Origin of the sequence: Rhodococcoides kyotonense (assembly GCF_900188125.1) — a bacterium.
GTDB lineage: Bacteria > Actinomycetota > Actinomycetes > Mycobacteriales > Mycobacteriaceae > Rhodococcoides > Rhodococcoides kyotonense.
Window position 1 is genome coordinate 1 of record NZ_FZOW01000014.1, and the last position, 115,343, is coordinate 115,343.

The 115,343-nt window shown below is 64.5% G+C and carries 110 protein-coding genes, 2 tRNA genes and 1 other RNA gene (1 of these 113 running past the window's edge); 41 read left to right on the forward strand and 72 right to left on the reverse strand.

Going from position 1 to position 115,343, the window contains the following annotated elements; all coding sequences use genetic code 11:
- Nucleotides 1-498 precede the first annotated feature (498 nt).
- The 4 genes from CHB96_RS21090 to CHB96_RS21105 all read left to right on the forward strand — a co-directional run bounded on the left by CHB96_RS21090 (nt 499) and on the right by CHB96_RS21105 (nt 3,505).
- Nucleotides 499-1,542: an ABC transporter substrate-binding protein gene (locus CHB96_RS21090; protein ID WP_245865994.1), complete on the forward strand. Its 1,044-nt coding sequence runs from the start codon at nt 499-501 to the stop codon at nt 1,540-1,542.
- 1 nt (nt 1,543) lies between these two features.
- On the forward strand, nt 1,544-2,017 hold the full coding sequence (locus tag CHB96_RS21095) for an NUDIX hydrolase (RefSeq protein ID WP_089249952.1): 474 nt from the start codon (nt 1,544-1,546) through the stop codon (nt 2,015-2,017).
- A gap of 354 nt (nt 2,018-2,371) precedes the next feature.
- Nucleotides 2,372-3,304, forward strand: coding sequence for an SPFH domain-containing protein (locus CHB96_RS21100; protein WP_176444411.1), 933 nt, complete (start codon nt 2,372-2,374; stop codon nt 3,302-3,304).
- Between the two features lie 3 nt (nt 3,305-3,307).
- The gene (locus tag CHB96_RS21105) at nt 3,308-3,505 is read left to right on the forward strand and encodes a type II toxin-antitoxin system antitoxin (protein WP_089249954.1); all 198 of its coding nucleotides are present in this window, start codon (nt 3,308-3,310) and stop codon (nt 3,503-3,505) included.
- 27 nt (nt 3,506-3,532) lie between these two features.
- Here the strand turns inward: CHB96_RS21105 and nrdF are convergent, their stop codons facing one another.
- The 6 genes from nrdF to CHB96_RS21135 all read right to left on the reverse strand — a co-directional run bounded on the left by nrdF (nt 3,533) and on the right by CHB96_RS21135 (nt 8,760).
- A complete protein-coding gene (gene nrdF / locus CHB96_RS21110) occupies nt 3,533-4,534 on the reverse strand; it encodes a class 1b ribonucleoside-diphosphate reductase subunit beta (protein WP_089249955.1) in 1,002 nt (333 codons plus the stop codon).
- A 40-nt stretch (nt 4,535-4,574) separates the two neighbouring features.
- Nucleotides 4,575-6,737, reverse strand: coding sequence for a class 1b ribonucleoside-diphosphate reductase subunit alpha (gene nrdE / locus CHB96_RS21115; protein ID WP_089249957.1), 2,163 nt, complete (start codon nt 6,735-6,737; stop codon nt 4,575-4,577).
- A gap of 38 nt (nt 6,738-6,775) precedes the next feature.
- Entirely contained in the window at nt 6,776-7,240 is a 465-nt protein-coding gene (nrdI, locus tag CHB96_RS21120) for a class Ib ribonucleoside-diphosphate reductase assembly flavoprotein NrdI (RefSeq protein WP_141136523.1), read from the reverse strand.
- Between the two features lie 20 nt (nt 7,241-7,260).
- Nucleotides 7,261-7,494: a glutaredoxin-like protein NrdH gene (gene nrdH / locus CHB96_RS21125; RefSeq protein WP_089249959.1), complete on the reverse strand. Its 234-nt coding sequence runs from the start codon at nt 7,492-7,494 to the stop codon at nt 7,261-7,263.
- A 547-nt stretch (nt 7,495-8,041) separates the two neighbouring features.
- Nucleotides 8,042-8,164: a type B 50S ribosomal protein L36 gene (gene ykgO / locus CHB96_RS21130; RefSeq protein WP_068421304.1), complete on the reverse strand. Its 123-nt coding sequence runs from the start codon at nt 8,162-8,164 to the stop codon at nt 8,042-8,044.
- Between the two features lie 29 nt (nt 8,165-8,193).
- On the reverse strand, nt 8,194-8,760 hold the full coding sequence (locus CHB96_RS21135; protein WP_089249961.1) for an NAD(P)H-dependent oxidoreductase: 567 nt from the start codon (nt 8,758-8,760) through the stop codon (nt 8,194-8,196).
- A gap of 105 nt (nt 8,761-8,865) precedes the next feature.
- Here CHB96_RS21135 and CHB96_RS21140 point away from each other — a divergent pair, with 105 nt between their 5' ends.
- Complete coding sequence (locus CHB96_RS21140; protein WP_089249963.1) at nt 8,866-9,462, forward strand: TetR/AcrR family transcriptional regulator; 597 nt, start codon at nt 8,866-8,868, stop codon at nt 9,460-9,462.
- 34 nt (nt 9,463-9,496) lie between these two features.
- On the opposite strand, the gene CHB96_RS21145 is transcribed toward CHB96_RS21140, so the two are convergent.
- Nucleotides 9,497-10,261 carry a fructosamine kinase family protein gene (locus CHB96_RS21145; protein ID WP_089250199.1) on the reverse strand — a complete coding sequence of 255 codons (765 nt, stop codon included), beginning with the start codon at nt 10,259-10,261 and terminating at the stop codon, nt 9,497-9,499.
- Nucleotides 10,262-10,297: 36 nt separating this feature from the next.
- On the opposite strand from CHB96_RS21145, the gene nadE reads away from it, so the two are divergent.
- Entirely contained in the window at nt 10,298-11,143 is an 846-nt protein-coding gene (gene nadE / locus CHB96_RS21150) for an NAD(+) synthase (protein WP_089249965.1), read from the forward strand.
- Between the two features lie 18 nt (nt 11,144-11,161).
- Here the strand turns inward: nadE and CHB96_RS21155 are convergent, their stop codons facing one another.
- Nucleotides 11,162-11,404 (reverse strand): MoaD/ThiS family protein, encoded by a 243-nt coding sequence (locus CHB96_RS21155; protein WP_089249967.1) that lies wholly within the window; start codon nt 11,402-11,404, stop codon nt 11,162-11,164.
- Entirely contained in the window at nt 11,397-12,464 is a 1,068-nt protein-coding gene (gene moaA, locus CHB96_RS21160) for a GTP 3',8-cyclase MoaA (protein WP_089250201.1), read from the reverse strand. Before moaA ends, CHB96_RS21155 begins: the two co-directional genes overlap by 8 nt.
- Before the next feature lie 150 nt (nt 12,465-12,614).
- On the opposite strand from moaA, the gene CHB96_RS21165 reads away from it, so the two are divergent.
- The 3 genes from CHB96_RS21165 to CHB96_RS21175 are packed head-to-tail and all read left to right on the forward strand — an operon-like array spanning nt 12,615 to nt 15,204.
- Nucleotides 12,615-13,799, forward strand: coding sequence for a molybdopterin molybdotransferase MoeA (locus CHB96_RS21165; RefSeq protein ID WP_089249969.1), 1,185 nt, complete (start codon nt 12,615-12,617; stop codon nt 13,797-13,799).
- On the forward strand, nt 13,796-14,794 hold the full coding sequence (moaCB, locus tag CHB96_RS21170) for a bifunctional molybdenum cofactor biosynthesis protein MoaC/MoaB (protein WP_089249971.1): 999 nt from the start codon (nt 13,796-13,798) through the stop codon (nt 14,792-14,794). Before CHB96_RS21165 ends, moaCB begins: the two co-directional genes overlap by 4 nt.
- Entirely contained in the window at nt 14,791-15,204 is a 414-nt protein-coding gene (locus tag CHB96_RS21175) for a molybdenum cofactor biosynthesis protein MoaE (RefSeq protein ID WP_089249973.1), read from the forward strand. The genes moaCB and CHB96_RS21175 overlap by 4 nt, the downstream gene beginning before the upstream one ends.
- Before the next feature lie 7 nt (nt 15,205-15,211).
- Here CHB96_RS21175 and CHB96_RS21180 read toward each other — a convergent pair whose 3' ends face one another.
- Together CHB96_RS21180 and CHB96_RS21185 are read right to left on the reverse strand one after the other, a co-directional pair.
- Nucleotides 15,212-16,252 carry a CobW family GTP-binding protein gene (locus CHB96_RS21180; RefSeq protein WP_089249975.1) on the reverse strand — a complete coding sequence of 347 codons (1,041 nt, stop codon included), beginning with the start codon at nt 16,250-16,252 and terminating at the stop codon, nt 15,212-15,214.
- 11 nt (nt 16,253-16,263) lie between these two features.
- Nucleotides 16,264-17,286 carry an N-acetylmuramoyl-L-alanine amidase gene (locus CHB96_RS21185; protein ID WP_089250203.1) on the reverse strand — a complete coding sequence of 341 codons (1,023 nt, stop codon included), beginning with the start codon at nt 17,284-17,286 and terminating at the stop codon, nt 16,264-16,266.
- 240 nt (nt 17,287-17,526) lie between these two features.
- Here CHB96_RS21185 and CHB96_RS21190 point away from each other — a divergent pair, with 240 nt between their 5' ends.
- Nucleotides 17,527-19,227: an FAD-dependent oxidoreductase gene (locus tag CHB96_RS21190; protein WP_089249977.1), complete on the forward strand. Its 1,701-nt coding sequence runs from the start codon at nt 17,527-17,529 to the stop codon at nt 19,225-19,227.
- A gap of 158 nt (nt 19,228-19,385) precedes the next feature.
- Nucleotides 19,386-19,733, forward strand: a complete 348-nt coding sequence (locus CHB96_RS21195; RefSeq protein WP_089249979.1) for a histone-like nucleoid-structuring protein Lsr2 — start codon at nt 19,386-19,388, stop codon at nt 19,731-19,733.
- Nucleotides 19,734-19,874: 141 nt separating this feature from the next.
- On the opposite strand, the gene CHB96_RS21200 is transcribed toward CHB96_RS21195, so the two are convergent.
- From CHB96_RS21200 to prfB, 19 genes are all read right to left on the reverse strand, one after another.
- A tRNA-Ala gene (locus CHB96_RS21200) sits at nt 19,875-19,947 on the reverse strand.
- A gap of 95 nt (nt 19,948-20,042) precedes the next feature.
- Nucleotides 20,043-20,792 (reverse strand): DsbA family protein, encoded by a 750-nt coding sequence (locus tag CHB96_RS21205; protein ID WP_176444412.1) that lies wholly within the window; start codon nt 20,790-20,792, stop codon nt 20,043-20,045.
- Between the two features lie 49 nt (nt 20,793-20,841).
- Nucleotides 20,842-22,059, reverse strand: a complete 1,218-nt coding sequence (locus tag CHB96_RS21210; RefSeq protein WP_089249981.1) for an MFS transporter — start codon at nt 22,057-22,059, stop codon at nt 20,842-20,844.
- The gene (gene pgm / locus CHB96_RS21215) at nt 22,056-23,696 is read right to left on the reverse strand and encodes a phosphoglucomutase (alpha-D-glucose-1,6-bisphosphate-dependent) (protein ID WP_089249983.1); all 1,641 of its coding nucleotides are present in this window, start codon (nt 23,694-23,696) and stop codon (nt 22,056-22,058) included. Before pgm ends, CHB96_RS21210 begins: the two co-directional genes overlap by 4 nt.
- A gap of 126 nt (nt 23,697-23,822) precedes the next feature.
- The gene (locus tag CHB96_RS21220; RefSeq protein WP_371829039.1) at nt 23,823-24,629 is read right to left on the reverse strand and encodes a DUF1295 domain-containing protein; all 807 of its coding nucleotides are present in this window, start codon (nt 24,627-24,629) and stop codon (nt 23,823-23,825) included.
- Nucleotides 24,608-25,915, reverse strand: a complete 1,308-nt coding sequence (locus tag CHB96_RS21225) for an SAM-dependent methyltransferase (RefSeq protein ID WP_089249985.1) — start codon at nt 25,913-25,915, stop codon at nt 24,608-24,610. Before CHB96_RS21225 ends, CHB96_RS21220 begins: the two co-directional genes overlap by 22 nt.
- Nucleotides 25,912-27,186 (reverse strand): SAM-dependent methyltransferase, encoded by a 1,275-nt coding sequence (locus CHB96_RS21230; protein WP_089249987.1) that lies wholly within the window; start codon nt 27,184-27,186, stop codon nt 25,912-25,914. Before CHB96_RS21230 ends, CHB96_RS21225 begins: the two co-directional genes overlap by 4 nt.
- Nucleotides 27,183-27,914, reverse strand: coding sequence for a DUF1365 domain-containing protein (locus CHB96_RS21235; RefSeq protein ID WP_089249989.1), 732 nt, complete (start codon nt 27,912-27,914; stop codon nt 27,183-27,185). The genes CHB96_RS21230 and CHB96_RS21235 overlap by 4 nt, the downstream gene beginning before the upstream one ends.
- Nucleotides 27,905-29,170: an NAD(P)/FAD-dependent oxidoreductase gene (locus CHB96_RS21240; RefSeq protein ID WP_089249991.1), complete on the reverse strand. Its 1,266-nt coding sequence runs from the start codon at nt 29,168-29,170 to the stop codon at nt 27,905-27,907. The genes CHB96_RS21235 and CHB96_RS21240 overlap by 10 nt, the downstream gene beginning before the upstream one ends.
- Entirely contained in the window at nt 29,167-29,835 is a 669-nt protein-coding gene (locus tag CHB96_RS21245) for an alpha/beta hydrolase family protein (protein WP_089249993.1), read from the reverse strand. The genes CHB96_RS21240 and CHB96_RS21245 overlap by 4 nt, the downstream gene beginning before the upstream one ends.
- Before the next feature lie 124 nt (nt 29,836-29,959).
- Nucleotides 29,960-30,330, reverse strand: a transfer-messenger RNA (tmRNA) gene (gene ssrA, locus CHB96_RS21250).
- Between the two features lie 81 nt (nt 30,331-30,411).
- The gene (locus CHB96_RS21255) at nt 30,412-31,776 is read right to left on the reverse strand and encodes an SDR family NAD(P)-dependent oxidoreductase (RefSeq protein WP_089249995.1); all 1,365 of its coding nucleotides are present in this window, start codon (nt 31,774-31,776) and stop codon (nt 30,412-30,414) included.
- 47 nt (nt 31,777-31,823) lie between these two features.
- Nucleotides 31,824-32,687, reverse strand: a complete 864-nt coding sequence (locus CHB96_RS21260; RefSeq protein ID WP_089249997.1) for an EamA family transporter — start codon at nt 32,685-32,687, stop codon at nt 31,824-31,826.
- Nucleotides 32,688-32,697: 10 nt separating this feature from the next.
- Nucleotides 32,698-33,171, reverse strand: a complete 474-nt coding sequence (gene smpB / locus CHB96_RS21265) for an SsrA-binding protein SmpB (protein WP_072807334.1) — start codon at nt 33,169-33,171, stop codon at nt 32,698-32,700.
- A gap of 101 nt (nt 33,172-33,272) precedes the next feature.
- Nucleotides 33,273-34,178: a permease-like cell division protein FtsX gene (ftsX, locus tag CHB96_RS21270; protein ID WP_089249999.1), complete on the reverse strand. Its 906-nt coding sequence runs from the start codon at nt 34,176-34,178 to the stop codon at nt 33,273-33,275.
- Nucleotides 34,179-34,273: 95 nt separating this feature from the next.
- Nucleotides 34,274-34,963, reverse strand: a complete 690-nt coding sequence (ftsE, locus tag CHB96_RS21275) for a cell division ATP-binding protein FtsE (RefSeq protein WP_089250001.1) — start codon at nt 34,961-34,963, stop codon at nt 34,274-34,276.
- Nucleotides 34,964-35,010: 47 nt separating this feature from the next.
- Nucleotides 35,011-35,478 carry an Rv3103c transmembrane domain-containing protein gene (locus CHB96_RS21280; RefSeq protein WP_089250003.1) on the reverse strand — a complete coding sequence of 156 codons (468 nt, stop codon included), beginning with the start codon at nt 35,476-35,478 and terminating at the stop codon, nt 35,011-35,013.
- Nucleotides 35,475-36,380, reverse strand: a complete 906-nt coding sequence (locus CHB96_RS21285; protein ID WP_089250005.1) for a mechanosensitive ion channel family protein — start codon at nt 36,378-36,380, stop codon at nt 35,475-35,477. Before CHB96_RS21285 ends, CHB96_RS21280 begins: the two co-directional genes overlap by 4 nt.
- Nucleotides 36,381-36,386: 6 nt before the next feature.
- Complete coding sequence (gene prfB / locus CHB96_RS21290; protein ID WP_089250007.1) at nt 36,387-37,499, reverse strand: peptide chain release factor 2; 1,113 nt, start codon at nt 37,497-37,499, stop codon at nt 36,387-36,389.
- A gap of 359 nt (nt 37,500-37,858) precedes the next feature.
- Between prfB and CHB96_RS21300 the strand changes: the two genes are divergently transcribed.
- Both CHB96_RS21300 and hisN read left to right on the forward strand, forming a co-directional pair.
- Nucleotides 37,859-38,350, forward strand: coding sequence for a beta-class carbonic anhydrase (locus CHB96_RS21300; RefSeq protein ID WP_089250011.1), 492 nt, complete (start codon nt 37,859-37,861; stop codon nt 38,348-38,350).
- 57 nt (nt 38,351-38,407) lie between these two features.
- Nucleotides 38,408-39,211 (forward strand): histidinol-phosphatase, encoded by an 804-nt coding sequence (hisN, locus tag CHB96_RS21305; RefSeq protein WP_089250013.1) that lies wholly within the window; start codon nt 38,408-38,410, stop codon nt 39,209-39,211.
- A gap of 35 nt (nt 39,212-39,246) precedes the next feature.
- Here hisN and CHB96_RS21310 read toward each other — a convergent pair whose 3' ends face one another.
- Nucleotides 39,247-39,615, reverse strand: coding sequence for a DUF1304 domain-containing protein (locus CHB96_RS21310; RefSeq protein ID WP_089250209.1), 369 nt, complete (start codon nt 39,613-39,615; stop codon nt 39,247-39,249).
- A gap of 124 nt (nt 39,616-39,739) precedes the next feature.
- On the opposite strand from CHB96_RS21310, the gene CHB96_RS21315 reads away from it, so the two are divergent.
- The 6 genes from CHB96_RS21315 to CHB96_RS29775 all read left to right on the forward strand — a co-directional run bounded on the left by CHB96_RS21315 (nt 39,740) and on the right by CHB96_RS29775 (nt 46,141).
- Nucleotides 39,740-41,146 (forward strand): acyl-CoA dehydrogenase family protein, encoded by a 1,407-nt coding sequence (locus CHB96_RS21315; RefSeq protein ID WP_089250211.1) that lies wholly within the window; start codon nt 39,740-39,742, stop codon nt 41,144-41,146.
- Nucleotides 41,147-41,185: 39 nt separating this feature from the next.
- Nucleotides 41,186-42,409: an acyl-CoA dehydrogenase family protein gene (locus CHB96_RS21320; RefSeq protein WP_089250015.1), complete on the forward strand. Its 1,224-nt coding sequence runs from the start codon at nt 41,186-41,188 to the stop codon at nt 42,407-42,409.
- Nucleotides 42,410-42,556: 147 nt separating this feature from the next.
- Nucleotides 42,557-42,892, forward strand: a complete 336-nt coding sequence (locus tag CHB96_RS21325) for a YciI family protein (RefSeq protein WP_089250017.1) — start codon at nt 42,557-42,559, stop codon at nt 42,890-42,892.
- Nucleotides 42,893-42,904: 12 nt separating this feature from the next.
- Nucleotides 42,905-44,155 carry an RNA polymerase sigma factor gene (locus CHB96_RS21330; protein WP_089250019.1) on the forward strand — a complete coding sequence of 417 codons (1,251 nt, stop codon included), beginning with the start codon at nt 42,905-42,907 and terminating at the stop codon, nt 44,153-44,155.
- A 103-nt stretch (nt 44,156-44,258) separates the two neighbouring features.
- The gene (locus CHB96_RS21335) at nt 44,259-45,899 is read left to right on the forward strand and encodes an AMP-binding protein (protein ID WP_089250021.1); all 1,641 of its coding nucleotides are present in this window, start codon (nt 44,259-44,261) and stop codon (nt 45,897-45,899) included.
- Between the two features lie 89 nt (nt 45,900-45,988).
- Nucleotides 45,989-46,141 (forward strand): hypothetical protein, encoded by a 153-nt coding sequence (locus CHB96_RS29775; protein ID WP_176444413.1) that lies wholly within the window; start codon nt 45,989-45,991, stop codon nt 46,139-46,141.
- On the opposite strand, the gene CHB96_RS21340 is transcribed toward CHB96_RS29775, so the two are convergent.
- The 4 genes from CHB96_RS21340 to CHB96_RS21355 all read right to left on the reverse strand — a co-directional run bounded on the left by CHB96_RS21340 (nt 46,138) and on the right by CHB96_RS21355 (nt 48,452).
- Nucleotides 46,138-46,629: a heme-degrading domain-containing protein gene (locus CHB96_RS21340; RefSeq protein WP_089250023.1), complete on the reverse strand. Its 492-nt coding sequence runs from the start codon at nt 46,627-46,629 to the stop codon at nt 46,138-46,140. The genes CHB96_RS29775 and CHB96_RS21340 overlap by 4 nt on opposite strands.
- Nucleotides 46,630-46,697: 68 nt before the next feature.
- Complete coding sequence (locus CHB96_RS21345) at nt 46,698-47,057, reverse strand: ArsR/SmtB family transcription factor (RefSeq protein WP_089250025.1); 360 nt, start codon at nt 47,055-47,057, stop codon at nt 46,698-46,700.
- Nucleotides 46,975-48,282, reverse strand: coding sequence for an MFS transporter (locus CHB96_RS21350; protein ID WP_089250213.1), 1,308 nt, complete (start codon nt 48,280-48,282; stop codon nt 46,975-46,977). Before CHB96_RS21350 ends, CHB96_RS21345 begins: the two co-directional genes overlap by 83 nt.
- Before the next feature lie 93 nt (nt 48,283-48,375).
- A tRNA-Met gene (locus CHB96_RS21355) sits at nt 48,376-48,452 on the reverse strand.
- Nucleotides 48,453-48,947: 495 nt separating this feature from the next.
- Here CHB96_RS21355 and CHB96_RS21360 point away from each other — a divergent pair.
- A complete protein-coding gene (locus tag CHB96_RS21360) occupies nt 48,948-49,565 on the forward strand; it encodes a transglycosylase family protein (protein WP_089250215.1) in 618 nt (205 codons plus the stop codon).
- A gap of 141 nt (nt 49,566-49,706) precedes the next feature.
- Here CHB96_RS21360 and CHB96_RS21365 read toward each other — a convergent pair whose 3' ends face one another.
- Complete coding sequence (locus tag CHB96_RS21365; protein ID WP_176444414.1) at nt 49,707-52,685, reverse strand: UPF0182 family protein; 2,979 nt, start codon at nt 52,683-52,685, stop codon at nt 49,707-49,709.
- 220 nt (nt 52,686-52,905) lie between these two features.
- On the opposite strand from CHB96_RS21365, the gene CHB96_RS21370 reads away from it, so the two are divergent.
- Complete coding sequence (locus CHB96_RS21370) at nt 52,906-53,505, forward strand: PPA1309 family protein (RefSeq protein WP_176444426.1); 600 nt, start codon at nt 52,906-52,908, stop codon at nt 53,503-53,505.
- 53 nt (nt 53,506-53,558) lie between these two features.
- Here CHB96_RS21370 and CHB96_RS21375 read toward each other — a convergent pair whose 3' ends face one another.
- Nucleotides 53,559-54,581: a YlbL family protein gene (locus CHB96_RS21375; RefSeq protein WP_089250029.1), complete on the reverse strand. Its 1,023-nt coding sequence runs from the start codon at nt 54,579-54,581 to the stop codon at nt 53,559-53,561.
- A 181-nt stretch (nt 54,582-54,762) separates the two neighbouring features.
- On the opposite strand from CHB96_RS21375, the gene CHB96_RS21380 reads away from it, so the two are divergent.
- From CHB96_RS21380 to CHB96_RS21390, 3 genes are all read left to right on the forward strand, one after another.
- Entirely contained in the window at nt 54,763-56,154 is a 1,392-nt protein-coding gene (locus CHB96_RS21380) for a zinc-dependent metalloprotease (RefSeq protein WP_089250031.1), read from the forward strand.
- Nucleotides 56,155-56,293: 139 nt separating this feature from the next.
- Entirely contained in the window at nt 56,294-57,163 is an 870-nt protein-coding gene (locus CHB96_RS21385) for a hypothetical protein (protein ID WP_245865998.1), read from the forward strand.
- 63 nt (nt 57,164-57,226) lie between these two features.
- Nucleotides 57,227-58,546 (forward strand): ABC1 kinase family protein, encoded by a 1,320-nt coding sequence (locus CHB96_RS21390; protein ID WP_089250035.1) that lies wholly within the window; start codon nt 57,227-57,229, stop codon nt 58,544-58,546.
- Between the two features lie 37 nt (nt 58,547-58,583).
- Here CHB96_RS21390 and CHB96_RS21395 read toward each other — a convergent pair whose 3' ends face one another.
- Together CHB96_RS21395 and CHB96_RS21400 are read right to left on the reverse strand one after the other, a co-directional pair.
- Nucleotides 58,584-58,871: a WhiB family transcriptional regulator gene (locus tag CHB96_RS21395; RefSeq protein ID WP_176444427.1), complete on the reverse strand. Its 288-nt coding sequence runs from the start codon at nt 58,869-58,871 to the stop codon at nt 58,584-58,586.
- 650 nt (nt 58,872-59,521) lie between these two features.
- Nucleotides 59,522-61,648 (reverse strand): ATP-dependent DNA helicase UvrD2, encoded by a 2,127-nt coding sequence (locus CHB96_RS21400; RefSeq protein ID WP_089250037.1) that lies wholly within the window; start codon nt 61,646-61,648, stop codon nt 59,522-59,524.
- 82 nt (nt 61,649-61,730) lie between these two features.
- On the opposite strand from CHB96_RS21400, the gene CHB96_RS21405 reads away from it, so the two are divergent.
- The gene (locus tag CHB96_RS21405; RefSeq protein ID WP_089250221.1) at nt 61,731-62,009 is read left to right on the forward strand and encodes a mycoredoxin; all 279 of its coding nucleotides are present in this window, start codon (nt 61,731-61,733) and stop codon (nt 62,007-62,009) included.
- Here CHB96_RS21405 and nudC read toward each other — a convergent pair whose 3' ends face one another.
- Both nudC and CHB96_RS21415 read right to left on the reverse strand, forming a co-directional pair.
- On the reverse strand, nt 62,010-62,912 hold the full coding sequence (gene nudC, locus CHB96_RS21410) for an NAD(+) diphosphatase (RefSeq protein WP_089250223.1): 903 nt from the start codon (nt 62,910-62,912) through the stop codon (nt 62,010-62,012).
- Nucleotides 62,913-62,959: 47 nt separating this feature from the next.
- Nucleotides 62,960-64,027 carry a potassium channel family protein gene (locus CHB96_RS21415; protein WP_089250039.1) on the reverse strand — a complete coding sequence of 356 codons (1,068 nt, stop codon included), beginning with the start codon at nt 64,025-64,027 and terminating at the stop codon, nt 62,960-62,962.
- A 128-nt stretch (nt 64,028-64,155) separates the two neighbouring features.
- On the opposite strand from CHB96_RS21415, the gene CHB96_RS21420 reads away from it, so the two are divergent.
- Entirely contained in the window at nt 64,156-64,542 is a 387-nt protein-coding gene (locus CHB96_RS21420) for a DoxX family protein (protein ID WP_089250041.1), read from the forward strand.
- A gap of 11 nt (nt 64,543-64,553) precedes the next feature.
- On the opposite strand, the gene CHB96_RS21425 is transcribed toward CHB96_RS21420, so the two are convergent.
- The gene (locus CHB96_RS21425) at nt 64,554-67,958 is read right to left on the reverse strand and encodes an ATP-dependent helicase (RefSeq protein WP_281254441.1); all 3,405 of its coding nucleotides are present in this window, start codon (nt 67,956-67,958) and stop codon (nt 64,554-64,556) included.
- Nucleotides 67,955-71,293, reverse strand: a complete 3,339-nt coding sequence (locus CHB96_RS21430; RefSeq protein ID WP_176444416.1) for an ATP-dependent helicase — start codon at nt 71,291-71,293, stop codon at nt 67,955-67,957. The genes CHB96_RS21425 and CHB96_RS21430 overlap by 4 nt, the downstream gene beginning before the upstream one ends.
- A gap of 75 nt (nt 71,294-71,368) precedes the next feature.
- On the opposite strand from CHB96_RS21430, the gene CHB96_RS21435 reads away from it, so the two are divergent.
- From CHB96_RS21435 to CHB96_RS21450, 4 genes are read left to right on the forward strand one after another with little or no spacing between them, the layout of a single operon-like run.
- Nucleotides 71,369-72,151: an alpha/beta fold hydrolase gene (locus CHB96_RS21435; RefSeq protein ID WP_089250045.1), complete on the forward strand. Its 783-nt coding sequence runs from the start codon at nt 71,369-71,371 to the stop codon at nt 72,149-72,151.
- 10 nt (nt 72,152-72,161) lie between these two features.
- Nucleotides 72,162-72,464 carry an MGMT family protein gene (locus CHB96_RS21440; RefSeq protein ID WP_089250047.1) on the forward strand — a complete coding sequence of 101 codons (303 nt, stop codon included), beginning with the start codon at nt 72,162-72,164 and terminating at the stop codon, nt 72,462-72,464.
- 11 nt (nt 72,465-72,475) lie between these two features.
- Nucleotides 72,476-72,910: a PaaI family thioesterase gene (locus CHB96_RS21445; protein ID WP_089250049.1), complete on the forward strand. Its 435-nt coding sequence runs from the start codon at nt 72,476-72,478 to the stop codon at nt 72,908-72,910.
- A complete protein-coding gene (locus CHB96_RS21450) occupies nt 72,907-74,646 on the forward strand; it encodes an NTP transferase domain-containing protein (RefSeq protein WP_281254442.1) in 1,740 nt (579 codons plus the stop codon). Before CHB96_RS21445 ends, CHB96_RS21450 begins: the two co-directional genes overlap by 4 nt.
- Here the strand turns inward: CHB96_RS21450 and CHB96_RS21455 are convergent.
- The 12 genes from CHB96_RS21455 to CHB96_RS21515 all read right to left on the reverse strand — a co-directional run bounded on the left by CHB96_RS21455 (nt 74,603) and on the right by CHB96_RS21515 (nt 88,730).
- Entirely contained in the window at nt 74,603-75,334 is a 732-nt protein-coding gene (locus CHB96_RS21455; protein WP_089250053.1) for a sirohydrochlorin chelatase, read from the reverse strand. The two genes, CHB96_RS21450 and CHB96_RS21455, sit on opposite strands and share 44 nt — an antisense overlap.
- Complete coding sequence (locus tag CHB96_RS21460) at nt 75,335-76,549, reverse strand: uroporphyrinogen-III synthase (protein WP_089250055.1); 1,215 nt, start codon at nt 76,547-76,549, stop codon at nt 75,335-75,337.
- Nucleotides 76,546-76,953, reverse strand: coding sequence for a nitrite reductase small subunit NirD (nirD, locus tag CHB96_RS21465; RefSeq protein ID WP_089250057.1), 408 nt, complete (start codon nt 76,951-76,953; stop codon nt 76,546-76,548). The genes CHB96_RS21460 and nirD overlap by 4 nt, the downstream gene beginning before the upstream one ends.
- A 107-nt stretch (nt 76,954-77,060) precedes the next feature.
- The gene (nirB, locus tag CHB96_RS21470) at nt 77,061-79,556 is read right to left on the reverse strand and encodes a nitrite reductase large subunit NirB (RefSeq protein WP_089250059.1); all 2,496 of its coding nucleotides are present in this window, start codon (nt 79,554-79,556) and stop codon (nt 77,061-77,063) included.
- A gap of 67 nt (nt 79,557-79,623) precedes the next feature.
- Nucleotides 79,624-81,030 (reverse strand): nitrate/nitrite transporter, encoded by a 1,407-nt coding sequence (locus CHB96_RS21475; RefSeq protein ID WP_089250227.1) that lies wholly within the window; start codon nt 81,028-81,030, stop codon nt 79,624-79,626.
- A gap of 308 nt (nt 81,031-81,338) precedes the next feature.
- On the reverse strand, nt 81,339-82,022 hold the full coding sequence (locus CHB96_RS29780) for a YcnI family copper-binding membrane protein (RefSeq protein ID WP_176444418.1): 684 nt from the start codon (nt 82,020-82,022) through the stop codon (nt 81,339-81,341).
- A 23-nt stretch (nt 82,023-82,045) separates the two neighbouring features.
- On the reverse strand, nt 82,046-83,782 hold the full coding sequence (locus CHB96_RS29445; RefSeq protein ID WP_176444419.1) for a copper resistance CopC/CopD family protein: 1,737 nt from the start codon (nt 83,780-83,782) through the stop codon (nt 82,046-82,048).
- Nucleotides 83,779-84,450, reverse strand: a complete 672-nt coding sequence (locus CHB96_RS21495) for a DUF305 domain-containing protein (protein ID WP_089250063.1) — start codon at nt 84,448-84,450, stop codon at nt 83,779-83,781. The genes CHB96_RS29445 and CHB96_RS21495 overlap by 4 nt, the downstream gene beginning before the upstream one ends.
- Nucleotides 84,451-84,487: 37 nt before the next feature.
- Entirely contained in the window at nt 84,488-84,994 is a 507-nt protein-coding gene (locus CHB96_RS21500; protein ID WP_089250065.1) for a DUF2231 domain-containing protein, read from the reverse strand.
- Between the two features lie 47 nt (nt 84,995-85,041).
- Nucleotides 85,042-85,512 (reverse strand): Rieske (2Fe-2S) protein, encoded by a 471-nt coding sequence (locus CHB96_RS21505; RefSeq protein WP_089250067.1) that lies wholly within the window; start codon nt 85,510-85,512, stop codon nt 85,042-85,044.
- A gap of 57 nt (nt 85,513-85,569) precedes the next feature.
- Nucleotides 85,570-86,796, reverse strand: a complete 1,227-nt coding sequence (locus tag CHB96_RS21510; RefSeq protein WP_141136525.1) for a YVTN family beta-propeller repeat protein — start codon at nt 86,794-86,796, stop codon at nt 85,570-85,572.
- Between the two features lie 686 nt (nt 86,797-87,482).
- Nucleotides 87,483-88,730, reverse strand: coding sequence for an MFS transporter (locus CHB96_RS21515; protein ID WP_089250231.1), 1,248 nt, complete (start codon nt 88,728-88,730; stop codon nt 87,483-87,485).
- An 82-nt stretch (nt 88,731-88,812) separates the two neighbouring features.
- Between CHB96_RS21515 and CHB96_RS21520 the strand changes: the two genes are divergently transcribed.
- Nucleotides 88,813-89,475 (forward strand): FadR/GntR family transcriptional regulator, encoded by a 663-nt coding sequence (locus CHB96_RS21520; RefSeq protein ID WP_089250233.1) that lies wholly within the window; start codon nt 88,813-88,815, stop codon nt 89,473-89,475.
- 15 nt (nt 89,476-89,490) lie between these two features.
- Here CHB96_RS21520 and CHB96_RS21525 read toward each other — a convergent pair whose 3' ends face one another.
- The 3 genes from CHB96_RS21525 to CHB96_RS21535 are packed head-to-tail and all read right to left on the reverse strand — an operon-like array spanning nt 89,491 to nt 92,558.
- Complete coding sequence (locus CHB96_RS21525) at nt 89,491-90,345, reverse strand: TIGR02569 family protein (protein WP_089250235.1); 855 nt, start codon at nt 90,343-90,345, stop codon at nt 89,491-89,493.
- Between the two features lie 45 nt (nt 90,346-90,390).
- Nucleotides 90,391-91,566, reverse strand: coding sequence for an adenylyltransferase/sulfurtransferase MoeZ (moeZ, locus tag CHB96_RS21530; RefSeq protein WP_089250071.1), 1,176 nt, complete (start codon nt 91,564-91,566; stop codon nt 90,391-90,393).
- Nucleotides 91,567-91,586: 20 nt separating this feature from the next.
- On the reverse strand, nt 91,587-92,558 hold the full coding sequence (locus CHB96_RS21535; protein WP_245866004.1) for a DUF3152 domain-containing protein: 972 nt from the start codon (nt 92,556-92,558) through the stop codon (nt 91,587-91,589).
- A 458-nt stretch (nt 92,559-93,016) separates the two neighbouring features.
- On the opposite strand from CHB96_RS21535, the gene fasR reads away from it, so the two are divergent.
- On the forward strand, nt 93,017-93,670 hold the full coding sequence (gene fasR, locus CHB96_RS21545; RefSeq protein WP_089250075.1) for an HTH-type transcriptional activator FasR: 654 nt from the start codon (nt 93,017-93,019) through the stop codon (nt 93,668-93,670).
- A gap of 65 nt (nt 93,671-93,735) precedes the next feature.
- On the opposite strand, the gene CHB96_RS21550 is transcribed toward fasR, so the two are convergent.
- Both CHB96_RS21550 and CHB96_RS21555 read right to left on the reverse strand, forming a co-directional pair.
- On the reverse strand, nt 93,736-93,960 hold the full coding sequence (locus CHB96_RS21550; RefSeq protein WP_176444421.1) for a DUF3107 domain-containing protein: 225 nt from the start codon (nt 93,958-93,960) through the stop codon (nt 93,736-93,738).
- A 119-nt stretch (nt 93,961-94,079) separates the two neighbouring features.
- On the reverse strand, nt 94,080-94,793 hold the full coding sequence (locus tag CHB96_RS21555; protein ID WP_089250079.1) for a ferritin-like fold-containing protein: 714 nt from the start codon (nt 94,791-94,793) through the stop codon (nt 94,080-94,082).
- A gap of 347 nt (nt 94,794-95,140) precedes the next feature.
- Between CHB96_RS21555 and CHB96_RS21565 the strand changes: the two genes are divergently transcribed.
- Together CHB96_RS21565 and CHB96_RS21570 are read left to right on the forward strand one after the other, a co-directional pair.
- The gene (locus CHB96_RS21565) at nt 95,141-96,772 is read left to right on the forward strand and encodes a DEAD/DEAH box helicase (protein WP_176444422.1); all 1,632 of its coding nucleotides are present in this window, start codon (nt 95,141-95,143) and stop codon (nt 96,770-96,772) included.
- An 11-nt stretch (nt 96,773-96,783) separates the two neighbouring features.
- Nucleotides 96,784-98,031 carry an Rv3212 family protein gene (locus tag CHB96_RS21570; RefSeq protein WP_089250083.1) on the forward strand — a complete coding sequence of 416 codons (1,248 nt, stop codon included), beginning with the start codon at nt 96,784-96,786 and terminating at the stop codon, nt 98,029-98,031.
- Here the strand turns inward: CHB96_RS21570 and CHB96_RS21575 are convergent.
- Both CHB96_RS21575 and CHB96_RS21580 read right to left on the reverse strand, forming a co-directional pair.
- Nucleotides 98,028-98,828 carry a ParA family protein gene (locus CHB96_RS21575; protein WP_089250085.1) on the reverse strand — a complete coding sequence of 267 codons (801 nt, stop codon included), beginning with the start codon at nt 98,826-98,828 and terminating at the stop codon, nt 98,028-98,030. The genes CHB96_RS21570 and CHB96_RS21575 overlap by 4 nt on opposite strands.
- 120 nt (nt 98,829-98,948) lie before the next feature.
- The gene (locus CHB96_RS21580; RefSeq protein ID WP_089250087.1) at nt 98,949-100,424 is read right to left on the reverse strand and encodes a DHA2 family efflux MFS transporter permease subunit; all 1,476 of its coding nucleotides are present in this window, start codon (nt 100,422-100,424) and stop codon (nt 98,949-98,951) included.
- A gap of 292 nt (nt 100,425-100,716) precedes the next feature.
- Between CHB96_RS21580 and CHB96_RS21585 the strand changes: the two genes are divergently transcribed.
- Nucleotides 100,717-101,343 (forward strand): acid phosphatase, encoded by a 627-nt coding sequence (locus CHB96_RS21585; protein ID WP_176444423.1) that lies wholly within the window; start codon nt 100,717-100,719, stop codon nt 101,341-101,343.
- Here the strand turns inward: CHB96_RS21585 and CHB96_RS21590 are convergent.
- On the reverse strand, nt 101,340-101,762 hold the full coding sequence (locus CHB96_RS21590; RefSeq protein WP_089250089.1) for a hypothetical protein: 423 nt from the start codon (nt 101,760-101,762) through the stop codon (nt 101,340-101,342). The genes CHB96_RS21585 and CHB96_RS21590 overlap by 4 nt on opposite strands.
- Nucleotides 101,763-101,802: 40 nt before the next feature.
- Between CHB96_RS21590 and CHB96_RS21595 the strand changes: the two genes are divergently transcribed.
- Nucleotides 101,803-102,792 (forward strand): diacylglycerol/lipid kinase family protein, encoded by a 990-nt coding sequence (locus tag CHB96_RS21595; protein WP_089250091.1) that lies wholly within the window; start codon nt 101,803-101,805, stop codon nt 102,790-102,792.
- Between the two features lie 254 nt (nt 102,793-103,046).
- Nucleotides 103,047-103,301, forward strand: a complete 255-nt coding sequence (locus CHB96_RS21600; protein ID WP_026347946.1) for a WhiB family transcriptional regulator — start codon at nt 103,047-103,049, stop codon at nt 103,299-103,301.
- A gap of 107 nt (nt 103,302-103,408) precedes the next feature.
- Here the strand turns inward: CHB96_RS21600 and CHB96_RS21605 are convergent, their stop codons facing one another.
- Nucleotides 103,409-104,884: a sensor histidine kinase gene (locus tag CHB96_RS21605; RefSeq protein ID WP_089250093.1), complete on the reverse strand. Its 1,476-nt coding sequence runs from the start codon at nt 104,882-104,884 to the stop codon at nt 103,409-103,411.
- A 19-nt stretch (nt 104,885-104,903) separates the two neighbouring features.
- Nucleotides 104,904-105,119: a biotin/lipoyl-binding carrier protein gene (locus CHB96_RS21610; RefSeq protein WP_089250095.1), complete on the reverse strand. Its 216-nt coding sequence runs from the start codon at nt 105,117-105,119 to the stop codon at nt 104,904-104,906.
- Between the two features lie 93 nt (nt 105,120-105,212).
- Here CHB96_RS21610 and CHB96_RS30405 point away from each other — a divergent pair, with 93 nt between their 5' ends.
- On the forward strand, nt 105,213-105,287 hold the full coding sequence (locus tag CHB96_RS30405; RefSeq protein WP_099052202.1) for a 50S ribosomal protein bL37: 75 nt from the start codon (nt 105,213-105,215) through the stop codon (nt 105,285-105,287).
- A 70-nt stretch (nt 105,288-105,357) separates the two neighbouring features.
- Here CHB96_RS30405 and rsrA read toward each other — a convergent pair whose 3' ends face one another.
- Nucleotides 105,358-105,645, reverse strand: coding sequence for a mycothiol system anti-sigma-R factor (gene rsrA, locus CHB96_RS21615; protein WP_089250097.1), 288 nt, complete (start codon nt 105,643-105,645; stop codon nt 105,358-105,360).
- On the reverse strand, nt 105,642-106,301 hold the full coding sequence (locus tag CHB96_RS21620) for a sigma-70 family RNA polymerase sigma factor (protein WP_089250243.1): 660 nt from the start codon (nt 106,299-106,301) through the stop codon (nt 105,642-105,644). The genes rsrA and CHB96_RS21620 overlap by 4 nt, the downstream gene beginning before the upstream one ends.
- Before the next feature lie 181 nt (nt 106,302-106,482).
- Here CHB96_RS21620 and ybaK point away from each other — a divergent pair, with 181 nt between their 5' ends.
- The 3 genes from ybaK (at nt 106,483) to rsgA (ending at nt 109,289) form a co-directional block, all read left to right on the forward strand.
- Complete coding sequence (ybaK, locus tag CHB96_RS21625) at nt 106,483-106,977, forward strand: Cys-tRNA(Pro) deacylase (RefSeq protein WP_089250099.1); 495 nt, start codon at nt 106,483-106,485, stop codon at nt 106,975-106,977.
- Nucleotides 106,978-106,983: 6 nt separating this feature from the next.
- Nucleotides 106,984-108,303, forward strand: a complete 1,320-nt coding sequence (gene aroA / locus CHB96_RS21630; protein ID WP_089250101.1) for a 3-phosphoshikimate 1-carboxyvinyltransferase — start codon at nt 106,984-106,986, stop codon at nt 108,301-108,303.
- 101 nt (nt 108,304-108,404) lie between these two features.
- Nucleotides 108,405-109,289, forward strand: a complete 885-nt coding sequence (gene rsgA, locus CHB96_RS21635; RefSeq protein ID WP_089250245.1) for a ribosome small subunit-dependent GTPase A — start codon at nt 108,405-108,407, stop codon at nt 109,287-109,289.
- Nucleotides 109,290-109,340: 51 nt separating this feature from the next.
- Here rsgA and CHB96_RS21640 read toward each other — a convergent pair whose 3' ends face one another.
- The 5 genes from CHB96_RS21640 to CHB96_RS21660 all read right to left on the reverse strand — a co-directional run.
- Nucleotides 109,341-110,594 (reverse strand): fatty acid desaturase family protein, encoded by a 1,254-nt coding sequence (locus CHB96_RS21640; RefSeq protein WP_089250103.1) that lies wholly within the window; start codon nt 110,592-110,594, stop codon nt 109,341-109,343.
- A gap of 113 nt (nt 110,595-110,707) precedes the next feature.
- Entirely contained in the window at nt 110,708-112,003 is a 1,296-nt protein-coding gene (locus tag CHB96_RS21645) for a fatty acid desaturase family protein (RefSeq protein ID WP_089250105.1), read from the reverse strand.
- Between the two features lie 120 nt (nt 112,004-112,123).
- A complete protein-coding gene (locus CHB96_RS21650; RefSeq protein WP_089250107.1) occupies nt 112,124-113,239 on the reverse strand; it encodes a ferredoxin reductase in 1,116 nt (371 codons plus the stop codon).
- A gap of 106 nt (nt 113,240-113,345) precedes the next feature.
- Nucleotides 113,346-113,870, reverse strand: coding sequence for a DUF6912 family protein (locus CHB96_RS21655; protein WP_089250246.1), 525 nt, complete (start codon nt 113,868-113,870; stop codon nt 113,346-113,348).
- Between the two features lie 11 nt (nt 113,871-113,881).
- Nucleotides 113,882-115,343 carry the 3' portion of a WS/DGAT/MGAT family O-acyltransferase gene (locus CHB96_RS21660; protein ID WP_089250109.1) on the reverse strand. The gene runs 11 nt beyond the window's last position, so 1,462 of the gene's 1,473 nt are visible here — the last part of the coding sequence; its start codon lies beyond the right edge, outside the window; the stop codon is at nt 113,882-113,884.

Genomic DNA, 115,343 nt, shown 5'->3' on the forward strand with positions numbered 1-115,343 from the left:
ATCCCCAACACCTTGGGATCCGTCGTCGTCACCGCCTTGTGAACAAAAGAACCCTTCGGTCCCATCCGCGGCGGAAACGGGCGAGCCGCCTCCACAACGGGAGCCGGCCTAGGCGCTAGGGCAGTCACTGATCCTCCTGAAGATGCGTCCCACCGACGAGCATGCGAGGGACGTCCGGGTGTCTTGCGCTATGTGGAATCGTAGACCGTGACCCGGTGCCACGCCGAACCGGTCCTACCGTGTGTCGTACTGACCCCTCGAACGTATTCGACTACCTCCTCCGACCTTGCATTCCTGGTCGTGACTGAGGTTCGGCTAACTTCTCGGTCTCACCGCGGAGGCGCCGAATCATGCGCCCCGCGAGGCGGACCCGGCACGATGCGCCCGACTCGATAAGGTGTGACGGCACCCGACTCCCGTTAGGAACCCCACGAGTTGTCCAATCAGTCTTCCTGGTCATTCCTGCAGGCTCCACTCCCGGCCTCGCGCATCTCCCCCGTGATCTCCGGACTCGTGCTCGCCGTCGGTGTGTCCCTCACCGCCTCGGCTTGCACGGACACCCCTGCGGCCGAGGACAACGCGTCGACCATCGTGCGCAGTACCACCAACGTCGCGGGTGCGGGGGTCGTCGGCAACAACCGCCCGACGGTCGGACTGTGCCCCGCGGCCGCTCCCCTGGATCCGACGGGCATCGAGGGTTCCGTTCGGCCCGTCGGACACAGTGAGGGCATCAGCGAAATTCCCGCCGATCCGACGCGGATCGTCGTCCTCGACGCCGCGGCGCTCGATGCCAGCTGCGCCCTCGGGCTGTGGGAACGCGTCGTCGGAGCGTCGACTCTGGATCCCGACTTCCGGGGCGATGGTGATCAGGAGTTGTACCTCGGCACAGGAATAGCCGAGATCCCGAGCGTCGGTACCGTCGGCTCCCCGGATCTGAACGCGATCGCAGGACTCGACCCCGATCTCATCATCGGTGCCGATTCTCTGGGTACCGAGACGTACGACGCCTTGAGCGGAATCGCTCCGACTGTGTTCACCAGTTCCGACGCGGGTTGGAAGGGCACATTCTTGCAGTCGGCCGCAGCTCTCGGCCGCGGCCAGACCGGGTTCGACGAGCTCGCGCGATTCAGCGCCGACGCCGAACAGGTAGGTCGCGACGTCAACGCCACCCAGACACAGGCGTCGATCGTGCGTTTTCTACCCGACGAGATCGTCACGGACGGTCCGTCGTCGTTCGCAGGTGAGGTCCTCGGGGAAATCGGAGTGGCTCGGCCACCCTCCCAGCAGGAAACGTCGAACACCGTCCCCGCCGACGACCTCTCCGGAGTCGAAGGCGACATCGTGTACGTCCGATTCGACGGCGAGGACGGCGAAACCTTCGGGACGGACGTCATGAACGGCGACGCGTGGAAAGACCTCAGTTCGGCGAAGGACGGACGGGTGTTCGCCGTCGACGACACGATCTGGTCCGGTAGCGGCATCGTCGCCGCGCGCGCACTCCTTGCGGATGTCACCAACTCGCTGAACGCGTACGTTTCCTGACATGCCGATACCGGAGTTCGTCCTCGCGCTGCGCAGTCAGGTCGGCACGTCGCCGCTGTGGCTGTCGGGCGTCAGCGCAGTCGTCCTCGACGCCGACGAGCGCATCCTGCTGACCCGCCGCCGCGACAACGGACTCTGGGCCATCGTGTCCGGAATCCTGGAACCTGGCGAAGAGCCCGGTCCCGCCGCGCTCCGCGAGATCGCCGAGGAAACGGGTCTCGACGCCGAACTCGTCCGCCTGACGAGCGTCGACGTCACCGAGAAGATCACGTACCCCAACGGCGACGTCGCGCAATACCTCGACATCACCTTCCTCGCCCGGCATACCGGCGGGGTCGCGCGGGTGGCCGACGACGAGAACCTCGCAGTCGAATGGTTCGACCTGACCGACTTGCCCGACGACCTCACCACCACCTCCCACCTCCGAATCACCAAGGCGCTCAGCGGGTCCGCCGAGGCCTGGTTCCGGCGCTGATCGCTCCGGCACTCGCCTCCGGCGTCACCCACCCCGGAGCCACCCACCCCGGAGCGAATGCCTCCCTCGCTCACTCTGAGTGACCGAATGTCACCTTCGCTCCCCCAAGTGACCGAATGCCACCCTCGCTCACTCTGAGTGACCGAATGCCACCCTCGCTCCCCCAAGTGACCGAATGCCACCCTCGCTCACTCTGAGTGACCGAATGTCACCTTCGCTCGATGTCGGCTCGCCCGCCGACCGGAGCGAATGCCTCCCTCACTCACTCTGAGTGACCGAATGTCACCTTCGCTCCGACTCGCGTGCCCAGAATGTGATATCACTTTAGTATCACCACGACGCAGGGAGGTTCACATGTCTTCATCCACCACTGCCGCACCCACGACCGTCGCCGAGAAGCCGACGGGCACCCCGACCACCACGATCGCCGAACGCCCCGGCTGGGATCTGCCCGGCTGGTCGATGCTCGGCGTCGGACTCGTTCTGTTCTTCGGCGGGATCGCGGCGTTCGTCTTCGGACTGCCGCTCTCGCTGCCGGCGCTCAGCGTCGTAGGCGTCGTACTGTTTCTTCTGTCGCTGCCGGCCCTGATCGGACTGACTCTCGTACAGCCGAATCAAGCTCGCGTACTGCAACTTCTGGGTAGCTCGTACAGCGGGACTCTTCGCACACCCGGTCTACGCTGGACCAACCCGCTGACCATCAGGAGGGCGATCTCCACTCGGATTCGCAATCACGAAACGGGTCAGTCCAAGGTCAACGACGCCGACGGCAATCCGATCGAGATCTCCGCGATCGTCGTCTGGCAGGTCGCCGATACTGCGCTGGCGTCGTTCCAGGTCGACGACTACGAGGAGTTCGTCGCGGTACAGACCGAATCGGCCGTCCGGCACATCGCGGGCAGCTACCCGTACGACGCCGAAGGCCGAATGTCGTTGCGCGAGAACGCCGACGAGATCACCGCGGCGATGTCGCTCGAAGTACACGCACGCGTCAGGTCGGCAGGCGTCGAGGTCATCGAGACTCGGATCAACCGCCTCGCCTATGCACCGGAGATCGCACAGGCCATGCTCCGACGTCAGCAAGCCGGCGCCGTCATCGCGGCGCGTCAGCAGATCGTCGAGGGCGCAGTCGGCATGGTGGACATGGCACTGTCGAGGTTGGAGGAGAAGCACGTCGTCGAGCTCGACGAGGAGCGGAAGGCCACCATGGTCTCGAACCTGCTCGTCGTGCTGTGCAGTGACCGCGACACACAGCCGGTCGTGAACACCGGATCGCTGTACCAGTGACGCATGGCCGTCGAACGTAAGAAGCTGTTGCTGCGGTTGGACCCAGCGGTGCACGACGCACTGGCCCGCTGGGCCGCCGACGACCTTCGCAGCACCAACGCACAAATCGAATTCCTACTCAGGCGCGCGCTGACCGACCAGGGTCGAATGCCGAAGGACGCCGAGAAGATCCGGAAACAAGGAAGGCCCCCCGGCTCGTAGCCGAGGGGCCTTCCCCTTACCTGTGACTCAGAAGTCCCAGTCCTCGTCTTCGGTGTTGACTGCTTTACCGATGACATACGACGACCCGGACCCCGAGAAGAAGTCGTGGTTCTCGTCCGCGTTGGGCGAGAGCGCCGACAGGATCGCAGGGTTGACGTCGGTCTCGTCCTTCGGGAACAGGCCCTCGTAGCCGAGGTTGTTCAGCGCTTTGTTGGCGTTGTAGCGCAGGAACTTCTTGACGTCCTCGGTGAGACCGATCTCGTCGTAGAGATCCTGGGTGTACTCGACCTCGTTGTCGTACAACTCGAACAGCAACTCGAACGTGTAGTTCTTGAGCTCTTCGCGCCGCTCCTCGCTGACCTTCTCGAGACCCTTCTGGTACTTGTAGCCGATGTAGTACCCGTGCACTGCCTCGTCGCGGATGATCAGACGAATCAGGTCGGCCGTGTTGGTGAGCTTGGCGCGCGACGACCAGTACATCGGTAGGTAGAAGCCCGAGTAGAACAGGAACGACTCGAGCAACGTCGACGCGACCTTGCGCTTGAGCGGGTCGTCGCCCTTGTAGTAGTCGAGGACGATCTCTGCTTTGCGCTGCAGGTTCGGGTTCTCCTCCGACCAGCGGAAGGCGTCGTCGATGTCGCGGGTAGCGCTGAGCGTGGAGAAGATGGACGAGTACGACTTCGCGTGCACCGACTCCATGAACGCGATGTTCGTGTACACCGCTTCTTCGTGCGGGGTGATCGCGTCGGGAATGAGGCTCACTGCGCCGACGGTGCCCTGGATGGTGTCGAGCAACGTCAGACCGGTGAACACGCGCATCGTCAGCTGCTTCTCGACGGCATGGAGCGTTCCCCACGACGGGATGTCGTTGGAGACCGGCACCTTCTCGGGCAGCCAGAAGTTACTGGTCAGCCGCTCCCATACCTCGGAGTCCTTGTCGTCCTGGACGCGGTTCCAGTTGATGGCGGAGACGCGATCGATGAGCTTGATCTTCGCCCCGTCCGCGGGCGAGTGCGGTGCAGCAGTCATGAGATGTCCTCGAGTTGGTTCACGGAATAGTTAGCACTGCTCACAGCATGCAGCTGACGCAACCTTCCACCTCGGTCCCCTCCAGCGCCATCTGGCGCAGACGGATGTAGTACAGCGTCTTGATGCCCTTGCGCCATGCGTAGATCTGCGCCTTGTTGATGTCGCGCGTCGTGGCGGTGTCCTTGAAGAACAGCGTCAGCGACAGACCCTGGTCGACGTGCTGGGTCGCCGCGGCGTACGTGTCGATGATCTTCTCGTAGCCGATCTCGTACGCGTCCTGGTAGTAGTCCAGGTTGTCGTTGTCCAGGTACGGCGCCGGGTAGTAGACGCGACCGATCTTGCCTTCTTTGCGGATCTCGATCTTCGACGCGACCGGGTGGATCGACGACGTCGAGTTGTTGATGTACGAGATCGAGCCCGTCGGAGGAACGGCCTGCAGGTTCTGGTTGTAGATGCCGTACTCCTGCACCGACTTCTTCAACGCCGTCCAGTCGTCCTGCGTCGGGATGTGCACCTCGGCGTCGGCGAACAATGTAGCGACGCGAGCCGTGCTCGGCTCCCAGACCTGGTCGGTGTACTTGTCGAAGAATTCACCCGACGCGTACTTGGACTGCGGGAAGCCCTTGAAGTACGTTCCGCGATCCTTCGCAAGCTGGTTCGACGCCTGAATCGCGTGGAACAGCACCGTGTAGAAGTAGATGTTCGTGAAGTCGATGCCTTCGGTCGAGCCGTAGTAGATACGCTCGCGGGCCAGGTAACCGTGCAGGTTCATCTGCCCGAGGCCGATGGCGTGAGAGTCGTTGTTGCCCTGCTCGATCGACGGCACCGAGAAGATGTGCGTCTGATCGGACACCGCCGTCAGACCACGGATCGCGACGGCGATGGTCTTACCGAAATCGGGCGAGTCCATCGTCTTCGCGATGTTCAGCGACCCGAGATTGCACGAAATGTCCTTGCCGACATGGCTGTAGGAGAGATCGTCGTTGAACAGCGACGGCGTCGAGACCTGCAGGATCTCCGAGCACAGGTTGGAGTGCGTGATCTTGCCGTCGATCGGGTTGGCCCGATTCACGGTGTCCTCGAACATGATGTACGGGTAGCCGGACTCGAACTGCAGCTCGGCGAGCGTCTGAAAGAATTCGCGAGCCTTGATCTTGGTCTTGCGAATTCGCCTGTCGTCGACCATCTCGTAGTACTTCTCGGTGACGTTGATGTCTGCGAACGGAACGCCGTAGATGCGCTCGACGTCGTACGGCGAGAACAGGTACATCTCTTCGTTCTTCTTCGCCAGCTCGAACGTGATGTCGGGAATGACGATTCCGAGCGACAGAGTTTTGATGCGGATCTTCTCGTCGGCGTTCTCGCGCTTGGTGTCGAGGAACTTGTAGACGTCGGGGTGATGCGCGTGCAGGTACACCGCACCCGCGCCCTGACGCGCACCGAGCTGGTTGGCGTACGAGAACGAGTCCTCGAGCAGCTTCATGATCGGGATGACGCCGGAGCTCTGGTTCTCGATGCGCTTGATCGGCGCACCGGCCTCACGAATGTTGCTGAGCAGCAACGCAACTCCGCCACCGCGCTTGGACAGCTGCAGGGCCGAGTTGATGGAGCGACCGATGGACTCCATGTTGTCCTCGATACGCAGCAGGAAGCACGACACCGGCTCACCGCGCTGCTTCTTGCCCGAGTTGAGGAACGTCGGCGTCGCCGGCTGGAACCGACCGGCGATGATCTCGTCGACCAGATCGGTCGCGAGAGCTTCGTCTCCGGCCGCCAGCGTCAGAGCCACCATGCACACGCGATCCTCGAAACGCTCGAGGTAACGCTTGCCGTCGAACGTCTTGAGCGTGTACGACGTGTAGTACTTGAACGCACCGAGGAACGTCGGGAAGCGGAACTTCTTCGAATACGCGTGATTGATGAGGAACTTCACGAACTCCCGCGAGTACTGGTCCAGAACCTCGGGCTCGTAGTAGTTCTCCTCGACGAGGTAATCGAGCTTCTCGTCCAGGTCGTGGAAGAACACCGTGTTCTGGTTGACGTGCTGCAGAAAGTACTGATTGGCAGCTTCGCGGTCCTTCTCGAACTGAATCTCGCCGTTGGGGCCGTACAGATTCAGCATCGCGTTCAACGCGTGGTAATCCAGATCGCTTTCCGATCGAACGGCGTTGACGGGTGCTGCCTCGGTGATGGTCGGTGCCACGGCGATCGCTCCAGTTCCTCGTGTGTTCCGGTGTTTGACTAATGAATGTGCGCAGCGCGGCGGGATTCGCGCTCCCAGAAATCCTCCAGCCCTTCACGGACTCGATGGACGTCTTCTGGGGTGCCCATCAGTTCGAATCGATAGAGATACGGAACTGCGCACTTCTGCGAAATGACGTCGCCTGCAAAGCAGAACGAATCACCGAAGTTTGTGTTACCGGCTGCGATGACGGCTCTGATCAGGGACCGATTGTGCTTCTGATTGAGAAACTTGATGACCTGCTTCGGAACGTAACTGGTGTCACGACCCTCGTACGTCATTCCCCCGCCGTACGTGGGAACGATCAGCACATACGGCTGATCGACCGAGAAGTTCTCAGGGTGTCGGAGTGGAATCCGACTCGCCGGAAGCGCGAGCTTGGTGACGAATCGGTGCGTATTCTCGGACGCACTCGAGAAGTAGACGATCGGGTGCGTCGACTGTGGAGTGAGAGCGGAAGTCACACCTGCTCATCCCCGTCCCTTCAAGCGACGTGTGCGGTGAGCGCCTTGATGCGATCGGGGCGGAAGCCCGCCCAGTGATCATCCCCGGCGACGACGACGGGAGCCTGCAGGTACCCGAGTGCCATCACGTAGTCACGGGCCTCGGAGTCCTGCGTGATGTCGACGACGGAGTATTCGATGCCCTCTTTGTCGAGAGCGCGGTAGGTGGCATTGCACTGAACGCAGGCGGGCTTGGTGTACACGGTGATACTCATGAGGGTTCCCTTCTCCCTGTCCGAGACCGACGGCCTTCGCCTTGATCTCGTTGTGCGCTGCGTGACTCTTCATGTGGAACACCGACCGATCTTCGGACGTTCCCGGACTCTCGCGAATTGGGGTTACGTGATAATCGGACCGGCGATCGAACCTTCGACGGAAACCCGAACGGAAGTCGATCAGTCGAGGATTTCAGCCACTAGTCGCTCGGTTTTTCACCCGATCGCGTTGTGCTCTCTCGACTGCTCAGACACTACACCTTGTGTCCGACATATGCCTACAACACGAGATGTTGCGAACCACAACCGTGGTATTCGCTGGTCACAGCCCTACCGTCCCGACGAACCCGAGGTCGCCTCGGCGTGTCGCGCATCACACCGCGAATATGTGTTCCGTCACAGACGTCGGCCGCCTCAGCGACGAGCTCGAAAGCCAAATCGACACGCCGCACCGAGGGGGTGAAATTCAGCGGACAGCGGGGTCGAGAAACGCACGAACCCCCGAACTTCACGAGTTCGGGGGTTCTGCCTCGATCGAGCTGCGCAGTCAGCGCTGTCGCGCCTTGAAACGCGGCTCCTTCTTGTTGATGACGAACACCTTGCCGTGCCGACGCACGACCTGCGCGCCAGGCTTGTCCTTCAGAGACTTCAGTGAGTTGCGTACCTTCATGCCGCAACTCTACATGAAAACGATTTTCGTTACGCGTTGACCAGTTCGTTCGATGCCTTGACCAGCTCGACGACCACTGCGGAGATCTGGCCTGCAACCTCGGCGTTCTCACGCGGGTGTGCCGAACCGAACTTGTCGATCGTGCCGCCGATGGAGAGCTCGACGTCGTCGAGGACCTTGCCGCCTGCGATGCCGACTGCCTTGCGTGCGTCGTCGTGAGCCCACTTGGCACCGTTGCCACTCGGGGAAGCGCTGATGACTGCGACGGGCTTGCCGAACACGGCGCCGGCGCCGTAGGGACGCGACAGCCAGTCGATGGCGTTCTTCAGAACGGCCGGAATGGTGCCGTTGTATTCGGGTGTGACCAGCAGGAACGCGGTGGCCTTCTCGGCAGCTGCGCGCAGCTCGAGGGCAGCGGCGGGGACAGTGCCCTCGACGTCGATGTCCTCGTTGTAGAACGGAACGTCGGCGAGTCCGGAGTACACGACCACGTCGGCACCTTCGGGCGCGAGCGAGGCCGCGGTCTCGGCGATCTGCTTGTTGACGGAGTCGGCGCGGAGGCTTCCGACGAGTGCCAGAACGTGAGCGTTGCCCATGACTGTTCTTCCTTAAATGTCGAGTGATAGCTGGTGTTCGATCAATTCCTACCACTCAACCGGACCGTGGTCCACTTTCATTCCCGAACAGGTAGAGTGTCCGATGTGACCGACTTCATGCTTCCGATCGCAGGCGAGGAGACCGAGCGCTGCGACGCAGCCCGCAATCGCCGCCTTCTGCTGGACGCAGCAGCGGAACTCGTTGCCACGATAGGCGCAGACGCGGTGACGATGGACGGTCTCGCCGCCAAGGCCGGTGTGGGGAAGGGCACAGTCTTCCGCAGGTTCGGCAGCCGTTCGGGCCTCATGCAGGCGCTGCTGGACCACACCGAGAAAGACCTACAGGCAGCGTTCTTGTTCGGGCCTCCCCCACTCGGACCCGGCGCCGACCCCATCGACCGTCTCGTCGCATTCGGACGCGCACGCCTCGACCTCGTTCAGGTGCAGGGCGAGGTGATGCGCGCTGCCGAGAACTCACCCGAGCTGCGCTATTCCGCTCCCGCCCACATGGTCAACTACACCCACGTCCTGAACCTGCTCCGGTCTGCTGACGTGGACGGAGACCTCGAACTTCTGTCCTACGGCCTGCTGACCCCACTCGAAGCGACGCTCGTCCTCCATCAGTTCCGCGACCTCGGAATGTCCATGGAACGCCTCGCCGACGGCTGGGAAGACTTGGTACGCAAAGCAACCCGGCCCTGAGGCCCCGACCGACAACCTCAGGACAAGCGGGGCCTCAGGACAAGCGGGCCACCGCACCCGCAGCTCGACGCAACGCCACCCCGTACGCAGGACCGTGCCCTGCTGCGTGGACGGCCAGCGGATGCAGCTGATGCAGTGGAATGCGGTCCTCCCAGCCGTCTCGCAACGGATGCGTCGACCGGTAGCCGTCGACGATCTCCGACAGCATGGGGACACCGAACAGGGCGAGCATCGCCAGGTCGGTCTCTCGGTGCCCACCGTGGGCGGCGGGGTCGATCATGACGACGCCCGAATCCGTCCAGACGACGTTGCCCGTCCACAGATCTCCGTGGATCCGGGCGGGCGCGTCACCGTCGTCGAACGCACCAGCGGCGATGGGATCACATGCACGCTCGACGTCGGCAGCGTCCGAGGTGGAGATGTTGCCCGCGTCGACGGCGATCCGCAGGAACGGAAGGACACGTTCCGCGATGTAGAACGAGCCCCACGATGCATGTTCGACGCTCGACATGGGCCGGGCACCGATGAACATCTGACCGTCGAATCCGTCGGGGCTGCAACCGAATCCGCGAGCACCGGCGTCGTGAACCTGCGAGAGCCGTGCACCGAACTCGGTTGCGGCATCGGCCGAGGGCGACGACGACACCAATCGCGCCAGGTCGATGTGGGTTCTGTCGACAGCGAGGACGTCGACGACTGCGCCTCCCCCGTCGCGGAGCCACCGAAGGCCTGCAGCTTCGGCCGCGAAGAAATCGGGGTGAGCACTGCGATCGGTCTTCGAGTACGTATCGGCAGACATCGCGCCCAGACTACCGGCCACACCTAGGATGATCGAATGGCACTTCTACGTTCGGAACTGCGCACTCGCATCCAGCGCGAGCTGGCGGTCCAGACCACCATCGATCCCGCTACGGAGATCACACGACGCGTCGACTTCCTGAAGGCGTATCTACGCGCGACGCCTGCGACGGGGTTCGTCCTCGGGATCAGTGGCGGACAGGACAGCACCCTGACAGGAAAGCTGTGTCAGCGCGCCGCCGAAGAACTGCGCAGCGAGGGCGCCGAGGCCCAGTTCCTCGCAGTGCGTCTGCCGTACGGCGTTCAGGCCGACGAGGCGGACGCCGAGGTCTCGCTGAAGTTCATCGACCCCGACCGCACCGTCACCGTCAACATCAAGGATGCAGCCGACGCCGCGGCAACTGCCGCCGCCCGCGCGCTCGGTACCGAGGCGACACGAGATTTCGTGCGCGGCAACATCAAAGCCCGTGAGCGCATGGTTGCCCAGTACGCACTCGCCGGGGAGCTGGGGTATGTCGTCGTCGGCACCGATCATGCGGCCGAGGCAGTCACCGGCTTCTTCACCAAGTTCGGCGACGGAGGTGTCGACATCACGCCGCTGACGGGTCTCACCAAGCGACAGGGCGCAGCGCTGCTCCGCGAGCTCGGCGCGCCCGAGAGCACGTGGAAGAAGGTGCCCACCGCGGACCTCGAGGACGACCGGCCCGCTCTCCCCGACGAGGAAGCCCTCGGCGTGACGTACACGCAGATCGACGATTACCTCGAAGGCAAGGACGTCGACGACGCCGTGGCCGACAAGCTCGAGCGGATGTTCTTGAACACCAGGCACAAACGCGCCGTTCCGGTCACACCGTTCGACGACTGGTGGACCACCGACAACTGATCGGCAGGGTTCGGCAGATCAACCCCCGGCGAACGGCGGCAGGACATCCACCCTGTCGCCGAACGTCGTGCTCTCGTCTCGTGTGAGGTCCTCGCCGACCAGGAAGGCCGACACACGCAGCACGTCCGACATGACGGTGCCATGGCGGTCGATCACGGCCGCCTTCAACGCGCCCAGGTCACTGCCCGGACGCAGATCGAACGTCTCCGTGGAGCACCCGGCCTTGTCGGCCGCTCCAGCGAAGTAACGAACCTCAACCACCGATTGCTCCCATGCTTCGTGCGGGAGGTACGAAGTCTGCAGCGTCGATTCCGTGTCCGGCCCACTTGTTCCACATCGCGCCGCGCCAGATGTCGGCGATGTCCTCGTCGGACGCGCCCCCGCGCAGCGCCGCACGCAGATCCGTCTCGGAGTCGCTGAACAAGCACGAGCGAACCGTGCCCTCCGCGGTGATACGCGTGCGGTCGCAGTCCGAGCAGAACGACCTGGTGACCGATGCGATGATTCCGACCGTGTCGGTGGTTCCGTCGACGGCCCACTCCTCGGCGGGCGCGGACGGGTCCTCTCGGCCGACCTCGCGCAGGTCGAAGCGGGCAGACAGAACATCGAGGAGTTGCTCCGCGTCGAGCATGCGGGAGCGGGCCCACTCGTGGTCCGCGTCGAGCGGCATCTGTTCGATGAAGCGCAGCCGTACGCCCTCGTTCAAGCACCATTCGAGCAGATCTGCTGCGCCGTGCAGTGTTTCGGGCATCAGCACGGCATTGACCTTCACCGGGGTCAGACCTGCGCGTCGCGCTGCACGAATGCCCGCGAGGACCGACGGAAGGCGATCCCGACGCGTCAGTTCCGCGAAATGCGCCCGATCGATCGAATCGAGCGAGACGTTGACTCGGTGCAGACCCGCAGCGGCGAGGCTGTCCGCGCGATGTTCGAGCCCGACGGCGTTGGTCGTCATCGCCAGCGGCACACTGGGCGCGCGCTCGGAGGTCCGCGCGAGGATGTCGGCGAGATCGGCACGCATCAGCGGCTCACCGCCGGTGAACCGAACTTCCTCGACACCGAGTCGAGAGACCGCGACATCGACGAGCCGAGCGATCTCGGTCGGCGTCAGCAGGTCCGGCGCCGGGATCGGCGGTAGGCCCTCCTCCGGCATGCAGTACGTGCAACGCAGCGAGCACTTCTCGGTGATCGAGATACGAAGATCGCGCGCCACGCGGCCGAAACGGTCGATCAGCGTGGGCACGTCAGGCCGGTCGTCGACAGTCGGAGCTGCACTCTTCACAGAAGGGATGCCGAGTCCGACGACACTGGTGACGGTCATGCACACCTTCTTTCCACGCAGCCGGGATGGTCGAAACTTCTTCCAGTATGCCGTTCCGGTGAGACTCCACACGATCGGCGTCTCGAATGCCCGCCTAGGATCGGTTGTCATGACGACTCGTCTTGCCTCGATCGCCCCGGCGTGGCCCGCGTGAGCGCGGTCTCCGTCGAGGACCACATCAGCCGCGTCCGCGGACTTCTGCAGCCGATGGTGGACCGACCGGCCGAATCGGTGTCGGTTGCCGACGCACTCGGTCGCGTCGCGCTCGTGGACGTCGCGTCGCCGGTGGATCTGCCTCTGTTCCGGAACTCCCAGATGGACGGTTATGCCGTGCGCTCGGCCGAGGTTGCCGCAGTACCCGTCACGTTGCGCGTGGTCGGCACGGTGGCTGCAGGCGACGCACACACCGATCTCGTCGAGCCGGGCACCGTGCTGAAGATCATGACGGGCGCCCCGGTGCCCGAGGGTGCCGACGCGATCGTCCCGGTCGAGAACACGATCGCCGACGGAGACCACGTCACCATCGACACTTCACGCGAGCCCGGCGAGTACATCCGCGAGCAGGGCAGCGACGTACGCGCAGGCATGCTGTTGGTCCGCGCGGGCCAGGTCCTCGAACCGCGACACATTGCGGTGCTGGCCGCAGTCGGCTTGTCGCACATCGACGTTCGCAGCCGGCCACGGGTCGCGGTGATCACCACCGGGGCAGAATTGGTCGACGCGGGGACCGAGCTACGACCCGGACAGATCTACGACTCCAACGGCATCACCCTCGCCGCGCACCTGGCTGCGAACGGCGCCGACGTCGTCGCGGTGCTCCGCAGCTCGGACGAACCCGAGACGTTTCGACGCGTCCTGTCGGAGGCGGTGGCAGCAGCCGAGCTCGTCATCACATCCGGCGGCGTCTCGAAGGGTGACTTCGAAGTGGTGAAGGACGTACTGGCGCCGATGGGAGGGGTGTTCGGATCGGTGCGCATGCAGCCCGGCGGTCCGCAGGGAACGGCAGTCGTCGACGGTGTGCCGGTCCTGAACTTCCCGGGCAACCCCGTCAGTACCGTCGTCTCGTTCGTTGTGTTCGCTCGCGACATCGTTCGGGAAGCAGCGGGTCTGGAACCACTTCCGACGCGTCCGGTCCCACTGAAGACTGCCATCGACTCCATTCCGGGAAAACGCCAGTTCCTCCGTGGCGCAGTGCAGGACGGGCACGTGTCTCTCATCGCCGGACCCGGATCGCACCTGGTCGCGGCGATGGCGTGGGCCGACGTTCTCGTCGACGTGGGCGCCGACATCACCTCCCTCGACGCGGGCACCGACGTACCGGTGGTGACGTTGTGAGCGGATTCTCCCATCTCGATTCCGAGGGTCGGGCGCGCATGGTCGACGTCTCGAGCAAAGCCGATACCACCCGAATCGCCGTCGCTGCAGGCGAATTGGCGACGACGGCAGAGGTCGTCGCCCTCGTTCGTGCCGACGGTATGCCGAAAGCCGACGTGCTCGCGACGGCCCGCATCGCCGGAATCTCGGGCGCGAAGAAGACGTCCGAGCTGATTCCGCTGTGCCATCAACTGGCACTGTCGTCGGTCGACGTCCGATTCGGATTCACCGACACCACCATCACCGTCGAAGCAACGGCGAAGACGACCGGACCGACGGGCGTCGAGATGGAGGCCCTGACAGCCGTCGCCGTCGCCGGACTCACGCTGCACGACATGGTCAAAGCCGTGGATCCGGCTGCGACGATGAACGGAGTCCGGTTGCTGACCAAGGAAGGCGGCAAGCGTGGCAGGTGGTCACGTGACACCGCTGCTGCCCCTGCGCCCGAACCGGCAGATCCACGATCGGCCACAGTGCTCGTCGCATCCACCGGTGGCGCACGGGGAACACGCGAGGACACGACGGGGCCCGCGATAGCCCGGTGGCTCACCGAGCGGGGCTTCACCGTGCGCGGCCCCCTCGTCTACGCCGACGCCGACATCTCCGAGGGTCTGACCGACGCGCTCTCCACCAGACCATCGCTGGTCATCAGCACCGGAGGTACGGGTGTGTCCCCGACCGACGCCACCCCGGAAGCGACTGCGGCCGTACTCGACCGCGAACTCCCCGGTGTCGCCGACGCCATTCGTTCGAAGGGCACCGCGGTCACCCCACACGCGAGTTTGAGCCGAGGACTCGCCGGGCTGGCCGGGCCGACGGTCGTCGTCAACCTTCCCGGGTCGCCCGGAGGCGTGAAAGACGGCCTCGCAGTACTGGATCCGATCGTCGACCACTTGCTGGCGCAGGTGTCCGGCGGCGGTCTGCACGACGACGCATCAGAAAGTGAACGATCATGACCACAACACTCGCGCGCATTTCGGCGGAACCGATCGACACCGCGACCGTCGAGGACGCCGTGTCCGGACCCGAGCACGGCGCTGTCGTGCTCTTCACTGGCGTCGTCCGCAATCACGATGGCGGACAATCGGTTTCCGCGCTCGAATATCAACCGCATCCGGACGCCGAACGTTTCCTCGCGAAGTGCTGCGCCGACGTGGCGTCGGAATCCGGGCTTCCGGTGGCCGCAGTGCACCGCGTCGGTGACCTCGTCGTCGGCGACGTCGCACTCGTCGCCGCCGTCGCGTCCGCGCATCGGGCGGAGGCCTTCGCAACCTGCGCGACGCTCGTCGAGCGCATCAAGTCCGAAGTGCCGATCTGGAAGCGTCAACACTTCGCTGCGGGCACGTCGGAGTGGGTCGGCCTCTGACCGCTCGTCAGGACGGCGTGTAACGGTGCACCGGAAGCATCGCGGATGCGTCGGTGGCATCACCTGGCCGTCGCACACAGTCCAGGAGTCGCACCTCGGCGAGTTCGGTGTCGATCTCGGTGCCTATCAACACCATTCGAGTGACCCTTGGTTCGTCTGCAGTCCACCGCTCCGAGTACATTCGAATGTGCCGCCCCACGGTGTTCACCACGTACTTGCCGCGGTAGCCCTCGACGTCGAAGTACACGAATCCCTTGCTTCGGTACACGTCACCGGACGGACTCTCCAGTAACTCGACGAACCGCCGCGGATCCATCGGATCGCCACTGACGAACACCGCGGACGAGTATCCGGCATGCAGATGCGTCGAGTGGTCGTCTTCCTCGTTCAGCAGTTCGTCGAACGACAACTGGCGTGCGACGGACCGGTCGGCAGTACGTTCGGGAACGTCGAACAACAGGTGCGCGTCGACCCTGCCGTGAGTCGTCTCCAGTATCGGGACGTCGCCGACGATGTCGCGGACGGACTCGACCAGGCCGGTGCGATCGTGCTCGGACAGACGGTCGACCTTGTTGACGACCAGCAGATCCGCGAGCCGTAGATGGTGGTCGATCTCGGGATGCGCGGTCCGTGTCGCGGCGAACTCGACACCGTCGACGACGCCGACCAAGCCGCCGTACACGATGCGGGGGTTGTCACTGGCCAGCACCAGACGAATCAGATTTCTCGGCTCGGCCAGACCGCTGGCTTCGACGACGATGACGTCGATGTTGGACGAACTGCTCGCGAGAGCGTCGAACATGGCGTCCATGTCTGCGACATCGACTGCGCAGCACAGACATCCGTTGCCGAGCGACACCATCGAATCGACCTGTCCGGCCACCATCATGGAATCGATGTTGATGGAACCGAAGTCGTTGACGACGACACCGATCCTGATGCCCCGGTTGTTGCGCAACAAGTGGTTCAGCAGGGTCGTCTTGCCCGCACCCAGAAAACCGGAGACGAGTACGACGGGGATTCTTCGGTTCTCTCGCGTGCGCGCCACGCCCCGAGAGGCTACTCGGGTACCAGAATCTGCTGCAGCAGGCCCTGCGCGAAGTCGGACACGGCATCGACGTTGTCCTCGGTGACCAGGTCGGACAGCCCGTCGACACCGACCGAATCGATGTACGGCGCAACTCCAGCGAGCACCTGTGACAGAGCGGTGGTATCGGTGGACGCGGTGGTGCGGGGCGACGGCGATTCGGACGCCACCGGGCTCTTCGCGACGGTATCTGCCGCCGACGCTTCTGCCGCGGTGTCCGGACCGAGCAGGTAGTCGATGACGCCCGTCGACAGCGCGATCGCGTGCTTCAGCTGGCCCTCGGTACTTTCCAGTTCGGCAGCGTCGTCCGGGTTCGATCCGTTGCCCATTTCGACGAACACGAGCGGAACGCTCGTCAGCGCAGGTCCGGCGACGTCCGCACGCTCCTGGATGCCGTCGACCACTCCTGCGTAGTTGGCCGGTGAGAATCCAGCCCGCGTGTACGCGTCGCGCATGGCCGTCGATGCGGTACGACCGCCTCCAGACTGAGCCGCGTCGGCCGCGGCGTCGGGAATCGGCAGCGTCGGCACGATGAGATGGAACCCGTGCTTGTCGGCGTCGGCACCGGTGGAAGTCGAGTCGGCGTGAATGCTGACGGCGACGTCGGCACCCGACGCACTTGCGGCCCTTGCCCGGTCGTCGACGCATCCGCCCCAGCCCGAATCGTCGTCACGCGACAGCACGACGGTGGCGCCGAGGCTTTCGAGGCTCGATTGGACGAGCTTCGCTACGTTCCAGTTGATGGTGTGCTCGGGCACTCCGTCGACCGTCGTCATGCCGGTGGTCTGGCAGTCCTTGGTGCCGCCGCGCCCGTCGTCGACCTGTTTCCCGAGGTTCTCGCTGTGCCCTGTGCCTTGGTGGCCGGGATCGAGGAAGACCGTCTTACCGGCGAGCTCGGTACCGGTTGCCGGTTCGGCTGCGGCAATCCCGGGAGCCACGACGGCGGCTGCCAGTACTCCTGCGGACACGACACCGAGCAGAGCAGATCGTTTCATCCCGATGTGGACACAGCCGGGCTCACCGCTGCGCCGCTCCCCTTCCACCATCGACTATCGACAGCCACTGCGCGCACACGGGCAACAGCAGACACTTCCGCACCAAGTGAAACAGACGGGTACTTCCGACACCAGCCCGCCGGGAGTTGGAAGACAATCGTGAGCGTGCCGTGACCGAAACGTAGCCGCGGTTCCCCCGAACCGGTCACGGGGGCCGATCGTGAGCGGTAGAACCACTACATGACGTTCGTGATTCTCCAGCAGTGCTGCAACGACGCGTCGTGCACCGATGTCTGCCCAGTCGACTGCATCCACCCGACACCCGACGAGCCGGAATTCATGAATTCCGACATGCTGCACATCGACCCGGACACCTGCATCGACTGCGGTGCGTGCGTCGACGAATGCCCGGTCGATGCCATTCGCGCAGACCATGAACTGGACATCACACAGGACAGATACCTGGGCATGAACGCAGACTGGTTCACGCTGCACTCCCCCGGATCGACGACGTACGTCGAACCCCGTTCATGGGTAGGGGTCGATTTCACGGGCAGGCGAGTCGCCATCGTCGGAACAGGTCCGGCTGCGTTCTACGCGGCCACCGAACTGGCAGGAATTCGGGGACTCGAGATCGAGATGTTCGATCGACTCCTGACGCCGTACGGTCTCGTGCGGGCCGGGGTCGCGCCGGACCATCCGGGTACGAAAGCGGTGACGGATCTGTTCCGTGCCGTCGCAGGAAAGAAGTCCGTACGCGTTCACCTCGGAGTCGACATCGGTTCCGATCTGTCGCACGACGACCTACTCGCCCATCACGACGCGGTTCTCTACGCGACGGGAGCTGCAGGCGACCGCACTCTCGGAATCGCAGGGGAGAACCTTCACGGCAGCTGTTCGGCTCGGGAATTCGTCGCTTGGTACAACGGTCATCCCGACTTTGCGCATCGCACTTTCGATTTGAGTTCGACGCGTGCCGTCGTCATCGGCAACGGCAATGTCGCGCTCGACGTCGCACGGGTTCTGCTTGCCCCGATCTCCGAACTGGAGAAGACCGACATCGCCGACCACGCGCTGGAGGCCCTGCGCGCCAGCGCAATTCGAGAGGTGGTCGTCGTCGGACGCCGCGGGCCCTCACATGCGGCGTACACGGGTCCCGAGCTACTGGAGGTGATCGGGTCACCGTGGATCGACGTCGTCGTTCTCGAAGACGAGGCAGTCCCCGACGCGGCGACGAAAGCCGCCATGGATTCCGGGACGGCCGAATCCACGACGATGTTGAAAGTCGTGCTTGCGCAGGAAATTGCCGCTGCGCACTCCAGCGAGGAACCAGGAGGCGACAAAAAGAAACTCGTGCTCCGTTTCGGTCTGTCTCCAACCGAGATCGTCGGTGAGAATTCCGTGTCGGCGATCCGATTCGCCCGATCGACGACGACCGTGCACGACGACGGCACGGTCACTGTCGACGCCACAGACGACGAGGAAGTATTCGACACGACCTTGGTACTGAGATCGGTCGGATATCGCGGTAGCGCGGTCGAATCGGTGCCGTTCGACGACGCGGCCGGAATCATTCCCAACCGCGACGGGCGAGTGGTCGACGACCGCGGCTCGACGGTTCCCGGCGTATATGTCACCGGGTGGATCAAAAGAGGCCCAACCGGCGTCATCGGAACCAACAGAAAATGTGCGGCCGATACCGTCGCTGCCATTCTCGAAGACATTGCCGGAGGCGTTCTTCCACAGCCACCTCAGGGTCGCGCCGAACTCGATGCGATGCTGGCCCGGAAATGCCCCGACGCCCTCGATTTCTCGGACTGGTCCCGAATCGACGAGGCAGAAAGAAGCGCAGGAGCGCAGCAAGGGCGTCCACGCATCAAGTACGTCGACATCGACGCCATGCGATCAGCAGTGTCACACGAGCGAACCGATCGTTACTGATTCGCAATTGTTCCGTTTTGCGATCTTGCTTTCGGTTCCCGACGATTCGAATAGCAACCGGCTACACGGAATCCGATATGGATAATTCTTCACCACAGTCGTATAGTCGTTCCGTTACACACGGACGCACCCCGCAAAACAATTGGAGATCTTCGACAATGGCCAAGAAAGTCTATGTCCAACTGGTGGACGATATCGACGACAAGCCCATCGAGTCGGGCGGCGAGCACATTACATTCTCGGTCAACGGTGTCAGCTACGAAATCGACCTCAGTGACAAGAACGCCAAAGAATTTCACCGCAAGCTGAACTACTACATCGAACACTCCGCACGTATCGGATCGAAGCGAACCAAGAAGTCGGTCGGTACCGCCACCGCAGCCATCAAGCGCGACGCGAATCAGACCAAGGCAATTCGCGAATGGGCAAAGGCGAACGGCTACAGCATCTCGGCACGGGGCCGAATTCCTGCCGACGTCGAGCACGCTTTCGACGCAGCACACTGACAGTTCGTTTTCTGTTCGCGGCTGCGTCGACGATGGGGTGCGGGATCGTCGACGCAGGTCCGCGGCCGAACGCTCGCAACTGAAAATCCCGAAACGAAAAAGGGAGCCACCTCGCGGTGACTCCCTTTTTCGTCTTGAACGTGGAGCTAAGGGGACTCGAACCCCTGACCCCCACACTGCCAGTGTGGTGCGCTACCAGCTGCGCCATAGCCCCGTACTGCACGCCCGCACCGCAGTGCGTTTGCTTGAACGAAGTTACACCATGGCGACTTGGAGCTACAAATCCCCTGGTCGAGGTCGATGCAGAAGTCAGCTGATCGACTCGACCCAACCCGAGTCACGGAGCGCGTCGACGACCGTGCCGTCGACGACGACACCGGGGGTTCCCGACGCCCCGGTTGCTGCAAGAGCCTCTCGTCCCGTCGCTGCGTCGGTGGCCGCTTGTTCCGTCAGTGCGCCCGAGGTGATGCAGTCGACCGTCGTGTCCGAGGCGCCGCTACTGCGTGCGAGATCCGCCAGTTCCGAATCGGATCGGTCGGTGTCCGCGTTCTCCTCCGGTTGGAAATCAGCAGAGAAAAGACCGGCGTGGAATGCGGAATAGACAACGGCGTTCTCCGACTCGGCGACGCAATGCGATGCGGCGACGGCACGGCTGGAATAGTTCTTGCTCGCAGAAACCGCGTCGAGCCCCGGTAGTACGACCATGTGATAGCGGACGGTGAGAACTCCGTCGTCGATCTTCTGAGCAAGCTCCTGACCGTGTTTCACCTCGAGTTGTCCGCAGAACGGGCACATCGGATCCTCGAACAGATCCACGGTGGTGGCTGCACCGGGGCGCCCGAGTTGGACCACCCCGTCGTCCAGCACCGTCAACTCGACGGCGGGATTGTTCACCGAGCCGTAGCCGTCGTTACGGGGCGCGTCGTCGCCGCGCTGCCACAGGATTGCGACGACGACCACCACGACCACGACAACGAGCGCGACGCCCGCCAGAATGTAGGTGGACGTGCTCGACGTGGGCTGCGGTGTGTGCTTCACACCGGATTTCTTTTGACTCACAGTCCGAATAGTACGGATCGCGACCTGTCGGGCATCGTCACGGCGACGGTTACGTCGACCTCGATCGGTCGAGAGTGTCCGGAACGCAGAGCCACCACACCGCAGCGGTGAACAGAATGACGCCGGACATCGCGAATGCGGCGCCGTACGACGAGTATTGGACAACGACGCCGGCGACGATCGGTCCGAGAATCGCTCCGATGTCCGCGACCATCTGGAACGTCGACAGAACGGGGCCGCCGCGCGCTTTCGATCCGATGATGTCGGCCACGGACGCCTGCTGCGGGGGCGTCATCAATCCGGATCCGACTCCCGCGACGAACGAGGCGACCATGAACGGAATCAGGTGATCGGACAGGCCGATCACAGTGGTGCCGACGGCGGACACCACGAGCCCGACGACGACGAAGGGCTTGCGTCCCTTCACGTCCGACAACCGCCCCGAGCCGATGAGGACGAGAGCATTGCCGACCGCGAAGACGGCGAGAGCTACTGCCGCGACCGCGGCGGACCGGTCGAGAATCTCGATGACGAACAACGGAATCAGAGCGACGCGGACACCGAACACCGCCCACCCAGTCGCGAAATTCGACGACAGTGCCGCTCGATATGCGGGCACTTTCAATGCCGCCCGCAGCGTCATGACCGGGATCGACGAGTCGTGTTCGTCCTTCCGGCCTGCATCATTCCCGAGGCTGAAGAACACTACCGCCGCGGCGATCACGAGGGCGACCGCATAGACCATGAACGGCACGCGCAACCCGAAATCGACGAGAGCTCCACCGACCAGCGGGCCCCCGATCGACCCCATCAGAAAGCTCGTCGCGTACATGCCGGACACTCGGCCACGACTGTGCGTCGGGCTCATCCGAATCAGCAGGCCGAGCGCCGACACCGAGAACATCGTCGACCCGATTCCACCGAGGCCACGGAAAACCAAGAGCTGCCAGTACGTTTGGGCGAACGCACACGCGCCCGTCGATGCTGCCACGATGAGCAGCCCCGTCAGGTAGACGGGCCGCTCCCCCAGTTTCTGTACGAGGGATCCACTTGCCGGAGCGAACAACAGCCGCATTGCTGCGAACGTACTGATCACGGCCGACGCCGCGACGACACCCACACCGAACTCGGTCGCGAACTGCGGCAGAGCAGGCGAGACGATGCCGAAACCCAGTGCGATGACGAAGCTCGCCGACACGAGCACCCAGATCTCGGAGGGCAGTTTTTCCGTGTGTTCGGACTCGCTCGACGTGTTCGATCTCGTCACGATTTGTTCAGGGCCTGCGACACAAGCTCTTTCGCAGCGTCCTGCACATCCTTCAGATGCTCGTCACCCTTGAACGACTCGGCGTAAATCTTGTAGACGTCCTCGGTGCCGGAGGGACGCGCAGCGAACCATGCGTTCTCGGTCGTCACCTTCAGACCGCCGATCGAGGCACCGTTGCCGGGAGCCTCGGTCAGAGTGGCGGTGATCTGCTCACCGGCGAGAGTCGTTGCCGTCACCTGGTCCGGCGACAGCGCGCCGAGCACCGCCTTCTGTTCGCGGGTGGCAGGCGCGTCGACCCGCGCGTACGACGGGTTGCCGTATCGCTCCGTGAAGTCGCCGTAGCGCTGCGACGGCGTCTTACCGGTGACGGCGGTGATCTCGGACGCGAGCAGCGCCAGGATGATGCCGTCCTTGTCCGTGGTCCACACACTGCCGTCCGTACGCAGGAACGACGCTCCGGCACTCTCCTCACCGCCGAAGCCCAACTCGCCGGTGACCAGGCCGGAGACGAACCACTTGAATCCGACGGGCACCTCGAGCAGTGTTCGCCCCAAGCCCTCGACGACGCGGTCGATCATCGACGACGACACCAGAGTCTTGCCGACCTTGGTGATCGGCGACCAACCCGGTCGGTGCGTGAAGAGGTAATCGATGGCAACGGACAGATAGTGGTTCGGATTCATCAATCCACCGTCGGGCGTGACGATCCCGTGGCGATCGGAGTCGGCGTCGTTTCCGGTGGCGATGTCGTACTTGCTCCGAGCCTCGATCAGCGACGCCATGGCGTTCGGCGACGAACAGTCCATTCGGATCTTGCCGTCGGTGTCGAGCGTCATGAAGCGGAAGGTGGCGTCGACGAGCGGGTTGACGACCGTCAGATCGAGGTTGTGCCGTTCGGCGATCGCGTGCCAGTAGTCGACGCTCGCCCCGCCCAGTGGATCGGCGCCGATGCGAACTCCCGCCGCCCTGATCGCGTCGAGATCGACGACGTTCGGTAGATCGTCGACGTACGTTCCGAGGTAGTCGTACTCCTGCACCGTCGTGCGCAACGCAGTGGCCAGCGGCACACGCTTGACGCCGGCGAGGCCGTTCTTCAGCAGCTCGTTGGCGCGCGCGGCGATGACCTTGGTGGCGTCGCTGTCGGCGGGTCCGCCGTGGGGAGGGTTGTACTTGAACCCGCCGTCACGCGGCGGATTGTGCGACGGGGTGACCACGATGCCGTCGGCCTGCGCCGACGGCCCCGAGGCGTTGTATCGCAGGATGGCGTGACTGACCGCGGGAGTGGGCGTGTATCGATGGCCCGAATCGACGAGGACCGAAACATCGTTGGCTGTAAGCACTTCCAGCGCCGTCGTCCACGCAGGCTCGGACAGCGCGTGCGTGTCGCGACCGATGAACAGCGGACCTGTGATGCCCTGCGAGGCGCGGTACTCGACGATCGCCTGCGTCGTCGCGAGGATGTGCGCCTCGTTGAACGCTCCGTCCAGACTGGAACCACGGTGACCGGACGTGCCGAAGACGACCTGCTGGCCAGGATCGGATACATCGGGAGTCTGCGAGTAGTACGCCGTCACCAGCTGCGGAAGGTCGACGAGATCCTCCGGTAGTGCCACGGTCCCAGCTCTGTCGTGCGCCACGATGCGCCTCCCTCTTCAGTCCTCGACTCACGCGGATCGAGACGATCGACGCTCGATCCGCCTGCGGTCAAGACTAGTTGCCCGCACCGACTTTCTCGTCGTTGCGGTTCTTTTCGAGGACGCGAGTCATGTCGGAGGACGCGGGAGGAAGTAGCTCGTCCGCCGCTGGTAGTCCGCGTACCCGGGCCGTTTCGACATACTCTTCTCCAACAGCCTGGCGCCGGTGGCGAACACGAGAAAATAGGTCATCGCGATCGGCGACAGCACGGTCAGCACTCCCGGCCACGCCGAGGCGCTCAACGCGAAGAGTCCCCACCAGACACAGGCGTCGCCGAAATAGTTGGGGTGACGCGTCCACGACCACAGACCTCGGTCCATGATCTTGCCCTTGTTCGACGGGTCCGCCTTGAACGCGTTCAGCTGTGCGTCTCCCGTCGCCTCGAACGTCAGTCCGACGACCCACAGCACGACACCGACGACGGCAACCGCCGCGACGGAGCCGTGCGCGACCGCCGAGATCTGGACGGGCAGCGACACGAACCACAGCGCGAGCGCTTGGGTGAGGTAGATCTTCCGCAGCGCGTACAGCGTCCGGCTTCCCGGCGCCTTGGCCAGCATCTCCTCGTAGCGAGGGTCCTCGCCCTTTCCGCGCGAGCGCCGGAACATGTGCCACGCGAGCCTCAGTCCCCAGACCCCGACGAGGCCGGCGAGCAGGAGCCGACGCCACAGCTCGCCGTCACCGACAACCGCGGCCACCACGGCGATCAGAACGAAACCGCCGCCCCACGTGACGTCCACGACGTTGTGCCTGCCCAGGCGCGCACCGATCAGCGCCGTCACGATCATCAGCACCGCGGTGGCCGCCAGGGTGCTCAGCGTGACGACGAGGAATCCGGACCAGTCGTACGACGTCACGATGTCGCGCTCACCCATTGCGGACGCACCGGGTCGATGTCGACGTGGCCGTTCGCGTCGGGACGCACCGCCAGAATCTGGTCGACGCCCATGCGGCCGTCGCGGAACGCCATCCCGCCTCCGACGAGGTAGAGACGCCATACGCGCGCGACTTCCTCACCGACGAGTGCGACGACGTCCTCCCAGCGCGACTCGAAGCGTTCGGTCCACACGTCGACCGTCCGTACGTAGTGCTCGCGCATCGCATGGACGTCGCGCACCTCGAGACCGGATTCCTCGATCATGGCGACGGTCCGTCCCACCGGCCGCATGTACATGTCCGGTGCGATGAACGACTCGATGAACGCGCCGCCGCCCGGGTTGTCCCCTTCCTTGCGGGACATCTGCTGAACCAGTACACGACCGCCCGGCCGGACATTGGCGAACAACGCACCCGCGTAGGTCGGATAGTTCTTCTCGCCGACGTGCTCGCCCATCTCGATGGATGCGACGGCGTCGAACGGGCCGTCGGGGATCTCGCGGTAGTCCTGGATCCTGATCTCGACGCGGTCCTGCAGGCCACGATCCGCAATGCGCTTGTCCACGAACGCTTTCTGCTCGCGCGAAATCGTCACACCGACGACCCGCGCGTCGTAGTGCTCCGCCGCGTGCAGACTCAGCGAACCCCATCCGCAGCCGACGTCGAGGAATCGCTGACCGGGTGCTGTGTCGAGCCCGATCTTGCGGCAGACCAGATCGAGCTTGTCGCGCTGCGCGTCGTCCAAGGTGTAGTTCGGCGCATCGGATGTCCAGTAACCGGACGAGTACGCCATGTGCGAATCCAGCACCAGCTCGTAGAAGTCGTTCGACAAATCGTAGTGGTGGCTGATTGCGGCGCGGTCGCGCAACAGCGAATGCAGTCGCCCCTTGATGACGGCCTGAGACCGTGGCGGAGTCGGCGGCTTTCCCAGCGCACCGATGTCCTTCGCGAGCCTGCCCAGTTTCAGCAGCGCCGCCGGAGTGGGCCGCACCGCCTTCAGATCGCGGTTCCGCACCTCGGACCAGACGTGATCCAGTGCGTCGCCGACGTTGCCGTCGACGTCGAGTTCGCCGGTCACGTACGCCTGAGCTGCACCGAGTTCCCCTGGGCTCCACAGCAATCGACGCAGAACCTGTGGGCTGTTCACTCGGACTCGCGGTGCTCCCTGCGGGCCTGCGACGCTCCCGTCCCATGCTTCGAGACGGACCGGTAGTTCGCCACCGACGAACGGAGCGAGGAGATCGGCGATGCGTGGTGCCACCGAGCCGTGCCGAGAAGTGCTCATTCTTTTCCCCTTCGATCGAGCACGATCTGTTGAACGTCGAGGTAGCCCGACCGAAAACCTGCCTCCGAGTAGCAGAGGTAGAAGTGCCACATGCGCGCGAACACGTCGTCGAAGCCCAATTGCGCGACCTGCTGGGACTGCGCGCCGAACGTCCGATCCCAGTGACGCAGCGTGCGCGCGTAGTGATCGCCCATCGACAACCGTTCGCGCACGCGCAGTGTCGTGTGCTTCTCGGTCACCTCCTCGATCGCGCGGATCGAGGGCAGGAACCCACCGGGGAAGATGTACTTGTGCACCCAGGTGTAGGTGTTGCGCGTGGCGAGCATGCGATCGTGCGGCATCGTGATCGCCTGAATCGCGACGCGTCCGCCCGGTGCGAGAATGCCGTCGATCGTGCGAAAGTACGTGCCCCAGTATTCGTGCCCGACGGCTTCGATCATCTCGACCGAGACGATCGCGTCGTATTCGCCGTCGACGAGTCGGTAGTCCAACAAGTCCACTTGGACTCGCTCCGCACACCCCGCTGCCGCGATGCGTTTGTCCGCCAGCTCTTTCTGCTCGGTGGACAGCGTCACCGATCGCACCTTCGCGCCGCGCTGCGCTGCCCGGATCGCGAGTTCGCCCCAGCCCGTGCCGATCTCCAGTACTCGGCTTCCCTCGCGGACACCCGCCTTGTCGAGCAGTCGGTCGATCTTGCGACGCTGGGCATCGGCGAGCGATTCTCCGTCGTCGGAGGTTCCCGACGCCCCGAACAGCGCACTCGAATACGTCATCGTCTCGTCGAGAAAGAGTTCGAAGAGATCGTTCGACAAGTCGTAGTGCCGCGAGATGTTCGATCGAGTGTTCTTCGTCGTATTACGTTCGGCACGAGGCGGTTTCGGAACGTAGAGGCCACGGAGCCGCTGGAGAGACTTGGGAATCAAGGTGGCCATCCGCGTCGCGAACACCTCGAGCACTGCCGTCAGATCCTCGGCGTCCCAGTCTCCGGCCATGTACGCCTCACCGAAGCCGATGAGACCGCTGTCGCCGACGCGGGCTGCGAAATCGGCAGGACGTCTGATCTCCATCAACGGAGATTCCGCAGTCCCGCCACCGATGATCGAACCGTCCTCCATGAGTACTCGGACGGGAAGTCCGCTGACTGCGCGTCTGAAGAGGAAGTTCGCGACCGGCGCGGCTACCGTGGACTTCGGCCCTGCCGGCACGTGAGCGATGCCTGGCCAGGTGTCTCGGTCGACCTCCGAGTCGTATCGCGTCACCGTTGTCGTCATCTGCTTGCCTTTCCCGTCACTGGAGCGTGTGGTCGTGGCCGGATGGGAAGGCCCCTCGCCCACAAGCGAATTCCTTGAAGTCGTATCTGCACTACTACTCGCAACGGTGCGAGCGGGACCGTGAGGGCCGACCGGATCAACGCGCGCGTACTCGCACGTCGACGCGTGCCCGACACCGTCGCCACGAACGGCGGCGCGTCGTCGCGTTCGAGGACGATCGACAGACGGAGCGAGTCGTCGGGTTCCGGGAGTCTCATTCGATAGTCGCCGTCGACGTCGTTGAACGGTGACACGTAGAACTCCTTGCGTGCACGAGCCGAACCCCGCTCGTCCGTGTGCAGGAGATACGCGTAGCGCTCGCCGTACGTGTTGTGCACTTCGGCGACGACGCACACCAACCGTCCCTGGCGGTCGTGACACCAGAACACCGACAGCGGGTTGAACGTGTGTCCGAACACGCGGGCGTTGGCCAACATCGTGATTCGGCCGCCGTCGAGATCGATGTCATGGTCGGCAAGGAAGTGGTCGATGTTCGCACGGATCGAGCGGGCGGGATCACCGACGTGGTCGCGCGCATCGAAGACCGCGAGTGGACGGGCCCACGACGGAAACTGTGGCATGTCGTCGAGGTCGACGAACCAACTGTAGCTTCGGTATCGAAACCGGTTGCGCAGCGGCGCAGTTCGCACGTGCTCGATGGTGGTCGAGTAGATCGCGTTCACGTCCATCGGCCACCGATACGTTCGGCGGCGGACAGTCCCGACCGTGCGCCGTCCTCGTGGAATCCCCACCCGTGGTACGCACCGGCGAATGCCAGCCTGTCCGTGTCGAGCTCGGGCAGCCGGCGCTGCGCACTGAGCGACTGCGGTGTGTACTGCGGATGCTCGTAGGTCATCTCGTCCACCACCTTTCGCGGGTCGACGAGGTGTGCCCCGCCGAGAGTCACCACGTATCGATTCGGACCGTCCAGCCGCTGCAGACGTGTCATGTCGTAGCTGACGAGGACCGTGTCCGGCGCGGCACCGCAACCGGGGATGCGATAGTTCCACGACGCACGCGCTCGAACGGTGGACGGCAGAACCGATTCGTCGGTGTGCAACTGAGTGCGGTTGACCGAGTACGGCATCGCGCCCAGCACCTCGTGCTCTTCGGCGGTCGGCTCGGCGAGAATCTTCAACGCCTGCTGAGGATGCACCGCGACGACGGCTGCGTCGAAACGACGAAGGTTGTCGCCTGCGTCTCTGATGTCGACGCCGTCGTCGTGTCGATAGACGGCATGGACCGGTGTGCCGGTGTGGACTTCGTCGACATGCTCGGCCACTCGGCGCACGTACTCGACGGATCCTCCTCTGACCGTCCGCCACACGGGAGATCCTGAGACGCTGAGCATTCCGTGATGATCGAGGAAGGTGAACAGATACCGGGCGGGGTAGCTCAGCGCTGTCACCGGATCGCACGACCACACGGCGGACACCAGCGGTGCCATGAAATGCGAAGCGAAATAATCGGAGAACCGATTTCGCGCCAGAAAACGGTCCAAGGTCTCGTCCGCGTCCGACGAATCGGAGTCCAACACTGCCGTTGCCTCACGGTGAAAGCGCTTGACCTCCATCAACATCGCCAGGTATCGCGGACGCGTCGCAGTGCGGATCGACGGGAGAATTCCCCGAAGCCCCTGCCCACCGGAGTATTCGAGGCCGCAACCATCGCACCGGATGGACATGCTCATGTCCGATTCCTGTGTCGGCACGTCCAATTCGGCGAACAGTCGTAGGAGAGTCGGATAAGTCCGGTCGTTGTGCACGATGAAACCGGTGTCGACCGCGACGGGCCCTGCGGGACCCTGCACCACGTGCGTGTCCGCGTGACCGCCGAGCCGGTCGTCGGCTTCGAACAGAGTGACATGCGCCGACTTCGACAACACGTACGCAGCAGTCAAACCCGCCACGCCACTGCCGATCACGGCAACCGATCGACTACTCATCCTGCCACCTCGTCGTTGTACGCCGACCTACGTCGGGCAATATCCATCACGAATTCTCGGGTCGTCCGTACCCATTGCCGCGAACGTCGAAGCATGAAATGTCCACCGGGCATCGAGACGAATTCGGCGTCCACTCCTCGACCGGCTGCGGCGACGACTTCTCGACGCGCCCGTACCGGATCGGTCCAGGTGTCGGCGTCGCCGTGTACGACGCGAACGACCTGATCGGTATGCGTCCCATCGAGTTCGCCTCCGTCGGGCCACCACGGGGCCAGTGCGACGATCCCGCTCACCGAAGGATCGTCCGCGACTGCTGCGGCTGTCCGGCCGCCCATCGAATGCCCGACGACGACGACATGAACGTCCGGGTGGTCACGCCGAATCTCTCGCAGCGCCCACCGTGCATCCTGCACCGGACTACGCTCGACACCGTTCCACCCGCGAAACCTGTACTGCAGCTGCGCGACGACGATTCCCTCGGCGCGGCCGGCGCGTCGAAGATCCCGCGTGAACTGCCACATTCGAAGCCCCGACAAGTGCCAGGGCCGACTCCGTTCGATGCTCGTGACCTTGCCACCGTGCAGAACCAGAACGACACAGGTCACGGGGGTGCCGGCAGGCGGTGTCGGCCCCGACCGGAGTCTCGGCTCCGCGCTGTTGCTCATACCCGCTATTCGGCACCGCGAGCGTCATGGGTTGGGTCTGCGACCAATGTGACCTGCACTACCTCTGTGTGAAGACACAAAAAACGCCGGGCCGACGAGCGTATCGCTCTCCGGCCCGGCGTCGAGGTGGAGCTGCCGGGAATCGAACCCGGGTCCTCCGCTGTATCACCAGGGCTTCTCCGTGTGCAGTCTGCTATGCCTCTACTTGGATCTCCTGATCTCGCAAACAAGCCAGGATGACGATCCCAGCCACTGTTTGATGTTCCTCATCACTCCGTGGCCGAGTGAATCGGTAAGCCCTCTAGCTGATGCCAGTACCCGGACCGAGGGCGAACCCGGACTGACAGACACGCAGTCGCTACTTAGGCAGCGAGTGCGTAGTCGCGCTGATTGGAATCGGCGCTTATATGTTTGCGATGACGCTTACGGTGGTCTCTCGCCTGCACCGACACGCTTCCCCTGACTCAACATACAGAGTCGAAACCGTTCAGCCCCGTATGTCCCGAACACCATGCTCGGGCTGTTCAGTGTAACAAGGCGCTCGGACAGAATCATCCCGATATCGTTCGCGTCCCCTCAGGCACGGTCGATGTCGCCGACGACGCGGGACAGGAGGCGTCCGAAGAGCACCTTGCGCAGCGGAAACGAGCTGTACCACGCTGCGCGCCCGGCAAGCCCACGCGGAAAGAAGTCGAGTTGCTGTTCCACTCGCGTGCCGCCGCCGGCCGAACTCGCGCGATACCGAAGCCATGCATTGCCTGCAGTCGGCGCGGTGGCCTGCAGACGCACGTCGTCCGAGCCGTCGTCGTCGACGCGCCAGCCTTTCACGCCGCCTGTGCGAACGACGTCGCGAAGTCTGCGCCGAATCACATCGGGTTCGGTTCCGAGATACACGCTGCGCATATCCGAGTACACGACTTCACCGGCCCAGTGCGGATCCGACGGCAAAGGGTCCGACGGGGCCGTCACACTGTCGGACCACGACGATTCGGACTCCCCATGCTCGATGTTCCGCAGTGCCAGGCGAACCGATTCTCGGTAGGGCGTCGACCCCCCTTCGGGACGATCGATGACGGCGTCGATGTCCGTCTCGTGGGCCACCGCGTCGTACTGCAGCGATTCGATGAGGGGCATCGCAAGGCCGCGCGGCATCGGCGTCACCAACCCGATCCAATGACCGGCAAGGCGCGGGGTCAGCACCGGAAGGACCAGAATGCGTCGTCGTCGTAGGCCCGCGACGTCCGCGTACACGTTCATCATCTCGCCGTACTCCATGACGTCGGGTCCCCCGACGTCGAAGGTACGACTCTTCTCGAGGTCGCAGACGGCCGCCTCGATCAGATAATGCAGGATGTCCCGGACCGCGATCGGTTGGATCTGGTTGTGCACCCACCGCGGGGTCGTCATGACCGGCAGGCGGTTGGTCAGATGCCGGATCATCTCGAACGATGCGGAACCAGAACCGATGACGACACCGGCCTGGAGCACGAGCGTCGGCGTCGGCGATTCCATCAGGATCCTGCCCACCTCGGCACGCGAGGCGAGGTGCGGCGACAGGTCACCCGTCTCCGGATGCAGACCACCGAGGTAGACGATCCGCGACACACCGGCTTCGGCCGCCACGGCCGCGACGTTCTCCGCGCTGGCGCGTTCGGTTTCCGCGAAGTCGTCGTGTCCCGAGGACCCCATCGAGTGAACGAGGTAGTAGACGACGTCGACATCCTCGAATGCGGCCTTCAACGAGTCCCGGTCGCCGAGGTCCCCGCGCGCCACCTCGACGGCCTCTGCCCACGGGACGTCCTTCAGTTTGTCGGGGTTGCGGGCCAGCACTCGCACGGTGAATCCTGCGTCGACCAGCCGCGGCGCCAGCCGCCCACCCAGATAGCCCGTTGCGCCGGTGACGAGGACGCGTGACTGTCGTGCACTGTGTTCGGCGGTCATGCACGGACCGATACCCTCGCCGAGAACACTTCAATCGGGCATGCGCTTCAGGCGATGGCGATGAGTCCTACAGCGCCCAGCGCCAGAAGCATTCCGGCTTGCTGAAGCCGCCCGACCCGTTCGCCCAGCATCACCATCGCGAGCATCACCGTCGCGGCCGGATACAGCGACGCGATGACGCTGACGAGCGACAGCAACCCACCCTGATACGCGTACAGCAGAGCAGCGTTGGCAACGACGTCGAGTACACCGACGAAGGCGGCCAACTTCAGAACACTGCCGTGCGGCAACGCGAAATGGCCCGACGCCAGTGCCACACACCAGATCACCGCAGTCGCCGAGGCCCGCGACGCTGCCAACGGCCACAGACCGGATCCCTCGCCGATCTGATGTAGACAGATGAACGCAATGGCGAACGTGATTCCGGAACCGACCGTCAGCCAGGCAACCTGTCGCGTGAACTTCATCGTCCGACCGCCTGCCACCTCGCCGACCGTCTCGTCGGGAGACTCCTTGCTGACGAGTACGACGGCGACCAACGCCAGCGCAATGCCCGCGAACGCCAGCGCACCTGGACGTTCCCCGATGACGAACCCCGCGACGACGGGTATGCCCGCGACGAGCACGGCCGTCAGCGGAGACACGACGGCCATGGGTCCGGACGCGAGTGCAAGATAGAACCACCACACCGCGAGGGCACCCGCCACACCCGAGGCCAGACCCCACAGGATCGGCGCCCACGACACCGAGCCCCCGACGAACGGGGCGATCAGAAGGACGACCACCAGAGAGAACGGGTAGGAAACGAGGACGACCCGGAGAGCTGCGACTCGTCTGGACGCGACTCCACCCACGAAGTCGCTGACGCCGTACCCCACGGCGGCCACCAGAGCGAGGAGAACGGCGGTCAGCGCATGCCCCTCATCGCATACCTTTGATTCGACGGCCGAGCTCGCGGGTCACTTCACGTTCGGCGGTGCGACGCGCAAGATCCTGCCTCTTGTCGTAGTCCTGCTTGCCCTTCGCGAGCGCCAACTCCACCTTCACCTTGCCGTCGGAGAAGTACATCGACAACGGCACGAGCGTGAGGCTGCCTTCCTTCACCTTGCCGACGAGTCGTTCGATCTCCCGCTTGTGCAGCAACAACTTTCGCGTTCGACGCGGTGCATGGTTGGTCCAGCTGCCCTGCGTGTACTCGGGAATGTGCAATCCGCGGAGCCAGATTTCGCCGTCGTCAACCGTCGCGAAGGCGTCGGCGAGCGACGCCTTTCCCTCTCGTAGGCTCTTGACTTCGGTTCCGACCAGTGCGATCCCAGCCTCGTACACGTCGAGGATCGAGTAGTGGTGACGCGCCTTACGGTTCGTCGCGATGGCCTTGCGGCCCTTTTCTTTCACTGCAGGGCCCTTTCTCGAGCGCCGTCATGGTGTGGGCGGTGTCATGGCGTGCACGGTGTCACGCACAACCGCTCCAGCATAGAACCGACGATCAAGTGGTTTTACTCCCGCACGTACAACCGGAGGGTGATGTAGCCCGTGACCGCAGCCATTCCGACGCCGACCAGTACGAGGAACGGTGACACCAGCAGCACGTCACTGTTGGAGATGCGCGCGAGGATGTTCGCGTCGTAGACCTCGGACAGCACGTCGTCGATGAACATGTTCTTCGCGGTGAACAAACCTGCGATCGCAAGTACGGACCCGATCAACGCCGCGACCACCGCCTCGAGGAGGAACGGAAGCTGCGTGTACCACCGCGTCGCACCGACGAGCCGCATGATGCCGACCTCGGTACGCCTGGTGAACGCGGCGATCTGAACCATGTTGGCGATCAACAGAATTGCCGCGATGGCCTGCACGACGGCAATGGCAAAGGCAGCGTTGCGCACGCCGTTGAGCACGCTGAACAAACGCTCGACCAGGTCGCGCTGATTGAGAACGCTCTGCACGCCCGGCCGGCCGGCAAAGGTGTCGTTGATGACGCCGAACCGCTCGGGGTCGTTGAGCTTGACCTTGAACGAGGCCGGGAAACTGTCCGGACTCACCAGTTCTGCGAGCTCGGGCTGATCCTTGAACACCCGCTCGGTTGCGTCGCGCACGGCGTCGTCGCGGTTGAGATACTGCACGGACTCGACCGAGGGCGTCTGTTCCAGATCGGAGCGCAACGTGCTGCATGTGTCCGCGGCGCAATCCGGGTCGTTGGCCGAGATGTCGTCGGTCAGGAAGATCTGCACCTCGACGCGGTCCAGGAAGATCTGCTGAGTCTTACCGGCCATCTGCACCACGAGCAGTCCCCCACCGAACAGCCCCAGAGAAATCGCGGTGGTCAGGATCATGGCAATGGTCATGGTGATGTTGCGGCGAAGTCCGGTCAGAACCTCGCTGGTGATGAAACTGGCGCGCATCGCGGTATCGGGCCCTTCGGTAGTGCAGTACGACGGAAAGTTGGCGGGGCGGGAGTGGAGCCTGCAGGAACGACCCACTCACCGGCGTCGGTCGCCTATCGACCGACGCCGTAGACGCCGCGGGCCTCGTCGCGCACCACTCGTCCGTTGTCCAATTCCACGACGCGTCGACGCATCGAGTCGACGATGTGATTGTCGTGAGTCGCCATCAGGACCGTCGTGCCGGTGCGGTTGATGCGTTCGAGCAGCATCATGATGTCCTGGCTCGTGTCCGGGTCGAGGTTGCCGGTGGGCTCGTCGGCGAGCAGGACCAATGGCCGGTTGACGAATGCCCGCGCGATCGCGACACGCTGCTGCTCACCACCGGACAACTCGGTCGGCAGCCGATCCGACTTGCCACCGAGACCGACGAGGTCCAGTACCTCCGGAACCGTCCGCTTGATCACCGACCGCGGCTTTCCGATGACTTCGAGCGCGAAGGCGACGTTCTCGACGACCGTCTTCTTCTGCAGCAGACGGAAGTCCTGGAACACGCATCCCATGCTCTGTCGCAGTCGGGGGACGCGTCGGGACGACAGCCTGTTCACGTGGAAGTCCGCGACGTGGATGTCACCGGACGTCGGCGTGTCTTCCTTCAGAAGCAGCCGCATGAACGTCGACTTGCCCGAACCGGACGGACCGATGAGAAAGACGAATTCGCCCTTGTCCACGGACACGGTCACGTTGTCCAGCGCGGGCCTGGTCGACGTCTTGTAGGACTTGGACAGATTCGTCGTGCTGATCACGGGTCGCCAGTGTAGTCCTTACTCACCGGTAACCGTCCTAGGCTCCCTCAGGGCGTGCCCGTTGCGCTCGGCGGCGCAGGCAGCAGCGATCGGAGCTCCGGCGGGACCGTCAAACCGGGAAGATAGGTCGGTTCTGGCGTGGTAGAACTGTCGGTGCCACCCGTCGTCGAACCCGGCTCCCCGGGCGCGACGCTCGGTGTACCGGAGGCGTCGGACGGTGACGCCGGCTGCGTCGTCGTCGGCACAGGGGTGGTCGTCGTGGATTCCTCGGTGTATCGCGGCTCGGAGCTCGGGCCGGGCACGATCAGCGACGGGTCGACGGCAGTAGGACCGGCCGTCGGTGCGTCGTTTCCCTCTTGCAGTTGGTTGTAGAGCAGTCCCGTCAGGACGAAGCAGATTCCCAGAAGTACCGTCGACGTTCGAATTCGCCCGAACATCTTCGAGGGCAACTTCCACGTCCGTCTCGGCCGATCGGGATCCGATTCGGAGTGGTTCGGTGCAGATGCGCCGGTCACAGATCCTCCCCTTCGTCGCGGCGGCGACCTTCCGGCGCAACACCTGCGGTCGAGACATCCGGAGTGACGCGGATTCCCTCCGGTTGCAACGCCGCGGCAACGCGGACGCGGAGCTCACGTCCGACCTGGAACTGCTTGCCGGGCAACGTACGTGCGACCAGCCGGACATTCACCTGATCGACCTCGATGCTCTCCACTCCCATCACCGTCGGCTCGTCGAGCAACAGTGGCCGCAGGCGCGCATCCTCGAACGCCGCGTGGCCGACGCGTCGCAAGATCTCGTTGACGCGGTTGAGGTCGGCGACCGACGGGATCGGCACGTCGACGACGGCACGGGCCCAGTCCTTGGACAGATTGATCGCCTTGACGATCTGGCCGTTGGGCACGGTGATGACCTCACCGTCGACACTTCGGACTCGGGTCACGCGCAGCGTGACGTCCTCGACGGTCCCGATCGCGTCTTCTGCGGAACCGTTGACCGCGATCTGCACGACATCGCCGAACCCGTACTGACGCTCGGTGATGATGAAGAAGCCGGCAAGGATGTCCTGCACGACGCGCTGGGCACCGAAGCCAAGGGCAGCGCCGAGCACAGTCGCGGGCGCGACGAGACCGCTGACCGCGAAGCCGAGCCGTCGCAGAACCTCGATGGTGACCAGAATGTAGACGACCGTCACCGCAACCCAGGTGATGACCTGAGCCAGGGCGTGCCGATGCTTTGCCGCTTCGGTTCGGACCAGTGCGTCACTGTGCTGATAGTTCGCGTCGATTCGGGCCGTGATCCGCGAGCCCACCCAGGAGATGAGCCGGGCCAGCAGCATCCCGCCGAGGATGTACAGCACGATTTCGAGCCCACGAAGTCGCACGGGCAGAGACAGCCCGAAATCCAACGCCAGAGTCATGGTGACCTACTCTTCGCCGCGCATCCGCCAGCGAATACCCGATTCCAGGAAGCCGTCGATGTCGCCGTCGAGCACGCTGGATGGGTTGTTGACCTCGTACTCGGTCCGCAGGTCCTTGACCATCTGGTACGGGTGCAGCACGTAGGACCGCATCTGGTTGCCCCAGGAGCTTCCGCCGTCGCCCTTGAGCGCATCCATCTCGGCGCGCTCTTCCTTGCGCTTGACCTCGAGCAGTTTGGCCTGCAGCACGCGCATCGCCGACACCTTGTTCTGCAGCTGCGACTTCTCGTTCTGACACGTCACGACGATGCCCGTCGGGATGTGAGTCAGGCGCACCGCGGAGTCGGTGGTGTTGACGGACTGTCCGCCTGGTCCGCTCGATCGATAGACATCCACGCGGATGTCACCTTCGGGGATCTCGATGTGGTCGGTCGTCTCGACGACGGGAAGCACCTCGACCTCGGCGAACGACGTCTGGCGACGGCCCTGATTGTCGAACGGGCTGATCCGGACGAGGCGGTGTGTGCCCTGCTCGACCGACAGCGTCCCGTACGTGTACGGCGCCTTGACAGCGAACGTCGCGCTCTTGATGCCGGCCTCTTCCGCGTAGGAGGTGTCGTAGACCTCGACGCTGTAGCCGTGCTTTTCCGCCCAACGGATGTACATGCGCATGAGCATCTCGGCCCAGTCGGCAGCGTCGATCCCGCCCGCCCCGGACCTGATGTTCACGAGTGCATCGCGCTGGTCGTACTCGCCGGACAGCAACGTACGCACCTCAGCCGCGGCGATGTCCTCGCGGAGCGACGCACGCTCGGTGTCGGCTTCCGCGATAGCAGCTGCCTGGGCGTCGCCCTCTTCGCCCTCGGCCAGCTCGTACAGAACCGGCATGTCTTCGAGCCGCTGCCGGAGTTCCTCGACGCGACGCAGTTCTGCCTGCGCGTGCGACAACTGACTGGTCACTTGCTGCGCATGTTCCTGGTCGTTCCAGAGGTCGGGCGAGGCGGCCTGGTGTTCGAGTTCGTCGATCCGTCGACGCAGCTCCTCGACATCGAGAACCGACTCGATCGTGGTCAGGGTGATGTCGAGTTCGTTCAGGTCTGCGGAAACGTCAGGATGCACGAGATACAAGGTTACCGGCCTCGTAGTCGGCCTTCGTACCCGAGCGTCGACAGCCGACGCGACGAACGTCACATCGGAGGCCGTGAGCGTCGACCCATCCAAGGCGTGAGCAGGTTCGATGCACCGTGATGCCCTGGTCCGATGCCGGTTTGCCTGCTACTTTCACCTTCATCGACACATACGCATGCGGCCATGCCTCTCGGTCGTCGGTCATCCGCGACCCTCTCCTCGTCGCGCGTCGGCACGTCGATTTCTGCAGGACCGACACCAGCCTGTGTCGCTGACGTCGGTTCACCCCAACCATCGGGGTACTGACCAGCGCCCCGGTTTCCTGCAGAAACTTCATTCGAGGAGCACACATGTCCGTCACCGACGAATACCTGAAGAACAACGAGGCGTACGCGGCACAGTTCGACGGCCCGCTGCCCCTGCCCCCGTCGAAGCACGTCGCCGTCGTCGCCTGCATGGACGCTCGCCTCGACGTCTACCGCATTCTCGGCCTGAACGAGGGTGAGGCCCACGTCATCCGCAATGCCGGTGGCGTCGTCACCGACGACGAGATCCGTTCGCTCGCGATCAGCCAGCGCCTTCTCGGCACAAAAGAGATCATCCTCATCCACCACACGGATTGCGGAATGCTGACCTTCACCGACGACGACTTCAAGAACGGGATCCAGGACGAGATCGGCATCAAACCCAACTGGGCAGCCGAAGCGTTTCCCGACCTCGACGCCGATGTCCGACAGTCCATCGCCCGCATCGAGCAGAGTCCCTTCGTCACCAAGCACGAATCACTCCGCGGATTCGTGTTCGACGTCGCCACCGGGAAATTGAACGAAGTCACCGCCTGATCGTTCGAGTGCCCAGGGTGACAGAGTCTGCGCCACCCTGGGCACTACTGTTGGTCCGTGACTTTCTACGCCGCTGACCTGCAGCTTGCCCTGTCCCTGGCCGACCAGGCCGACGAGATCACGCGCGATCGTTTCCTCGCACTCGATCTGAAGGTCGACGACAAGCCCGATCTCAGTCCGGTCAGCGATGCAGACCTCGCCGTCGAGCGCCACGTACGCGCCGTGCTGGCCGAGCAGCGCCACGGCGACGCCGTACTCGGTGAGGAGTTCGGCGGTGACGCGGTGTTCTCCGGCCGTCAGTGGGTGGTCGATCCCATCGACGGCACGAAGAACTTCGTGCGCGGCGTTCCGATCTGGGCAACCCTGATCGCACTGCTTCAGGACGGCGTCCCTGTCGTGGGCGTCGTCAGCGCTCCCGCATTGAACCGTCGGTGGTGGGCTTCCGAGTCGGCGGGCGCCTGGACGTCGTACGACGGCGGAGACGCTCGCGCGATCTCGGTGTCCTCTGTTCGCGAACTGTCTTCGGCGAGTTTGAGTTTCGCGAGCCTCAGCGGCTGGAAGGAGCGAGGCATCCGCGACGAGTTCGTCTCGCTGACCGATTCCGTGTGGCGCGTGCGCGGCTACGGAGACTTCTTCTCCTACTGCCTTCTCGCAGAAGGAACGCTCGATATCGCGACCGAACCCGAGGTGTCGCTGTGGGATCTTGCACCGCTCGACATTCTGGTCCGCGAAGCGGGTGGCCGCTTCACAGCGCTGGACGGCACGGCCGGGCCGCACGGCGGTAACGCGATCGCGACGAACGGTCTCTTGCACGACGAAACGGTCAGGCGCCTGCGGCGCCATGTGCACGAAAATACATAGCGGGCTATGTATTTTCGTGCACATGCGCGAAGCGCCTAGGAGACCGTGGCAACCACGAGCGCGATCAGGGGCGTCACGCCTTGCGTGATCGCAGCCCGAAAGTATTTGGCGCCTCCCGTCGCGAGTACGACAGCCGCACCGACGATGCTGAGGCACGCGAAGACGACGACGGCGTGGCCTGCGGATCCTCCGATGATCAGTCCGGCGATGATCCCCACTGCCAGGAAGAGGTTGTAGAAGCCCTGGTTGAATGCCATCGGCCGCACAGTGTCGGCATCGGCCTGAGTGGCGACTCCGAAACGCTTCCACACTGCGGGCCTGGTCCACACGACGCTCTCCATCACGAAGATGACGACGTGAAGCGCGGCCGCGATGGCGGCGAAGATCTGAGCGAGTATCGGCACGTGATGGATGCTGCCACACGGCAAGTGACGTGGGCGGATTCCGTCTTTCTTACTCGAGAGTAGACAGCTATCTTACTCGGGAGTAAGGTTGGCGGAGTCCGAGCCCGACACCGAGAAACAGCTGGTGATCATGAGCAAGCAAGACAGTGTGATCGAGACGAAGCGCAAGGCGCCTCGCGACACATCCGCAATCGGCCTCAATCCGATCAAGCGGGATGCCATCGGCACCGCCATGCGCGTGCTCACGGCCATCACCGGATCGGAGTTGGCCGAGAAGTACAAGATCCGGCAGAGCATCGACCGGGTCACCTACGAAGGCACCAAATCGGGATTCAAGACCCTCGGTGCCGCAACGCGCACGTTCGCGAAGGTGACCGGCGGCGAGAAGCCCAAGCGCCTCGACGACGCAGCGGTCAAGAATCTCGACTACTTCGACCTGACGCCCGACGACGAGCAGCGCATGATCGTCGAGACCGTCGAGGAATTCGCCGACGAGATTCTGCGGCCTGCAGCGCACGACGCCGACGCATCCGCGTCGTCCCCGGAAGATCTCGTCCGCCGCAGCGCGGAACTGGGCATCACGCTCATCAACGTCCCGGAAGAGCTCGACGGCGCCGCCACCGAGCGTGGCGCGGTCACCAACGCGCTCGTCGCCGAAGCTCTCGCCCACGGAGACATGGGACTCGCGTTGCCGATCCTCGCACCGAGTGGTGTCGCAATCGCACTGACGCAGTGGGGAACCGACGCGCAGCAGCAGACCTACCTACCTGCGTTCGTGGGCGAGAAGGTACCGAATGCGGCGGTCGTCGTGAACGAGCCCCGCGCGTTGTTCGATCCGTTCGCGTTGCAGACCAAGGCAGTTCGCTCCCCCAGCGGGTACAAGCTGAACGGCGTCAAGAGCGTCGTACCCGCCGCGGGCAGTTCCGAACTGTTCGTCGTCGCGGCGGAGCTGGACGGGCGCCCGTCGTTCTTCATCGTCGAATCGGACACCAAAGGCCTTGTCGTCGAAGCGGATCCGAGTATGGGCCTCCGCGCTGCCGGCCTCGGCAGACTGCACTTGACGGACGTCGCCGTCCCCGAATCCGCGCTTCTCGGTGACGGTGACGCCGACCAGCGAGCCCTCGACTACGCCGATGCGATCAGCCTGGCTCGATTGGGATGGTCGGCACTCGCCGTCGGCACCGGCAAAGCCGTCCTCGACTACGTGATCCCCTACGTCAACGAGCGCGTGGCGTTCGGCGAGCCGGTCAGCAACCGTCAAGCCGTCGCGTTCATGGTCGCGAACATCGCGATCGAGGTCGACGGCCTCCGATTGGTGACGCTGCGTGGAGCCTCCCGCGCCGAGCAGGGTAAGTCGTTCGCACGCGAAGCCGCACTCGCACGACGCCTCGCATCCGAGAAGGGCATGCAGATCGGCTCCGACGGGGTGCAACTACTCGGCGGGCACGGGTTCACCAAGGAACATCCGGTGGAACGCTGGTACCGCGATCTGCGCGCCGTCGGCGTCGCCGAAGGCATCGTTCTCATCTGATTCGCCCATCACCTCGAGACAGAGAACCAAGGACACACGATGATCAATCTCGAACTCCCCAAGAAGCTTCGGGCACAGGCGAATCAGGCGCATCAGGTCGCAGCCGAGATCTTCCGGCCCATCTCCCGCAAGTACGACCTCGCCGAGCATGCGTACCCGGTCGAACTCGACACCATGGCCTCGATGGTCGAGGGAATGTCCGACGCGGGCAACGACATCGGCGGTGCAGCGGGCGGCCGCGAGAAGGACAGCGAGTCCGCACCGAAGCCGAGCAAGACAGCGAACGCCAACGGCGGCAACATGTCCGCGCTCGTCAACGTCATCGAGACGTGCTGGGGCGACGTCGGACTGACCTTGTCGATCCCGTATCAGGGCCTCGGTAATTCCGCGATCGCAGCAGTCTCGACCGACGAGCAGCTCGAGCGATTCGGCAAGGTGTGGGCCTCGATGGCGATCACCGAATCCAGCTTCGGTTCGGACTCCGCCGCCGTCACGGCCACCGCTGTTCTCGACGGCGACGAATGGGTGCTCAACGGCGAGAAGATCTTCGTCACGGCCGGCGAGCGGTCCACCCACATCGTCGTGTGGGCGAGCGTGGACCGCTCGAAGGGTCGCGCGGCGATCAAGTCGTTCGTCGTTCCTCGCGATGCTCCTGGACTGTCCGTCGCACGTCTGGAGCACAAGCTCGGGATCAAGGCGTCGGACACGGCAGTGCTGCTGCTGGAGGACTGCCGCATCCCCAAGGACAACCTGCTCGGTTCCGCCGAGGTCAACACCGAGAAGGGGTTCGCGGGCGTCATGCAGACGTTCGACAACACCCGTCCACTCGTCGCGGGCATGGCGATCGGTGTCGCACGTGCTGCCCTCGAAGAACTGCGGTCGATTCTCGACGAAGCAGGTGTCGAGATCTCGTACACGAAGCCTGCGTACAACCAGCACGCTGCCGCTGCGGAGTTCCTCCGCCTCGAAGCCGATTGGGAGGCGTCGCATCTGCTTGCCCTGCGGGCCGCATGGATGGCCGACAACAAGGAGCCCAACTCGTTGCAGGCGTCGATGGCCAAGGCGAAGGCCGGGCGTTCGGCCACCGATATCACCCTGAAGGCCGTCGAACTCGCCGGAAGCTACGGCTACTCCGAACGACTGCTCCTCGAGAAGTGGAGTCGTGACTCCAAGATTCTCGACATCTTCGAGGGCACTCAGCAGATCCAGCAGCTCATCGTCGCACGTCGTATACTCGGAAAGACGTCCGCCGAACTGAAGTGATCGCACCGATCGAGAAAAAGCCCGCAGCACGAGCGCTGCGGGCTTTTTCTCGTTCCTCCGAAAGTTTTTTCGGTGGCCGTGTCGAAAGCGCGTCACTCCGTTCGTCTTACATCATGTAAGCGGAGAGACACTCGACAGGAGACCACCATGAAGTACATGTTGCTGATCAACGCACCCAGTGCCGACTTCGACAACGGCTGCACGCCCGAGGACTGGATCCAATTCGGCAAGGAGATGCAGGACGCCGGTGTCTTCGTGACGGGCTACTCCCTCGCCGATCTGACCAGCGCCACGTCCGTGCAGGTGAACGACGGCGGGCAACGCAGCATCACCGACGGCCCGTTCGCCGAGACTCGTGAGGTACTCGGTGGCTTCGAGGTCATCGACGTCCCCGACCTCGACGCGGCACTCGAGTGGGCGGCGCGCTGCCCGGGTTCTCGGGGCGGCGGTTCGGTGGTCGTCCGGCCGATCGCAGAATTCTGAGGTAGTCAGGCAATGAGCGTCGGTATGTCGCTGGAGTCGGTGTTCCGCGAGGAGCACGGGCGGCTGCTGGCCACGCTCGTTCGTCGCTACGGTGATCTGCAGCTCGCCGAGGACGTCGCCTCGGAGGCGATCGAGTCGGCGCTGACGCATTGGCCGGTCGACGGAGTTCCATCGAAGCCCGGCGCGTGGCTGCTGACCGCAGCCAGGCGTCGGGCCGTCGACAGGCTTCGGCGCGACTCGGCATATGCATCCAAGATCGCTCTGCTGCAAGTGGATCGCGACCGGGCCGACCACGCGCCTGCCGCCGACGCGTCGGACCAGGAGTTTCCCGACGAGCGGTTGCAGTTGTTCTTCACGTGCGCACATCCAGCGCTCGGTCCCGACGATCGGGTGGCGCTCACGCTGCGATGTCTCGCTCACTTCACGACGCAGGAAGTGGCACGGGCGTTCTTGATCCCTTCCTCCACTGCCGGTCAACGAATATCGCGGGCGAAGAAGAAGATTCGCGACGCCCGCATCCCGTTTCGGGTTCCGAGTGACGGCGAGCTCGCGCATCGCCTGCCGGGCGTGCTTCAGGTCGTGTACTCGATCTTCACCGAAGGCTACGCAGCATCGTCGGGCGAGGATTTGATCCGCACGGATCTCGCCGACGAAGCACTTCGCCTCGGCCGGATCCTCCACACCCTCATGCCTGCTCAGCGTGAGGCGACCGGTTTGCTTGCCTTGATGCTGCTGACCCATGCACGACGCGCCGCACGAACCGGCCCCGACGGAGAGATCCAGCTGCTCGAGGAACAGGATCGCAGACTCTGGGACCGGGAGATGATCGCCGAGGGCAGTGCCCTCGTCGTCGAGGCCCTGACCGGAGGCGCTCCTGGGCCGTACTCGGTGCAGGCAGCGATCGCATCGTTGCACGACGAGTCGTCGGACGCCTCGACTGTGGATTGGCCACAGATCGCCCAGCTGTACGACGTGCTCCTGGCTCTCGACCCGTCACCCGTCGTCGCGCTCAACCGTGCGGTGGCCATCGGGATGAGGGACGGCCCCGACGTCGGGCTGACACTGCTCGACGGGTTGGCCGACGACCCACGCATGACGTCGTACTACCCTTTCGCCGCAGCTCGCGGTGACCTACTTCTGAGGTCGCAGCGGTACGGCGAGGCAGCGCAGCAGTTCTCCGAGGCATACGCACTCGCGGGCTCCGATCCGGAGCGACAGCTGATGCGACGACGGCGGGCCGACGCCGAGAATTGTGACCGGTGAATCCGGATCGGGCTTTTCGCTCCCGAGCGTTGTGCTTGTTCACTACCATCGTTTCTCGCACGACGCTGTTGGATCACCGAACCGTTCTCGGGGGGAGACGAACATGTCGGTAGGACACAGAGTGAGACGCCACAGGACTTTGTCGCACATCATCGACAGCGTGGGTGCTGTTCGGGTCATGCGACGGTCGGGCCTCATCCCGTTCCCGCGGATCGACCACGGCATCGCATCGATTCGTGCCGTCGGCAAGTACGGCCCGTTCGCCGGACCCGTTCATGCACATGCTCATAGTGACGCCGCCGACACCATCGCCCTGATCGACGAGGCAGGTAGCTTCTCCTACGCTGACCTCGAGCGCAAGTCCAACGCCCTCGTTCGAGGATGGCGAGCCGACGGAACAGGCCCCGGATCGGTGATGGGCGTGATGGCACGCAACCACCATCTGCTGGTGGTGACGATGCTGGCGGCCGCGAAAGGCGGTATTCGGCTCGTCATGATGAACACGGGCTTCGCTCCCCCGCAACTGGCCGACGTCGCGGCCCGAGAACAGGTACGCGCGTTCGTGTTCGACGACGAATTCGCACCCGTCGCAGCCGCGTTGTCGCCGGCTGTGAAGCGATACGTCGCGTGGACCGAGACGCCCGACTCGGGTGACACGACGCTGGCGTCGATCCTCGAACTCGAGTCGACGTCGGATGTGCCGACGCCGTCGGTGCAGGGCGGTTTCGTGCTGCTCACCAGCGGGACCACGGGCACTCCGAAAGGCGCGCCGCGGGACCACACGTCTCCTCTGGCGTCTGCTCAATTTCTCGATCGTGTTCCGTTGCGACGCGGACGCACGATGGTGATGGCAGCGCCGATCTTTCATGGAACAGGGTTGTCGCAGTTCGCACTTGCACTCGCACTGGCCGACACCGTCGTGATGAATCGGACATTCGATGCCGAGAACACCGTCGAACTTCTCGCTCGGCATCGAGCGGACTCGCTCGTGCTCGTACCCACCATGCTGCAGCGCATCGTCGACCTCGGCCCCGACGTTCTCGCGCAGTACGACACGTCGGCACTACGCATCGTCTTCGCCGCGGGATCGTCGATCTCGCCTGATCTGTCGCGTCGCACGGCCCGCGCGTTCGGGCCGGTACTGCACAACCTGTACGGCTCCACCGAAGTCGCCGTCGCCACGGTGGCGACACCCGAGGAACTGGAACGAGCGCCCGGTACGGCGGGACGGCCACCCGTGACGTGCCGGGTCCAACTGTTCGACTACGACGGCACACCCGTCACCGCGGCTGGAGCGGTCGGACGAATCTTCGTCTCGAGCGGTCTCAGCTTCTCGGGCTACACCGACGGCAGAGACAAGGAGCGCATCGACGGAATGCTTGCCACCGGCGACGTCGGGCACTTCGACGAGAACGGATTGCTGTTCGTCGATGGCCGTGACGACGACATGATCGTCTCGGGCGGCGAGAACGTCTACCCACTCGAGGTCGAGAACATCCTGGCGGACCGAGAGGATGTCGTCGAAGCCGCCGTCGTCGGTGTCGTCGATGCGGACTTCGGACACCGATTGAAGGCATTCGTCGTGCCCACCGTGTCGTCGACGAGGGACGTGACCGAGATCAAGAAGTACGTGGGGACCACCCTCGCTCGGTACAAGGTTCCGCGCGACATCGTCTTCGTCGATCGACTCCCCCGCAACGCCACCGGTAAGGTCCTCCGACGCGCTCTCACCGACATGGGTTAGGCCACCGCCGTTTCGCGATCCGAGAGTGACTGGTAGAGAAGTGGGTACACGTGCATCGAGTGCACGACGGTAGCGGAGGAGAAGCGAACATGTCCGAGTGGACAAAGAAGATCAAGGACGAAGCCAAGGGTCTGATCGCCGAGGCCGAGCAAGAGCTCACCGTTCTCGAGGGCGGCGACACCGTCGACCTCACGGCCGACGAGACCGACGGCGACGCCGCTACCCCCGAAGAGAAGCGCTAGCTCTTCGAACGAGTCGCGTGCGCTGCCAGAGCGTCGACGACCATGCGATGGTCGTCGGCCTCGGCGAGGCCGGACACGCCGACCGCACCGACGAGCGACCCTGCTACCCGAATGGGCACCGCGCCACCGGCAGCCGCGAACGTACCGCGGTCGTATCGGGAATCGGTATCGAAGTTACGACCGTCGGCACGGTATTGGCAGCCGACGCCGTATGACGAAAGATTGTGGCGCCGAACGACGTTGAACTTCCAGCCAACCCAGTCGTCGTTCACCGCACTGCTTCCGGCGAGCGCCGAATGGAACACTCGCTGGTCCCCGAACACGATGGACACCACGATCGGCAGCGACTTCTCACGTCCCGTGGCAGCCAGAGCCGATCCCACAGTCCACGCGTCGTCGTAATCGAAACGCTGGAAGTCGAGCAGCTTCTCCTGCTCCAGAACCTGCTCGTATTCGCGAGCCCACCCGCTGAGGTCGTTCACATCCATCGCTTGTCGTCCTTCTGTTCGCCGAAACCGGAGACCAAAAGTCTATATGTCCTGACAAACAAGGCGGCTCAGCGGTGCGAGGGTTCTCCGGTCACACGATGATCGGCGTAGTTGAAGCCCTCGCGAACCAATCTGGCGAGGTGGCCGTCGACGATCTGATACACCACACGTCGACCGTCACGCGTGGTATCGACCATTCCCGTGAAACGCAGCTTGGCCAGATGCTGGCTGACCGCGGTGCGCGAGGCACCACTGAGCTCGGTCAGCGCTGTGACGTCGGACGGCCCCTGCGCGAGAATCCACAACAGATGCAGCCGGGTGGGATCGGACAACATTCGGAAGATCTCACTGGCGGACTCCAATCGGTCTCGATCCGGATTCGCTTCGTGATCGAGACTCGGAGACACCGAGTTCACCGACTCCGTCATGGCCACCTCCCTTACCTGGCCCGCGCTGCTTTTCGGATCTCCACAGCTTCGACGCAGCAATCGTGCCCAGTGTAGCGAGCACGGCAAGCACGGTCGTCGACGTCTGCTGACCGAGACCGGCACCCACCCACCCCGCGATCGGATAGGTCAGCAGGAAACAGGCGTGAGACAGCGAGAACTGGGCGGTGAACAGAGGAGGCAATCCGTCCGTCCCCGCGCTGCGACGAATCACTCTCGCCGTCGGAGTACCGATCGCCGACGCGCACGCACCCGCCGCGACCCAGAGAACGCCGATCCAGATCCATGCGGCGGGCCCTGGAGTCGCGACAACGGAGAACACGGCAGTACTCGCCGTCACGATCGACGCGCCGCAGCAGCCGGCAAGCATGACCGATCGGTCCGAGATTCGCGTCAACAACCGAGGCAGAGACAGAGCGACGACGATCGAACCCCCACCGAAACACCCCAGCAGCAAGGCCACGGAACCGGCCGATCCGCCGAGACGCTCGCGGGCATGGACGACGGTATCGACCACTACAACGCTTGTCACAGCCGCAACCACGAGGTTCATCGCCGCTATGCCGCGCAGCGAAGGTCGTGTCGCGAACTCACGGACTCCCGCGGTGACTCGAGTTCGGAAACTCCCGTCGTCGGACGGCGTCGTCGCTGGAAGGTCTGTTGTCACGACGAGAATCATCGAGGCGACGAACCCGAGTGCGGTTCCGACGAACAGCGCATGGAACGAGACGACGGACAACAGCACCGCCGCCATGAGCGGACTGACGATCGACTCCAGGTCGTATGCGAGCCGAGACAGGGAAAGGGCACGGGTATAGGACGGCTCGTCTCGCAGCACCGTCGGGATGATCGATTGAAATGCAGGTGTGAACGTCGCCGACGCCGCCTGAAGAACGAAGACGAGGGCAAATATCTGCCACGGCCTGTCGACGAACGGCAACACCAGCGCTACCGCCGCACGTACGACGTCTGCCGCAACGAGAACGGTCTTGCGACTCAGACGGGCTCCCAGCGCCGACGCCACGGGTGACACCGCGACGTAAGCGATCATCTTGATCGCCAGCGCTGTTCCCAGCACGGCGCCTGCGCGATCGCCTGCGATGTCGAATGCAGCAAGCCCGAGTGCGACGGTCAGCAAGCCGGTACCGATCAACGCCACTACTTGCGCGACGAACAGACGACGGAACCGAGGATCGGCCAGAGGCATGAACACAGAATAGTCCATCGAGTGCGCACACGCGCACATGACGAACCGAGAAAACAGAAAGGACCGACACTCCACGAGTGCCGGTCCTTCGATTGGTAGCGGGGACAGGATTTGAACCTGCGACCTCTGGGTTATGAGCCCAGCGAGCTACCGAGCTGCTCCACCCCGCGTTGCGAACGCAAAGTTACCGGACGATGACGAACGAATGCAAATCCGTTGCATCTCGCACCGAAGTACCCGCGAATCCTCCGGCACGGCACCCGAACTACGCGGTCCGATACACAAAAACCAGTGCCCCGCATCACTTCTTTATGGTGATCTAAGTCACATCACAACGGTGTAACGAAGCGGAAACGAATGCATCGCAACGCCCTTCCACCAGCGTGAATATCGTTCTCGGTCCCAATATGTGGACAGGACCGCCATCAAATCTCTGTGTGACGTCACGAAAATATGGGACTACCTTCACGACCGGCCCTACAAAACAGGACCGAAACCGCTTCCGCCGCTGCGACGCTCTGCCCCGCGGGAGCCGGTTCCCCGATTTGCACGGGGGCAGAGGCGCGAGCAGTGCGAACTCGTGATCGTTCGTACACATCAACGAGACACATCGACCGATGTACGTCTCCGACATGCGCAGGCAAGCGCGGAGAGGATTCACCCGCATGACCACACACACATCATTCGGAAAGCGCGCTCTGGGATGGGCTGCCGTCACCGGCGCCGTCGTTGCGATTCCCCTCGGCCTTTCCATGGGCACCGCCAACGCAGCCCCGCACAACTGGGACGGCGTCGCACAGTGCGAGAGCGGTGGTAACTGGGCCATCAACACCGGCAACGGCTACTACGGCGGTCTGCAGTTCACGCAGAGCACCTGGGAAGCCAACGGTGGCAGCGGATCGCCCGCCAACGCTTCGAAGGCCGAGCAGATCCGCGTCGCCGAGAACGTCCTGCAGACCCAAGGCGTCGGCGCATGGCCCGTGTGCGGTGCCCACCTGGCCAGTGGCGAGTCCACGGCTGCTGCCGAGGTCGCACCTGCCGTGCAGGCAGCACCTGTCGTCGAGGCACCGGCTGCTCCTGTCGTGGAGGCACCCGCCGCACCGCAGCTGCCGGTCGCACCGGAGTACCAGGCAACCGCTCAGCAGTACATCGACCACGCAACCGCGGTCGCGCAGAACGGATTCGACCAGGCATCGGCATTGGCGAACCAGTACGGTGTCGGCGCGCAGTTCGACCAGGCCGTTGCAGCTGCATCGCCCGTCCTGGCATCCCTCGGTCGGTAGATCCTTCGACCGACTCCGACTTCGGATCGTTCTCTGATCCGAGATACGAAGCGGCGCCGTCACTTAAGGAAGAGAGTGACGGCGCCGCTTCGGTTTTCAGTTGTGCAGGATCTCCGTTGTCACAGGCGCTTCAGCCTGCGATCAACTACCACCGTTCTGGTACGAGTCGATCGCCTGCTGCAGGGCCTCGAACGCTGTACCGAGTCGACCCAGATCGCCGCTCTGCTGAGCGGAGCGTACCTCGGCCAGCGCGGAGTCGAGACGTTGCACCGCAGCGGAATTCGGCGGCTGACTCTCGGTTGGGGCACCGCTCGGCGGTGTCGTCGCCTGAGTCTCGCCTTGCGGTTCGGTGGGCTCCGTCGTCTGCTGCGGTTCGGCTGCATTTCCGCCGGGTGCCGTAGCAGCAGAACCTGTTCCCGCTCCGAAGACTTGATCGAGCGCTTCCGAGAGTCTCGCGGCGTAGCCGACGCGCACACCACCATCGACACCTGGTTCGCGATAGCTCACCAGGACCTTGGTCAGCTGCGGGAACGATGTCGCTGCATTCTTTCGAGACGTGTAGAGCGGCTCGACGTACAGAATGCCGCCGTCTGCGATGGGCAGTGTCAGCAGGTTGCCGTACTGGAACTCGTTCGATTGCTCCAACAGAGTTCTGTCCGACGCCACTCGCGCATCGGACACCATCGATGTCTGCGCCTGCTGGGGACCCTGTGTCTGAGTCGACGTCGGTAGCTGGAGAACGGTGAACTTGCCGTAGTTCTCCGGATCCGACCGGACCGAGATGTACGCGGACAGCAGCTGGCGGTTGAAGCCGACCATCGCGCTCGTGAGCCGGAACGACGGCTCACCGGTCTCCGGATCACCGATCAGAACGTAGTACGGCGGCTGGTTGAGCTCACTGCCCGTGCCGCCCTCGCCTGTCGGGTCGCTGGGGACCGACCAGAACGCGTTGTTGGTGAAGAACTCGTTCGGGTTGTCGACGTGGTACTTCGCCAACATCTCACGCTGAACCTTGAACAGATCCTCGGGATACCGGAAGTGCGCACGTAGCTCGTCCGGGACGTCCGACGACGGCTTGACCGAGTCGGGGAAGACGCCCATCCACGCGTTGAGCACCGGGTCCTTGTCGTCGACCTGGTACAGCGTCACAGATCCGTCGTACGCGTCGACGGTGGCCTTCACCGAGTTGCGGATGTAGGACACTTCTTCCTTCGGAAGCGGCCTGCCGGTCGCCGACTCGACACTGTCCACCGTCAGTCCATCCAGCGACGCGCGCTGAGCGTACGGGTAGTCCTTCAGCGTGGTGTAGCCGTCGACGATCCAGACGATCCGGCCGTCCACGACTGCCGGGTACGAATCCGTGTCCGTGGTCAACCACGGTGCGACCTTCTGGACGCGATCGCGAGGATCACGATTGAACAGGATCTTGGAGTCGTCACCGATCGCGCCGGAGAACAAGATGTTTCGTTCGGCGTACTTCGCAGCGAACGCCAGTCGGTTGAACCAGTTACCCACCGGCACACCACCCGCACCGGTGTACGTGTAATTGGAATCGTCCGTGTCGTACTCACGATCACCGGTTCCCGTGCCACCGACGATTGCGTAGTCGGGATCGGCCTGCGCGATGACCTCGCCGTAGTAGATACGCGGCTGATCCACGGGAATGACCTGTTCCGTGCCCAGCGACGCGACGTCACTGACGGTGTAGATGGGGTAACCGCTGTTGCTGCTGGCGCCCTCGGACGTCGGGTCCTGGACGGCAGCGTTGACACGGTTCGCCGGCGCTGCGACGAATCCGTTGCCGTGGGTGTACACCGTGTGGCGGTTGATCCAGTCGGTCTGGTTACCGGTCAGCGACTGCGGGGACAGTTCGCGCGCCGCGACGATGTAGTCCTGCAGCTGACCGTCGATCTCGTACCGGTCGATGTCCAGCGTGTCCGGGAAGCCGAAGAAGTTCTTGAGCTGCTGCTGCTGAGTGAACGTGCGCGACAGGATGTTCGGGTCGAGCAGACGGGTGTTCGCGATCGTGGTGATGTCCGCCTGGCTCTCGCGCGGATTCTGCGAGCTCTCACCCGAGTAGTCCTGATACTCGACCTGGTCGTCACCGATGCCGTAGGCGTCACGCGTTGCCGCGATGTTCCTCTCGATGTATGCGCTCTCCTTCTCGGCTGCGTTGGGGCGCACCGAGAACTGCTCCATCAGCAGCGGGAAGACCGCGCCGACGAGGATCGACGACAGCACGAGCAACGCCGTCGCCAATGCAGGCACCCGAAGATCGCGGAGAAAGATCGCCGCGAAAAATGCTGCAGCACAGATCAATGCGATGGCGAGCAGGATCAGCTTCGCCGGCAGAACAGCGTTGATGTCGGTGAAGCCTGCGCCGGTGAACGTCGGTTCCTTACGGCTGCTCGACAGCAGCGAGTACCGATCGAGCCAGTACGCCACTGCCTTGAAGAGAACGAACAATCCGGCCAGCACCGCGAGCTGAATTCGGGCTGCACGCGTCAGAGCGCCCTCACGTCCCGCGAGTCGAATTCCGCCGAAGACGTACTGCGTCAACAGATTGGCGAAGAACGCGATGAGCGTGGCGACGAACAACCAATTCAGGACGAAACGGTAGAACGGCAGATCGAACGAGTAGAAGCTGACGTCGAGACCGAACTGCGGATCCACCCGGCCGAAGTCACCGCCGTTCAGGAACAGCTGAACGGCAACCCAATTGGTCTGCGCGATCAACCCGGAGATGACGCCGAACGCCACGGGGATGCCGATTCCGAACAGACGAAGCCTGCTCATGACGGTCGTTCGGTACCGAGCGATCGGATCGTTCGGTCCCGCAACGGGAACGAAGACCGGCCGATTGCGGTACGCCAGCAGCAGAGCCAGGAACACGACGCCGCCGACGAGCAGACCGACGATCAGGAACAGCACCACCCGCGTGACCAGCATCGTCGTGAAGACTTGGCGGAAGCCGACTTCGCCGAACCACAGCCAGTTCGTGTAGGTATCGATAAGGCGCGGACCGACAAGCAGCAACGCTGCGAGGACCAATGCCAATACGAGCAGAATCCGACTCCGTCGCGACAACGACGGTAGACCGGTGGGGGCCCTCATGCCCACGTGCCACACTCCAACTTCGGGCGATACCACTGGTATCGCAGATGGCTTCGGCGACGCACAACGTGCGTCGCCTGTCCGATTTGTGAACCACTGTACGGAACGGTCCGACGACCCGGCCACACCCGTCCGGTCGTCGGTGGCCGAAGAAGGTTCGTTTGCACGTCGATGGGATGATGAGCAGGTGAGCGATTTCGACGACGACCGATTCGACGACCATGAGATGGACATCAGCAGCGAGGGACTCGAGGCGGCTCTCGCACGATGCGTACGTGAGGTCGTCGACTTCGTCGACGCCGAGGGATGGGGTCAGGCGCCGCAGGTCTTCGCGCTGGTTCCGACGTCCGTCCTCGCCGCGGCGGAGCCGGGCCTCCTCGACGACATCGCCGACGGTTCGGCATTGACCCCGATCCAGCAGCACGCGCTGCCCGACGACATCGAGGGTGGATCACCGGCTCTCGAGGAGTTCCTCGCGACGACGAGTTGGCCGGACGGAGTAGTCGGTTGTGCGCTGGTCCAGGAGATCGTCGTGCTTCCCCCGGCCGCGGAGTCGGACCTCGACGACGCCTTGACGCCGCTGCTGGCCGATCGTGACGCCGCCGACGAGGCCGCTCGGATCACTGCCCGGTCGCATCCCGAACGCAAGGATGCCCGCCTGATCGCGGCCGTCGTGAAGGACGGACCGTCGTTGTCACTGCTGCAGATGCAGCCCGACGACGACACGGACCCGTTCGGCCCCACCGAACTGCTGACCTACGACGACCTGGCGCCGAACATCGTCCAGGCGTTGTACGCGACGTTCGACAACGTCGACGAGGACTGACAACGTCGATGGGGCGTGACATCGGCACTCGGCAGGACTTCACGCCGGAAGCCTCAGCACGACGGCGCGTCGCCTCCGGTTCCGATGGACTCGAGGGAATCGATCGCGCCGTCGAGCGAATCGACCTTCACCAGTCGTAGTCCGTCGGGGGTGTTGGCGGTGGCCTCGTCGCAGTTCTGCGCCGGAACGAGGAACGTCGTGGCACCGGCCTCGCGTGCGGCGATGAGCTTGTACGGAATGCCGCCGATGGGTCCGACGACCCCGTCGTTGTCGATGGTGCCGGTTCCGGCGACGAACTCGCCGTTGCTCAGCTCGCCGGGGCTGAGCTTGTCGACGACGGCGAGAGAGAACATCAACCCGGCCGACGGTCCACCGACGTCGGCGAGGTTGAACGTGACGGTGAACGGGACGTCCGGCTCTTCCGTCGGCGTCACGCCGAGGTAGCCCTTCTCCGCGTCGTCCGGTCGCGCGCCCAAAGTCACGGACTCGTCGCGCTCGACGCCGTCGGAGGACACGCGCATCACGATCACGTCACCGGGTGCGTGTGCGCTGACGACGTCACGCACGCCGGAGACCGTGTCGATCGCTGCGCCGTCGATCGAGATCAGTCGATCGCCTTCGTTCAACCGTCCCGCCGCAGGTCCGTCCGCCGCGACCGTGCCGACCGTCAACGCGAGCGGATAGCCGAGGTGACGAAGCGCAGCGAGCTCCGCACTGTCCTCGGATTGTTCGAAATCGGCCTGATTGCCTTCTTGCACTTCTTCTTTGGTCTTGTCCGGTGGATACACCTCCTCGCGGGGCACGAGTCCTTGCCGACCGCTGGCCCAGAATCCGAACGCCTCGAAGATGTTCAGCTGATCGCGCACTGCCACCGTCGTCATGTTCAGATGGCCGGTGGTGGGGTCCACGTCGGCGCCGTCGATCTGTACGACGGGTTGGCCGTCGGCGTCGCCGAGCGTGTTGTAGGTGGGACCCGGACCGAGTGCAGCGAACGGGACGGTGACGACGGTGCCTGCGACGCCGAGCACGACAACCGGCACGAGAGCTGCTACGAGAGTGGCGATCCTACGATTCACCCGACAAAGACTAGAACCGCCGCCTGTGGAGCAGATGTGAGACCCCTCTGTGACCCCGGCGTCGGAACACTGTGACACTGGTTCGTCGCCGCGCGGGCGTGGTCACGCGTCGACGGTCGTGTTCGCCGTCAGCGTGACGACCTGCGGTGCCACGAGCCATCTCGCCTTGTACCGTTGAAGTATGAGCAATTTCGGTTTTCAGGGCCCCGACGAGGATCCGGACAAGAAGAAGGATCAGGGCGGAGACGGCAGTCCGGGCGGCGTGCCCGGCGGTTTCGGATTCGGCGGTGAAGGGTTCGACCCCGCCGCACTGGGCCAGATGCTCACCCAGTTCGGTCAGATGCTGAGCGGAATGGGTACCGCAGGTGCCGGAAATGCAGGCCCGGTCAACTACGACCTGGCCACGCAGCTGGCCCGCCAACAGATCGGTACCGTCACGCCCGTCTCGTCAGGCAAGACCGACGCCATCGCCGATGCCGCGCATCTCGCCGAACTGTGGCTGGACGGCTCGACGACGCTGCCGGCCGGCGCGTCGCGCACGGTTGCGTGGACTCCGAGCGACTGGCTCGACAACACCATCGACACATGGAAGCGCTTGTGCGATCCGGTAGCCGCTCAGATCTCCAGCATGTGGACCTCGGGCATGCCACCCGAGGCACAGCAGATGGCAGGCCCGATGATGGGAATGCTGACTCAGATGGGCGGAATGGCGTTCGGGTCGCAGCTCGGCCAGGCGCTCGGCCAGCTGTCGAAGGAAGTACTGACGTCCACGGACATCGGACTCCCCCTCGGACCCAGCGGCGTCGCCGCGCTTCTCCCCGACGCGATCGCGAGCTTCACCGAGGGTCTCGAACAGCCCGAGCGCGAGGTGCTCGTCTTTCTCGCCGCACGCGAGGCCGCACACCAGCGCCTCTACAGCCACGTCCCCTGGTTGCGCCAACGAGTGCTCGCCACGGTCGAGGACTATGCGCGCGGGATCAAGATGGATTTCTCGGCGATCGAGGAAGCCGCGTCGGGACTCGATCCGGCGTCGCTGACCGACCCGTCGAAGATCGAGGAAATACTGCAGCAGGGTGCGTTCGAACCGCAGACCACCCCGGAGCAGAAGCTGGCACTCGAACGTCTCGAGACGATGCTCGCCCTCGTCGAGGGCTGGGTCGAGGTCGTCGTCGGCGAAGCCCTGGGCGAGCGACTGCCGGGAGCAGGAGCCCTCGGCGAGACCATCCGACGTCGGCGTGCGTCGGGCGGCCCGGCGGAGCAGACATTCGCGACCCTCATCGGTCTCGAGTTGCGCCCTCGCCGCGTTCGCGAGGCCAGCGAGTTGTGGCGTCGTTTGACGGCTGCAGCCGGAATCGACGGACGCGACGGCGTGTGGGCACACCCCGACCTGCTGCCGACGTCGTCGGACCTCGACGATCCCGCGTCGTTCGTCGACGGTGTCATCGGCGGTGGCACGAGCGAGTTCGACGACCCGATCGCACAGCTGAAGGCAACCGAGGAGCAGGAGCGCTCGGAACGAGAGAACAAGGGCGACGAGCGACCCGACGGAGACCAGGACACAAGCAAGGAATGACCTCGTGGACGGGGCGGATCGATCATTGTCGATCCGCCCCGTTTTTCGTGGGTACCTGCTGGTCGACGCGTCGGGAGCCTGTGGATAACCAGCTATTTTCGGCACCTGCACTGCCCGCGGTCGTGCAATCGTTCAGCTCGTGACTGCACCTTCGCAACACCGACCACTGCGTCGGCCCAAACTACGCGTCGACGCCTTCGTTCAGCGCGACGGCACGATACGCCTCGGCTGGGACCCCGACCGATCCTTCGTCCTCACCGTCCCGGCCGACGTGACGCCCGACATCGTTCTCGACGTCCTACGCCACATCGACGGCGTGGCGTCACGCGCTCACCTCGTCTGGTACGCGGGGACGGTCGGGATGACCGCGAACGTCACCTCGACGCTGCTGTCGGAACTCGACGAGGCGCAGCTTCTCGTCGAGTGCGCCGACGACGCCGCCCCCGACACCCAGAGTCGATGCAGAACCGTCCGCATCATCGGCCGCGGACCGCTCGGCGACGCTGTGCAGGCCGGGCTCGAGACGTCGTCGATCGTCGTAACCAAATCCAGTCGACCGCCCCGGGAACTGCTGCAGTACGACGAGGGCCGCTGGAACTGCGATCTCGCGGTGCTGACCGACGACCTCGTGCCCGACCCGCAGACCGTGACGGCGCTGGTGACGTCGGTGACCCCGCATCTCCACGTTCGATCGAGAGAAGGTACCGGCATCGTCGGACCGCTTGTCCGGCCGGGTATCTCGAGTTGCCTGCGGTGCCTGGACCTGGAGCGAAGCACGATCGATCCGCAGTGGCCGCACGTGTCGGCACACTTGTTCGGACGGGTGGGCGAGGCATCGAGGCCCACCGTCCTCGCCACCGCAGCGATTGCGCTGGCCCAGATCGACGCATTCACGAGAGATCTGCCGACGTCGCTGACCGACACGACTCTCGAAGTCGACTTGTCGAGAAATCGCATGACGACACGGCACTGGTCGAGGCACCCGCGGTGTGACTGCGCGTTCGTGTGACCGAGCCCGGCGCTCTCACCTGCACTGTGGGCGAGATGGTCGTCGGTCAGACATGATGGGTACGTGCCAGACATTCCTCGTCGGGGATCAGCCCGAACTGCCAAGCTCGCTCGAATTCCCATCGGTATCGCCGGCCGGGCGGCGGTCGGTTTCGGAAAGAAGCTCGCCGGTGGCAATCGAGAGGAAATCGACTCCGATCTTGCCGCCAAGGCAGCCGAGCAGCTCTTCTCGGTCTTGGGCGAACTCAAGGGCGGCGCAATGAAGTTCGGGCAAGCCCTGTCCGTCATGGAAGCTGCCGTTCCGGAGGAATTCGCGGAACCATACAGGGAGGCGTTGACGAAGCTGCAGTCGTCGGCGCCGCCGCTGCCGGCAGCAAAAGTTCACCGAATGCTCGATCGTCAGCTGGGCACGGCCTGGCGATCGCGTTTCACCTCGTTCGACGACACACCGGTCGCGTCCGCCAGTATCGGGCAGGTCCATCGGGCGGTCTGGACGGACGGACGCGACGTCGCCGTCAAGATTCAGTACCCGGGCGCCGACGACGCATTGCGCGCGGATCTGAAGACGATGTCGCGCTTCGCGAGCACGTTCAGCGCGATCTTCACCGGCGCAGACGTCAAACCCGTGCTCGACGAGCTCATCGCCCGCACCGAGGACGAACTGGACTACCGAATCGAGGCCGACAGTCAACGGGCGTTCGCGAAGGAATTCGCCGACGACCCGCAGTTCGCGATACCCCGAGTGGTCGCGAGTGCGCCGAAAGTCCTCGTCAGCGAATGGATGACGGGTACGCCGCTGTCGTCGATCATCGCGTCGGGCACTGCCGACCAGCGCAACGACGCCGGGGCTCTCCTCGCGCTGTTCGCATTCGCTGCGCCTGCGCGCGCGGGGCTGCTGCACGCGGATCCGCATCCGGGAAACTTCATGCTGCTGCCCGACGGACGCCTCGGCGTCATCGATTTCGGAGCGACTGCCCCCATGCCGAACGGTCTACCTCCCGTATTGGGGCGGATGGTGCGACTCGCGCGTGAGGAGCGGTTCGACGAACTGGTGAACCTCTGTGTCGACAACGGATTCGTGATACCCGGCCGAACGGTCACCGCCAAGGAGATCGCGGATTACCTACGCCCGTTCACGGATCCGATCCGCACGGACTCGTTCCACTTCACTCGCGCATGGCTGCAGAAGGCCGCAGGTACGGCAACGGATTTCGACAGTCAACAGTTCCGGACAGTTCGTGCGCTGAACATGCCCGCCGAACACATCATGATCTTCCGAGTGCTCGGGGGCCTCGTCGGGATCTGTGCGCAGCTGGACGCCTACGCGCCCTACATGGCCATCCTGACAGAGTGGATGCCCGGCTTCACCGACGACGTCCGATAGAGGACGGCGCTTGAAAAGCCGGGCATCACAATCGGTTTCACGCGACCTTCCGGTCGGCCCCGTCCTTACGTGGGCGACCGCGAGGCCGCTTGCGTGCGATGACGACTCCCTGATCGAGGATCTCGCCACCCCACACACCCCACGGCTCGGCCCGGTCGAGAGCTGCACTCAGACAGGTCCGACGGATCGGGCAGTCTGCGCACAACGCCTTCGCCTGCTCGAGTTCGGTGGGGTTCTCGGCGAACCACAGGTCGGGGTCGGCCGCCCTGCATGGAACTGCGGCTTCGTCGATCGCGTGAGTTCCGGTGTGCGCGTTCATGGTCATCGATGCGATCGACATTGCGGTCGCAGTGGTGTTCTCGGCCTCGTTACGGCATGTCGTCCGGATCGTGGCGGTTGACACGTCGGTCTCCTCTACTTTTCGTGCGGCGTGTTCACGGTTCTCGAAATTGGTGCGAACCCGTTGGCCGAACGTTCGAATCCGAGAGACTCGTCGAACGAAAAAGGCCACGGTCCGCGTCTGCGGTCCGTGGCTTGTGATGGCTGTGTCGAGAAATCTATCGAGAGTGCTCTCGATATCTTTCTTCGATCACGGACGCGCGGTGTGCGCGGCGGAGACGTGTGGCTGGGATTGCCGTTTTCGCGGCCCAGGCCTCTGCCCGTGCTGCCATACCGGCGAATGCGACGCTGCCTGCAACTCGACCTACGGCGAAGCGGTGGGCGGAATCCCGAACCATCGACCGAGACAGGTCAGCCTCAGTAGCAATGCCTGCAGGGACAACGCCTGCTGTAGGGGCGCAGTACTGGGCAGCGATGAAATTCTTCACGATTCTCCACCTCCTCATCCGAACTCGATCTGGACACAATGAACGCTCACGGACTCCCGTAAGCGGTGAAAACAGACTAAACCTCATGATCGAAAGTGCACAAGTTATTTTCTACCTGGGGTTTTGCGAACTCCGAAGACACGGCCGACTACTTGGTCGACGACTCCCTCACGACAGCAAGGACGTCCTCACCGAAACGCTCGAGCTTCTTCGCGCCGATTCCGGGGATGGCGACGAGCCCGCGATCGTCCTGGGGCTGTTGCTCCGCGATAGCGGTGAGCGTCGTGTCACTGAACACCACGTACGCGGGAACCTTCATCTCTCGCGACTTGTCCAGACGCCACGACTTCAACGCGTCGAGAAGCGCGACATCGACGTCGGACGGATGAGATTCGCACCGGCCCAGCATCGTTGCACCCGTCCCGATCAACGGCTTACCGCACAGTCGACATTTCGGCCCTGACCGCTTGGTCGTCGGCGCGGCGATGCGCGAGGCCGGTGAGTCGTCGGGAATCAGCCCGTTGAGGAACCTCGAACGGCGCCGCGACTTCCTGCCGCCCTCGTTGCGGGCGAGAGCCCACGACAGCTGCAGATGCTCGCGCGCGCGAGTGACACCGACGTAGAGCAGTCGGCGTTCCTCCTCGATGGCGGCCTCGTTGTCGGCACTGGGATCGTTGCCCAGAGCATGCGAGATGGGCAACGTGCCGTCGGCCAGACCGACGATGAAGACCGCGTCCCATTCCAACCCCTTGGCAGCGTGCAGCGACGCCAGCGTCACGCCCTGCACGACAGGTGGGTGCCTGGCCTCGGCGCGTGCGGCGAGTTCGTCGAGCAGACGAGACAGGTCGAGCTCGGGATCCTGACCCAGCAGTTCTTCGGTGACCTGCACGAGTCCACCGAGCGACGCCCACTTCTCACGCGCCTGCGCACCCGTCGGCTCGGTTGCCGTCAGCCCCAGAGGCGCGAGGACAGCGCGAACCAACGACGGTAGACCTGCGCCCGACATGGATTCCTCGGGAAGGTCGTCTCGACCGCCCGCGGTGCGCAATGCCGAAATGCCCTGACGCACTTCGGGTCTGTTGAAGAAGCCTTCACCGCCGCGTACCTGGTAGGCGATCCCGGCGTCGGTCAGCGCCTGCTCGTGCACCTCGGACTGGGCGTTGATGCGGTAGAGCACGGCGATCTCGGCGGGTTCGACACCTTTCGCGATAAGTCGTTTGATCGCCCGCGCGACGCCGTCGGCCTCTGCCGGTTCGTCGTCGTACTCGACGAACTCCGGCTCGGGACCGGCCGGTCTCTGACCGATCAATTGCAGACGAGTACCCGCGATACGCCCGCGCGCAGCGCCGATGACGCGGTTTGCCAGCGACACGACCTCGGGTGTCGAGCGATAGTCACGTTCCAGACGCACCACGGTCGCGTCCGGGAAGCGACGCGAGAAATCGAGCAGGTACCGCGGCGTCGCACCGGTGAACGAGTAGATCGTCTGGTTTGCATCTCCGACGACGGTCAGATCGTCTCGCTCGCCGAGCCAGGCGTCGAGAACTCGCTGCTGCAACGGCGTGACGTCCTGATATTCGTCGACGACGAAACAGCGGTAGCGCTCTCGGAACTCGTCCGCGACGGCGGAATGCTCTTCGAGCGCGGCGGCGGTGTGCAGCAACAAGTCGTCGAAGTCCAGCAGCATGCCGTCGCCGCCGCGCGTCTTGAGATCCTCGTATCCCGCGTACACCGAGGCCACCTTGGCCGCGTCCATAGGAACCTCACGCTTGATGCGTGCGGTGACCGCTGGATAGTCCTCGGGTGCGATCAAAGAGCCCTTGGCCCACTCGATTTCGCCGGCGAGGTCGCGCACTGCATCCGTCGATGTGGATACTCCGGCGCGATGTGCGGACTGGCTGACGAGCGCGAACTTGCGGTCCAGCAACTGCCAGCCCGTGTCTCCGACGACCTGAGGCCAGAAGTACTTGAGTTGCCGCAGCGCCGCCGCGTGGAACGTGCGCGCCTGCACCGGTGGCCCTTCTCCACCGACACCGAGCTCCCGCAACCGGCCACGCATCTCGCCCGCAGCGCGGGCCGTGAACGTGACCGCCAATACCTGACCGGCAGAGACGTGGCCCGCAGAAACAAGGTGCGCAATGCGTCGTGTGATGGTCCGTGTCTTACCGGTCCCCGCACCCGCGAGCACGCACACCGGTCCTCGCGGTGCCGAGACCGCAGCAGACTGTTCGGGGTCCAACCCGGTGATCATCGAGTCCACTGGCATGCCGACCATCATGTCAGGAGGCGCCGACACGATCCGAGCCCGGGCGCACGGCTGGAAGGACGCGAGAAGACTCGATGGAACAACCGTCGTGATGGACGTGTTGAATGCGTGCGTGACCACCACCGAGAATTCCGCGGCCCTGACCATGTACTCCACGACATGGTGCGGATACTGCCGCCGACTGAAGACCCAACTCGACGAGGCAGGCATCACCTATGCCGAGATCGACATCGAGCAGGACCCGACGGCGGCCGAATTCGTCGGCAGTGTCAACGGCGGCAACCATGTCGTGCCGACGGTGAAGTACGCGGACGGCTCGACCGCGACCAATCCCAGCCTCGTCGAGGTCAAGAAAGCTCTGTCGCTGTAGTCAGACCGCTGCGGCCCAGGCCTCGAGCATTCCTCGGGCGATGGAGATGGACCCCGGCAGAAGAAGCCGGGAGTCCGCGTCCGCAGCCCAGTCCCCCAGCTTCAGCGCAGCCTGAACCTCCGCACGCTCGAACCAGTACGCCTCGGCGATCTCGCCGTCGACGAAGTCCAACGGTGCGTCGGGGTCGCCGATCGCGGAGAAACCCAACATGATCGAGCGCGGGAACGGCCACGGCTGACTGCCGAGATAGGTGATGTCGGACACGGAGATTCCGACTTCTTCTCTGATCTCTCGTCCTACGCAGGTCTCCAGCGATTCCCCTGCCTCGACGAATCCCGCGAGAACCGAGAAGCGCCGCTCCGGCCACGCCGGGGCCCTGGCGAGGAGAACCTTGTCGGCACCGTCGTGCACCAAGCAGATCACCGCAGGATCGGTCCGCGGAAACTCCTCGTGACCGTTCGACGTACTTGTCCGCGACCATCCCGCGGCCGAGGGCGTCGTCGCCGCGCCGTCGATCGCGCTGAAGCTCGCGCCAGCATGCCAATTCAGAATCGCGAGAGCGCTCGTGAGAATCGACAGCTCGGTCTCGTCGAGGTACTCCGCGAACGACCGCAGATCGGCGAGCTTGCCGGTGAGGACACCGACACGTTTGGTCCACAGATGACGATCGTCGTGAATTCCGAGAAAAACTGCGTCGAGAGCGGGCTCGGCAGCGATGTCCGTGGCCGATGTGTAGACGATTCCGTCGTCGTCGACGCGGAGTTGACCGCGGTGATCGATCTCGATCACTCGTGCTGTCGACCAACCCGCACGCAGCGCTGCTGTGTCCTTGCGTAGCTCTTCCGCTCGATGGAGAGGAGATCGCGACAGCAGAGGGGGCTGGGAAAGCTCGAAACGTGGCACGGTGAAGACACTATCGCGGTCGAGCACGGACCCGACTTTCTGCGTCGTCACTCACCCACGCGGCGGATGTACAGCAGGCGGTCCGTCGCTTCGACGGCGTCGACCTCCGGCGACCCGACCCGGAACAGCTTGCCGCTCCGCACGACACCGAGAACGATGTCGGTCAGGTGCCTCGGAGAGCCTCCGACCTCGTCGCGCTCCACCTCGCGCTCGGCGATGGCGAAACCGGCTTCGGGTGTCAGAAGATCCTCGATCATCTCCACCACGCTCGGCGTCGACGTCGCGATGCCCAGCAAGCGACCGGCCGTTTCCGACGACACCACCACCGAGTCGGCACCGGACTGCCGGAGCAGATGGGTGTTCTCCGCCTCGCGAATCGCGGCCACGATCTTGGCCTTCGGCGCGATCTCGCGCGCCGTCAACGTCACCAGCACCGCGGTGTCGTCGCGGTTGGTCGCCACGATGATCGCCGCTGCATGCTGTGCACCGGTCAACCGGAGAACGTCCGACTTGGTGGCCGAGCCGTGCACCGTGACCAACCCCATGTTCGACGCGGTGTCCAACACCGTCTGGTCGGTGTCGACGACAACGATCTCCGACGCGGGAACGCCGTCGCCCAGCATGGCGTCGACGGCGGTGCGGCCCTTGGTTCCGAAACCGATGACCACGGTGTGATTGCGCACGCTGCGCCTCCATCGCTGAATTTTGAATGCCTGCCGAGACCGCTCCGTCAGAACCGCGAGCGTCGTACCGACCAACAAGATGAGGAAGAAGATTCGAAGGGGTGTGATCACGAGGATGTTCACCAGGCGCGCCGACGGCGCGATCGGTGTGATGTCCCCGTATCCCGTGGTCGACAGCGACACCGTCGCGTAGTACAGCGCGTCGAGGAACGACAGCTCGTTGTCCTGCGCGTCTCGGTATCCGTCACGATCGATGTACACGATGAGCGCTGCGATGAGCAGCGCCGCGAGCGCAACCAGTATTCGCCGGTAGATCGCTCGCCACGGACTGCTCTGCAGTTCCGGAACACGAAGTACACCGACGAGAGCGAAGTCCGGCCTGTCCGTCAACGTGTCACCGGCGCTCAAGCGAGCGCGCAATCTACCTGCCACGTCGCCTGCCTAGTACGAGATCGTCCACGGCTGGCAGCGTAGCCCTCTTCGGCGACGTCGTAGCGTCGGGCGCGCGAGTCGGTCTCGTCGGAACTCTGTCGGCGACGACCGTGTGGCACGGTGTAGCCATGACACAGGACAAGAGCCGGGCTGCCGCCGTGCGCCTCGCGGTGTTGCTGGGCGGGGCGGGCGTACTGCATTTCGCGACACCGGCGTTCTTCGACATGCAGGTGCCTGCCGCGTTGCCGGGCAAAGCTCGCACCTACACCCAGATTTCGGGCGTCGCCGAACTCGGAGTCGCCGCGGCACTGGTCGTCCCGCGTACCCGTCGACTCGGCGGCACCCTCGCGGCAGCCCTGTTCGTCGCTGTCTTCCCCGCGAACATCGACCTCGCACGACGGTACGTGCAGAGCTCGAAGACGTCCCCTGCCGTCAAGGCCGCGGTGATCGCTCGGCTTCCGCTACAGATCCCGCTGGTGACCGAGGCGCTGAAGGTCCGCCGCACCGCCCGGTAGGCCGTGAACGGTCATGCGCTCGAATCGAAGTCGACTGCAGAGGTGCCGTCGATGAGGGCCGCCAACGCGTCGGCGTCGGGTAACTCGTCCGGCGCCACGGTGCGTCCACTGCGCACGTAGTGGAACGCCGCTCGCACCTTGCCGAGCGGTACCGGCTCCGCGGACACAGCGGACATCAACTCCGCCCACGCGATTCGATAGGCAGCCAGCTGCATCACCACCGACTTCTCCTCGCGCGGAGTGGGTTCGGCGCCCGTCTTCCAGTCGACGACGGTCCAGCCGCCGTCGGCGTCGGCGAACACCGCGTCGATACGGCCTCGCAGAACCGTTCCTGCAACCGACGTCTCGAACGGAACCTCCACCTCGACGGGACTGCGCAGCGACCATTCCGAGTCTTCGAACGCCTGCTGGAGCACCTCGAGATCGGTGTCCATCGCAGCTCCCGTGTCCGCCGAACCGGGAAGTTCGTCGAGGTCGAGCAGACGTGTCGCACCGAATCGGCGCTCGATCCAGGCGTGAAATGCCGTGCCTCGCCGCGCCAGAGGATTCGGCGGAAACGGCAACGGCCGACGCAGCCTCGACGCCAGGGCGTCGGGATCTGCTGCGAGGTCGACCAACTGGCTGACCGACAGGTTCTCGGGTAGCGCCACAGTGACGGTGGCCTGCGCTCGCTCCGCACGCTCGGCCAGCAACGCATCCACGTCGGCGGCCCACCGTTCGGGATCGGGTTCCGACTCGTCGACGTGGTCCGGCCCGCTCTCCTCACGCAACGCAGCAAGGACCGCCTGCGCTCCGGCCTCGACGGCACTCCTCCTCGCTCCGAGCGGATCACGTGGCCACGACGCCGAATGAGGTTCGGCAGCAAGTGGATTGGGAACCTCGGAGTCCGGGCCGTCGGCCCATCGATCGACGACGGCGACGGGCGCCACGTCCGTATCGGTACGCGCGTCGACGAGTTCCTTCAGTTCCACCAGGAACGGCGACGGGCCGCGTGGTTTGGCGGAGGTCTCGTCCCAGTGGTGCGCGGAGACGAACAGTGCGCGCTCGGTGCGCGTGAGGGCGACGTAGAACAGCCGCCGGTCCTCGGCGAGGCGTCGACGCGCGAGTGCCTCCTTGTGCCGGTCGACTGCGTCCTGCAGATCTTTTCGGTTGTGCACGTCGTTCAGGTCGAGTACCGGTACTCCCTCGGACATTCGGCCGTCGTCCTCCACGACGGCCTTGTCACCTCGAAGCGACGGCGGTAGTTCCGCCAACGCACCGAGCCAGGTCGCCGATGCCGTCGTCGACGGGAAGACCCCGGTCGCGACGTGCGGGACAGCGACGACTTCCCACTCGAGCCCCTTGGCCGAGTGCACCGTCAACACCTGCACGCGGTGCGGCGCGACCTCCACCTCTCCCGGCGCGAGCCCGTTCTCCACGGTCTCGGCCGCACCGAGGAACGACAGGAATCCGGTGACGGTCGCGGTCGGGTTGTCGGCGTAATCGGCCACTACCGAGGCGAATTCATCGAGATGCTCACGACCCACCACGCCACCGGGGGCACCGGACATGCGGGCCGAGGCTTCGACACCGATCCCCATGGCACGCTCGATGTCCGCGACGAGCTCGGTGAGCGGCTGCCCGATGCGCTCGCGCAGCGAGTGCACTTCGGCGGCCAGCGCGGAGATTCGGCGATGTCCGACCTCGGAATAGTGCTCGGCAGGCCCCGGGTCCGCGATGGCGTCCGCTAGACCGGCGTCCTCGGAGTGCTCACCGGGCAGCGAACTTTCGAGTGCTGCATCGAGCGCGGCTCGGTCGTCGACTCGGCCGGACGCGCCGTACCCGACACCGATCGACAACTGCTTTGCCCGTCGAGCCAATGCGCGTATGTCGGCCGCGCCGATTCTCCATCGCGAACCGGTCAGCACACGCATCGCTGCACTGCCGGCCAGCGGGTCGGCCACCAGCCGCAACATTGCGGTCACGTCGGCGATCTCCGGAATGTGCAGCAGCCCGCCGAGGCCGACCACTTCCACCGGGAGCCCCCGGCTGCGAAGAGCGTCCGCGATCGGCTCGGCGTCGGCGTTACGACGCACCAGCACCGCCGCGGTCGGCGGCGGACGGTTCTCCTCACGTGCGCGTCGATACTCGTCGGCGATGCGGTCGGCCACCCAGTCACGCTCCTCGAGCACCGTCTCGGTGACCGCGAGCCGGACGTCTCCCGGGGTCGCGCCCGGTCGAGCGCGCAATGTCGGTACCGGAACACCCGTGCGGCGCAACGGTTCCGTGATGTGATTGGCGAGTTCGAGTGCCTCGGGGGGATTGCGCCAACTGGTCAACAATTCGAGCCTCGGGGCCGGCTCGCCCGTGGAGAGAGGAAAGTCGCTCGCAAATCGTGGCAGGTTCGCCGCGGAAGCCCCACGCCAGCCGTAGATCGACTGCATCGGGTCCCCGACGGCCGTCAGGGCCAGCGTCGAATCCGATCCCCCGCCGAACAACGACGACAACAGCACACGCTGGGCGTGACCGGTGTCTTGGTACTCGTCGAGAAGGACGAGCCGGAAGCGCTCACGCTCGGCTCGGCCGACCTCGACGTGATCTGCGGCGACGCGTGCGGCAAGGGACATCTGACTGCCGAAGTCGAGTGCGCCTTCGCGTCGCAACGTGTCGGAGAGTCGTTCGACCAAGGGCAACAACGACACTCGATCGTGCTGAGCGGCGAGGATGTCCAACAAGGCCTTCGACGGACCACCGCGCTGCTTCGGTCCCGCGGGCAGGCCGTGCACCAGCTTGTCCAGGTCGGTATGTGCCTCTCTCAGTTCGTCGGCGTCGACCAGATGCTCGGCGAGCTGACCCGACAACGCCAGCACTGCCTCGGTGATCGATGTCGGATTGCGATCCGTGTCCAAGTCCCCGTCCCACGTGCTGACGACTCGGTGCGCTAGTTGCCAGAGTTCGGTCTCCGACAACAACGTCGCCGATGGTTCGATCGGCAGCAGCAACCCGTGCTCGGTGAGCAGTCGGCCAGCATACGAGTGGTAGGTGCTGACTTCGGGCTCGCCGGTCAGGATTCGTTCGCGTAGCTGCAGGCTCGGATCGAGAGCACGCACCACGTCCGAGCCGGCGAGCCGGTTCAGACGTGCTCGGATACGGGTCGTCAGCTGTTGTGCTGCCTTACGCGTGAAGGTCAGGCCGAGAACGCTGTCCGGATCGACGAACTCGTTGGCGACCATCCAGACGACGCGTGCGGCCATCGTCTCGGTCTTGCCTGCACCTGCACCTGCGACCACCAGGGTCGGTCCGGACGGTGCCGAGATGACCGCGGCCTGCTCGGGGGTCGGCGGATACTTCTGTCCGAGTGCGCGGGCAAGCTCGATCGGATCGATGCGCGGTTCCCGGCGGTGCTGCCGCTTCTTGGATGTGGACCGCGTGCTCAACCGTCGGTCACCTGCCTTCCGGTTTCGTGCGCGGGGCAGCTCGATTTCACCGGACAGTGCCGACAACCGTCGTTCACGTAGGCCGTGAAGTCCGGCCCCCGGGTGGCGGATGCGGCGGCGTGCACGATGTCGCGCCACTCCTCGAGAGTCTCGGGACTCGGCGCCTCCTGGATCCGCTGCGTCGCACCGTCCTTGTTGTGAGGCTTGGCGACATAGACCAGACGAGCGCCTCCCGGCTGAGCCGCAGGTTCGCCCTCGATTGCGCCCGCAGCGGCCGCGACTTGATACGTGGCCAGCTGATTGTGGCTGCGCGCGTCCTCTTTCGACAGTGCATTCTTGGCGGTCTTGACGTCGATGACGACCGGCCGACCTTCGGTATCGTGTTCGAGCCGATCGATGCGACCGCGCAACGCGACAGCAGGTTCGTCGGCGGAACGAGCGGGGAGGACGCCCTGCACCGTCACCTCGACGCCCGCCTCGGTGAGCTCACCGCGACTTCCCCGAAGCCAGGTCTCGAACGTGTCGAGCATCGTGGCAGTACGATCCAACTCTCGCCGAGAGAACCACTGCGATCCTAGATCCACTGCATCCCAAGCACTTTCGAGCGCTCGTCGGACCTGCTCGGGAGGCATGGTGCCGGCGACCGCCTGAACGAGAGTGTGCACCAGGGTGCCCGTCACGGCATGCGTGTTGGCCCCGTCGTTTCCACCGTGCCGGTCGAGCATCCACCGCAGCGGGCACGTGGTGAGCTGTTCGACGGTCGACGGCGACAACGGCACGGGACCGTCGTCGAGATGCCACAACGGCGCGTCGGTGCTGACGCCCGCAAGCCCGAACCACTCGTCCGGATGTGCGCCCTTGACCCCCGCGGCCGCCAGTCGCGCCAACTGCGCCGCCGCGCGATCCCGCTTTGCCGGATTCTCCTCGGACACGACCGGATCGCACACGACACTGCGCAACTCGGCAACGACCATCGGCAGAGCCAACACGCGCTCGGTCGTATCGTCACGCGCAGTGCCGTCACGCGCTGTGCCGTCGGGTACCTGCTCGTCGGAATCCCCGCCGAGGAGTTCATCGACGAATCGGGACCGTACGAGGTCCGCATCACCGGTAGTGGAGTCGACTGCCGACACCAACAGCACCGAGCGCGCGCGGCTGCAGGCGACCATGAACAGTTTGCGTTCCTCGGCCAGCAGCGGAGCGGTGCGGGACAGCCTGCCGTCGATCAACGACGCGGCGTCGCCCATCCCCGATGTGAGATCGACGAGCGCTTCGGTGCCGAGCAGGCTGCCTCGTGCACGAAGGCCGGGCCACAGCCCCTCCTGCACACCGGGAACCGCGACGAGCTCCCACTCCCTGCCCGCAGCGGAGTGCGCACTGAGAATCGTCACGGCGTCGGTCGCCGCGGCCGCCGATATCCGTGTGCCCGGGATCTGTTGCTGCGTGATGTAGTCGACGAACCCACCGAGCCGCGCCTGCGGCAACCGGTCCACGTACGACGCGGCCGCGTCGAACAGCGCGACGACGGCGTCCAGATCCCGATCCGCCTGTGCCCCGGCGGAACCGCCCCATGCCGATACCGAGGCCCACCGCCGTTCGAGCCCGGAGCCCTGCCACGCCGCCCACAGCACGTCTTCGACACCGCGTCCGCGTCGTGCGACCGCCGCAGCCTTGCGCACGACCGACAGCACTCGCCGGAGCGGCGCCGCCTCGACCTCCGACAGTTGCGTCATCCACGCCGACTCTGCTTTCACCACAGCCGGATTCGCCGACCACGCCCCGGCACCGATCAACGCGGCGCGTAACAGTTCGGACGAGTCGCGCTCTCCGCCGGACGCCAACTCGATGCGCCTGACACCGCGCCGTAGCCGCCTGAGTGCAACGGGATCGGCACCGCCTATGGGCCCGGACAACAGCGCCAACGCGTCCTCACCGTCGAAGGACTCGTCGACCATGGCTCGAAGAACCAGCAGCAGACCGACCGTGCCGTGCTGTCGATGCAGCGGCAGTTCCGACGCCGGCGTCACGACGGGTACCCCGGCCGCCTGCAGCGCACGACGCAGTGGTGCGACGACCCGAGGGACGGACCTGACGACCACGGCCATCTCCGACCACGGCATCCCGTCGACCAGGTGGGCGCGCCGCATGACGTCGGCCACCGCGGTTGCTTCCTTGGCCGCGGAGGTGTGCACGCGCACGATCGCCTCGGCCTCGCCGTAACTGGGCGATCCGACCGCTTCTGCGCCGCGATGCCGGGCAAGCCCTGGCAGTCTCCCTGCCACGGCGTGCGCGACCCTCGCGACGACCGGGTCGCTGCGGAAGTTGTGCGTCAACATCACTCGCCGCGGATCGCCCGGCTCTGCCAGATCGGCCACGAACGACGGATCCGCACCCCGGAACGTGAAGACAGATTGGTCGGGGTCACCGGCGACGACGGTGGAATCAGTGTTGATTCCGATCGCTCGCACCAATTGCGCCGCTTGCGGATCGAGATGCTGCGCGTCGTCGACCACGAGGTGGCGGATACGAGCACGCTCGGACCTCAGCAGGTCCGGATCCGTTGCGAACGCCATCAATGCGCTGCCGATGAGCTCGGCCGCATCGAGCCCCGGCGCCGACGCCCCTGCCGCCTCCATTCCGACGGCACCGCGCAACAGCATTGCCTGCTCGTACCGCGCAGCGAACTTGCCGACGGCCACCCATTCCTCACGCGCATGCTTACGTCCGAGTTTGACCAGATCCTCCGGGCCGATCCCTCGCTCGACGGAACGCAGCATCAGGTCACGTACGGCGGTCGCGAAACCCGACAGCCCCAGTGCGGGGCGAAGACGCTCGGGCCAGTCGGTGGCACCGTCGTCGATGTCGCCGCGCAGCATCTCCCGTACCACCGCGTCCTGTTCTGCACCCGTCAACAGTCGGGGCGGCGGGTTGCCGTGGATCGCCGCCTGCAACCGGAGCACGGCGAACGCGTACGAGTGCACGGTGCGCACGAGCGGTTCACGCGTAGCGCGCACGGGCAGTTCCCCGGCGAACAGGCCGGCCGTGATCTGCTCACGCATGCGAACCGACGCGCGTTTCGACTGAGTGAGCACGAGAACCGATTCGGGATCGCCGTGGGCGATACGAGAGACGGCGTAATCGGCTATCAGCGATGTCTTTCCGGTGCCGGGACCACCGAGGACCTGCCACGGCCGCCACGCCGCCGCACCGTCGGCCGCTGCCGCAGCGGCGTCGGAGGAACCGACGAGCAGGCGGCCTGCGTCACCCGTCCACGTCCGACGGGCCTGTGGGACCCGCGGCGCGCGCACGAGAGTGGCACCAGCGATTCCGTCCATGGAAGAAGATTGGATCACGAGCCACCGACACATCTCGACGCGCCCGACTGCGCCTGCATGCGGCACACTGGGGCGGTGCCACAGCTGAACCTTCACACTTTCGGACCCGTCGACGGCCCCGAGATCCTCGCCGTGCACGGCATGACAGGACACGGCGCGCGGTGGCGCGACCTGGCCGACAACTACATTCCCGAGGCCAGGGTCCTTGCTCCCGACCTGATCGGGCACGGCCGCTCCCCCTCGACACCGCCGTGGGACATCGACGCTCAGGTCGAGAAGCTGCGGTTGCTCGTCCAGGACAACGCCCGTGGACCGGTACTCGTCGTCGGGCACTCGTACGGCGGCGCGCTCGCGGTCCATCTCGCCGCGAAGCACCCGGAGCTCGTTCGGGGTCTGATCCTGCTCGACCCCGCCATAGAGCTCGATGCGGGCGATCTGCTCGAGGTCGCCGAACTCACCGCGAAGTATCCCGATTACACCGACGCGGACGAGGCGAAATCGGAGAAGATCAACGGCGCGTGGGCGGACGTTCCGCTCCAACTACTGGACCGCGAGGTCGACGAGCACCTCGAAGCCGCCGAGAACGGACGCGTCAAGTGGCGGATCTCGACGGCGGCGATCGTCGCGTCGTGGGGTGAGCTCGCGCGTCCGCTCGTCGTTCCCCCTGCCGACATGCCCACTGTCGTCGTGCAGGCGATGCGCGTTCAGCCGCCCTACGTGAGCGATGCGTTCAAGAAGGCACTCGACGCGCAGCTCGGCGCGAACCTCAGGATCGTCGAGCTCGACTGCGATCACATGGTCGCCCAGGCAAAACCGGCCGACGTGGCCTCCCTGGTTCGAGAGCTACTGCATGCGTGAGCTGCTGTAGATGGCGTCGATCACCGAGGACCAGGTCGAACGAGTCCGCACACTCGTCGCATCGATCCCCGAGGGACACGTGTCGACGTACGGCGACATCGCGGCGGCGGCGAACCTGTCGAGTCCACGCATCGTCGGATGGATCATGCGGACCGACTCCGCTGACCTCCCATGGCATCGTGTGCTCTCGGCAAGCGGAAAGCCCGCGGCCCACCTGGCAACACGGCAACTGGAGAAGCTGGTAGCGGAAGGCGTCGTGGTGCGCGACGGACGAGTCGACCTGAAATCCATCCGGTTCCAGTTCACCGACTAACCTCGTCAGGTATGGATCTCGGACAGTTCGACCCCCGACCGACCGCGAAGTACTCGCTGAAGAAGGCGAGCCCGTTCGTGGCGGCGGCAGGTCTGGTGATCGACGAGGTGTCGGGCACACGCGTCGCCGGCCACATCGACCTGTCCGAAGAACACTTCACCCCGTGGGGTGTGGTGCACGGTGGTGTCTACACCACAGCAGTCGAGAGTGCGGCGAGTATCGGTGCGAGCGAGGCCGTCAAGGACCGAGGCGAATTCGCGGTCGGCGTGCACAACGGAACCGACTTCCTGCGCGCGAGCAAGGGCGGACACGTCGACGTCGTCGCAGAACCGTTGCAGCAGGGCCGCGTTCAGCAGTTGTGGCTCGTGACCATCACGGCGACGGACAGCGGAAAGACCATCGCGCGTGGTCAGGTTCGTCTGCAGAACGTACCGCTTCCGACGTGAGCCGTAGCTCCAGAGACTTCCACGCCGTCGTCCTCGCCGGCGGGGCCGCCCGCCGCATGGGCGGCATCGACAAGCCCGGACTGCGCGTCGGCGCAACGTCTCTCGTCGAGAAGGCAGTTGACGCGGTCGCAGCAGCCCGACGGATCGTCGTGGTGGGACCTCACCGTGCGAATCTCGCCGACGACATTCTTCAGACACGCGAGGAGCCGGCCCACTCCGGTCCGGTGTCCGCCATCGCCGCAGGGCTGCAAGCACTTTCGTCGTCGGATTCCGATGTCGTCGTGGTACTCGCAGCCGATCTCCCGTCCGTCGACGCGGCGTCCATCGCCACTCTGCTTGCCGCGCTCGACGATTCGTCCGCGGTGTTCGCGTCCGATCAGGACGGACGAACGCAGTACCTGTTCGGCGCGTGGAGACGATCGGTTCTGGAACAGAAGATCTCCGAACTCGATACGCCGGCAGGACAACCGGTACGGTGCATCCTCCCGGCCACCTTCGACACGGTGACCATCACCGGTGTCGACGATTGCGATACACCGGCAGACCTGCGCCTCGCTCGGGAACGTAACGCCGTCCACGCGTCGGGAATCGAGTTCGCACGCGAGAGCATTCGAGAGCAGTTGCCCCCGTTGGCCATCCGCCGCGTTTCGCCGACGGACGCCGAGGGCGGGGTACTCGCGGAACCTCTGATCTCCGCTGCCGCACTCCCCCACGTCGACACGTCGGCAATGGACGGTTACGCCGTCTCCGGCGCCGAACCGTGGACTCTCCGGGAAGATGTCGCCTACGCCGGAACCTCCGGCCTCGGCGCACTGCGTGACGGCGATGCGGTCCGTATCGCGACCGGCGCTCGCGTCCCGTCCGGCGCCACCTCGGTCGTCCGGGACGAACACGTCGTCGTCGGCGACGACGGGCGCCTGCGTCGACTCCCGGGCACGCCCGTGAAGGACGATTCGCGCCGACGCGGTGAGGATTGGCAGCCGGAAACCGAACTCGTCGCCGCCGGCACGACGGTGACGGCAGCCGTGGCCTCGGTCGCCCTCAGTGCCGAAGTGAGCGAAGTGACCATCCGCGGGCCCGTGCGGGCACGAACAGTGTTCAGCGGCAACGAGATCCGCTCGAAAGGACCGCTCGATCCCGGGCAGACACGCGACAGCATCGGACCGGTACTGCCTCGCTATCTCCGATCGTGCAGCATCGACACAGCCGATTCGGTGCACCTCGACGACACTGCAGACGCATTCGACGACCTACTCGATCGTTCCACCGACGTCGATCTCCTCGTCGTCGTCGGGGCAACCGGAGGCGGCGCGGCAGATCAGCTGCGCTCGGCGCTGGAGCGCGCGTCGGCGACGACGATCGTGAACCGGGTCCCGGTTCGCCCCGGTGGTTCCCAGATCACCGCGGTACTGCCGAACGGCGTTGTCGTACTGGGCCTTCCAGGTAATCCGCTCGCCGCGGTCAGTACGCTCATGATGACGGCACCCGCGATCGTCGATGCTCTCACCGGCAGAACCCCGCCCGCGCCGTGGCTCGGATATCTGACCAATACGACCGACGTCGACTCGGACGTCGCGCGCATCGTGCCCGTCATGCGCGACGGGGCCGGATGGCGAGCCGATGCGGCAGTGCGGACCGCGCACCTGCTACACCTCGTCGGGCACAACGCGTTGGCGGTCGTCCCGCCGCACATCAGCCCCGACGAGCCGGTGGAGCTGCTACCCCTACTGCGCTGAGTGTCCGTGCACCGGCACGGAACCGATCGACGACGAGATCGACGATGCCCGTATGCACGCCGAGGGGATCGGCCACACCGTCGCTGCCCGCGTCGACGAGACGAGAGTGAAAAAGCCCGCGCGCCAACAGGTACGACGCCACGAATACCGTGGCGTGGCCCTGGCGTCGGAGTTCGGCGACGGCGTCGGGCACAGCGGGCTGCGCAGTCGCGACGTATCCGATACGAACCGGAACCTGGGCGATCTCGGCGAGCATCGCCGCGGCACGACGATGCTCACGCAGCGCGCGCGGGTCGGACGAGCCTGCCGCCGCGAACACGATGGCGTCACCTGCATTCCACCCGACGGCGCGGAGCCGGTCGAGCATGACGCGCGCGAGAACAGGGTCCGGACCCAGTGCCGGAGTGACCATCACACAGGGATGATCGCTGTCGGTGACTTCACGGGGCACATCGGTGTGCACGTGGTAGCCCGACGCGAGGAATGCCGGAACGACGACGGCCGGGCCGGCCAGCCCGCGGAGAACCTCCGACGGCGACGGACCGAGCACGTCGACGAAGGCGACCCGGGTTTCGCCGACCTGCTGTCCGACGGCCTCGGCCAGTTCGGCGATCATCTCGACGCCGCGAGGATTGCGCGTGCCGTGCGCGACCAGTACGAGGGTCGCATCCACTCCATGAGTGCTCATCTAGTACTTGCTCCCTTCGGGAAGCCGAATCGGGGGTGTGGACGGCCGTGTCGGAGTCTGCTCGTCGTCGCGCTCGACATCAGCCGGGTCGATCGCGAGTCGATAACCTCGTTTCACCACTGTCTGAATCGTTTTCGGAGCGCCGAGCGACGACCGAAGCCGCGTCATGGCGGTCTCGACGGCGTGTGTGTCGTCGCCACCACCGGGCAACGACGCGAGTAGTTCGTCGCGCGAGACGACTTTCCCTGGCCTGCGAGCGAGGGTCTTGACCAACGCCATCCCTGCGGGCGACACGGACCGCACGGTGCCGTCGACGACGACGCATCGACCCCGAACGCTGATCGTGTGCCCGCCCGCGTCCATCGGCCTCGCCCGACGCGGCAGCTCCTCGGCGATATGCCGAGCCAGCGCACCGAGACGCGCACGGGCAGGCTGCGTCGTCGGGACGTCCAGTTCTTCGAGAGGCGCCGCCGTCACCGGGCCGACGCACACGGGCAGCACCCGTGTGCGCAGCGACTGCAACAGCGGTTCGAGAACGCCGTTCTCATGGGCGCGCATCAGCAGTGAGGCCACCGCAGGGGCGCTGGTGAAGCTGATGGCGTCGAGATCGCCGACGACGACCGCTTCGATCATGCGGTCCATCGGCGTGCCGTCGTCGGGTGCCGTCCAGCGATACACGGGGACGGGTACGACCTCGGCGCCCGCGTCACGCAGGACTTCGCAGAAGTCGGGCACCGGCTCCCATTCGGTCGTTGCCCCGTGCAGTTGCACGGCGATGCGCTTTCCGCGCACACCCTCGTCCAGCAGATGTTCGAGGACTTCCGCGGAGGATTCCGACGCAGGAGACCACTCCTCGCGGAGGTCCGCCGCCCGGATCGCGCCCTTCGCCTTGGGACCGCGCGCCAACACCCTCGACGACGCCAGCGCACGCCCCAGACTTTCCGCCTGCCCCCAGCCGTCGGCCGCTTCGATCCAGCCTCGGAATCCGATTCCGGTTGTGGCGACGGTGATTTCGGGGGGCTCGGCGATGATGGCCTCGGTGACGCGTTCGAGTTCCGCGTCATCCGCGAGCGGGATGATCCGAATGGCCGGGGCATGCATCACCGATGCACCCCGACGCTCCAGCAACGTGGCGAACTCTTCAGCGCGCCGCGACGCTGTGACCCCGACGGCGAACCCTGCCAGAGGCGACGTGGCCTCGGCGGCTTCGCTCATGTCGTCGCGCCCCGCACGAAGATCACGCCGCTCGTCACCTTGGTCTCGAACGAACCGAGGCCGACTGCCTCGTCGTCGAGGCAACGGCCGTCGACCAGTGAGAAGACCTGCTTGAGCAGAGGCGAGGCGACAGTGGGTTCACCGGCACGGTCTCCCACGAGCCCCCGGGACATGACAGCTGCCCGACCGAACGGGTCGATGTTCCCGACGGCGTGCAGTTCCCCACCGGGAAGCATGAACAACGCGACCTGCGTGCCTCCACGCAGGAGCACCGCGACGCCTCGGCCGGGCACCAGTGTGTCGATCGCGCACGCTGCCGTCCATTCACGGGCAGAGTGCGTCCCGATCTGATGAGCAGACTGCGTGGTCCGGTCCGCGCTGGTTCGAGTATCGATGACAGTCATGACGTACCTCCTGGTGCTATTGCACGTTGCCGATGTTTCTTCGTCGTTAAGCGGCCATTACTGCGGTGTGCACATGCGATCAGTTCCTGCAGTGCGTCGATGACAGGTCACGCACCCACGCGCGGCATCCCCATCAGCACGGGCACCTTGCGCGAGCCCGAGTCGTCGAACGAGATCGTCGGATCCGCTTCGTCCGGTGCGTTCACGAAGGACACGAACCGTCCCAGCTTCTCCTCGTCCTCGAGCACGCCGGCCCACTCGTCCTTGTACCCGGCCACATGGCGCTCCATGTCCGCTTCGAGCTCGGCTCCGATTCCGAGACTGTCCTCGCAGACGATTGCCTTCAGGTGATCGAGACCGCCGTCGAGCGATTCGAGCCACGGCGCCGTCCGCTGCAGGCGGTCGGCGGTCCGTACGTAGAACATCAGGTAGCGGTCGATGTAGCTGACGAGTGTCGCGTCGTCGAGGTTCGACGCCAGCAGCTGTGCATGCTTCGGCGATTGGCCTCCGTTGCCTGCGACGTAGAGATTCCATCCACCTTCGGTCGCGATGACACCGACGTCTTTGCCGCGCGCCTCTGCGCATTCACGGGCGCACCCGGACACGCCGAACTTGATCTTGTGCGGCGACCGCAGTCCGCGGTAGCGGTTCTCGAGGTCGACGGCCATGCCCACCGAGTCCTGCACTCCGTAACGGCACCAGCTCGATCCGACGCAGCTCTTGACCGTGCGCAACGACTTGCCGTACGCCTGGCCGGACTCCATGCCCGCGTCGACGAGTCGTTTCCAGATCGCAGGTAACTGCTCGACGCGAGCGCCGAACAGGTCGATGCGCTGGCCGCCGGTGACCTTCGTGTACAGCCCGAAGTCGCGAGCGACCTCGCCGATCACGATGAGCTGCTCGGGTGTGCACTCTCCACCCGGCATCCGCGGCACCACCGAGTAGGTGCCGTTCTTCTGGATGTTGGCGAGGAAGTGGTCGTTGGTGTCCTGCAGCGACGCCTGTTCGCCGTCCAGGATGTGATCCGACGACGTCGACGCCAGGATCGACGCGACGACAGGCTTGCAGATGTCGCAGCCGGTTCCCTTGCCGTACTTGGCGATCAGTGACGAGAACGTCCGAGTGTTCGTGGCACGCACGATCTCGAACAACTCGGCGCGGGACTGAGAGAAGTGCTCGCACAACGACTTCGACAACACGACACCGGATGCGGCGAGGAGTTGCTTGATCGACGGGAGGCAGCCACCACACGTCGTGCCTGCGGTGGTGCAACTCTTCACCGATGCCAGATCGCATGCACCGTCGGCGATGGCACCGCAGATCGCACCCTTGGTCACGCCGTTGCACGAGCAGATCTCGGCGTCGTCCGGTAGTGCACCGATCCCGACCTGCTCGGCGGCCGGTGAGATCAACGAGCCGGGATCGCCGGGCAGTTCACGCCCGACGAGCGGACGCAGCAGGGAATAGGCGGTCGCGTCGCCGACGAGGATTCCGCCGAGGAGCGTCTTCGCGTCGTCGGACACGACGAGTTTGGCGTAGGTGCCCTTCGGCGCATCGCTGAAGACGACCTCGAGCGCGCCCGGCGTTGCGGCCATCGCGTCGCCGAAACTCGCGACGTCGACGCCCATGAGCTTGAGCTTGGTGGACATGTCGGCGCCCGGGAATTCGGCTGCACCCCCGAGCAATCGGTCGGCGACGACCTCGGCCGTCGAATATCCGGGCGCGACGAGTCCGTAGCAACGACCTTCGACGGCCGCGCATTCACCGATGGCGTAGATGTCGTGATCCGCTGTGCGGCAGCCGATGTCGACCATGATGCCGCCGCGCTCACCGACGTCGAGACCGCAGTCCCTGGCCAATTGGTCCTGCGGCCGAACACCCGCCGAGAACACCAGGAGTGCGGCGTCGATGACCGAGCCGTCCGACAGTTCCACCGACAGACCGGCACCGTCGTTCTCCGTGATCGACGACGTTCCGACGCCCGTGTGCACGTGCAGTCCGAGATCGGTGACGAGGCGGGCCAGCAGCGCGCCACCGCCCTCGTCGACCTGAAGCGGCATCAGACGCGGCGCGAACTCGACGACGTGCGGCGTCATGCCCATCTTCTTCAGCGCGTTGGCAGCTTCGAGGCCGAGCAATCCGCCACCGACGACCACGCCGACCGCGCCCGGGCCTGCAGCATCCGCCCGAGCCCGGATTTGGTCGAGGTCGTCCAGGGTGCGGTAGACGAAGCAGGCGTCCAGATCGTGGCCGGATATCGGCGGCACGAAAGGGTAAGAGCCCGTGGCGAATACGAGCGCGTCGTAGTCCACGATGTCACCGGCCGACGTCGCGACCGTCTTCGCCGTGCGATCGATGCTGTCGGCCCGCACCCCGATCCTCATGTCGACGGCGCTGTCACCGAGATAGTCGTTGCCCGCGAGCGCGAGTTCCTTGTGATCCCAGGCCCCGACATAGGACGACAGACCGACGCGGTCGTAGGCCGGCAGTGCCTCCTCGCACAGCACTGTGATTTTCCAGTCGGTCCCTTCGTCGCGAGCGCGCAGCGCCTCCACGAACCGGTGACCGACCATTCCGTGTCCTACTACCACCGCGTTCTTCATCTGCGGTCCTTTCCCGAAAGTACTTGTAGAACGATGCTCGAGTATCGAAATGACCCGTGGAGTGGAGTCAGACGGCGACGGTGGCGTCGGCCCCTGCGACGACCCGCGGCTTGCGCAGGTACACAGCCCAGGTGACGGCGCAGCAGACGACGTAGAAGGCGAGGAAGACCCAGAAGGCCGTCGTGGCCGATTTGGCCTCACCGGAGTACGAGGCGCGCAGCACCAGGTTGATGCCGACGCCGCCCAGAGCGCCGATGGCGCCTGCGATTCCGATCAGTGCGCCGGACATCTTGCGCGACCAGTGCTGCTGCTCGTCGATCGTCATTCCCTGCAGTTCGGTCGACTTCGCGGCGAAGATCGCGGGGATCATCTTGTAGACCGAACCGTTGCCGAGGCCGGACAGCAGGAAGAGCAGGATGAATCCGACGACGAAGAGCGCCATCATCGTTCCGCTCGCGGCGCCGGCCGTGTTGTCGTCCCACGTGCTTGCCGCGACGAGGATGCCGGTCGAGAAGACCATCGCGACGAACGTGTAGAGCGTGATCTTGCCGCCACCGATCTTGTCGGCGAGCTTGCCGCCGAACGGACGCGAGATGGATCCGAGAAGCGGTCCGAGGAAAGCGATCTGAGCTGCGTGCAGCGAAGCCTGTGCCTGCTGCGCGGCGGTCGCGGGGGCGCCGTCGGTCAGTCCGGCGAGGAAGTTGATCTGCAGAACCTGCCCGAACGCGAAGCTGAATCCGATGAACGAGCCGAACGTACCGATGTAGAGGAAGGCGATCCACCAGGAATCGGAGAAGCGGAGCACGTCGATCATCGAGCGGCCGTTGGTCTTCTGGTTCTCGAGGTTGTCCATGAACAGTGCCGCGCCGACGGCAGCGATGGCGATGAAGACGAGGTATACGGCACAGACGATTTCGGGTGCCGTGTTGCCGATCGTCGCGATGACGAGCAAGCCGATCAACTGGATGACCGGTACGCCGATGTTGCCGCCGCCCGCGTTCAGCCCTAGCGCCCAACCCTTTTCACGCTGCGGGTAGAACGCGTTGATGTTGGTCATCGACGACGCGAAGTTGCCACCACCGAGACCGGCGAACGCGGCGATCACGATGTACGTGGTGTACGACGCCGGATTCATCATGAAGTACATCGTCAGAATCGTCGGTACGAGTAGGACGAGAGCGCTGAAGATCGTCCAGTTGCGTCCGCCGAACTTCGCCGTCGCGAAGGTGTACGGGATACGCAGAATGCCACCGACGAGGGTGGGTACGGCGACGAGGAAGAACTTGCCCGCCGCGTCGATGCCGTACACCGACACCGGCATGAACAGCACCATGACCGACCAGATGGACCAGATCGAGAATCCCACGTGCTCGGCGACGACGGACCAGATCAGGTTGCGCTTGGCGATGGCCTTGCCGCCGCCTTCCCACGCCTCGACGTCCTCGGAATTCCAGTGGGTGATGCGATGGTTGATCGACACGGGAACTGTGCCCGGTGATGCAGGAGAACCCGGCACCGCGGATTCTGTGTGGGAAACGCTGGTCACGTTGGAGCCTCCTGATAAGGGATGGAGCTATCAAGGTAGAAAACCGATGTTTCGAAGGCGCTGCATGCCGTGACTTGACGGTGAAATCTCGCTCACCAACCGCATTTGCCCGAAGTGAGACGGTTGTGGACCACGTCGGAGCTACGCGAAACCGCAGGCAGAGGCCCTATACGACGAAAAAGGAGTAGTTCGCCGATGGGCGAAATACTCCTTTTTCCGGGCGATCCGGTCGGACTTCAGCTCTTGCGGTTACGCACCACCGCGAACGCGCCGCACCCCAGTGCGAAGACTGCGACCACAAGCGCCACTCCAGCCAGGATCGTAGCCCCCGAGTCGGTGTGGTCCATCTCCATCGCCGAACTCTCGGCGGTCGACCCAGTCATACCGTGTTCGTCGGATCCGGCGACCGCCGCGGCGAGTGTCAACGTGGGCGCCGGATACTGAGGTTCGTCTCCGCCCTCCGGTGCTTCCTCGATCCAACTCACAACCTCACCGTCGGAGTACGTCTGGAGGAACTTGAACGTCATCGTCGGTGCCTCAGGAAGCGGGCCGGCCGAGATGTCGAACTCGGCGAATTCCCCGGCGAGTATTCCTGGGCCGGCTGCAGTCCACACGACGCGATCGACGACCTCGGAGGCGGCGGAGTCACCCGTCGGGGAGGACTTGATCACCTCGTAGTTCCACCCAGTAACAGGCTTGACTCGAACGGACGCCAGTGGAGCGTCGGACGGCATTGCAAGCTCGACCACGGTGGTCGGCACGTCCTTTTCGTTCGGTACTCGGAATGTGATTTTCGTGTAGCCACCTTGCGTTGCATCCGGCGCGTAGGCCGAGATGTGCGCGGTCGCAACGCCGGCCATAGGCCCCAGCAGCATCACTGCGGCTGCGATTGCGGCGCCGATCAATCGACGTGCCTTCATCGAAACTCCTCGTGTCTTGTGGTTCATCGGATACGAACAGTGAAAAGTGTTGTCGTCGCGTCGATATCGCTCGTCTGAGTTGTTACGGCCAACTGCCACAGGCCAGGTACCGGTAACGTCACGCCCGCCACCTCGTAGTGACCGGGGCTGGTGGCGGCTGCCTCGACAGGCACCAGATACTCCCCCGACTCCGAAGTCCAACGCGCGCCGACACGGACCGGATCGACGGTAGCGCCGGCTTCGGAGTAGACAAGGCTCATCGAATTGACACCGGTCCGTGCAGGATTCACTCCGACGACGACCGAGATGCCGTCGGAGGCCGGCCCGGTCTGTTCGAAAACCGGGAAATACGTGTCCTTGGCAGGCGTGGTCGCCACCAGCACCGCCGTGATCGCGACGACCAACAGTGAAACACCCGACTCCAGGGCAATCCTCCATCGCAACGGCCGAATGTCGATTCTCCCCACACCTGTGTCGTGGTCACCTGGCGTGGACGCTTCGAGATCTCCGGTTGCGGCGTTCCCTCCCACCATCGCGTATTCGGGCACCGTTTCGGCAGACCGAATTGGATAGTGGTGACGTATCCACCATCTGGCGCCTGCGCCCAGCAGCACCATTGCCACCACGAGAGCGAGCTTGATCAGCAGTAGCTTCCCGTACTCTGTCGACGTCAAGGCCCCGAGTTCGCGTACCTGTCGCCACGCGGTGAACGATCCCGATACGACAAGCACGAGGATCGACACCGCCGCATATCTGGACCAATTCGGCAACAAGACTGTCAGAGTCGACGTTTCGGATGGCCGAAGCAGTACCACCATCATCACAAGCCCGCCGAGCCACGCGGACGCTGCGATCAGGTGCAGGACGTCTGCCGGCAGAGCCAGGTCTACCAGCTCGCCCGCACCAGCATGCCCCACAGCTGACACCGTCAGCGACAGCGGGACAACCGCCACGACTGCACCGAAGATTCCCAACCGCACAAGGCGCACACGGCGCACCACGAGGACCAGGGTCAGTGCGAGAAGAGCGAGGCGCACGATGGATACCACTCCGAACCTGGTCCCGAGTACCGGTCCGAACAGCGAAGTATCGAACACCGTTGACAATGGAGTTCCAGCGGTGAACGGCCCCTGAAGCAACAACCCTGCGACAGTCGCGGTCACGGCGAGCACCCACCCGAACACCAGAATGCGGTGGACCACATGGGACCTTCTGCCCTCGCGCCACAATATGGTGACGAACATCAATCCGCCGAGCAACAGAATCAGTCCCACGAACAGTGTTCCACGGGCTATGTCGAGCAACCGCGCGGCGCCGACACCTTCGGACTCCTGCGCGGAGGCGGCATCCGAAGCCGCTGTAGCGCTGACCTCGCCGACACTGAATGTCGTTGCGCCGAATATGGAATGGGTGTCCTCACTGAGCACCCTCCACAGGACGGTGTATGTCCCGGTTCCCAAAGTCAGCGGTAGCGGGGCCACGACCACACGACCTTCGTCGCGGGTCGTGATTTCCCCGAGTTCCACCCTCGATCCGTCGGGCGCGAGCACTTTGACTGCACCTGAGGAAATGCCGACTGCTTCGTCGTATCGCAGCAACATTTCACCGGGCGAGTCCGCCAGTACGGTCCCTTCGCCCGGAAGCGCCTCGAGCAGAGTCGCATGCGCCGATGCCACGGCAGGCCAACCGATCGTCAGCGCGAGGGAGATCCAACCGAGGACTAGAATCCTGAGCCATCGACGGCTCTTGCCGGAATTCACAGCGATCCCAGCATCGCCTGCATGACTGCGATCTCGGATGTCTGCGAGTCCAGAACCTGCTGAGCGAATTCCTTCTCCTGCTCGTTGATTCCCTCGGCCAAAGCATTCATGGCAATCGGCAGAACGGCCTGATGATGCTCGATCATGATCGTCAGAAACTGCCGATCGAACACTGTGCCAGTCAACGGAATCAACGTCTCGGCTGTTGCTGCCTCCGAGGTGCCTGCGCTGTGATTGTGGCCCGATACCGACGCCGGATCGGTCGAGGGAACGGGTTGCCCCCATGCGATCGCGATTTCGGACACACGCAGATACCGCGTGCTCGTATCTGCATCGATCGACGCCGCGAGATCCTTCACCTGCTGGCTGGCAGCCTGCGTCTCTGCCAGAGCTGCCATCTGGCTGGCAACCGCGTCATGCGGAGTGATCCACGAGATCATGTAGGTGTCCCAGCCGTTGTACTCGGTGGAGATACCGTTCACCATCGGTGCGCCATTGCCCGGTGGAACGATGCAGCACACCTGCCCGACGATGTCCTGGCCGGTCCCGTCCAGGACTGCAGGGGTGTCCTCACCTGACGAGCACCCACCGAGAACGAGCACGACGCCGACGGCGGTCGCCGCTGCGCGTCCGCGGCCGAAGGACGAGACATTGCGAAATGTGGACACGTCCGGTCAACTCCTCATTGCTGGCAGGCACGACATTTCAGTTTCCCGAGTAGTCGACTGAACCGGATGGATTCCATACTGCTTCGGCGCCTGCTTCACCTGTCTGGACGGTCAACACGACGACACCTACCGCTACAACGGTGACCACGAAGGCCGAAACGATCCCGATCACCGCGTTTCCGGTACGCCCGACAACGACCGCCACGGCGAGAGACACCGCGAACAACACGAGCGATGCTATGAACAACCGACCGCCCAAGGCTGCGTGACGGTCGACGATCTCGCCGGTGATATTGCCTTCCAACTGGGCTGCGATCGAGCGCTGCAACACCTCACCGCTCTCCTTCGTGAGGTAGACCGCAACGACGGCGACAGCCGACAACACCAGGAATGGCCAACGTGCGAACTTCCGCCACCGTGGAACCCACACAGCGAGTCCCGACACCGCTGCAAGCGGTGCAGCGATGACCGCCAGGTGAAGCACCAGTACATGCACCGGAAGCCCATTGAACATTCCGAACACTTGATTCCACTCCTCTGTCATTGATTGTGCGTCGCAGGACTTTCTGCTATCCGCGCGATGAGAGCCGATCAGCCCAGTGAAATCGCGCCACCGGAGACGGTGACGACTTTCTCCGGTAGGGGCTCGGTCGCCGGACCCTGGAGCACCGAACCGTCGGTGAGCGAGAACTTGCTGTTGTGGCAGGGGCAAATCATCGCGCCGTCCTCGATCGAGGAGATCGCACAGCCCTGATGGGTGCATACCGACGAAAAGGCCTTGTAACTACCGGAAGTCGGCTGAGTCACGACCACCTCCTGATCCTTGAAGATCACGCCGCCGCCAACGGCAACGTCGGCGGCCGACCCCAGAGACACGGGACCATCCGCGGCCTCGGTCGGCACCGCACCACCGATACCGGCAGCCTTGGTAGACGTCTCAGCCACGGACGACGAGTCACCGCCGCCACACGCTGCCAGCGTTACGGCTGCCGCTGCGCCTGTTGCCGCAACTACGCTGCCGCGCAGGATTGTTCGACGATCAAGGCTGTTCATGGTGTTCATTGGTGATTCCCTTCGAATTGTTCGGTGACATTTGTACGCTCGCGGAGGTGAGCGGGCTCAGGAACCATTGGACAGATCCTGGCCGGGAGTCGGGGTCCCGAAGGCGGAGTACGGCACGAACTGAATCTCGTGCGGCATTGCCTCCGTTGGAATCTCGGCGACAAGCTGCCCTGTCTCGGTTTCCCATACCTGGACGCCCTGCACCGGTTCACCCGCGAGTAGGAACGGATAGCGCTCCGTGTCCATACCATGATTGAGCGTCCACAACTCCTTGCCGTCCGGACTGAGTCCGGTGTGCGCTGGAATTACTGTGCCCTTCGACTCCCACACGGTGGAGTAATTCTCGGTGTCCACCTTGTAGATCAAGTTGTCCGCGGTCGTTATGTACACGAACCTGTTGTCCGGACTCGGGCTGATATGGATGGGATTGCCTGGGATAGGCAGCTTCTGGACGATCTCCAGTGTTTTCGCGTCGATGACCCAGACCTCCTTGAAGGCCTGTCCTGCCAGCCAGACGTGCTTTCCGTCGGCGGTGAGATTCACCCCGTGCGCCGAGCCCGGAAGTGGAATCTGCTTTGCAATTTCGTTCGTCGTAACATCGATCACAGCAAGAGTTTTCGCACCGTCGACAGTGACGAACATGTACTGAGTGTCGATGGCCTGGCCCTCCCAGTACATGCTCGGCGAGATGTAGTCGGGGCCCTCGCCGACGTCCAATGTCTTGACCTTCGTCATTGTCGCTATGTCGATGACGTCGAGCGTTGCCGCGTATTGATTCGCGACGTACATGAATTTGTCGTCGGGAGTCAGCGCAATGTGATGAGATCCCTTGCCCGCGTCCACACGTGCAACTTCTCGCAACGTCAGCGGGTCGTACTCGATCACTGTCGACACGTCGTAGTTGAACCCTACGGCCGTGAACATTCGCTTGAAGTCCTTCGTGAACACGATGGCGTGCGAATCCCTGACATTGGGGTATTTGTCCGGCTCGGTCCGTTCGTTGAATGGCCCTTCGTTGGTTATTGCTGTGACCAACTTGTGGGAACGCGCGTCGATGATCATCAGTTTGTTGGCCTGTCCGCCACCGATGACCGCAATACCCGCCCATCCGAGAACTCCACCGGCGTTTGCGACATCGGTGAATGCCGGCGCAGTCGGCGTTTCTGCCGCGCCATCATCACCCGATGTGGAACACGCTGCGAGAGCGACCATTCCCGCAGCCCCTGCCGAGCCCGCAAGGAAGCGTCGGCGGCTGGGCAGGCCAGCTGGAGCGAACTTCTTCATTCTGTTCCTCTTTCAAGGGAATTCAGTCGGCGCACATGGAGAGACGACTGATAGTTGAGGGATTCCGAAGACGGGCGACCACTCCGATAGTCGTGAACGGCACGCCACAAGGCCCTGGTCGGACAAATGCAATGTTCAACAACATTTGTTTCGCTAGGCGGCCGAGTTGGAGTCGTTCAGGTTAACTTCCGCATACATGAAGCAGAACCGAACCGTGAGAATCGACGTACTCGAGCCACGAAACATACTTTCGCGCAGTCTTATTCAAGATCTGTGAGAGTTTCTTGACAAAACGGAAACACAGGAATGCAAGTAAAGTAACTTTGCCGACCGAACATGCCGCACATCCACGCAAGCTGCTGGCATCCATGGATTCATCCGTCGAAACAGCGCTCGAAGCGCCGGCGACATTTCGCGAATACCATGAGTGTGGCCTTGGGCCGCAGGACAACTGGCGGTGTTGTTCACCACTAGCGCCGGCCTCCGTGCCGCGAGTCACGGGCCGTCATGCCGTCCTCGAGACGCTGGCCACCCGGCAGTTCGACGACGACGCGGCGCAATCGACATTTGTTGCGACAATTGCCGCCCGGGCAACCAAGCAATCGCGAATCACCGAGGACGAAAAGCTCACGTTCACTCGGTAGGCAGCGTCGATTCGACAAATTCGACGAGACAGGTCGGCGACGTCACCAGGTGTCTTCGAGCATGCGAGGCCTGCAGCAGTAGAAACCAGCCACGAGCAGGACCGCGACACAGCCGGTGAGGGCGAGGATCGGCACACCCCATCCGCCGGACAGCGTGTGCAGCAGGCCGAACGACAGCGGCCCCATCGACGAGACGACGTACCCGAGTCCCTGAGTGAATCCGGACAGCCCCGACGATCCGGCCGGAGTACGGGTGCGCAGATTCATCAGCGTCAGCGACATCGGGAACGTCAACGTGCCGAGACCGATCAAGCAGACCCAGACGACGGTGCCCACGGTCGGTGAAAAGTGCAGCCCGGCGAATCCGACGAGGTAGAACACCGCAGCCGCGACGACGAGACCGTACGGGTTACGCAGACGCGCGCACAGCGACGGCGCCCCGAGCGAGGTGACGAGACCCATCGCACCGAACGCCGCGACGGATGCGCCCGCGGGAGCCTCGCCGATACCCGCGTCGGTCAGCAGCGTCGGCAGCCACGTCAGCATCGCGTAGGTGATGAACGACGTCATCGCGAACATGCCGACCATGCCCCACGCGAGCGACGACCGCCAGATGCGGCCGGCCGAGTGCTCGTGAACCGCAGCCGACCCCTGCTCCTCGGACACATCGTTCACATCGTGGCCGCGGCGGGCCCACACGACACCGAGCCACGGCAGCGCCGCTGCCAGACCGACGACGGCCCACACACCGATCGAGAGGCGCCACCCGTGCGCGTCGGCGACGGGAACAGCCAACAGCGGAGGAACCAGTGTGCTGACCTGCAGTGCGCAGATGTACATCGTGCTGACGATTGCGAGACGATCGGAGAAATAGCGCTTCACCAGCGGCGGAATGACGACGTTGCCGATTCCCATACCGGCAAGCGCCACGGCCGAGAGCACCAGCAACGACGCGGTACCAGGTGCGAACGCGCGTGCGGCCATGCCGACCGTGGTCAGTGTCATCGCGATCAGGGCGGCGCGCTCGAGCCCGGTGCGCTTCGCGATCACAGGCGTGAGCAGGCCGAACACGGCGAACATCGCGGGCGGCAACATTCCGACGATGCCGACGACCCCGGATCCGAAGTGAAGGTCCTCGCCGATTCGGCCGAACAGTGGACTGATACTCGTGACGGCAGCGCGCAGTGTCAGAGCGGAGACGATGACCGCAGCGAAGACCAGAATGCGCCCGCGGACGAGCACTGAGGAGTCGATGCGGTCTGAAGTCTCGGTGACGGCGCTGGTACCCACGGCAAGAATCATAGGATGACCGGATCATCGGTGGCAAAGCGTTACCATGGCATCGATCGCGAAGAACGACGGGGAGACCAACGTGCAGCAGGTTCAGCGCTCCAGCCTGATTTCCCAGGTGACCGCGCAGCTACGGGACGAGATCGTGTCCAAGCGGTGGCCGGTCGGCTCGCGCATACCGACCGAATCCGAGCTCTGCGAGATGACCGGCACCGGACGAAACACCGTCCGTGAAGCCGTCCAGGCGCTCGTCCACGCTGGAATGGTCGAACGTCGACAGGGTTCGGGCACCTTCGTACTTGCCACGTCGGACCTGGGCGGAACGCTCGGAAAATACTTCGCCGACGCCCTCGATCGAGACGTGACCGAGCTGCGTAGGGCGCTCGAAGTGACTGCAGCGATCCTCGCCGCCGAGCGCCGGGACGACGAGGACATCCGCGCACTCACCGAGGCACTCGCGAATCGGAACCAATCGATGCGCACCGGAGTCACGGCCGAATCGATCGCAGTCGACGCGCTGTTCCATCGAGCGATCGTGGCAGCGAGCCACAACACCGTCTATCTCGAGTTCTACGACTCCCTACTTCCGGTGATCCAGCAGGCGATGCTGCATCACCTCATCGCACACGATCTGAACTACGACGCCGAGCACGACGCACTGGTCGACGCGATCGTCGACGGCGACGCCGATCGCGCCGGTGAAGCAGCACGGGTGCTGTTCGACGAGCTCGTTCGCGCCGACTGACCGGGCCCTGCCGGCTCAGAGCAGCAGACGGACGAGATCGGCACTGCGCGCCAACCCCGGAAACGCCTCAGGCGTCGAACGCGCGTGCAACGCATGCACCGCGAAACGAAAAATCAGTGCACGCAGAAGCATCTGCGGCCACTCCGGCAGATCCTCCCAGCGACCGACGAGTGCGTCGTCCGCGCCGCCCCACGAGATCGCGTCGACGACCGCGACGGCTGCTGCCCACGATGCGGGCCGCCAGTACGGCGTGATGTCGGTGATGCCGGGTGCGTCACTGCCCTCGAACAGAACGGTGCCGAACAGGTCACCGTGCACCAACTGATCCGGCGATTCGACGGGTTTGCGCAGGCTGGCGAGCTGCTTGATCAGCTCGAGACTCTGCTTACCGTCGTCGGACACCACCTCGGGCGCACCCGTGCCGCGGGCAGCCCGCAGCGGAACTGCCTCCCACGCGGCCCTGTCGGCGGCCGAGAACACATCGACGTCGGCCCACGGCGCGACGGGAAGCTGAGACAGGAAACGCGGTCGATCCAGCTGAGCGGTCGCTGCGTGCAATCGCACCGACAACGACACGACCTCGTCGTGTCGCGGTTCGGGCGAGCCCTCGATGAACGTGTCTGCGCGCCAACTGCTGACGACGTAGCGCCCGTCGGTCGAGCGCACCGGACGAGCGAGTCGGACGCCGTCGACCACCAAGTTCTCTCGCACCTTCGCGGACCACGCCGCGCGCGCATGATCGGCGACGGGCGACAGCACGACGTCACCGAGTCGCCACCCGCCGTCCCAGTCTGCTCCGAGCGGGATGGGAGGCACATCGCGCAGCCCGAACGTGGAGATCACGTGTTGAGGAGGTTCCACAGAGCTCACGCTCGTCACGGTACCGCCGACCGACCGCGGCCCGACGCAGGCGCGCTAGTACTGCGGAAGGCTCGGATCCACCTGCCCGGCCCACGCGACGATCCCGCCCTGCAGATGCACGGCATCGGCGAACCCCGCATCGTGCAGCACGGCAAGAGCTTCCGCCGATCGAATACCGGTCTTGCAGTGCAGCACGATCCGACGGTTCTGCGGCAGATCGGCGAGCGCCTCCCCCGACAGGATCTTTCCCTTCGGTACGAGCGTCGCGCCTTCGATGTGGGCGATGTCCCATTCGACCGGCTCCCGCACATCGATCAGCGCGACGTCGTCGGAGTCCTTCATCAGCGCCGCCAGTTCGACGGGCGTGATCGTCGAGCCGTCCGCGGCCGCAACGGCCTCGTCCGACACGACACCGCAGAAGGCGTCGTAATCGATCAATTCGGTGATCGGCGAGCGATCCGGATCTCGCTGCACACGTAGCGTGCGGTAGTTCATCGACAGGGCGTCGTAGATCATCAGTCGCCCCAACAGCGTCTCCCCGATGCCGGTGATCAGCTTGATCGCCTCGGTCACCATGACCGATCCGACCGACGCGCACAGCACACCGAGCACACCGCCCTCGGCGCACGACGGCACCATCCCCGGCGGAGGCGCTTCCGGATAGAGATCCCGATAATTGAGGCCGACGCCGCCCGGGGCGTCCTCCCAGAACACCGATATCTGGCCTTCGAACCGGTAGATCGATCCCCACACGTACGGCTTGCGTGCGAGAACGGCTGCGTCGTTGACGAGGTAGCGCGTCGCGAAGTTGTCCGTGCCGTCGAGGATCAGGTCGTACTGTTCGAACAGTGCGACGGCGTTGCTTCGGTCGAGTCTGAATTCGTGCAGGCGTACGTCGACGCCGTCGTTGATCTCACGGATCGACTCGGCTGCGCTCTGCGCCTTCGACCGGCCCACGTCGGAGCGGCCATGGATGATCTGACGCTGAAGGTTGGACATCTCGACCGTGTCGTCCTCGACGATGCCCAGCGTCCCGACCCCTGCTGCGGCGAGGTACAGCAGCGCAGGCGATCCGAGTCCGCCCGCGCCGATGACCAGCACACGTGCGTTGCGAAGTCGTCGCTGGCCGACGGTTCCGACGTCGGGAATGATCAGGTGTCTGCTGTAACGCGCGACCTCGTCGTGCGACAACGGCGCCGACGGCTCGACCAGCGGGGGCAGCTGGGTCATGTCCTGTTTCCTGCTCGCTCTCAGCTTCGGGGATAGGGCCACGGATTGAACCGGCAGGTCTTGCCGTCCATCGGGACGACACCTTCCGGATCGAGCCGCGCGATGTCGTCGTTCGCGGTTCCGAACGTCTGCTGCATCATCACCGGCGCCAGTCCACCCTCGGTCTCACATGGCTGATGTTGCTGATAACCGATCGCGTGCCCTACTTCGTGGTTGATCTGATACTGACGATACGAGCCGATGTCACCCTGGTAGGCGATCGCACCCCGTACCCACCGTGGTTCGTTCAGCACGACGCGGCCGATACCGGGGTTGTAGCAGGACACTTCGAGTTGGATGTCGTAGCCGCACGCCTGACGAATGGTCATCTGCGACGTCAACGAAATCCGGAAATCGGGGTCACCCGAATCGATCCGCCGGAATGCGAATCGCGGATCGTTTGTCCAGCTCTTCGGGTTCGCGAGCGTCTGGTCGACGAGACGGCCGAATGATTCGTCGCCGCCGAACCCGACGGTGTCGACGCCGTCCTCGACCTCGACGGTGTAGGTGAACACCCGCTCGGTGCCCTGCCCGACCTGGGCTGTCGTACCCGGCACGCCGTGCCACGTACCCGCGCCCTGAACCGCGAACGGGCCGCCGTCGGGCAACTCGCCCGACGGAATGGACTCGGCGAAGTTCCCGTCGGCGGCGGGCGGCACACCGATGACGTCGGTCGAATTGGTGGAGTCGGTGCTCAACGCACCGAACCCCGGATCGGCGGGCTGGGTCGGACTTCCGGCGGTAGTCGTCGCGGGGTCGCCGGTGCGAACGGCGTCGAACACGACCAAAGCCGTCACGACCAGAAGAATCGGGATCGCATACGCGCGCCAGCCGTAGACCGACGCGAACTTTCCAAGCTTGCTCTGCTTCTTGGCCTGACGTTCCGGGCGCGGAGACCTCGAGCGCGGCCTGCGCGGCTCGGTGCGGGTCGTCGGATCCCACTGCGCGCGCAGCGGTTGATGAGAGCCTCGTGCACCGACCTCGGGCGGGAAGTCGCCCGAGTCGTGGTCGTCGTAGCCTCGGCGCGCGCGGTTGCCGACAGTCGAATACTGCCGCTCTCGTTCCGCGTCGCGGGAGTCGTCAGCGCGGGGTCGATTCCTTGCGCTGCGCCGCGGCCCACCTCGGTCAGTCACCACGCCAGAATCTCACAGTCGACGACATCCTCCGTCCGCCGCGCCGAAATCAGTGACTCCGAACAAACCCACAGACGGAATCGGACCGCAGTATCGAACCGACTGCGCTGTCCGAAATTCGCACGCAACCGAGCCCTCACGGACCGTCGTCTCGGCCACATCGCTCGCGGGAGGTATCGTTGCGACGATCTGCACTACCCGAAATCGAGACCACACAGATCTCGAGCGAGGGTCCCCCACAACGGGTGCAGAGACGAATGCGGATGGGATCGAGCACTATGACTGAACTCGCGGATCGGGCGTCCTCGGACCGTCCGGCCCCCACGGCCGGCCGTCGCAGCGCGCGACTGCCCCGCGATGCGCGACGCGCACAACTATTGGCGGCAGCGAGCGAAGTGTTCGTCACGCGCGGGTATCACGCGTCGGGAATGGACGAGATCGCCGAATGCGCGGGCGTGAGCAAGCCTGTCCTCTACCAACACTTTCCCGGCAAACTCGAGCTCTACCTCGCCGTCCTCCAGAGCTACGTCGACTCGCTGATCTCCGGGGTCCGTCAGGCGTTGCGCTCCACGACGGACAACCGCAAGCGCGTCCGAGCAGCCGTGCTCGCCTACTACGACTTCGTCGACACGGACTCGCAAGGCTTTCGACTCGTCTTCGAGTCGGACCTCATGGGCGAACCTCAGGTCAGCGCACGCGTCGAGCAGGCAACCGAGGCGTGCGTCGACGCGGTGTTCGACCTCGTCGCCCACGATTCCGGTCTCGATCCGTACCGCGCCCGCGTACTCGCGGTGGGCCTCGTCGGCGCAAGCCAGTTCACGGCTCGCTACTGGCTCGAAGCGGACCGACCCATCTCGAAGGAAGACGCAGTCGACACCACGGTGTCGCTGGCGTGGGGCGGTCTGTCGCACGTTCCGCTGCAGTCCCCGTAAATCCGAGACATACGACGAGGCCCCGTATCGACAGTCGATACGGGGCCTCGTTGCATGTACGGCTCCTAGGTTGCGAACCCGACCTTGCGCGCATCGGCGGGGCCGATCTCGACGTAGGCGACCTTCGAGGTGTGGATCAGGAACTTGCGGCCCTTCTCGTCGACGAGCGAGAGCACGTCGTCCTTGCCCTCGAGCGCCTTCGCGACGAGCGCTTCGACCTCGTCGGGAGACTGAGCACTGTTCACCACGAGCTCGCGAGAGCTTTCCGACACACCGATCTTGACCTCCACGGCCAACCTCCGAACTCCTAGAGAAACTTCAGCTGCTTCGCCCAGGCTAGTGCAGCAGGACCTCACCACGCGCGTGGCGGGCACGTGCTGTCAGCGAACACCCACGCCGACTGCGATCCTCAGACGAGGCCGAGAACTTTCATCCGCTCGGCATGTTGTTCCTGCATACGATCGAACAACGCAGCGACGCCGTTCAGATCTCCCGACGCCGTGATGACCAGATCGGTCAACTCCTCGCGCTGCGCGAGGACGTACTGCGCCTGTGTGATCGCCTCGCCCAGCAGACGCCGTCCCCACAGCATCAGGCGCGCCTTGTCCTGCGAACTCGCCTTCACTCGCGTCGCCACCTCGTGCACGACGAACTCGGAGTGGCCCGTTTCGGCCAGAACCTCTCGGACCGTCGCGGCCACCGCCGGATCGAGAGTGTGAGCGATCTCCCGATAGAAGTCGGCGGCCAGGCCGTCGCCGACGTGCGCCTTGACCAACGTCTCCAGCCACGTCGACGGGTTGGTCGACGCGTGGTACTCGTCCAGGGCGCGCACGTAGGGGTCCATTGCCGTGTACACGTCGATTCCTCGGCCCGACAGTGCCTGCACCAGAGTCTCGAAGTGATTCATCTCGGCCGCTGCCATACTCGCCAGCGCGACACGTCCCTGCAGCGTAGGCGCCATCCTGGCGTCCTCGGCGAGCCGGTAGAACGCGGAGATCTCGCCGTAAGCGAGCACCGCGAACAGCTCGGACACGCCCGGGTGGTCGTAGGCGATCCGGGGATCGTCGGCGACGCCGGTGATCGACGGGTCGGAGGTCACAGCATCTGACGAATGGGCTCCCATGAGGGCAATCCTATGTCTCGACCGCCGCGGTCACACCGATCGTGCACACATGCGAAAACTCACACCTCGAGTGGCCGCGTGGACACCATGAATGTGCGTCGATACCGGTCCGAAGCGCTCGGCAAGCTACCATGGTCCACGGATCAGCGCGCGGACCTTTTTCACACGGACCGATTTCACCGCGCAGGTCCGATGACAATGTGTGCGCACCTGTCCCGGGTCGCTACGACTGCTTCGCCGATCGTGTGTCTTCTACCGACACGGCTGAGGCTCGATGCGACATCACATCGGGACGAGGGCATCGACTTCGGCCGGCAATAGGCCTGTGCCCTTCTTCGTGCGTACGTGTGACCACGAGGAAGGCCAGACCCCTGAGCAAGATCATCATCGACCAAGAATCCGAGACCGGCGACACCACGTTGTCCGCGCAACTGGACGACACGCACGTCCCGCCCACGTTCGCCGAACTGGGAGTTCGCGACGACATCGTGCGTTCGCTGGCCGACATCGGAATCGAACGCACCTTCGCGATCCAGGAACTCACGCTGCCCCTCGCGCTGGCGGGCGACGACCTCATCGGTCAGGCACGCACCGGCATGGGCAAGACGTTCGGTTTCGGCGTCCCGCTTCTGCACCGCGTCGCGACCACCGACTCCGGCACCACGCCGCTCGACGGCACACCCCGTGCACTGGTCATCGTGCCGACGCGCGAGCTGTGCATCCAGGTCAGCTCCGATCTCGCCAACGCGTCGAAGTACCTGAAGTCGACCAACGGCCCGGTGAAGATCCTGTCGATCTACGGCGGACGTCCCTACGAGACGCAGATCAGCGCACTCCAGCAGGGCGTCGACGTCGTCGTCGGCACCCCCGGTCGTCTGCTCGACCTCGCCAAGCAGGGCCATCTCATCCTCGGAAAGATCGGCGTCCTCGTCCTCGACGAGGCCGACGAGATGCTCGACCTGGGCTTCCTGCCCGACATCGAGCGCATTCTCGGCATGGTGCCGGACGGCCCGTCCGCGCAGTCGTCGCATGCCGGACGCCAGACGATGCTGTTCTCGGCAACGATGCCCGGGCCGATCATCACGCTCGCCCGTACGTTCCTCACCCAGCCGACGCACATCCGGGCAGAGGAAGCCGAATCCTCTGCGGTGCACGACCGCACCACGCAGCACATCTACCGCGCCCACGCACTCGACAAGGTCGAGATGGTGTCGAAGGTCCTGCAGGCCGACGGTCGCGGCGCGACGATGATCTTCGTCCGGACCAAGCGCACCGCGCAGAAGGTCGCCGACGAGCTACTCGAGCGCGGCTTCGCGGTCGGCGCCGTGCACGGTGACCTGAACCAGATTCAGCGCGAGAAAGCGCTGAAGAAGTTCCGGAACGGCAGCATCGATGTTCTCGTCGCCACCGACGTCGCGGCACGAGGCATCGACATCGACGACGTCACCCATGTCATCAACTATCAGTGCCCCGAGGACGAGAAGACCTACGTCCACCGCATCGGCCGTACCGGCCGCGCAGGTCGTACGGGTATTGCCGTGACCCTCGTCGACTGGGACGACATTCCTCGCTGGCAGAGCATCGACAAGGCCCTCGATCTTCAGATCCCCGACCCGGTGGAGACGTACTCGAGTTCACCGCACCTGTTCACCGACCTGGGTATCCCCACCGACGTGTCGGGCTCGATCAAGAAGGCTCCCGCCGAGACGCCCACGGAGTCGGACGCACCGACGTCGGACAGCGACGAGGCTTCCGCACCGACCAAGCCGCGACGCACCCGCTCGCGGACGCGCACGAGGGCCGGCAAGCCCACAAGTCCTCGTACGGAGTCGGGTGGCGAGTCGGCGCCCGCCGGTGACGCGGATGCTGCCTCCGGCGCCACCGACGCGACCGGCTCCGAGGACGCCGCACCGCGTAGGCGTCGGCGTCGTCGCCGCTCGCCTGCCTCGGCCACGTCCGCTCCCACCGCGTCGGAGTAGTCTTTCCGACTGTGCTGGCACCGGAACGTCGACGGCGATCGGATCTCGTCGCGGCAGCGGTGATTCTCGTCGTGGCAGTGGTCGCTCTCGGAGTCGTATGGCTCCGGAGCGACGCGCACGGCACCACGTATTCGCCGGCCGCATCACCGCTTCCGCAGGCAGACACCGCCACGTCGGTGCCCACGTCTCTGAACGAAGTCTGGCGAGCATCGAGTCCGGTCACGCGCTCCCCCGCTGTCACCGGCTCGGCGGTCGTCACCGGCGACGGCGGCACAGTGCGCGGCCTCGACCCGGCAACGGGGTCGGTCGCGTGGTCCTATTCACGGGATCGGGATCTGTGCAGCGTGACCGACGCATGGAACACCGCGGTCGCGGTCTTCTCCGACGACCGCGGGTGCTCGCAGGTCACCGAACTCGACGGCGCCACCGGAAACAGGAAGGCGCAGCGCACATCCGACGCCGACGACGCCGTCCACACCAGCGACGACGGAACCTACCTGACGGCACGCGGTGACACACGCATGGAAGTGTGGCGATCAGATCTCGTGCGCACCCTCGAATACGGGCGCGTGGACGCTCCGGTCAACCCGAACAGCCAACCGCGCACCGGGTGCACGCTCCTGTCGTCGGCGTCCAACAGCTCTCGCGTCGCCGTTCTCGAACGGTGCCCTGGCGAGTCCGCTGCACGGCTGACGATGCTCGCCCCTGCGCCGAAGGACGCTCAGCAGCCCGAGGTGTACGGATCGTCCGTCGTGGCCGCTCTCGAAGGACCGAGCGGCGCTTTCGATGGCGCGACCGTTCTCGTCGCGTCGGGAGACCGTGTGGCACTTGCCATTCCGACCACTGCGGGCATTCCGGCGCGGGTCGGGATCTACGACGGCAACGCCCAACCACTGTCGGAGTTCGAGCTACCCGACGCAGTCGCGGGTACGGGTCCGTTTCCCGATACCGAACCCGTCAAGGCAGCCTCGGTCTTCGCATGGTGGACGGGCACGGCAACCGTGGCCCTGAACCTGGGCGATCTGTCTCCGGCGTGGTCGTTACCGTCGGCCCTCGGTCCAGGTGCGGTCATGGCCGGCCGACTTCTCGTGCCGGTGCCCGACGGCATCGCCGTGATCGACCCCGCGACAGGCTCCATCGACGACACCGTCGCGGTGGATCGCGCCGGGTACACCGGTCCGATCGGGACAGCCGTAGTCGGTGACGTCGTTCTCGAACAGCGTCAGGACACGGTCGTCGCGCTGGCAGCCGGTTCCTAGTCGCCCGCCGACGGCGAGTACGTCTCCAACTCGGAGCCGTTGTTCCAGTAGGACAGCAGGTTCGTCGCCAGTTCGCGATACGCTTGCGCGCCCTTGCTCTTTCGTCCCGACAACACCGATGCACCCGACGCCGTGGCCTCGGCGAACCGCACGGTCCTCGGGATGGGAGGCGCCAGCACCGGCAGCTGGTACCGATCGGACACGTCCCCGAGTACGTCACGGCTGTGCGTGGTCCTCGCGTCGAACAACGTCGGCAGAGCGCCCAGCAGGGCGAGGTCCGGATTGGTGATCTGCTGGACGTCGGAGACCGTACGCAGCAGTTGTCCGACCCCGCGGTGCGCCAACGTCTCGCACTGCAACGGGACGAGAACCGAATGAGCCGCGGTCAAGCCATTGAGCGTCAGAACGCCGAGCGACGGCGGGCAATCGATGACGACGACGTCGAAATCGTCGAGCACCGACGCCAACGCCCGCTTGAGCGCGTACTCCCGACCTGGACGCATCAGCAGCAATGCCTCGGCACCCGCGAGATCGATGGTCGCCGGCAACAGGACGATCCCCTCGCTCGTCTCGACGACGACGTCCGACACCGTCATGTCTCCGGTCAGGACGTCGTGCACCGACTTGTCGAGCTTGTCCGGGTTGTGCCCCAACGAGAACGTGAGACAGCCTTGGGGATCGAGGTCGACCACGAGAACTCGTTGGTCCAGCGCATGCAGTGCCGCCGCAAGAGATGCCACTGTCGTGGTCTTCGCGACGCCACCCTTCTGATTCGCAACCGCCAATACAGTCGTCACAGCGTTAGATCCTCTCCCACATCGGCGCCGGGGGCCAGACGAAGACGACGATGGGCGCGTCGGATCCCCACGAACAGGGATGTCCGACGCGCCCACTCGCGCGTGCGTACTACGCCGGTATCAGTGCAGCAGAACCGGTTTCGTGCCGTCGGCGCCGTCGACCGGGGTGACCTTCTTGCGCGGCAGGAAGAACGCGGGCACGAACGTCAACACGATCAGCACGAGTGCAACCATGAACGTCGTTCCGAATGCGCCGGCGGAGATGTCCAGCGCATCGGTGGGTGACGTCGCGTTCACGACGTTCTTCAGTTGGTTCGTCAGCACGACCGACATGACGGCCGTGCCGATGGAACCTGCCGTCTGCTGCACGATGTTCATCAACGTCGAGCCTCGTGCCACGTTGTGATCGGTCAGCGTCTGCAACGCGGCCGTCATGATCGGCATCATCGTCGATCCGAGACCCATGCCCATGACGAACAGCGCACCGAGCAGGATCCAGTACGACGTCCCTGCACCGACCTGTGTGAACACGGCCATGCCTGCGGTGATGAACACCATGCCGGTCAGAACGATCTTTCCCGGTCCGATGCGGTCGGCCAGTGTGCCTGCGATCGGCATGGTCAACATCGCGCCGATACCCTGCGGGGCGAGCAGCAAACCGGCCGCGAGCGTCGTCTCGCCACGGATCTGCAGAAAGTAACTCGGGAACAGCAGGCCCGCACCCATGAACGCGACCATGAAGAGCGTCGTGGTGATGACGGCGACCGTCAGAGCCCTGTTCGCGAACAAGCGGAGGTCGATCAGCGGGTGCTCGGTGCGCAGGGCGTGGAACACGAACAGCACGATCAGAACGGCTCCGACGATCGCGGGCACGAGCACACGCGTCGCGAACACGGTTTCGGTTTCGGGAATCGACGACACACCGAACAGGAACAACGCGAGACCCGGCGACAACATCAGCATGCCCAGGAAGTCGAACGATTCCGACGGCGTCGGATCGTCCTTGGGGAAGATCACGACAGCGGCGATGAGCGCGACGAAGCCGATCGGAACGTTGATCAGGAAGATCCAGTGCCAGCTCGCAGCTTCGAGAAGCCAGCCACCGAGGATCGGTCCGCTGATCGGCCCGAGCAGCATGGGTACGCCGAGCACGGCCATGACGCGACCGATGCGTTCGGGTCCCGCGGCGCGAGTCATGATCGTCATGCCCAGCGGCATCAGCATGCCGCCACCGAGGCCCTGAAGTACCCGGAACGCGATCAGCGTCGTGATGTCCCACGCGAAGCTGCACAGCACCGATCCGAGAACGAACAGAACGAGCGCCGTGATGTACAGGCGTTTGGTACCGAACCTGTCCGCTGCCCATCCGGTCAGCGGAATGACCGTTGCGAGAGCGAGGGTGTATCCCGTCATGGTCCACGCGACGGTGGCGTAGGTCGCGTCGAAGACGTCCATGAACGTCGGCAGCGCCACACTGACGACGGTGACGTCGAGGATGGACATGATGGCGCCGAGCACCACGACGCCCGCGACCTTCAGAACGGCCGAATCGAGCTTGTCGCCTGCGGCCGGCGGCGATGATCCTGGCTGCGTCATGGGCATCCGTCCTTCGTTCTGGCAAGTGGAAGAGTTATCTGACCGATGGAGAAAGAGCTGTCGACGTAGCGAAGGGCATTCGAGACGGCTACCGACGCCAAGCGGGGCACGCGATGTGCGCCGAGCGTTCCGGTCGACGCGAAACAGTATTCCCTGATGTCGCCGGTCACTCAATTCGATTTCCGAACAGATCTGCGCACGGGACTGTGAGACCCGACACCACAGTCGGTTTCGTCCGTTTCGGTGGTCCCTGCCGCGTCTGCCGCGCGCCACGCACGGCAGTATTGACCCCATGACCACATCAGCCAACGGTGACATCGGACGCGTCGTGCTACTGCGACACGGTGAGACCGAGTGGGCGACGACGGGTCGTCACACCGGAACCACCGATGTTCCCCTCACCGCGGTCGGTGAGGAACAGGCGGTTGCGGCAGGAACGCTGGTGCAGGAACTCGATCTGCGCGCTCCGCTTGTGTTGTGCAGTCCACGCGCGCGGGCGCAGCACACCGCGCGCCTGGCCGGTCTCGAGATCGATCGGTCGTGGGACGCGTTGGCCGAGTGGGACTACGGCGACTACGAAGGTCTGACCACGAAGGAGATTCGGAAGAGCGTTCCGCACTGGACGGTCTGGACGCACCCGTGCCCGAACGGCGAAACGATCGACGAGATCGGCACCCGCGCCGATCTGGTCCTGTCCGTCGCCTTGTCCGCGCTCGAGGAACGCGACGTGGTTCTCGTCGGCCACGGACACTTCTCGCGTGCGCTGCTGACCCGGTGGATCGAGCTACCCGTCTCGGAGGGCAAACGATTCGCGTTGTCCCCGGCGGCATATTCGGTCCTCGGATTCGAGCACGCGTACCGGCAGATCTCCGTGCACAACATCCATCCGTCCGTCAGGACAGGCAGGAAGCAGAGCTAGCGCTCTTCCTCGTCGGGGCCGTACTCGGCGGCCATCCAGCGGGACGACGGTGGACTGAACAGCAGCACCAGAATCGCGAGCACCCCGGCACCGAGAACAGCCCCGTACAGAGGCTGGTGCGAATCGGTGAGCAACGCCCAGACGACGGGAAGCAACAGCAGCTGCACGACGAGTGCGATGGCACGTCCCCATCGCCTGCCCGCGATCAACGCTATGCCCGCGGCGAGTACCGCCACTCCGATCACCGCGAACCACCCGGCAGTTCCGTAGCCGTTCGCGGTGGTGCGATCCGAACCCTCGAGCGCACGCACCAGGAGAACGACCGCTGCGACGAGTGCGACGACCCCCTCGACGGCGACGAGCACCCCGGCCGATCGGAACGTCGCGGGAGGCACCTGAGGCAGTGAGGGCGTCGACACCCGGCCAGCCTAGAACACGCCCACGTTAGGCTCAGTCCCCGTGCGCGCGCTCTTGATCGTCAACCCCAATGCGACCTCGACCACCCCCGCCGCCCGCGACCTACTTGCACACGCTCTGTCGAGCCGTGTTCGGGTCACCGTGGCGCATACGACGCATCGCGATCATGCTGCCGAGCTGGCCCGCCAGGCCCGCGAGGACGGAATGGGTCTGGTGATCGTGCACGGCGGCGACGGCACCGTGAACGAAGTCGTCAACGGCATGCTCGGTGTCCCGTTACCCACATCGATGAAGTCCGTGACCATCGGGGCGATCCCACCACTCGCAGTCGTTCCTGGCGGCAGTGCGAACGTGTTCGCGAGGTCACTCGGCATCGCATCCGATCCAGTGGCCGCGACGAATCAGTTGATCGATCTCCTCGCGTCGCGATCGAGACGGACCATCGGACTCGGCCACTGCGACAATCGGTGGTTCACCTTCAATGCCGGCCTGGGGCTCGATGCCGACGTCTGCCGCGCCATCGACGCGAGCAGGAAGGACGGCAGACCGGTCTCCGCGAGCAGATACGTGCGGTCGTCTGTACGCGAGTTCTTCCGCAAGAAACGTCACGAGCCGACGCTGACCGTCGACATTCCGGATCACGATTCGGTAACGGGAGTTCATTACGCTTTCGTGTCCAATTCGAGTCCGTGGACTTACCTGAACGAGCGGCCGGTTCACACCAACCCCGGTACGTCGTTCGAGACCGGACTCGGCCTGTTCGCCATGCGTACGACGAAGGTTCTTCCGAGCTTGAACGTCTCGCGGCAACTCCTGTCGGCGACCGCGGAACCCAAGTCCCGCAAACTCTTCCGGCACGACGACGTCCCCCGAATCCGCATCACGTCGTCGGAACCGATCGGATTGCAGATGGACGGGGACTACTTGGGAGAGCGCACGGAGGCGGAATTCTTCTCGACCCCGGCGGTGTTGGAAGTACTGGCTCCGACAGCTGGCGCGGACCTGCCCGATCGGGCAGTTACGTCCCCGTAGGACAGGACGCAAGACCAGCTGTCAGGCCTGTTTTGCTGGGGAAATCTCAGCAGAAACAACCCTGGAAGGGTACAAAGGAGCGCAGGAGGCTTAAGCGAGCCTAACAGCGTGAGCTTGACCACGGACCGGCGGCTATCTATTGACTTCCCCTAAGTTCGTGAAAGCATTCACAAGCAACAGTGCGGAAACATTCGATACGCACTCGTGAACTACAGAGAAACTATGGCGCTACGGCGCCCGGTAAGGAGCAGAGGATGGACTGGCGCCACAAAGCCATTTGTCGCGACGAAGACCCGGAGCTGTTTTTCCCCGTAGGAAACAGTGGCCCGGCGCTCGCGCAGATCGCTGATGCCAAGGTCGTCTGCACGCGTTGCCCAGTCACCGCAGAGTGCCTTTCCTGGGCACTCGAGTCCGGCCAGGACGCAGGCGTGTGGGGTGGAATGAGCGAAGACGAACGTCGCGCACTCAAGCGACGCAATGCACGTACGCGTGCACGCAGTTCCGTCTAGGTAACGGATCGGATACTCGTATCGCACGAGCATGTCGTGAAAGAACCCGGCACCCGAGGGTGCCGGGTTCTTTCACGTTTCCGGCATCACCGCGACGTGGTGGGCAGTCAGTGCCGCGCCCGGCGACCGAGTGGAACCCGAAGGGATGCATCGGTTCCGCCGCCCTGTGCGGGATGCAGTCCGAGCGAACCACTCAGTTCGACCGACACCAACGTGCGCACGATCTGCAGCCCCAGTCCTTCCGATCGTTCGAGCGAGAAACCCGTCGGCAGCCCTTGTCCGTCGTCGTGGATCACGACGTCGAGCCAGCGGGCCGAACGGTCGGCCTTGATCAGCACGGTTCCGGCCGAGCCTGCCTCGAACCCGTGTTCCATCGCGTTCTGGACCAATTCGGTCAGCACCATGACCAGCGGTGTCGCACGCTCCGCGGAGAACACTCCGAGCTTGCCCTCCCGCTTGACTCGAACACGGGAGTCGACCGTGGCGACATCGAGCATGATCGGAACGAGACGATCCACGATCTCGTCGAGATCGACCTCTTCGTCGACCGACATCGACAACATCTCGTGCACGACGGCGATCGACGTCACGCGTCGCACGGACTCCGACAGCGCGGAACGCGCTTCCTCGTTCTCCATCCGCCGCGACTGCAATCGCAACAGTGCAGCGACGGTCTGCAAATTGTTCTTGACGCGATGGTGAATCTCGCGGATCGTCGCGTCCTTGCTGAGCAGCGCTCGGTCCCGACGCTTCACCTCGGTGACGTCGCGGACGAGCACGATGGCTCCGACCGAGCGGTCGCGGGGGCGTAACGACAGCGTCCTGATGAGCACCGTCGCGCCGCGGGCGTCGACTTCCATCCGGTGCCCGACACTCGACGAGAGCGTCGCTCGGATATGGTCCGCAGCCTCCTGCGAGTCGAACGGGTCGGTGATCAGCGATCGCGTCACCGACGCAAGATCCCGCCCAGACAGTTCGGTTGCCAAACCCATCCGGTGATACGCGGAAAGGGCATTCGGACTCGCGTAGACGACCCTGCCTTCGGTGTCGAGACGGATGAACCCGTCGCCTGCACGCGGCGACGAATTGACGTCCGTCCGTTCCACAGGCGTCGGGAACGTGCCGTCGCTGATCATGCGGCACAGATCGTCGGCGCTGGTGCGATAGGCGATCTCGAGCGAGCTTGGCCTGCGCTGCTGCGCGGGGCTCGTGTCTCTCGTCAGTACGGCGATGACGTGCTCTCCGCACCGGACCGGCACGCTCTCCGATCCGCGAACCTCGCCACGCACGATCTCGCGGGTGATCAGCGAATCGATGACCGTCGGGTGCTGGGATTCGGACACCACGGCTCCGACCATGTCCTCCGTGAACGCGGTCGGCGCAGTGGTCGGCCTGCACTGCGCCACGCACAGCACCTTCGCATCGGGGCTACCGGCGACGTCGTCGGTACCGACCCACAACAGCAGGTCAGCGAAGGACAGATCGGCGAGCAGTTGCCATTCGCCTACGACCCGTTGCAGATGGTCGACGGCCTCACCCGGCAGATCGGTGTGCTCGGCCAGGAGGTCGCTCAGCGTGGACATCTCAGCGGTGGTTCGCTGGTCAGGCGACGACGGCGATGAGATCGCCCTGCTGGATCACGTCACCGACCTCGACGCCGACGGTCGTCACCATACCTGCGGTCTCGGCGAGTACCGGGATCTCCATCTTCATCGATTCGAGAACGACGAGCGTATCGCCGACGGCGACCGTGTCGCCCTCTGCCACGACGATCTGAAAGACAGTCGACACCATTTCCGCCCGCACGTCCTCGGCCATGACTCTCCCTCTCGTCCCACGCTCCACGAGACCCGTGGAAGCGCACTCGGTCTCACGTGAAAGACTGTAGTGAACCTACGAGAGGAGCTACACATGGGTAAGCGTGGACGCAAGAAGCGCAGTCGCAAGAACAACAAGGCAAACCACGGCAAGCGTCCCAACAGCTGACGCAGTGCCCTGATACACGAGAAGGCCGGGAAGCTCGATGCTTCCCGGCCTTCTCCGTGTTCGGCTGGTTCTAGTCGATCTCGGACTGCTTGATCAGAACGGTCCGTCGAATTTCGATGCTCAATCGCTCTCGGAGCCCGGCAGGCGCCTGCTCTCCCCCGCACTTGCGCCCGATGAGGCTCTTGACCTTCTCCTCGATTCCATATGCAGCGAGGCACGAACCACACTCGTCCAGGTGGCGCTTCAGTCGGTGTTTGGTTCCCTCGTCGCACTCGTTGTCCAACATCAGCCATACATCGGCGATCACCGCCGAGCAGTCCAGCTTCTCGAACTCGCTGTTCTCCGCATCCGATGTCACCGCGAAACCTCCTGCTCGTGCGCGTCGACCGCGCCGCCCCGATTGAATCCACGCTCGCGGGCCACACCGGCGAGCAGACCCCTGAGTTGCTTGCGGCCACGATGCAGCCGCGACATCACCGTTCCGATGGGCGTGCCCATGATCTCGGCGATCTCCTTGTACGGGAATCCCTCGACGTCGGCGTAGTAGACCGCCATGCGGAATTCTTCCGGCAACGACTGCAGTGCAGTCTTGATGTCGTCGTCGGGCAAGGCGTCCAACGCCTCGACTTCCGCCGACCGCAGGCCGGTCGACGTGTGCTCGGCCGTAGCGGCGAGCTGCCAGTCGGTGATCTCGTCGGTCGGGTACTGCGCGGGTTGCCGCTGCTTCTTCCGGTACGAGTTGATGTAGGTGTTGGTCAGAATTCGGTACAACCAGGCCTTGAGATTCGTGCCTTCACGGAACGACCGGAAGGCGGAATAGGCCTTGATGTAGGTCTCCTGGACCAGGTCTTCCGCGTCTGCAGGGTTTCGCGTCATGCGCAGTGCGGCACCGTACAGCTGGTCCAGCATCGGGAGCGCGTCACGTTCGAAACGTTCCGTCAGTTCGGTCTCCGATTCAGCCGCCGCCTGAGCTGTGCGCTCGACTTCCTCCACGCTGATCCCTTCGGTAGCCATGTTCGACCAGGTTACCGCGGGCTCTGTCAGGTCCTTCACGTAGATCGCACTGCCACCGGCAGCGCGGACGGGTCGCTCGGTCGTGGTTGCAGCCACAGCGTGTCCCTTCCTGCTCGTTAGATACTCGAACCAGAAGAACACCGAGACTGCTCGACGTGTTCCCACCGATACAGTGACGCGCATGGCCGCCGCATCGACACCAGCTATAGCGGTACTCGCTCGAGCGAAGGTCGACCACGAGGTTCACACCTACGACCACGATCCGCGCTCGGAATCGTTCGGGACGGAAGCCGCCGACATCCTGTGCGAACGCCTCGGTGTCGAGCGCGCGCAGATCTTCAAGACGCTCGTGATCCGCAAGCACGACGGAAAACTCGCCGTCGCCGTCCTCCCGGTCACCAAGACGCTGTCGCTCAAGTCCGCTGCCGCGGCACTCGACACCCGCAAGGTCGCGATGGCCGAACGCGGCGAAGCCGAACGTTCGTCCGGCTACGTCTTCGGAGGCATTTCCCCTCTCGGCCAGAAGCGAGCACTGCCTACCGTCGTCGACGATTCCGCGCTCGGCTGGGATCGTGTGCTGTGCAGCGGCGGACGGCGCGGGCTGGAGATCGAACTCGATCCCCGTGAACTCGTTCGACTCACCCACGCAGTCACCGCGCCCATCGTGACGACGTGAACGTCGATGCGCAAAGATGGGCAGGTGAGCAATTGGACAGCGCCGACCGCAACCACCCCAGTCCACGCAACCGTCACGTTGCCCGGATCGAAGTCCATCACCAATCGCGCGCTGGTCGTCTCCGCGCTCGCCGAGGGAACGTCGACGGTGACCGGAACCCTCCGAAGTCGTGACACCGACCTCATGATCGCCGCGTTGCGCGATCTCGGAGTCGTCATCGACATCGATCCGGCCGACCCGACGTCGTTGACCGTCGTTCCAGCTCCCCTGCGCGGCGCGACCATCGATTGCGGCCTGGCAGGAACGGTCATGCGTTTCGTCCCGCCCCTCGCTGCCCTGGCTCGGGGCGCAGTGGCATTCGACGGTGACGAGCAGGCCCGTTCCAGGCCGCTGGACACTATCCTCGGGGCCCTTCGGTCGCTCGGCGCGCAGGTGGACGGAGATGCTCTTCCGTTCACCGTGACGGGCTCTGGAAGCGTTGCAGGCGGGTCCGTCGAGATCGACGCGTCGGGCTCGTCTCAGTTCGTCTCCGGTCTCATGCTGTCGGCAGCCGCGTTCGACGACGGGGTCACCATCCACCACGTCGGCAAGCCCGTCCCGTCGATGCCGCACATCGACATGACCGTCGAGATGCTGCGAGCCGCAGGCGTTCGCGTCGACACCCCTGCCGACAGCGGCGACGCCGATACGTGGCGCGTGCATCCAGGGCCCATCCGGTCCGTCGACTGGGTCGTCGAGCCCGATCTGTCCAACGCCACGCCGTTCCTCGCGGCCGCCGCGGTGACTTCCGGCGAAGTGCGAGTGCCGCATTGGCCGTCGACGACGACGCAGCCCGGCGATGCCATCCGCGGCATTCTCGAGTCGATGGGCGCCGCCGTGAGGCTCGACGACGGGACTCTCGTCGTCCGGGGCCCGGAGAAGTTGCGCGGCATCGATGTCGATCTGCACGACGTCGGTGAGTTGACGCCTACCGTCGCGGCACTCGCCGCAGTTGCCGAAGGCCCGTCGTGGTTGCGAGGGATCGCGCACCTCCGTGGGCACGAAACCGACCGTCTCGCGGCGCTGACCACCGAGATCACGCGACTCGGCGGCACCGCGATCGAGATCGAGGACGGCCTGGAGATCCGACCCGTGCCCCTGCACGGCGGTGTGTGGCACGCGTACGCGGATCACCGAATGGCCACGGCGGGAGCCATTCTCGGACTCGTCGTCGACGGGGTCGAGGTGGACGACATCGACACGACGTCCAAGACGTTGCCGGGCTTCGCTGCGTTGTGGAACCAGATGCTGGCCGGCTCGCCTGCGCACGAAGGGTCGTCGTCCTGAGTCCCCGTCGGTACGACGAATCGGATGTGCGGATTCGTCCGGGCAAGAGCACACGCCCCAGGACGAAGACGCGCCCCGACCATGCAGACGCGGAATCGGCCATGGTGGTCTCGGTGGACCGAGGTCGCTGGGGATGCGTCCTCGGCGGGGATCCTGCCAAACCGGTGGTGACGATGCGGGCGCGCGAACTCGGCCGCACACCCATCGTCGTCGGCGACGACGTCGACATCGTCGGGGATCTGTCCGGCAAAGTGGACACTCTGGCCCGCATAGTTCGAGTCTCCGAACGCCGAACGGTGTTGCGGCGCACCGCAGACGACACCGATCCGTACGAACGTGTTGTCGTCGCGAACGCCGAACAACTACTCATAGTCGCGGCGCTTGCCGACCCTCCCCCACGAACCGGGTTCGTCGAGCGTGCCTTGGTCGCGGCCTATGTCGGCGGTCTGACGCCGATCCTGTGCCTCACCAAGAGCGACCTCGCCGATCCCGCGGAGTTCGTGGCAGCGTTCGCAGACCTCGACGTGCCCGTGGTGCTCGCGGGGCAGACGGAGGACCTCGGTGAGGTGACCGGAATTCTCACCGGCACCGTGACTGCGCTGATCGGCCACTCCGGGGTCGGCAAATCGACTCTCGTCAACAGACTCGTGCCCGACGCCCACCGCGCCACCGGCGTCGTCTCGGGCGTCGGCAAAGGACGTCACACGTCGACGCAGTCCGTCGCTCTGCCGTTGCCGGGTGGTGGCTGGGTCGTCGACACCCCCGGTATTCGATCGTTCGGCCTCGCGCACATTTCGCCCGAGGATGTGGTGGCCGCGTTCTCCGACCTCGCGCAGACCATCGAGGACTGCCCCCGCGGGTGTACGCACCTCGGTCCGCCCGCAGATCCCGAATGCGCCCTCGACACCCTCACCGGCGATGCGGCTCGACGCGTCCACGCGGTCCGGCTCCTGCTGGAAGCGGTACGTACGAACGAGGCCTGGTAGGCGCTACGTGAGTGAAAATGTATAGCGGGCTATACATTTTCACTCACGAGGTCATTTGGTGAATTTCGCGACGAGGCCGCGAATTCCCTTGTTTTTCTTCGATTCCTGGATCGCGGTACGCAGTCCGCGACGCTTGCCCGTCTCGGGATCGATGGTCAGCAGACCACCGGCGGCGCCGGCGAACTTCTTCTCCGACGCGGTTTCCGGGGCATCGTCCGCGGTCGCCTTCAGGTACTTGTTCGGCAGCGACAGCTTCGCGATGGTGCGCCACGACAGCAGGTACTGCTTGCCGATCGAGCCCGTCGTGTAGGGCAGGTCGTACTTCTCGGCGAGCTCGAGAACGCGAACCTTGATCTCCCGCAACCGATTACTGGGCAGGTCCGGGAACAGATGATGCTCGATCTGGTAGCAGAGGTTGCCGCTCATGAACTCCATGACAGGACCGGCGTCGAAGTTCGCACTGCCGAGCATCTGACGCAGGTACCACTGACCCTGTGTCTCGTTGTCCATGTCCGCCTTGGTGAACTTCTCGGCACCGTCGGGGAAGTGACCGCAGAAGATGACCGTGTTGGTCCACACGTTGCGAATCATGTTGGCGACGATGTTCGCGGTCAGCGTGCTCTTCCACGCCGGACCGGTGAGCGCCGGGTAGACGACGTAGTCCTTCGCGATCTGCTTGCCGATCTTCTCGAGCACCTCGCGACGCTTCTGCTCGAACTCCTCGCGTGGCACGCGTCCCTTGGCGACCTTGCCGAGCTCGAGGTGCTGCGCGGCGACGCCGTACTCGAAGAACAGCTGCAGCAGCAGGTTGTACACCGGGTTACCCAGGTTGAAGGGCTTCCATCGCTGGTCGCGGGTGACACGAAGCAGGCCGTAGCCGACGTCGTCGTCCATGCCGAGGACGTTGGTGTACTTGTGGTGGATGTAGTTGTGGGTCTGCTTCCAGTGCGCGGACGGTCCAGTGTTGTCCCATTCCCACGACGTGGAGTGGATCTCCGGATCGTTCATCCAGTCCCACTGCCCGTGCATCACATTGTGCCCGAGCTCCATGTTCTCGATGATCTTCGCGGCACCGAGCATGCCGGTCCCCAACAACCACGCCGGGCGCTTACGGCTGGCGAAAAGCACAGCGCGACCGCCTATTTCGAGCGTGCGCTGGAGTCTGATGGTGTTACGGATGTATCGCGCATCTCGCTCGCCGCGCGACGCTTCGATGTCGCGTCGGATCGCGTCGAGCTCGACGCCGAGCGCTTCGACGTCGGCATCGGTCAGATGGGCGTATTCCTTGATGTCCGATATCGCCACGGGTTACGGCCCTCCTGGCAGTCGTCGGTCGTGCAGTATGCACGTTGATTCAACTACCGTACCGTAACTTACGGCTCCGTAGGTTACGTGCCCGTAGGTGTGAGTGAACTCACCTAGCGGTTGCGCCGCGCCTGCCGCAGGGCCTTGGCCTGCCGCTTGGCTTCCTTCTTCGCATGCCGCAACGACACGCGCGCCTCCGCGATCGCAGACCTCAGTCCCCGTCGCTTGCCCGTCAACGGATCGATCCGCAACGCGTGGACAACGGGGGTATCACCCGTCCTGAACCGGCGCTCCGAACTGGTCTCCGGTGCATCGTCCGACGTCGCACGCAACCACGAGTCCGGCAACGACAGCTTGTGGATGGTCCGCAGCGCGAGCAGGTACTGCTTGCCCAGCGATCCCGTCGTGTACGGGAGGTCGTACTTCTCGCACAACGCGTGGACTCGCTCGGCGATCTCGGAGTACCGGTTGCTCGGTAGATCCGGGAACATGTGGTGCTCGATCTGGTAGCACAGATTGCCGCTCATGAACGCCATGACCTTGCCGGCCTCGAAGTTGGCGCTACCGAGCATCTGACGCAGATACCACTCGGCTCGCGTCTCCTTCTCGAACTGGCCCATGGTGAACTTCTCGGCGCCGTCGGGAAAGTGACCGCAGAAGATCACCGCGTATGCCCAGAGGTTACGGACCAGGTTCGCAGTGGCATTGGCAGTCAACGTGCTCTTCCACGCCGGACCCGTCAGCGCCGGAAACAGAACGAAATCCTTACCGACCTGACGGACGATCTTGGACGCGAACGCGCGATTGGACGGCGACTGCCAGAAGGACAGACCGTCCTCCCCGTCCATCTCCTTCTGCGCGGAATGGTCGTGGATTGCGATGCCCCACTCGAACGTCGTCGCGAGAACGACGTTGGCCAGCGGCTGAAGAAGATTGATCGGCTTCCACGGTTCGTCGCGGGTCATGCGAAGAATGCCGAAGCCGATATCCTCGTCCATGCCGACGATGTTGGTGTAAGTGTGGTGCGAGTAGTTGTGCGCGCGCTTCCACTGTTCCGACGGACCGGTCTGGTCCCATTCCCACGACACGGAGTGAATCTCCGGATCGTTCATCCAGTCCCACTGCCCGTGCATCACATTGTGGCCGAGTTCCATGTTCTCGATGATCTTGGCGACGCTCAACATGGCGGTACCAGCCAGCCACGCAGGCCGATATTTGCTGCCCAGCAACACGATTCGGCCGCCGAGCTCGAGACAGCGTTGCAGTTTGATGGTCCGCCGAATGTACGACGCGTCGCGCTCGCCCCTGCTGTCCTCGATATCGCGGCGTACCGCGTCGAGTTCGCGACCGAAAGCTTCGAGATCTTCCTCGGTCAGATGAGCGAACTCCTTGATGTCCGTGATGGCCATCGTGGTCCTCCGAAAGTCATGGGCGGTGCCCGAAACTACATATTCGCGACAAGCGCCACCTGCAAGCCTAACCGAGATTGCTGAGAAGTCCGTGTGGGTGCTCACACATTCCGTGCGTACCTACAACTCCAGGGTGCAATCGCCCGCCGCTGCCGAGATGCAGGTCTGAATACGATCGCCTTCGCCGTGCTCCTTGCCGGACCGCAGGTCGATGACGTGGCCTTCCGTCAACGGAACCACGCACGTCTGACAGATTCCCATCCGGCAACCGAACGGCATCTGAACACCGAGCTTCTCCCCGGCTTCGAGCAGGCTCGTCGCTCCGTCGACCTCGGTGGACCGATCGGACTTGGAGAACGTGACCTTCCCACCCTTGCCGGAGGTATCGGCGCGCGCGATCTCGAATCGTTCGAGATGCAGCTTGTCCTCGATGCCTTCGCGCTTCCACACGCGCTCGATCTCCTCGAGCAACGCCGACGGGCCACAAGCCCACGTCTGCCGTGTCCGCCAGTCGGGGTACAGCTCGTCGAGCGAAGCAAGTGCGAACTTTCCGCCCGATCGCGTCAACTGAACGTGCGAGGTGAACTGCGGGTGCCCCTCGGCAATGGACGAGAGCTCGTCCGCGAACATGACCTCGTCCTCGGTCGGCGCGGAATGGATGTGCACCGTGTTCGGCATGTCACCGTGTCGGTCCATCGACCGCAGCATCGACATGATCGGGGTGATCCCGCTACCGGCGGTGAGGAACAGAATCTTTTCGGGCGGTGGCGTGGGGAGCGCGAAGTTACCCTTCGGCGCCGCCAGCCGAACGATGGTTCCCTGCGGAACGCCACCGACGAGGTGGCTGGACAGGAATCCCTCGGGCATCGCCTTGACCGTGATGGAGATCAGTTTCTCGTCCCAGTTGGGCGGAGACGTGAGCGAGTACGAACGCCAGTGCCAGCGACCCTCGAGGTGGAGGCCGATGCCGATGTACTGGCCCGGTCGATAGTCGAAGTTGAATCCCCATCCGGGCTGGATGACGAGCGTCACGGCAGTCGCGGTCTCCTGCTTCACCTCGACGACGCGACCACGCAGCTCGCGCGCCGACCACAGCGGATTCGCCAGGTGGAGATAGTCGTCGGGGAGCAGTGGCGTCGTGATCCTGGTGAATGCACCGCGCAACATGTTCAGCTTCGGTCTCTTGGGTGCAGACACATCGGCAGCAGGAGCTTCCAGCCACTTCTTGATGTTCATTCGGGGGTTCATCTCCTCGATCGCGACGACGCGGCAGCGCGCACACGTCGCGCTGCCGTCGTCCAGGTTACGCTACCGTAGGTTACCGTGAGGTAGACCGCCGATGTCACAACAATTCGAGCAGGAACGGCAACTCCTGCGTGGCGTACCACGCCAGACTATGGTCTTCCGCGTCGCCGAGCACGAATTCCGCGTCCGGATCTCCCATGTCCGCCGCGTCGATCACCCCGACGGCTTTCTCGACAGCGGATTCGGCGCCTTCCAGATCGAGGTGCACCGATGCGACCTGATCGAGGCGCAGCGGTTCCTTCAACCGAACGACCGCATCGTCCAGATCGGGACGGAGCGTCGGGTCGTCGACGTCCGCGGCGATGACAGCCCGTCGATGCACGGTGCCTCCGTCGATCGCACCGCTGTCTTCCTCGTCGTCGCGGGCCGCAGCGATCAAACGCAACGACGCGCGTGCCGCTTCGTTCATCGCGACCTCGGCGAGTTCCTCGTCGTCACCCGACGAGTACGCCTCGCGCAACGTCGGAGTCACGGCGAACGCCGTTCGGCTGACGGGATGGAACTCCTCATCGGCAACCAGTGTCCTCAACATCGAGATCGTCGCCGGCACATACACTCTCACGCGTTCATTCCTCATACTCTCGATTCGTTGCTTGCATCGATCAGTTCTTCGAGAGACTCCAGGAGCAGCGCCGTGACGACATCCACGTCGGGCATGGCTCCACGGTCCGCGTTCAGTCCGAAGAAGACGTTGCCGTCGTAGGACGTCAATCCGATGCTCAGCGCCTGGTTCTCGAACAACGGGGACACCGGGAACATCTCCAGCATTCGCGCGCCGCCGACGTACAGCGGGAACTGCGGTCCGGGCGCGTTGGTGATGATCAGGTTGAAGAGTCGCTGCGACAACCGGCTACCCGCTCGTGCGCCCATCGCATGCAGGCTCGCCGGGGCGAACCCCGAGATCCGCATCAACGTGTGCGCAGTGACGCCGGGTGACTGCTTCTCGTGCGCCTCGGTGGCATGTGCGATGTGCGAGAGGCGAACCACTGCATTCGGTTCTCCCACTGGAAGATCCACGAGGAACGACGACACCTCGCTTCGCTGCGACTCCGGACCGTGCACCTCGTCCGGCGAGTCGGGCTCGCCGACCGGCCTGTCGGTGGACCCGTCGTATCCGGCCCTGACATCGGAGACGTACACCGACATCGGGACCATCGCACGCACCGTCGACGACGCGGTCACCGGTTCCCCCCTGGACAGCAGCCAATTGCGCAGCGCGCCGGTCACGACGGCGAGGACGACGTCGTTGATGCTGCAGCCGAACCGCGTGTGAATCTTGCGGTAGTCCGACAACTCTGTCTTCGCGACTGCAAATCGGCGGTTTCGCGAGATCGGAGCATTGAGCGGGCTCGACGGCGCGACCTGCGCAGCCGTGCGCACAGCGGACAGCACCTTTCCGGTCGCCTGCACCGCACCGCTTGCCACCTCGGCGACTCCGCGCGCGACACCCCTGATCATCTCGACGCCCTCGCTCGGGCGAACGATCATCTCTGTGATCGCGTCGAGCACAAGCGCCGATTCCTTCGGCTCGCTCGCCGGCATCCACAGCTCCTCGGCCATGGCAGGCGGGTTCTTGCTCGCGTCCAGAATCACCTGTCCGATCTCGAGCGCCTTCTCGCCGTCGACGAGAGCCGAGTGCGACTTGGTGAAGATCGCGAATCGGTTCTTGGACAACCCTTCGACCAGATACATCTCCCACAGCGGACGTGTTCGGTCCAACGGCCGTGACGTCAGCCGTGCAACGAGGTCGTGAAGCTGATCCTCGGATCCAGGCTTCGGCAGTGCCGAGCGACGGATGTGATAGGTGATGTCGAAGTCCGGATCGTCGACCCACACGGGCCGCGCGAAGCCGAAGGCCACTTCCCGAACCTTCTGGCGATATCGAGGGACCAGGATCAGACGCTGCTCGACGAGTGAGAGCAAGTTCTCGTAGCTGAACCCGGATCGCGGTGTACGAAACACCGCCAACGATCCGAGATGCATCGGGGTACTGCTCGCTTCGAGAAAATAGAACGATGCGTCCTGCGTGGTCAGC

Coding starts and splice junctions, on each gene's coding strand:
- CHB96_RS21095 (WP_089249952.1), top strand. CDS start 1,544: ATGCCGATACCGGAGTTCGTCCTCGCGCTGCGCAGTCAGGTCGGCACG.
- CHB96_RS21100 (WP_176444411.1), top strand. CDS start 2,372: ATGTCTTCATCCACCACTGCCGCACCCACGACCGTCGCCGAGAAGCCG.
- CHB96_RS21105 (WP_089249954.1), top strand. CDS start 3,308: ATGGCCGTCGAACGTAAGAAGCTGTTGCTGCGGTTGGACCCAGCGGTG.
- nrdF (WP_089249955.1), bottom strand. CDS start 4,534: ATGACTGCTGCACCGCACTCGCCCGCGGACGGGGCGAAGATCAAGCTC.
- nrdH (WP_089249959.1), bottom strand. CDS start 7,494: ATGAGTATCACCGTGTACACCAAGCCCGCCTGCGTTCAGTGCAATGCC.
- ykgO (WP_068421304.1), bottom strand. CDS start 8,164: ATGAAGGTACGCAACTCACTGAAGTCTCTGAAGGACAAGCCTGGCGCG.
- CHB96_RS21135 (WP_089249961.1), bottom strand. CDS start 8,760: ATGGGCAACGCTCACGTTCTGGCACTCGTCGGAAGCCTCCGCGCCGAC.
- CHB96_RS21145 (WP_089250199.1), bottom strand. CDS start 10,261: ATGTCTGCCGATACGTACTCGAAGACCGATCGCAGTGCTCACCCCGAT.
- nadE (WP_089249965.1), top strand. CDS start 10,298: ATGGCACTTCTACGTTCGGAACTGCGCACTCGCATCCAGCGCGAGCTG.
- moaA (WP_089250201.1), bottom strand. CDS start 12,464: ATGACCGTCACCAGTGTCGTCGGACTCGGCATCCCTTCTGTGAAGAGT.
- CHB96_RS21175 (WP_089249973.1), top strand. CDS start 14,791: ATGACCACAACACTCGCGCGCATTTCGGCGGAACCGATCGACACCGCG.
- CHB96_RS21185 (WP_089250203.1), bottom strand. CDS start 17,286: ATGAAACGATCTGCTCTGCTCGGTGTCGTGTCCGCAGGAGTACTGGCA.
- CHB96_RS21190 (WP_089249977.1), top strand. CDS start 17,527: ATGACGTTCGTGATTCTCCAGCAGTGCTGCAACGACGCGTCGTGCACC.
- CHB96_RS21195 (WP_089249979.1), top strand. CDS start 19,386: ATGGCCAAGAAAGTCTATGTCCAACTGGTGGACGATATCGACGACAAG.
- CHB96_RS21220 (WP_371829039.1), bottom strand. CDS start 24,629: ATGGGTGAGCGCGACATCGTGACGTCGTACGACTGGTCCGGATTCCTC.
- CHB96_RS21225 (WP_089249985.1), bottom strand. CDS start 25,915: ATGAGCACTTCTCGGCACGGCTCGGTGGCACCACGCATCGCCGATCTC.
- CHB96_RS21230 (WP_089249987.1), bottom strand. CDS start 27,186: ATGACGACAACGGTGACGCGATACGACTCGGAGGTCGACCGAGACACC.
- CHB96_RS21235 (WP_089249989.1), bottom strand. CDS start 27,914: ATGGACGTGAACGCGATCTACTCGACCACCATCGAGCACGTGCGAACT.
- CHB96_RS21240 (WP_089249991.1), bottom strand. CDS start 29,170: ATGAGTAGTCGATCGGTTGCCGTGATCGGCAGTGGCGTGGCGGGTTTG.
- CHB96_RS21245 (WP_089249993.1), bottom strand. CDS start 29,835: ATGAGCAACAGCGCGGAGCCGAGACTCCGGTCGGGGCCGACACCGCCT.
- CHB96_RS21255 (WP_089249995.1), bottom strand. CDS start 31,776: ATGACCGCCGAACACAGTGCACGACAGTCACGCGTCCTCGTCACCGGC.
- ftsX (WP_089249999.1), bottom strand. CDS start 34,178: ATGCGCGCCAGTTTCATCACCAGCGAGGTTCTGACCGGACTTCGCCGC.
- CHB96_RS21285 (WP_089250005.1), bottom strand. CDS start 36,380: ATGACTCTGGCGTTGGATTTCGGGCTGTCTCTGCCCGTGCGACTTCGT.
- CHB96_RS21300 (WP_089250011.1), top strand. CDS start 37,859: ATGTCCGTCACCGACGAATACCTGAAGAACAACGAGGCGTACGCGGCA.
- CHB96_RS21320 (WP_089250015.1), top strand. CDS start 41,186: ATGATCAATCTCGAACTCCCCAAGAAGCTTCGGGCACAGGCGAATCAG.
- CHB96_RS21325 (WP_089250017.1), top strand. CDS start 42,557: ATGAAGTACATGTTGCTGATCAACGCACCCAGTGCCGACTTCGACAAC.
- CHB96_RS21330 (WP_089250019.1), top strand. CDS start 42,905: ATGAGCGTCGGTATGTCGCTGGAGTCGGTGTTCCGCGAGGAGCACGGG.
- CHB96_RS21335 (WP_089250021.1), top strand. CDS start 44,259: ATGTCGGTAGGACACAGAGTGAGACGCCACAGGACTTTGTCGCACATC.
- CHB96_RS29775 (WP_176444413.1), top strand. CDS start 45,989: ATGTCCGAGTGGACAAAGAAGATCAAGGACGAAGCCAAGGGTCTGATC.
- CHB96_RS21340 (WP_089250023.1), bottom strand. CDS start 46,629: ATGGATGTGAACGACCTCAGCGGGTGGGCTCGCGAATACGAGCAGGTT.
- CHB96_RS21345 (WP_089250025.1), bottom strand. CDS start 47,057: ATGACGGAGTCGGTGAACTCGGTGTCTCCGAGTCTCGATCACGAAGCG.
- CHB96_RS21350 (WP_089250213.1), bottom strand. CDS start 48,282: ATGCCTCTGGCCGATCCTCGGTTCCGTCGTCTGTTCGTCGCGCAAGTA.
- CHB96_RS21360 (WP_089250215.1), top strand. CDS start 48,948: ATGACCACACACACATCATTCGGAAAGCGCGCTCTGGGATGGGCTGCC.
- CHB96_RS21370 (WP_176444426.1), top strand. CDS start 52,906: ATGGACATCAGCAGCGAGGGACTCGAGGCGGCTCTCGCACGATGCGTA.
- CHB96_RS21380 (WP_089250031.1), top strand. CDS start 54,763: ATGAGCAATTTCGGTTTTCAGGGCCCCGACGAGGATCCGGACAAGAAG.
- CHB96_RS21395 (WP_176444427.1), bottom strand. CDS start 58,871: ATGACCATGAACGCGCACACCGGAACTCACGCGATCGACGAAGCCGCA.
- CHB96_RS21400 (WP_089250037.1), bottom strand. CDS start 61,648: ATGGTCGGCATGCCAGTGGACTCGATGATCACCGGGTTGGACCCCGAA.
- CHB96_RS21405 (WP_089250221.1), top strand. CDS start 61,731: ATGGACGTGTTGAATGCGTGCGTGACCACCACCGAGAATTCCGCGGCC.
- CHB96_RS21420 (WP_089250041.1), top strand. CDS start 64,156: ATGACACAGGACAAGAGCCGGGCTGCCGCCGTGCGCCTCGCGGTGTTG.
- CHB96_RS21430 (WP_176444416.1), bottom strand. CDS start 71,293: ATGGACGGAATCGCTGGTGCCACTCTCGTGCGCGCGCCGCGGGTCCCA.
- CHB96_RS21440 (WP_089250047.1), top strand. CDS start 72,162: ATGGCGTCGATCACCGAGGACCAGGTCGAACGAGTCCGCACACTCGTC.
- CHB96_RS21445 (WP_089250049.1), top strand. CDS start 72,476: ATGGATCTCGGACAGTTCGACCCCCGACCGACCGCGAAGTACTCGCTG.
- CHB96_RS21455 (WP_089250053.1), bottom strand. CDS start 75,334: ATGAGCACTCATGGAGTGGATGCGACCCTCGTACTGGTCGCGCACGGC.
- CHB96_RS21460 (WP_089250055.1), bottom strand. CDS start 76,549: ATGAGCGAAGCCGCCGAGGCCACGTCGCCTCTGGCAGGGTTCGCCGTC.
- nirD (WP_089250057.1), bottom strand. CDS start 76,953: ATGACTGTCATCGATACTCGAACCAGCGCGGACCGGACCACGCAGTCT.
- nirB (WP_089250059.1), bottom strand. CDS start 79,556: ATGAAGAACGCGGTGGTAGTAGGACACGGAATGGTCGGTCACCGGTTC.
- CHB96_RS29780 (WP_176444418.1), bottom strand. CDS start 82,022: ATGAAGGCACGTCGATTGATCGGCGCCGCAATCGCAGCCGCAGTGATG.
- CHB96_RS21500 (WP_089250065.1), bottom strand. CDS start 84,994: ATGACAGAGGAGTGGAATCAAGTGTTCGGAATGTTCAATGGGCTTCCG.
- CHB96_RS21505 (WP_089250067.1), bottom strand. CDS start 85,512: ATGAACACCATGAACAGCCTTGATCGTCGAACAATCCTGCGCGGCAGC.
- CHB96_RS21510 (WP_141136525.1), bottom strand. CDS start 86,796: ATGAAGAAGTTCGCTCCAGCTGGCCTGCCCAGCCGCCGACGCTTCCTT.
- moeZ (WP_089250071.1), bottom strand. CDS start 91,566: ATGACCCAGCTGCCCCCGCTGGTCGAGCCGTCGGCGCCGTTGTCGCAC.
- fasR (WP_089250075.1), top strand. CDS start 93,017: ATGACTGAACTCGCGGATCGGGCGTCCTCGGACCGTCCGGCCCCCACG.
- CHB96_RS21555 (WP_089250079.1), bottom strand. CDS start 94,793: ATGGGAGCCCATTCGTCAGATGCTGTGACCTCCGACCCGTCGATCACC.
- CHB96_RS21580 (WP_089250087.1), bottom strand. CDS start 100,424: ATGACGCAGCCAGGATCATCGCCGCCGGCCGCAGGCGACAAGCTCGAT.
- CHB96_RS21585 (WP_176444423.1), top strand. CDS start 100,717: ATGACCACATCAGCCAACGGTGACATCGGACGCGTCGTGCTACTGCGA.
- CHB96_RS21600 (WP_026347946.1), top strand. CDS start 103,047: ATGGACTGGCGCCACAAAGCCATTTGTCGCGACGAAGACCCGGAGCTG.
- CHB96_RS21605 (WP_089250093.1), bottom strand. CDS start 104,884: ATGTCCACGCTGAGCGACCTCCTGGCCGAGCACACCGATCTGCCGGGT.
- CHB96_RS21610 (WP_089250095.1), bottom strand. CDS start 105,119: ATGGCCGAGGACGTGCGGGCGGAAATGGTGTCGACTGTCTTTCAGATC.
- CHB96_RS21620 (WP_089250243.1), bottom strand. CDS start 106,301: ATGGCTACCGAAGGGATCAGCGTGGAGGAAGTCGAGCGCACAGCTCAG.
- ybaK (WP_089250099.1), top strand. CDS start 106,483: ATGGCCGCCGCATCGACACCAGCTATAGCGGTACTCGCTCGAGCGAAG.
- aroA (WP_089250101.1), top strand. CDS start 106,984: ATGCGCAAAGATGGGCAGGTGAGCAATTGGACAGCGCCGACCGCAACC.
- rsgA (WP_089250245.1), top strand. CDS start 108,405: ATGGTGGTCTCGGTGGACCGAGGTCGCTGGGGATGCGTCCTCGGCGGG.
- CHB96_RS21645 (WP_089250105.1), bottom strand. CDS start 112,003: ATGGCCATCACGGACATCAAGGAGTTCGCTCATCTGACCGAGGAAGAT.
- CHB96_RS21650 (WP_089250107.1), bottom strand. CDS start 113,239: ATGAACATCAAGAAGTGGCTGGAAGCTCCTGCTGCCGATGTGTCTGCA.